The organism is Cellulomonas chitinilytica (genome assembly GCF_016862675.1).
GTDB classification, from domain to species: domain Bacteria; phylum Actinomycetota; class Actinomycetes; order Actinomycetales; family Cellulomonadaceae; genus Cellulomonas; species Cellulomonas chitinilytica.
Genome location: NZ_BONK01000012.1, coordinates 1 through 111,740, shown reverse-complemented (window position 1 = coordinate 111,740; position 111,740 = coordinate 1). Strand labels below are relative to the sequence as shown.

Annotated in this window: 115 protein-coding genes, 1 tRNA gene and 1 pseudogene (1 of these 117 running past the window's edge); 37 read left to right on the top strand and 80 right to left on the bottom strand. The window is 74.2% G+C overall.

Features of this window, described 5'->3' with window-relative positions:
- Nucleotides 1-297, top strand: the end of a protein-coding gene (locus tag Cch01nite_RS16830; protein WP_203757567.1) for an MDR family MFS transporter. 1,122 nt of this gene lie to the left of the window's left edge; the window shows 297 of its 1,419 coding nt (coding positions 1,123-1,419); its start codon lies off the left edge, out of view; it ends in the stop codon at nt 295-297.
- An 18-nt stretch (nt 298-315) separates the two neighbouring features.
- On the opposite strand, the gene Cch01nite_RS16825 is transcribed toward Cch01nite_RS16830, so the two are convergent.
- The 18 genes from Cch01nite_RS16825 to Cch01nite_RS16740 form a co-directional block, all read right to left on the bottom strand.
- Nucleotides 316-801, bottom strand: a complete 486-nt coding sequence (locus Cch01nite_RS16825; RefSeq protein WP_203757565.1) for a glutathione peroxidase — start codon at nt 799-801, stop codon at nt 316-318.
- A gap of 155 nt (nt 802-956) precedes the next feature.
- Nucleotides 957-2,150, bottom strand: a complete 1,194-nt coding sequence (locus Cch01nite_RS16820) for a flagellar hook protein FlgE (RefSeq protein WP_203757563.1) — start codon at nt 2,148-2,150, stop codon at nt 957-959.
- A gap of 32 nt (nt 2,151-2,182) precedes the next feature.
- On the bottom strand, nt 2,183-2,608 hold the full coding sequence (locus Cch01nite_RS16815) for a flagellar hook assembly protein FlgD (protein WP_203757560.1): 426 nt from the start codon (nt 2,606-2,608) through the stop codon (nt 2,183-2,185).
- Between the two features lie 40 nt (nt 2,609-2,648).
- A complete protein-coding gene (locus Cch01nite_RS16810) occupies nt 2,649-4,064 on the bottom strand; it encodes a flagellar hook-length control protein FliK (RefSeq protein ID WP_203757558.1) in 1,416 nt (471 codons plus the stop codon).
- Nucleotides 4,061-4,771 (bottom strand): C40 family peptidase, encoded by a 711-nt coding sequence (locus Cch01nite_RS16805; protein WP_203757556.1) that lies wholly within the window; start codon nt 4,769-4,771, stop codon nt 4,061-4,063. The genes Cch01nite_RS16810 and Cch01nite_RS16805 overlap by 4 nt, the downstream gene beginning before the upstream one ends.
- Nucleotides 4,768-5,217, bottom strand: coding sequence for a flagellar export protein FliJ (locus tag Cch01nite_RS16800; RefSeq protein WP_203757554.1), 450 nt, complete (start codon nt 5,215-5,217; stop codon nt 4,768-4,770). The genes Cch01nite_RS16805 and Cch01nite_RS16800 overlap by 4 nt, the downstream gene beginning before the upstream one ends.
- The gene (locus Cch01nite_RS16795; RefSeq protein ID WP_203757552.1) at nt 5,214-6,524 is read right to left on the bottom strand and encodes a FliI/YscN family ATPase; all 1,311 of its coding nucleotides are present in this window, start codon (nt 6,522-6,524) and stop codon (nt 5,214-5,216) included. The genes Cch01nite_RS16800 and Cch01nite_RS16795 overlap by 4 nt, the downstream gene beginning before the upstream one ends.
- Nucleotides 6,521-7,279 carry a FliH/SctL family protein gene (locus tag Cch01nite_RS16790; protein WP_203757550.1) on the bottom strand — a complete coding sequence of 253 codons (759 nt, stop codon included), beginning with the start codon at nt 7,277-7,279 and terminating at the stop codon, nt 6,521-6,523. The genes Cch01nite_RS16795 and Cch01nite_RS16790 overlap by 4 nt, the downstream gene beginning before the upstream one ends.
- The gene (gene fliG / locus Cch01nite_RS16785; RefSeq protein WP_203757548.1) at nt 7,272-8,273 is read right to left on the bottom strand and encodes a flagellar motor switch protein FliG; all 1,002 of its coding nucleotides are present in this window, start codon (nt 8,271-8,273) and stop codon (nt 7,272-7,274) included. Before fliG ends, Cch01nite_RS16790 begins: the two co-directional genes overlap by 8 nt.
- Nucleotides 8,273-9,880, bottom strand: a complete 1,608-nt coding sequence (gene fliF / locus Cch01nite_RS16780) for a flagellar basal-body MS-ring/collar protein FliF (protein WP_203757546.1) — start codon at nt 9,878-9,880, stop codon at nt 8,273-8,275. Before fliF ends, fliG begins: the two co-directional genes overlap by 1 nt.
- Nucleotides 9,880-10,182, bottom strand: coding sequence for a flagellar hook-basal body complex protein FliE (gene fliE / locus Cch01nite_RS16775; RefSeq protein ID WP_203757544.1), 303 nt, complete (start codon nt 10,180-10,182; stop codon nt 9,880-9,882). The genes fliF and fliE overlap by 1 nt, the downstream gene beginning before the upstream one ends.
- Entirely contained in the window at nt 10,182-10,580 is a 399-nt protein-coding gene (gene flgC, locus Cch01nite_RS16770) for a flagellar basal body rod protein FlgC (protein WP_203757542.1), read from the bottom strand. The genes fliE and flgC overlap by 1 nt, the downstream gene beginning before the upstream one ends.
- A complete protein-coding gene (locus Cch01nite_RS16765; RefSeq protein ID WP_275407227.1) occupies nt 10,580-10,921 on the bottom strand; it encodes a flagellar basal body rod protein FlgB in 342 nt (113 codons plus the stop codon). Before Cch01nite_RS16765 ends, flgC begins: the two co-directional genes overlap by 1 nt.
- A 167-nt stretch (nt 10,922-11,088) precedes the next feature.
- The gene (locus tag Cch01nite_RS16760) at nt 11,089-11,436 is read right to left on the bottom strand and encodes a hypothetical protein (protein ID WP_203757538.1); all 348 of its coding nucleotides are present in this window, start codon (nt 11,434-11,436) and stop codon (nt 11,089-11,091) included.
- Nucleotides 11,437-11,438: 2 nt separating this feature from the next.
- Complete coding sequence (gene fliS / locus Cch01nite_RS16755) at nt 11,439-11,882, bottom strand: flagellar export chaperone FliS (RefSeq protein WP_203757536.1); 444 nt, start codon at nt 11,880-11,882, stop codon at nt 11,439-11,441.
- Nucleotides 11,883-11,895: 13 nt separating this feature from the next.
- Nucleotides 11,896-13,245 (bottom strand): flagellar filament capping protein FliD, encoded by a 1,350-nt coding sequence (gene fliD / locus Cch01nite_RS16750; protein ID WP_203757534.1) that lies wholly within the window; start codon nt 13,243-13,245, stop codon nt 11,896-11,898.
- Nucleotides 13,246-13,360: 115 nt separating this feature from the next.
- Entirely contained in the window at nt 13,361-14,533 is a 1,173-nt protein-coding gene (locus tag Cch01nite_RS16745) for a flagellin N-terminal helical domain-containing protein (protein WP_203757532.1), read from the bottom strand.
- Between the two features lie 100 nt (nt 14,534-14,633).
- Entirely contained in the window at nt 14,634-15,521 is an 888-nt protein-coding gene (locus Cch01nite_RS16740) for a sigma-70 family RNA polymerase sigma factor (RefSeq protein ID WP_203757530.1), read from the bottom strand.
- Between the two features lie 355 nt (nt 15,522-15,876).
- Here Cch01nite_RS16740 and flgN point away from each other — a divergent pair, with 355 nt between their 5' ends.
- The 5 genes from flgN (at nt 15,877) to Cch01nite_RS16715 (ending at nt 20,472) form a co-directional block, all read left to right on the top strand.
- Entirely contained in the window at nt 15,877-16,356 is a 480-nt protein-coding gene (gene flgN / locus Cch01nite_RS16735; protein WP_203757528.1) for a flagellar export chaperone FlgN, read from the top strand.
- Between the two features lie 13 nt (nt 16,357-16,369).
- Nucleotides 16,370-17,815 (top strand): flagellar hook-associated protein FlgK, encoded by a 1,446-nt coding sequence (gene flgK / locus Cch01nite_RS16730; RefSeq protein ID WP_203757526.1) that lies wholly within the window; start codon nt 16,370-16,372, stop codon nt 17,813-17,815.
- A 6-nt stretch (nt 17,816-17,821) separates the two neighbouring features.
- Complete coding sequence (gene flgL / locus Cch01nite_RS16725) at nt 17,822-18,730, top strand: flagellar hook-associated protein FlgL (RefSeq protein ID WP_203757524.1); 909 nt, start codon at nt 17,822-17,824, stop codon at nt 18,728-18,730.
- Nucleotides 18,727-19,164 (top strand): flagellar assembly protein FliW, encoded by a 438-nt coding sequence (locus tag Cch01nite_RS16720; RefSeq protein ID WP_203757522.1) that lies wholly within the window; start codon nt 18,727-18,729, stop codon nt 19,162-19,164. The genes flgL and Cch01nite_RS16720 overlap by 4 nt, the downstream gene beginning before the upstream one ends.
- Nucleotides 19,165-19,254: 90 nt before the next feature.
- A complete protein-coding gene (locus Cch01nite_RS16715; protein WP_203757520.1) occupies nt 19,255-20,472 on the top strand; it encodes an EAL and HDOD domain-containing protein in 1,218 nt (405 codons plus the stop codon).
- A 53-nt stretch (nt 20,473-20,525) separates the two neighbouring features.
- On the opposite strand, the gene Cch01nite_RS16710 is transcribed toward Cch01nite_RS16715, so the two are convergent.
- From Cch01nite_RS16710 to Cch01nite_RS16700, 3 genes are read right to left on the bottom strand one after another with little or no spacing between them, the layout of a single operon-like run.
- Entirely contained in the window at nt 20,526-23,561 is a 3,036-nt protein-coding gene (locus tag Cch01nite_RS16710; protein WP_203757518.1) for a sacsin N-terminal ATP-binding-like domain-containing protein, read from the bottom strand.
- Entirely contained in the window at nt 23,558-24,739 is a 1,182-nt protein-coding gene (locus tag Cch01nite_RS16705; RefSeq protein ID WP_203757516.1) for a DUF3027 domain-containing protein, read from the bottom strand. Before Cch01nite_RS16705 ends, Cch01nite_RS16710 begins: the two co-directional genes overlap by 4 nt.
- A 2-nt stretch (nt 24,740-24,741) precedes the next feature.
- Complete coding sequence (locus Cch01nite_RS16700; protein ID WP_203757514.1) at nt 24,742-25,122, bottom strand: cold-shock protein; 381 nt, start codon at nt 25,120-25,122, stop codon at nt 24,742-24,744.
- A gap of 326 nt (nt 25,123-25,448) precedes the next feature.
- Here Cch01nite_RS16700 and Cch01nite_RS16695 point away from each other — a divergent pair, with 326 nt between their 5' ends.
- The 5 genes from Cch01nite_RS16695 to Cch01nite_RS16675 all read left to right on the top strand — a co-directional run bounded on the left by Cch01nite_RS16695 (nt 25,449) and on the right by Cch01nite_RS16675 (nt 33,024).
- Nucleotides 25,449-27,770 (top strand): helicase-associated domain-containing protein, encoded by a 2,322-nt coding sequence (locus Cch01nite_RS16695; protein ID WP_203757512.1) that lies wholly within the window; start codon nt 25,449-25,451, stop codon nt 27,768-27,770.
- Nucleotides 27,767-29,431 (top strand): DNA repair helicase XPB, encoded by a 1,665-nt coding sequence (locus tag Cch01nite_RS16690; RefSeq protein WP_203757510.1) that lies wholly within the window; start codon nt 27,767-27,769, stop codon nt 29,429-29,431. Before Cch01nite_RS16695 ends, Cch01nite_RS16690 begins: the two co-directional genes overlap by 4 nt.
- Before the next feature lie 62 nt (nt 29,432-29,493).
- The gene (locus Cch01nite_RS16685) at nt 29,494-30,102 is read left to right on the top strand and encodes a hypothetical protein (protein ID WP_203757508.1); all 609 of its coding nucleotides are present in this window, start codon (nt 29,494-29,496) and stop codon (nt 30,100-30,102) included.
- Nucleotides 30,103-30,172: 70 nt separating this feature from the next.
- Nucleotides 30,173-32,170, top strand: coding sequence for a TPM domain-containing protein (locus Cch01nite_RS22955; protein ID WP_203757506.1), 1,998 nt, complete (start codon nt 30,173-30,175; stop codon nt 32,168-32,170).
- Nucleotides 32,171-32,235: 65 nt separating this feature from the next.
- Complete coding sequence (locus Cch01nite_RS16675) at nt 32,236-33,024, top strand: PspA/IM30 family protein (protein ID WP_203757505.1); 789 nt, start codon at nt 32,236-32,238, stop codon at nt 33,022-33,024.
- Nucleotides 33,025-33,097: 73 nt separating this feature from the next.
- On the opposite strand, the gene Cch01nite_RS16670 is transcribed toward Cch01nite_RS16675, so the two are convergent.
- The 3 genes from Cch01nite_RS16670 to Cch01nite_RS16660 form a co-directional block, all read right to left on the bottom strand.
- On the bottom strand, nt 33,098-33,838 hold the full coding sequence (locus Cch01nite_RS16670; protein ID WP_203757502.1) for a type 1 glutamine amidotransferase: 741 nt from the start codon (nt 33,836-33,838) through the stop codon (nt 33,098-33,100).
- Between the two features lie 76 nt (nt 33,839-33,914).
- Nucleotides 33,915-34,811: an alpha/beta fold hydrolase gene (locus Cch01nite_RS16665; protein WP_203757500.1), complete on the bottom strand. Its 897-nt coding sequence runs from the start codon at nt 34,809-34,811 to the stop codon at nt 33,915-33,917.
- A gap of 27 nt (nt 34,812-34,838) precedes the next feature.
- Nucleotides 34,839-35,429 (bottom strand): TetR/AcrR family transcriptional regulator, encoded by a 591-nt coding sequence (locus Cch01nite_RS16660; protein ID WP_203757499.1) that lies wholly within the window; start codon nt 35,427-35,429, stop codon nt 34,839-34,841.
- A 93-nt stretch (nt 35,430-35,522) separates the two neighbouring features.
- Here Cch01nite_RS16660 and Cch01nite_RS16655 point away from each other — a divergent pair, with 93 nt between their 5' ends.
- From Cch01nite_RS16655 to Cch01nite_RS16635, 5 genes are all read left to right on the top strand, one after another.
- Nucleotides 35,523-36,251, top strand: coding sequence for a response regulator transcription factor (locus Cch01nite_RS16655; RefSeq protein ID WP_203757497.1), 729 nt, complete (start codon nt 35,523-35,525; stop codon nt 36,249-36,251).
- Between the two features lie 197 nt (nt 36,252-36,448).
- Nucleotides 36,449-37,897, top strand: coding sequence for a sensor histidine kinase (locus Cch01nite_RS16650; RefSeq protein WP_239070826.1), 1,449 nt, complete (start codon nt 36,449-36,451; stop codon nt 37,895-37,897).
- A 45-nt stretch (nt 37,898-37,942) separates the two neighbouring features.
- Nucleotides 37,943-38,749: an HD domain-containing protein gene (locus Cch01nite_RS16645; RefSeq protein ID WP_239070814.1), complete on the top strand. Its 807-nt coding sequence runs from the start codon at nt 37,943-37,945 to the stop codon at nt 38,747-38,749.
- A 229-nt stretch (nt 38,750-38,978) separates the two neighbouring features.
- Nucleotides 38,979-39,269 (top strand): WXG100 family type VII secretion target, encoded by a 291-nt coding sequence (locus tag Cch01nite_RS16640; RefSeq protein ID WP_203757495.1) that lies wholly within the window; start codon nt 38,979-38,981, stop codon nt 39,267-39,269.
- Between the two features lie 67 nt (nt 39,270-39,336).
- Nucleotides 39,337-39,612, top strand: a complete 276-nt coding sequence (locus Cch01nite_RS16635; protein WP_203757493.1) for a DUF4031 domain-containing protein — start codon at nt 39,337-39,339, stop codon at nt 39,610-39,612.
- 29 nt (nt 39,613-39,641) lie between these two features.
- Here the strand turns inward: Cch01nite_RS16635 and atzF are convergent, their stop codons facing one another.
- The 9 genes from atzF to groL all read right to left on the bottom strand — a co-directional run bounded on the left by atzF (nt 39,642) and on the right by groL (nt 53,065).
- Entirely contained in the window at nt 39,642-41,360 is a 1,719-nt protein-coding gene (gene atzF / locus Cch01nite_RS16630) for an allophanate hydrolase (RefSeq protein ID WP_203757491.1), read from the bottom strand.
- Nucleotides 41,357-44,965, bottom strand: coding sequence for an urea carboxylase (uca, locus tag Cch01nite_RS16625; RefSeq protein WP_203757489.1), 3,609 nt, complete (start codon nt 44,963-44,965; stop codon nt 41,357-41,359). The genes atzF and uca overlap by 4 nt, the downstream gene beginning before the upstream one ends.
- 150 nt (nt 44,966-45,115) lie before the next feature.
- Nucleotides 45,116-45,850, bottom strand: coding sequence for a GntR family transcriptional regulator (locus Cch01nite_RS16620; protein ID WP_203757487.1), 735 nt, complete (start codon nt 45,848-45,850; stop codon nt 45,116-45,118).
- Between the two features lie 40 nt (nt 45,851-45,890).
- The gene (urtE, locus tag Cch01nite_RS16615; RefSeq protein ID WP_203757485.1) at nt 45,891-46,586 is read right to left on the bottom strand and encodes an urea ABC transporter ATP-binding subunit UrtE; all 696 of its coding nucleotides are present in this window, start codon (nt 46,584-46,586) and stop codon (nt 45,891-45,893) included.
- Nucleotides 46,586-47,455: an urea ABC transporter ATP-binding protein UrtD gene (gene urtD / locus Cch01nite_RS16610; protein WP_203757483.1), complete on the bottom strand. Its 870-nt coding sequence runs from the start codon at nt 47,453-47,455 to the stop codon at nt 46,586-46,588. Before urtD ends, urtE begins: the two co-directional genes overlap by 1 nt.
- Entirely contained in the window at nt 47,452-48,597 is a 1,146-nt protein-coding gene (urtC, locus tag Cch01nite_RS16605; RefSeq protein ID WP_203757481.1) for an urea ABC transporter permease subunit UrtC, read from the bottom strand. Before urtC ends, urtD begins: the two co-directional genes overlap by 4 nt.
- Complete coding sequence (gene urtB / locus Cch01nite_RS16600; protein WP_203757479.1) at nt 48,594-49,478, bottom strand: urea ABC transporter permease subunit UrtB; 885 nt, start codon at nt 49,476-49,478, stop codon at nt 48,594-48,596. Before urtB ends, urtC begins: the two co-directional genes overlap by 4 nt.
- Nucleotides 49,479-49,562: 84 nt before the next feature.
- Nucleotides 49,563-50,831: an urea ABC transporter substrate-binding protein gene (gene urtA / locus Cch01nite_RS16595; RefSeq protein ID WP_203757477.1), complete on the bottom strand. Its 1,269-nt coding sequence runs from the start codon at nt 50,829-50,831 to the stop codon at nt 49,563-49,565.
- A 608-nt stretch (nt 50,832-51,439) separates the two neighbouring features.
- Nucleotides 51,440-53,065: a chaperonin GroEL gene (groL, locus tag Cch01nite_RS16590; RefSeq protein WP_203757475.1), complete on the bottom strand. Its 1,626-nt coding sequence runs from the start codon at nt 53,063-53,065 to the stop codon at nt 51,440-51,442.
- Nucleotides 53,066-53,303: 238 nt separating this feature from the next.
- Here groL and Cch01nite_RS16585 point away from each other — a divergent pair, with 238 nt between their 5' ends.
- Entirely contained in the window at nt 53,304-54,998 is a 1,695-nt protein-coding gene (locus Cch01nite_RS16585; RefSeq protein WP_203757473.1) for a glycoside hydrolase family 15 protein, read from the top strand.
- A gap of 149 nt (nt 54,999-55,147) precedes the next feature.
- Here Cch01nite_RS16585 and Cch01nite_RS16580 read toward each other — a convergent pair whose 3' ends face one another.
- The 3 genes from Cch01nite_RS16580 to Cch01nite_RS16570 all read right to left on the bottom strand — a co-directional run bounded on the left by Cch01nite_RS16580 (nt 55,148) and on the right by Cch01nite_RS16570 (nt 56,467).
- A complete protein-coding gene (locus Cch01nite_RS16580) occupies nt 55,148-55,351 on the bottom strand; it encodes a cold-shock protein (RefSeq protein WP_203757471.1) in 204 nt (67 codons plus the stop codon).
- A 157-nt stretch (nt 55,352-55,508) separates the two neighbouring features.
- Entirely contained in the window at nt 55,509-56,129 is a 621-nt protein-coding gene (locus Cch01nite_RS16575) for a LytR C-terminal domain-containing protein (RefSeq protein ID WP_203757469.1), read from the bottom strand.
- A gap of 29 nt (nt 56,130-56,158) precedes the next feature.
- A complete protein-coding gene (locus tag Cch01nite_RS16570; protein ID WP_203757467.1) occupies nt 56,159-56,467 on the bottom strand; it encodes a DUF3263 domain-containing protein in 309 nt (102 codons plus the stop codon).
- Between the two features lie 172 nt (nt 56,468-56,639).
- Between Cch01nite_RS16570 and Cch01nite_RS16565 the strand changes: the two genes are divergently transcribed.
- Nucleotides 56,640-57,317 carry a uracil-DNA glycosylase gene (locus Cch01nite_RS16565; RefSeq protein WP_203757465.1) on the top strand — a complete coding sequence of 226 codons (678 nt, stop codon included), beginning with the start codon at nt 56,640-56,642 and terminating at the stop codon, nt 57,315-57,317.
- Nucleotides 57,318-57,326: 9 nt separating this feature from the next.
- On the opposite strand, the gene Cch01nite_RS16560 is transcribed toward Cch01nite_RS16565, so the two are convergent.
- Genes Cch01nite_RS16560 through Cch01nite_RS16545 form a run of 4 tightly spaced genes read right to left on the bottom strand, consistent with a single transcriptional unit; the run spans nt 57,327 to nt 59,604 of the window.
- Nucleotides 57,327-58,166: a hypothetical protein gene (locus Cch01nite_RS16560; RefSeq protein WP_203757463.1), complete on the bottom strand. Its 840-nt coding sequence runs from the start codon at nt 58,164-58,166 to the stop codon at nt 57,327-57,329.
- Nucleotides 58,167-58,221: 55 nt separating this feature from the next.
- Complete coding sequence (locus Cch01nite_RS16555) at nt 58,222-58,626, bottom strand: hypothetical protein (RefSeq protein ID WP_203757461.1); 405 nt, start codon at nt 58,624-58,626, stop codon at nt 58,222-58,224.
- A complete protein-coding gene (locus tag Cch01nite_RS16550) occupies nt 58,619-59,182 on the bottom strand; it encodes a signal peptidase I (protein ID WP_203757459.1) in 564 nt (187 codons plus the stop codon). The genes Cch01nite_RS16555 and Cch01nite_RS16550 overlap by 8 nt, the downstream gene beginning before the upstream one ends.
- Before the next feature lie 8 nt (nt 59,183-59,190).
- Entirely contained in the window at nt 59,191-59,604 is a 414-nt protein-coding gene (locus Cch01nite_RS16545; protein ID WP_203757457.1) for a hypothetical protein, read from the bottom strand.
- 187 nt (nt 59,605-59,791) lie between these two features.
- On the opposite strand from Cch01nite_RS16545, the gene Cch01nite_RS16540 reads away from it, so the two are divergent.
- The gene (locus tag Cch01nite_RS16540; protein ID WP_203757455.1) at nt 59,792-60,601 is read left to right on the top strand and encodes an SGNH/GDSL hydrolase family protein; all 810 of its coding nucleotides are present in this window, start codon (nt 59,792-59,794) and stop codon (nt 60,599-60,601) included.
- A gap of 6 nt (nt 60,602-60,607) precedes the next feature.
- Here Cch01nite_RS16540 and Cch01nite_RS16535 read toward each other — a convergent pair whose 3' ends face one another.
- The 6 genes from Cch01nite_RS16535 to Cch01nite_RS16510 all read right to left on the bottom strand — a co-directional run bounded on the left by Cch01nite_RS16535 (nt 60,608) and on the right by Cch01nite_RS16510 (nt 65,203).
- Complete coding sequence (locus Cch01nite_RS16535; RefSeq protein WP_203757453.1) at nt 60,608-61,411, bottom strand: hypothetical protein; 804 nt, start codon at nt 61,409-61,411, stop codon at nt 60,608-60,610.
- A complete protein-coding gene (locus Cch01nite_RS16530) occupies nt 61,408-61,815 on the bottom strand; it encodes a hypothetical protein (RefSeq protein WP_203757451.1) in 408 nt (135 codons plus the stop codon). Before Cch01nite_RS16530 ends, Cch01nite_RS16535 begins: the two co-directional genes overlap by 4 nt.
- Before the next feature lie 19 nt (nt 61,816-61,834).
- Complete coding sequence (locus Cch01nite_RS16525) at nt 61,835-62,665, bottom strand: hypothetical protein (protein WP_203757449.1); 831 nt, start codon at nt 62,663-62,665, stop codon at nt 61,835-61,837.
- On the bottom strand, nt 62,662-63,300 hold the full coding sequence (locus tag Cch01nite_RS16520) for a signal peptidase I (RefSeq protein ID WP_203757447.1): 639 nt from the start codon (nt 63,298-63,300) through the stop codon (nt 62,662-62,664). The genes Cch01nite_RS16525 and Cch01nite_RS16520 overlap by 4 nt, the downstream gene beginning before the upstream one ends.
- Nucleotides 63,301-63,313: 13 nt before the next feature.
- Nucleotides 63,314-63,766, bottom strand: a complete 453-nt coding sequence (locus Cch01nite_RS16515; protein ID WP_203757445.1) for a hypothetical protein — start codon at nt 63,764-63,766, stop codon at nt 63,314-63,316.
- Nucleotides 63,767-64,006: 240 nt separating this feature from the next.
- A complete protein-coding gene (locus Cch01nite_RS16510) occupies nt 64,007-65,203 on the bottom strand; it encodes a sensor histidine kinase (RefSeq protein WP_239070812.1) in 1,197 nt (398 codons plus the stop codon).
- Between the two features lie 111 nt (nt 65,204-65,314).
- On the opposite strand from Cch01nite_RS16510, the gene Cch01nite_RS16505 reads away from it, so the two are divergent.
- Nucleotides 65,315-65,986, top strand: a complete 672-nt coding sequence (locus Cch01nite_RS16505) for a response regulator transcription factor (RefSeq protein WP_203757443.1) — start codon at nt 65,315-65,317, stop codon at nt 65,984-65,986.
- 85 nt (nt 65,987-66,071) lie between these two features.
- The gene (locus Cch01nite_RS16500) at nt 66,072-66,692 is read left to right on the top strand and encodes a pentapeptide repeat-containing protein (protein ID WP_203757441.1); all 621 of its coding nucleotides are present in this window, start codon (nt 66,072-66,074) and stop codon (nt 66,690-66,692) included.
- Here the strand turns inward: Cch01nite_RS16500 and Cch01nite_RS16495 are convergent.
- Both Cch01nite_RS16495 and Cch01nite_RS16490 read right to left on the bottom strand, forming a co-directional pair.
- Nucleotides 66,689-67,090 carry a hypothetical protein gene (locus Cch01nite_RS16495; RefSeq protein WP_203757439.1) on the bottom strand — a complete coding sequence of 134 codons (402 nt, stop codon included), beginning with the start codon at nt 67,088-67,090 and terminating at the stop codon, nt 66,689-66,691. The genes Cch01nite_RS16500 and Cch01nite_RS16495 overlap by 4 nt on opposite strands.
- Before the next feature lie 68 nt (nt 67,091-67,158).
- Nucleotides 67,159-67,410, bottom strand: a complete 252-nt coding sequence (locus Cch01nite_RS16490) for a hypothetical protein (protein WP_203757437.1) — start codon at nt 67,408-67,410, stop codon at nt 67,159-67,161.
- A gap of 55 nt (nt 67,411-67,465) precedes the next feature.
- Between Cch01nite_RS16490 and Cch01nite_RS16485 the strand changes: the two genes are divergently transcribed.
- Complete coding sequence (locus Cch01nite_RS16485) at nt 67,466-67,933, top strand: MarR family winged helix-turn-helix transcriptional regulator (RefSeq protein ID WP_203757435.1); 468 nt, start codon at nt 67,466-67,468, stop codon at nt 67,931-67,933.
- Between the two features lie 6 nt (nt 67,934-67,939).
- Here the strand turns inward: Cch01nite_RS16485 and Cch01nite_RS16480 are convergent, their stop codons facing one another.
- Together Cch01nite_RS16480 and Cch01nite_RS16475 are read right to left on the bottom strand one after the other, a co-directional pair.
- A complete protein-coding gene (locus Cch01nite_RS16480) occupies nt 67,940-69,076 on the bottom strand; it encodes a LacI family DNA-binding transcriptional regulator (protein ID WP_239070810.1) in 1,137 nt (378 codons plus the stop codon).
- Nucleotides 69,073-69,300: a hypothetical protein gene (locus Cch01nite_RS16475; RefSeq protein WP_203757433.1), complete on the bottom strand. Its 228-nt coding sequence runs from the start codon at nt 69,298-69,300 to the stop codon at nt 69,073-69,075. Before Cch01nite_RS16475 ends, Cch01nite_RS16480 begins: the two co-directional genes overlap by 4 nt.
- A 144-nt stretch (nt 69,301-69,444) precedes the next feature.
- Between Cch01nite_RS16475 and Cch01nite_RS16470 the strand changes: the two genes are divergently transcribed.
- Entirely contained in the window at nt 69,445-70,164 is a 720-nt protein-coding gene (locus Cch01nite_RS16470) for a hypothetical protein (protein WP_203757431.1), read from the top strand.
- A gap of 130 nt (nt 70,165-70,294) precedes the next feature.
- Here Cch01nite_RS16470 and Cch01nite_RS16465 read toward each other — a convergent pair whose 3' ends face one another.
- The 5 genes from Cch01nite_RS16465 to Cch01nite_RS16445 form a co-directional block, all read right to left on the bottom strand.
- Entirely contained in the window at nt 70,295-70,549 is a 255-nt protein-coding gene (locus Cch01nite_RS16465; protein ID WP_203757429.1) for a hypothetical protein, read from the bottom strand.
- A 134-nt stretch (nt 70,550-70,683) separates the two neighbouring features.
- Nucleotides 70,684-70,760 (bottom strand) — tRNA-Thr (locus Cch01nite_RS16460).
- Nucleotides 70,761-70,846: 86 nt separating this feature from the next.
- The gene (locus tag Cch01nite_RS16455) at nt 70,847-71,752 is read right to left on the bottom strand and encodes a DsbA family protein (RefSeq protein WP_203757427.1); all 906 of its coding nucleotides are present in this window, start codon (nt 71,750-71,752) and stop codon (nt 70,847-70,849) included.
- 40 nt (nt 71,753-71,792) lie between these two features.
- A complete protein-coding gene (locus tag Cch01nite_RS16450) occupies nt 71,793-72,314 on the bottom strand; it encodes a hypothetical protein (protein ID WP_203757425.1) in 522 nt (173 codons plus the stop codon).
- A 78-nt stretch (nt 72,315-72,392) separates the two neighbouring features.
- Nucleotides 72,393-74,207: a serine/threonine-protein kinase gene (locus Cch01nite_RS16445; protein WP_203757423.1), complete on the bottom strand. Its 1,815-nt coding sequence runs from the start codon at nt 74,205-74,207 to the stop codon at nt 72,393-72,395.
- A gap of 222 nt (nt 74,208-74,429) precedes the next feature.
- Here Cch01nite_RS16445 and Cch01nite_RS16440 point away from each other — a divergent pair, with 222 nt between their 5' ends.
- From Cch01nite_RS16440 to Cch01nite_RS16425, 4 genes are read left to right on the top strand one after another with little or no spacing between them, the layout of a single operon-like run.
- The gene (locus Cch01nite_RS16440; RefSeq protein WP_373309953.1) at nt 74,430-75,869 is read left to right on the top strand and encodes an alpha,alpha-trehalose-phosphate synthase (UDP-forming); all 1,440 of its coding nucleotides are present in this window, start codon (nt 74,430-74,432) and stop codon (nt 75,867-75,869) included.
- On the top strand, nt 75,862-76,668 hold the full coding sequence (otsB, locus tag Cch01nite_RS16435) for a trehalose-phosphatase (RefSeq protein WP_203757421.1): 807 nt from the start codon (nt 75,862-75,864) through the stop codon (nt 76,666-76,668). The genes Cch01nite_RS16440 and otsB overlap by 8 nt, the downstream gene beginning before the upstream one ends.
- A gap of 41 nt (nt 76,669-76,709) precedes the next feature.
- Nucleotides 76,710-77,417 (top strand): hypothetical protein, encoded by a 708-nt coding sequence (locus Cch01nite_RS16430; protein ID WP_203757419.1) that lies wholly within the window; start codon nt 76,710-76,712, stop codon nt 77,415-77,417.
- Nucleotides 77,418-77,470: 53 nt separating this feature from the next.
- A complete protein-coding gene (locus tag Cch01nite_RS16425; RefSeq protein WP_203757417.1) occupies nt 77,471-78,199 on the top strand; it encodes a hypothetical protein in 729 nt (242 codons plus the stop codon).
- A gap of 17 nt (nt 78,200-78,216) precedes the next feature.
- On the opposite strand, the gene Cch01nite_RS16420 is transcribed toward Cch01nite_RS16425, so the two are convergent.
- Genes Cch01nite_RS16420 through Cch01nite_RS16405 form a run of 4 tightly spaced genes read right to left on the bottom strand, consistent with a single transcriptional unit; the run spans nt 78,217 to nt 80,238 of the window.
- Nucleotides 78,217-78,630, bottom strand: a complete 414-nt coding sequence (locus Cch01nite_RS16420) for a hypothetical protein (RefSeq protein WP_203757415.1) — start codon at nt 78,628-78,630, stop codon at nt 78,217-78,219.
- Nucleotides 78,627-79,553 (bottom strand): WXG100 family type VII secretion target, encoded by a 927-nt coding sequence (locus Cch01nite_RS16415; protein WP_203757413.1) that lies wholly within the window; start codon nt 79,551-79,553, stop codon nt 78,627-78,629. Before Cch01nite_RS16415 ends, Cch01nite_RS16420 begins: the two co-directional genes overlap by 4 nt.
- Nucleotides 79,550-79,864: a type VII secretion target gene (locus tag Cch01nite_RS16410; RefSeq protein ID WP_203757411.1), complete on the bottom strand. Its 315-nt coding sequence runs from the start codon at nt 79,862-79,864 to the stop codon at nt 79,550-79,552. The genes Cch01nite_RS16415 and Cch01nite_RS16410 overlap by 4 nt, the downstream gene beginning before the upstream one ends.
- Nucleotides 79,861-80,238 (bottom strand): YbaB/EbfC family nucleoid-associated protein, encoded by a 378-nt coding sequence (locus tag Cch01nite_RS16405; RefSeq protein ID WP_203757409.1) that lies wholly within the window; start codon nt 80,236-80,238, stop codon nt 79,861-79,863. The genes Cch01nite_RS16410 and Cch01nite_RS16405 overlap by 4 nt, the downstream gene beginning before the upstream one ends.
- Before the next feature lie 206 nt (nt 80,239-80,444).
- Between Cch01nite_RS16405 and Cch01nite_RS16400 the strand changes: the two genes are divergently transcribed.
- From Cch01nite_RS16400 to Cch01nite_RS16380, 5 genes are all read left to right on the top strand, one after another.
- Nucleotides 80,445-81,953, top strand: a complete 1,509-nt coding sequence (locus Cch01nite_RS16400; protein ID WP_203757407.1) for an outer membrane protein assembly factor BamB family protein — start codon at nt 80,445-80,447, stop codon at nt 81,951-81,953.
- Nucleotides 81,954-81,963: 10 nt separating this feature from the next.
- The gene (locus Cch01nite_RS16395; protein WP_203757406.1) at nt 81,964-83,427 is read left to right on the top strand and encodes a PQQ-binding-like beta-propeller repeat protein; all 1,464 of its coding nucleotides are present in this window, start codon (nt 81,964-81,966) and stop codon (nt 83,425-83,427) included.
- 23 nt (nt 83,428-83,450) lie between these two features.
- Complete coding sequence (locus tag Cch01nite_RS16390) at nt 83,451-84,851, top strand: outer membrane protein assembly factor BamB family protein (protein WP_203757405.1); 1,401 nt, start codon at nt 83,451-83,453, stop codon at nt 84,849-84,851.
- A 153-nt stretch (nt 84,852-85,004) separates the two neighbouring features.
- Nucleotides 85,005-86,132, top strand: coding sequence for an ABC transporter ATP-binding protein (locus Cch01nite_RS16385; RefSeq protein ID WP_203757404.1), 1,128 nt, complete (start codon nt 85,005-85,007; stop codon nt 86,130-86,132).
- A gap of 150 nt (nt 86,133-86,282) precedes the next feature.
- Entirely contained in the window at nt 86,283-87,569 is a 1,287-nt protein-coding gene (locus Cch01nite_RS16380) for a DUF4032 domain-containing protein (RefSeq protein WP_203757403.1), read from the top strand.
- 69 nt (nt 87,570-87,638) lie between these two features.
- Here the strand turns inward: Cch01nite_RS16380 and rlmB are convergent, their stop codons facing one another.
- The 5 genes from rlmB to Cch01nite_RS16355 all read right to left on the bottom strand — a co-directional run bounded on the left by rlmB (nt 87,639) and on the right by Cch01nite_RS16355 (nt 93,492).
- Nucleotides 87,639-88,643, bottom strand: coding sequence for a 23S rRNA (guanosine(2251)-2'-O)-methyltransferase RlmB (rlmB, locus tag Cch01nite_RS16375; protein WP_203757402.1), 1,005 nt, complete (start codon nt 88,641-88,643; stop codon nt 87,639-87,641).
- Between the two features lie 105 nt (nt 88,644-88,748).
- Nucleotides 88,749-90,188 (bottom strand): cysteine--tRNA ligase, encoded by a 1,440-nt coding sequence (gene cysS / locus Cch01nite_RS16370; RefSeq protein ID WP_203757400.1) that lies wholly within the window; start codon nt 90,186-90,188, stop codon nt 88,749-88,751.
- A 165-nt stretch (nt 90,189-90,353) separates the two neighbouring features.
- Nucleotides 90,354-91,538 carry an alanine racemase gene (locus Cch01nite_RS16365; protein WP_203757398.1) on the bottom strand — a complete coding sequence of 395 codons (1,185 nt, stop codon included), beginning with the start codon at nt 91,536-91,538 and terminating at the stop codon, nt 90,354-90,356.
- Complete coding sequence (locus Cch01nite_RS16360; protein WP_239070808.1) at nt 91,535-92,839, bottom strand: MFS transporter; 1,305 nt, start codon at nt 92,837-92,839, stop codon at nt 91,535-91,537. The genes Cch01nite_RS16365 and Cch01nite_RS16360 overlap by 4 nt, the downstream gene beginning before the upstream one ends.
- A complete protein-coding gene (locus Cch01nite_RS16355) occupies nt 92,836-93,492 on the bottom strand; it encodes a TetR/AcrR family transcriptional regulator (protein ID WP_203757396.1) in 657 nt (218 codons plus the stop codon). Before Cch01nite_RS16355 ends, Cch01nite_RS16360 begins: the two co-directional genes overlap by 4 nt.
- A gap of 151 nt (nt 93,493-93,643) precedes the next feature.
- On the opposite strand from Cch01nite_RS16355, the gene Cch01nite_RS16350 reads away from it, so the two are divergent.
- Nucleotides 93,644-95,005 carry a D-arabinono-1,4-lactone oxidase gene (locus Cch01nite_RS16350; RefSeq protein WP_203757394.1) on the top strand — a complete coding sequence of 454 codons (1,362 nt, stop codon included), beginning with the start codon at nt 93,644-93,646 and terminating at the stop codon, nt 95,003-95,005.
- A gap of 79 nt (nt 95,006-95,084) precedes the next feature.
- Nucleotides 95,085-96,035, top strand: coding sequence for a quinone oxidoreductase family protein (locus Cch01nite_RS16345; protein WP_203757392.1), 951 nt, complete (start codon nt 95,085-95,087; stop codon nt 96,033-96,035).
- Between the two features lie 14 nt (nt 96,036-96,049).
- Here Cch01nite_RS16345 and Cch01nite_RS16340 read toward each other — a convergent pair whose 3' ends face one another.
- Nucleotides 96,050-96,280: a hypothetical protein gene (locus Cch01nite_RS16340; RefSeq protein ID WP_203757390.1), complete on the bottom strand. Its 231-nt coding sequence runs from the start codon at nt 96,278-96,280 to the stop codon at nt 96,050-96,052.
- Nucleotides 96,281-96,383: 103 nt separating this feature from the next.
- Entirely contained in the window at nt 96,384-97,310 is a 927-nt protein-coding gene (locus tag Cch01nite_RS16335; protein ID WP_203757388.1) for a LysR family transcriptional regulator, read from the bottom strand.
- A 72-nt stretch (nt 97,311-97,382) separates the two neighbouring features.
- On the opposite strand from Cch01nite_RS16335, the gene Cch01nite_RS16330 reads away from it, so the two are divergent.
- A complete protein-coding gene (locus tag Cch01nite_RS16330) occupies nt 97,383-98,447 on the top strand; it encodes an EamA family transporter (protein ID WP_444542248.1) in 1,065 nt (354 codons plus the stop codon).
- Here Cch01nite_RS16330 and Cch01nite_RS16325 read toward each other — a convergent pair.
- The 3 genes and pseudogenes from Cch01nite_RS16325 to Cch01nite_RS16315 form a co-directional block, all read right to left on the bottom strand.
- Nucleotides 98,369-98,788: pseudogene (locus Cch01nite_RS16325) on the bottom strand (2-C-methyl-D-erythritol 2,4-cyclodiphosphate synthase); the annotation flags it as partial. The gene Cch01nite_RS16330 and the pseudogene Cch01nite_RS16325 sit on opposite strands and share 79 nt — an antisense overlap.
- A complete protein-coding gene (locus Cch01nite_RS16320) occupies nt 98,785-99,657 on the bottom strand; it encodes an IspD/TarI family cytidylyltransferase (protein WP_203757383.1) in 873 nt (290 codons plus the stop codon). The gene Cch01nite_RS16320 and the pseudogene Cch01nite_RS16325, both read right to left, overlap by 4 nt.
- Before the next feature lie 16 nt (nt 99,658-99,673).
- Nucleotides 99,674-100,156 carry a CarD family transcriptional regulator gene (locus tag Cch01nite_RS16315; protein ID WP_203757377.1) on the bottom strand — a complete coding sequence of 161 codons (483 nt, stop codon included), beginning with the start codon at nt 100,154-100,156 and terminating at the stop codon, nt 99,674-99,676.
- A 305-nt stretch (nt 100,157-100,461) separates the two neighbouring features.
- On the opposite strand from Cch01nite_RS16315, the gene Cch01nite_RS16310 reads away from it, so the two are divergent.
- Nucleotides 100,462-100,986, top strand: coding sequence for a hypothetical protein (locus tag Cch01nite_RS16310; RefSeq protein WP_203757375.1), 525 nt, complete (start codon nt 100,462-100,464; stop codon nt 100,984-100,986).
- Between the two features lie 160 nt (nt 100,987-101,146).
- Here Cch01nite_RS16310 and pstB read toward each other — a convergent pair whose 3' ends face one another.
- The 10 genes from pstB to Cch01nite_RS16260 all read right to left on the bottom strand — a co-directional run bounded on the left by pstB (nt 101,147) and on the right by Cch01nite_RS16260 (nt 109,171).
- Nucleotides 101,147-101,926, bottom strand: coding sequence for a phosphate ABC transporter ATP-binding protein PstB (pstB, locus tag Cch01nite_RS16305; protein WP_203757373.1), 780 nt, complete (start codon nt 101,924-101,926; stop codon nt 101,147-101,149).
- A 34-nt stretch (nt 101,927-101,960) separates the two neighbouring features.
- Nucleotides 101,961-102,914, bottom strand: coding sequence for a phosphate ABC transporter permease PstA (pstA, locus tag Cch01nite_RS16300; protein ID WP_239070806.1), 954 nt, complete (start codon nt 102,912-102,914; stop codon nt 101,961-101,963).
- A gap of 1 nt (nt 102,915) precedes the next feature.
- Nucleotides 102,916-103,920 carry a phosphate ABC transporter permease subunit PstC gene (pstC, locus tag Cch01nite_RS16295; RefSeq protein ID WP_203757371.1) on the bottom strand — a complete coding sequence of 335 codons (1,005 nt, stop codon included), beginning with the start codon at nt 103,918-103,920 and terminating at the stop codon, nt 102,916-102,918.
- Between the two features lie 92 nt (nt 103,921-104,012).
- Nucleotides 104,013-105,125, bottom strand: coding sequence for a phosphate ABC transporter substrate-binding protein PstS (locus Cch01nite_RS16290; RefSeq protein WP_203757369.1), 1,113 nt, complete (start codon nt 105,123-105,125; stop codon nt 104,013-104,015).
- 196 nt (nt 105,126-105,321) lie between these two features.
- Entirely contained in the window at nt 105,322-106,047 is a 726-nt protein-coding gene (locus Cch01nite_RS16285) for a response regulator (protein WP_203757367.1), read from the bottom strand.
- Nucleotides 106,044-107,315: a sensor histidine kinase gene (locus tag Cch01nite_RS16280; protein WP_203757365.1), complete on the bottom strand. Its 1,272-nt coding sequence runs from the start codon at nt 107,313-107,315 to the stop codon at nt 106,044-106,046. The genes Cch01nite_RS16285 and Cch01nite_RS16280 overlap by 4 nt, the downstream gene beginning before the upstream one ends.
- Before the next feature lie 124 nt (nt 107,316-107,439).
- Entirely contained in the window at nt 107,440-107,922 is a 483-nt protein-coding gene (locus Cch01nite_RS16275) for a DUF1269 domain-containing protein (protein WP_203757363.1), read from the bottom strand.
- A gap of 12 nt (nt 107,923-107,934) precedes the next feature.
- Nucleotides 107,935-108,291: an SHOCT domain-containing protein gene (locus Cch01nite_RS16270; protein ID WP_308439310.1), complete on the bottom strand. Its 357-nt coding sequence runs from the start codon at nt 108,289-108,291 to the stop codon at nt 107,935-107,937.
- A gap of 18 nt (nt 108,292-108,309) precedes the next feature.
- On the bottom strand, nt 108,310-108,753 hold the full coding sequence (locus tag Cch01nite_RS16265) for a DUF6325 family protein (RefSeq protein WP_203757361.1): 444 nt from the start codon (nt 108,751-108,753) through the stop codon (nt 108,310-108,312).
- Nucleotides 108,754-108,769: 16 nt separating this feature from the next.
- On the bottom strand, nt 108,770-109,171 hold the full coding sequence (locus Cch01nite_RS16260) for a DUF7144 family membrane protein (RefSeq protein ID WP_203757359.1): 402 nt from the start codon (nt 109,169-109,171) through the stop codon (nt 108,770-108,772).
- Between the two features lie 168 nt (nt 109,172-109,339).
- Between Cch01nite_RS16260 and Cch01nite_RS16255 the strand changes: the two genes are divergently transcribed.
- Entirely contained in the window at nt 109,340-109,576 is a 237-nt protein-coding gene (locus Cch01nite_RS16255) for a DUF8691 family protein (RefSeq protein ID WP_203757357.1), read from the top strand.
- A gap of 36 nt (nt 109,577-109,612) precedes the next feature.
- Here the strand turns inward: Cch01nite_RS16255 and Cch01nite_RS16250 are convergent.
- Nucleotides 109,613-111,740 (bottom strand): LuxR C-terminal-related transcriptional regulator (locus Cch01nite_RS16250; RefSeq protein ID WP_239070799.1); only part of this gene is annotated, 2,128 nt, incomplete at its 5' end.

Genomic DNA, 111,740 nt, shown 5'->3' with positions numbered 1-111,740 from the left:
CTCGTGCGCGGGTTCGGCCTCGGTGCCGTCCTGATCCCCCTCATGACCGGCGCGTTCGTCGGGCTCGCGCACGACGAGGTGCCGCACGCGAGCATCATCACCCGCGTCGCGCAGCAGGTCGGCGGCTCGTTCGGCACGGCCGTGCTCGCCGTCGTCCTCGTCAGCTCCGCCGCCGGCGCCACCTCGCAGACGGCCCTGGCGGGCGCGTTCGACACCGCGTTCTGGTGGGCCACCGCGTTCACCGCCGCGGCCGCGGCCCTGTCCCTGCTGCTCCCGGCCGCTCGACGGGCGGCCTGACGCCCGTCCAGGAGCGCGTCAGCGGGTCGGCAGCGACGCGCTGATCAGGTCGACGATCTCGGGGTCGTCGGGCTCGGTCCGGGGACGGAACCGGTGCACGGCACCGTCGGGCGTCACGACGAACTTCTCGAAGTTCCACTGGACCCGCCCGGCCTTGCCCGTCGCGTCCGGCGTCTTGGTGAGCTCCGCGTACAGCGGGTGCCGGGACCGCCCGTTGACCTTCGTGCGGGCGAACATCGGGAACGTCACGCCCCAGGTCGTCGAGCAGTACTCGGCGATCGCGTCGTCCGAGCCGAGCTCCTGGAGGAACTGGCTGCTCGGGAAGCCGAGGACCGTGAAGCCCCGGTCGCCGTACGTGCGCTGGAGCTGCTCGAGCTTCTCGTACTGCGGCGCGAGCCCGCACCGCGAGGCGACGTTGACGACGAGCCTGACCTTGTCGGCGTACGCGCCGAACGTGGTCTGACGGCCGTCGAGCGTGGTGAGCGGGATCTCGTCGAGGAGCATGCCCGGGTCAACCGTCGTGGGGTCGCCCCCATTCCCGAAACCTGCCCCGACCTGCGCAAACCCCTCGCGAACCACGACGAGCCCACCATGGGTGTCGTCACCCGTGGGTGGAGCGACACTCATGGTGGGCTCGTGGGCCGTCAGGGACGACGGGATCAGCGCTTGAGGTTGACGAGCTCCTGGAGGACCTCGTCGGAGGTCGTGATGACGCGGCTGTTCGCCTGGAAGCCGCGCTGGGCGATGATCAGGCTGGTGAACTCGCTGGACAGGTCCACGTTCGACATCTCGAGCGCGCCGCCCGCGAGCGAGCCGCGGCCGCCGGTGCCGGCCGCGCCGACCTGGGCGTCGCCCGAGTTCACGCCGGTGCGGAACAGCGAGCCGCCGGCCTTCTCCAGGCCCGCCGGGTTGGTGAACGACCCGAGCGCCAGGCGGCCGATGGTCTGCTTGAGGCCGTTGCTGAACGAGCCCGTGATCGTGCCGTCGGCGCCGAGCGCGAACGACAGCAGCGTGCCCGCGGCCTGGCCGCTCTGCGTCTTGGCCTTGACGGTGTCGAGGCCCGAGAAGCCCGTGAGCCCGGAGATGTCGACCGTGAGGCCACCGACCGCGAGGGACGTCGGCGTGGCGAGCGTGCCGTCCGGGTTGAACGTCATCGCCTGCTGGCCCGACGTGGCCGGGAGCGGCTTGAGGTCAGCATCGATGCCCTCGACCGTCCAGCCCGCCGCCGACTTCGTGAACGTGAGCTCGAGCTCGCGGGCCGCGCCGGTCGCGTCGTAGATGTCGATGGTCCGGTTGAGCACCGTGCCGTTCGCGGCCGCGGCGTCGAGGTTGCCCTCGTACGACGCCTTCGTCGTGGCGACGGCCGCCATCAGCGCACCGGCCGGCACGCGCAGGTCGGTGAGCGGGCCGTTCGTGTCGACGACGCCGTTGACGGCCGCCCAGCCCTGGACCAGGGCGCCCTCGCCCGGGAGGACCATCTGGCCGGTCGAGTCGAAGTCGAACGACCCGGCACGCGTGTAGTACGTCTCGGCACCCTTGCGGACCACGAAGAAGCCGTCGCCCTGGATCATCATGTCGGTGCTGCGGCCCGTCATCTGCGACGCGCCCTGCGTGAAGTTCGTCGTGATGCCCGCGACGCGCACGCCGAGGCCGACCTGCGCCGGGTTCGTGCCGCCGGTGCCGTTCTGCGCGGCGCCGGCGTTCTGGACGACCTGGCTGAGCGTGTCCTGGAACTGGGTCTGCGACGACTTGAAGCCGGTCGTGTTGACGTTCGCGATGTTGTTGCCGGTGACGTCGAGCATGGTCTGGTGGCTGCGCAGACCGCTGATGCCGGAGAAGAGCGAGCGGAGCATGGGAGGTTCCCTTCGGGTGGTCGTGCGCGGGGTCAGAGAGTGGGGGCGGTGGTGACGGAGGCGACGGCGTCGAGGGTGACGTCCTGGTCGCCCACCTTCACCGTGGGGACGGAGCCGGCGTAGGAGACCGCGGACACGACGCCGGTCTGCGTCGCGCCGTCCGCGTCGGTCCAGGTGACCTGCTGCCCGACGAGCTGGGCGGCGTTCATCCGCATCTGCAGCGCGAACGCCTCGCGCTGCGTGCTGGTGAGCTCCTGGAGGCTCTCCATCACGGACAGCTGCGTGGTCTGCTGCATGAGCTGCGAGGAGTCCATCGGGCTGCTCGGGTCCTGGTTGCGCATCTGCGCGACGAGCAGGTCGAGGAACGCCTGCTTGTCGAGCTCGTTGCTCGCCTTGCCGCTGGAGCCGGTCGCGCCGGCAGCGCTCGTCGCGCCGAGGAACGAGACGTCGATGCTCATGGTGCCTCCGGGCTGGTGCGGGTGGTGGTGGGGGTGCGGGTCACAGGTCGAGCTCCAGCCCGGTGCTGCGGCCGGGTGGCGCCTGGGCCGGCCTCGGGTCGGGCTGGTCCGTGCGTTCGCCCCGGGCGGTCGCACCGGGTGCCGGGGCGCCGCCTGACGACGTGCCGTCCGGCTGACGGTCACCCGGGCCGGAGCCGCCGCCGCCGACGTCGACCTGGACGCCGCTCGACGCGAGGTCGCGCCGCAGGTCGGCGAGCGACCCGCGCAGCGCCTCCCGGGCCGCGTCCGTGCCGCCGACGAGCTCGACCCGCACGGCCTCCGGGCCGATGTGGGCGACGATCCGCACGGGCCCGAAGTGCTCCGGGTCCACGGGGACGGTGAGCACGTGACGGCCGTGCGACAGGCCGGTGAGCTGCGTGAGCCGCGCACCGAGCTGCTCGGAGAGCGGCGCGGGCGTCGGGGCCTGGGGGGCGGCGGCCGCAGGGGCCGTCGCGGGTGCGGCCGGCGCGGTCGGCACGGTGGGTGCGGCCGGGACGGCGGCCGGAACGACGGTCACGCCCGGCGCCGCCGTGTCGACCGTGGTGCCGGCCGTGGCGGCGCGCGGGTCGGCGGTCGCCGGGCCGGCCGGGGCAAGTGCGGTGCCCGTGCCGACGTCGGTGCCGAGGTCCGATCCGACGTCGGAGCCGGCGTCGGTGGGTGCCGGGCCGGCCGGCGCGGCGGAGGCGGCGACCGGGGTGGTGGCGACGCGGCCGTCCGTGACGGTGCCGGTCGAGGCCGTCGCGGCCGGGGTCGTCGTGGGTCCGGTCGGTGCCGTGCCGTCCGGCGTCGGGACGGTCGCGGCGGCCGGGACCGTGGCGGCGGAGGCCGGACCGGTCGGTGCGAACAGGTCCCCGACGGTCACGGCGGGGGCGGTGGCCGTCGCGGCCACAGGCAGGGCCGGGACCGGCGAGGCGTCCGACGGCCCCGCCTCGGCGGGCGTCGCCGCAGCGGCCGTCCCGTCGGTGCCGGTCGAGGTCACCGACGCCGCGACGAGCATCGCGAACGCGGCCTGCTCCAGCATGCCCGCCGTCACGGGCGAGGCCGCGGTCGCGGCGGCGTCCGTCCGGATCGGTGCCGTCGTCGAGGACGAGGAACCGGCGTCGGCCGGCGCGCTCGGGGCGGTCGGCGCGGCCGTGTCGTCGTCCGCTGCCGTGGAACGGTCGGCCCGGTCGGCCCGGTCGGCCCGGTCCGGACGGTCCGCCCGGTCGGTGCGCTGCGCGTGCTGCGCCACGCCCGCACGGTCGTCCCGGCCCGGGCGCGCCGCGCGGTCGGCGCGGTCCGGCACGTGCCGGTCGCTCCCACGCGCGGCACCGAGCACGGCGGCGAACGCGTCGCCGCTGCCGGCGTCGGGCCGCTCGTCGGCGCTCGTGCGCTGCGTGGGGATGCCGCGCACCGCCAGCGCGAAGGCCGCGTTCATGACGCCACCTTCGTCGTGCCGTACGCACCGGAGCCCGTCACGCCCGTGCCGAGGGACGCGAGCAGGTCGAGCTGCGCGCGCTGCGACAGCGACGAGACCGAGGCCGACGAGGCGCCCGACGCCCCCAGCACCGACCGGAGCTGCGCGGCGACGTCCGTCCCCGTCGACTCCTGCGGCAGGATCCGCCGGATCGCCGTGGGTGTCCCCCACACGTCCCGGATCCCCACCTTCCCGCCCGGCTTCGGCGCGTCGATCATCTTCCCGTCCCCCTCGTAGATCGCGATGTGCGTGCCCCCGCCGAACACCAGCAGGTCGCCGGGCAGGGCCTGGTCGAGCGACGGCACCGCGGTGCCGAGCCTCTGCTGGTCCCGGGCCACGCGCGGGACGTCGGTGACACCGATGTCCGCGAGCGAGCGGAGCACCAGGCCCGAGCAGTCGAGACCGCCCTCGTCGAGCGACTCGCCACCCCACACGTACGGGGTGCCGATGTACTTCTCCGCGGCGTCGAGCAGCGACTGGGCGGTCGCGCCGCCCTGCGTCGTGCCGGGGCCGGCGGACGACCCGCCGGACGACCCGGTGAGCGAGGCGAGCGTCGCCTCGAAGTCGGTCGCCGTCGAGGCCGTCGTGGTCGTGGCCGCGGGCGTGCTGACGAGCGCCCGCAGCTCGGCCATGCGGGCCTGCACGGCCTGGATCCCGTCGGTGGTCATGCGTCTGCCCTCCCGAGCCCTGCTGCACGCTGCCCGGCGGCACGCCGCCCGGCGACCTCGTCCAGCACCAGCTGCTCGGCACGGGCCTCCTCGACCCGCACCATGTCGTCGTGCCGCTCCTCGAGCCGTTCGATCGCGCGCACGTGACGGCGCGCGTCGGACCAGACCTCGGTGCGGCGGTCCGTCTCCTCCTGCGCGGCGACCGCGAGGGCGCGCTGCTCGACGAGCATCGACGCGAGCGCGACCCGGCTCGCGACGGCCGCCTGGAACGCGCGCTCCTCGGCGAGCGCCGGCATCCCGGACGCCCCGAGCCTGTCCTGCGTGGACCGGGCACGGCCGCTCGCGGCCCGCTCGTCGCGGCGTGCTGCGGCGAGCTCGGCGGCGGCGCGCTCCTCGGCCATGGCGCGCACGCGCAGCAGCCCGGCGAGCGGGAACCGGCGGGTCACGAGAGGTCTCCGAGCGCGCCGACGAGGGCGCTGAGGTGGGCCCACGCCTGCTGGGCGGGCACCACGTCGTCCATGCCCTGCTGCAGGAACTGGTCGATGGCGCGGCCGTGGGTCACGGCGGCGTCGACGAGCGGGTTCGAGCCGGCGACGTAGGCGCCGACGTCGAGCAGGTCCTGCGCCTGGCGGCGGGCGGCCATGACCGCCCGGAGCCGGCGTGCGAGGTCGCGCTGCTCGGCGCTGGTCACGCGCGAGGCGACACGGCTGATGGAGCCGAGCGCGTCGACGGACGGGAAGTGGCCCGCGACGGCGAGCCGGCGGTCCAGGACCACGTGCCCGTCGAGGATGGAGCGGGCGGCGTCGGCGATGGGCTCGTTGTGGTCGTCGCCGTCGACGAGCACGGTGTAGAGGCCGGTCACCGAGCCGGTCGCGCCGGTGCCGGCGCGCTCAAGGAGCTGGGCGAGCAGGGCGAACGTCGACGGCGGGTACCCGCGGGTCGCGGGCGGCTCACCGACGGACAGGCCGATCTCGCGCTGCGCCATCGCGACGCGGGTGAGCGAGTCCATCATCAGCACCGCGTGCGCGCCGGTGTCGCGCAGGTGCTCGGCGATGCGGGTCGCGACGAACGCGGAGCGCAGCCGGACGAGCGGCGGCTGGTCGGACGTCGCGACGACCACGACGGACCGTGCCAGACCCTCAGGGCCGAGGTCGTCCTCGAGGAACTCGCGGACCTCACGGCCACGCTCGCCGACGAGCGCGATGACGGACACCTCGGCGTCCGTGCCGCGCGCGATCATCGACAGCAGCGAGGACTTGCCGACGCCGGACCCGGCGAACAGGCCGAGACGCTGCCCGCGCCCCACGGTGACGAGCGTGTCGAGCACGCGGACGCCGAGGTCGAGCGGGGCGTCGACGCGGCTGCGCTCGAGCGGGTGCGGTGCGGCGCCGTCGACCGGCACCCACGCGTCGGCGCGCAGCGGGCCTCGACCGTCGATGGGGCGGCCCAGGCCGTCGAGCACTCGGCCGAGGAGCCCGGTGCCGACGGGCACGTTGAGCGCCTCGCGCAGCGGCCGGACCGGCATCCCGGCGCGCAGCCCCGAGGTCGGGCCGAGCGGCATGCAGCGGGCGGTGCCGCCGTCGGTCGCCACGACCTCCGCGAGCACGTCGTCGCCGATGCGCACGAGCTCGCCCACGGCGGCGCCCGTGCCGAGCACCTCGACGGTGAGCCCGACGACGGCGCGCACCGTGCCGACGACCTCGGGGGCCGTCGCGGCGAGCGCGCGGTCCCAGTCGGTGAGGACGGCCGTCACGCGAGCGCCCCGCCGTGGGAGGAGTCGGGCGTGCCGACCAGCGCCGCGCGCGCACGGGCCACCGCGCTGGTCAGCCGGGCGTCGAGGTACCCGTCGGTGTGCTCGGCGACGGCGTCCCCGGGGGCCAGCGTCGGGTCCGCGACGAGCACGAGACCGTCGCGCGGCGAGTCGGCGCCCGCCGCCCGGAGCGCGTCGAGGTCGCGCGGGTGCAGCCGCACGGTGACGGCCTCGATCTCGTCGGCGCGGCGCAGCGCGCGGGTGAGCGCGGCCCGGCCGGACCGCTCGTCGTCGGCGAGCTCGACCCCGAGCAGCGCCTCCGCGAGCTCGAGGGCGGCGAGCTGGAGCCGGGCCTGCACGTCGGCGACGACCGGCTCGGTGCGGGCACGGGCCGCGGCGGCGCACGTCGCGAGCACGTCGAGGGCGTGCGTCGTGACGGCGGCCGCCTCGGACTCCTGGGCGAGCCGGGCGGCGAGCGCCTCCTTCGCGTGCAGCTCCGCGACGCGGGCGGCCTCGCGGGCACCGGCGGCGAAGCCCGCGGCGAACCCCTCGGCACGCGCGGAGTCGCTGGCGGCGCGGTCGACGACCCGGACGCCGCCCACGGGGGCGGGCCGGAACGTGACGACGGTCGCGGGCTCGTCGGTCGTGTCGGCGCGGAACTGCACGGCCTGCGCGTCGGCGGCGACGTCGGCGCGGCGGAACCGGGCCGGGGTCGCCGTCGCGGTCGGGTGGACCTGCGGGACGAAGGTGTCAGGCAACGAACTCGTCCTCCCCCTCGCGGCGGATCAGGATCTGCCCGCTCTCCTCGAGCCGGCGGATGACCTGCACGATCGACGCGCGCGCGTCCTCGACGAGCGACAGGCGCACGGGCCCGAGCAGGTCGATCTCCTCGAGCAGGTTCTCCCGGGCACGCTCGGACAGGTTGCGCATGACGGTGTCGCGCACGCCCTCGCCGACGCCCTTGAGCGCCACGGACAGCTGCGCGGTCTCGACCTGCCGCAGCACGAGCTGCATGGCGCGGTCCTCGAGCAGCACGATGTCGCCGAAGACGAACATCCGGCTGCGGACCTCCTCGGCGAGCTCCTCGTCGCGGCTCGCGAGCCCCTCGAGGATGACCTTCTCCGTGGTGGGGTCGGCGCGGTTGATGATCTCGACGAGCGGCTGCACACCACCGACGGCGGCGAGCTCGCGCGGCGCCAGCACCGTCGACGCCTTGCGCTGGAGCTGGTCGGCGATGACCCCGACGACGTCCGGGTTCGCGCGGTCCATGAGCGCGATCCGGTGCGCGACGTCGGCCTGCAGCTCGGGGTCGAGACCGGCGAGGATCTGCGACGCGTGCTCGGGCCGCAGGTGGGCCAGGACGAGCGCGATGGCCTGCGGGTGCTCGCTGCTCAGCAGCGAGACGACCTGGCGGGCGTCGGCCTGCTGGAGGAACTCGAACGGCTGGCCGGCGAGCGTCGTCTGGAGGCGCTCGAGCATGTTGGAGGCCTGCTCGGCACCCAGCGACGCGACGAGCAGGTGCTCCGCGAGGCTGAGGCCGCCGTTGACGCCGGGGCCGATCACGGAGACCTCGTAGAACTCCTCGAGCACGTCGTCGGCCATCGACTGGTCGACACGGTCGAGCCGCATGATCTCGGCGGTGAGGGCCTCGATCTCGTGGACGTCGAGCTGCGACATGACGCGGGCGGCGCGCTCGCGCCCCAGCTGGAGCAGCAGCATCGCGGCCTTCTGCGACCCGGTGAGCGAGGCCATCAGCGCCGCCCGGAGCCGGACGTCGCGAGCCAGCCGCGCAGGAGGTCGGCGACCTCGGCGGGCTGCTCGTCGGCGAGGGCGGAGATCTCGGCGCGCTTGCGGGTGACGAGGTCGGGCTCGTCGTCACGCGGCGCGGGCGGCAGCTCGGGCAGCGCGTCGGCGGCGATGCCCTCGATGCCGAGGCGGCTGCCACCCTCGCCGAGCACGGGCAGCTCGCCGAGGTCGAGCGCGGTGCGGCGGGCACGGCGCGAGCGGCGCGCCATCGCGACGGCGACCGACAGCAGGAGCAGGAGCACCACGGCGCCGATCGCGGCCTGCTTGACCAGGTCGTCCTTGCGCTGCGTCTCGGCCGCCTTGTCGGCGGCGGCGAGGGCGTCCTGGGCGGCGGTCGCCTGGGCGGTGTCGAACGGGACGGCCTGCACGGCGACGGTGTCGCCGCGGGTCTCGTCGATGCCCGCGGCGGCGGCGATGGTGCTGCGCAGCTCCGTCATGTCGAGCGGCGCGGCGGCCTTCTCGTCGAGCACGACGGCGACGGACTGCCGCTCGATCGCCCCGGGCCCGGCGTGCGTGACCTCGGTGCTCTTGTTGACCGCGTTGGTGGTGTCCTCGGTGGTCGACTTGTAGGCGCCGTCGGTGCCCGTGGCGTCGCCGTTCGGGACCGCGATGTTGTCCGGGCCCAGCACGCCGGCCGCGCCGGTCGAGCCGCTGCCCGTGTACTCCTCGGACGTGGTCGACTGCGCCAGCGGGGGCGTGTCCGGGGTGGCGGAGAACTGCTCGACGGTCGTGTCCTTCTGCGTCTGGTCGACCTGCGCGGTGACGGTCACGGCGGACTTGCCGGGGCCGACGACGCGGTCGAGCAGCGCCTGCACGGACGCCTGCACACGGGCCTCGTAGTCGCTGGCCTGCTGGCCGGCCACGCCGCCGGTGGTGCCGGTGCCGACGGCCGAGAGGACCTCGCCGGTGGCGTCGACGACGGCGACGTCGGTCGGCTTCATGCCGTCGATGCCGGCGGACACGAGGTGGACGACGGCCTGGACCTGGTCCACGGACAGCGTCACGCCGGGCTTGGTGCGCACGAACACCGACGCGGTCGGGTCGGACTTCTCCGAGACGAAGACGCTGTCCTCGGGGATCGCGAGCTTGACGGTCGCGGTCTCGACGCCGTCGATCGCGGAGATGGTCTTGGCGAGCTCGCCCTCCATCGCCCGCTGGTACGTCTTCTGCTGCTGGAACTCGGACGACGTCATCGGCATGTCGTCGAGCAGCGAGTAGCCGCCGCCGTCCGCGTTGGTCGGCAGACCGGCCGCGGCGAGCTTGATGCGCTCGGAGTACAGCGCGCTGTCGGGCACGAGGACGGTGGAGCCGCCGTCGGTGAGCTGGTACTTCACGCCGTCGGACGTGAGCTGGTCGACGACCGCGCTGGCGTCGGAGCCGGACAGGCCGGTGAACAGCGGGCTCATCGTCGGCTTGCCGAGCCAGCTGCTCAGCGCGAACGCTCCGAGGAGCACGCCGGCGATGCCGATGACGGCGAGGGTGCGCTGGGCGACGGTGAACTGCTTGATCGCGGCGGTGGTCCGGTCGAGGGCCGCCTGGAGCTGCGGGGGCATCAGGCCTGCATCCGCATGATCTCGTTGAACGCGTCGACCGCCTTGTTGCGCACGGCGGCCGTGAGCTCGATGGCGGTGGACGCCTCGGCGGCGGCGATCGTGTAGTCGTGCACGTCGTCGAGGTCACCGGTGACGGCCTTGACGGCGAGGTCGTTCGACGTGGACTGCAGCTGCTGCAGGCTGTCGACGCCGTTCAGCACGGAGGCGAACCGGTCGCCCGACGTGGGGTCGGCGACGGGCGCGGTCGGCAGGCCCGGGGTCGCGGCCGTGACGGCCTGGACGGGGGCGACGGCGAAGGTCATCAGATGCGTCCGATCTGCAGTGCGGCCTGGTAGGTCTCCTTGGCGCGGTCGACCACCGCGGCGTTCGCCTGGTAGCCGCGCTGCGCCATGATCAGCTGGGTCATCTGGCTCGACATGTCGACGTCGGGGTACCGCACGTACCCCTGCTCGTCGGCGAGCGGGTGGTCGGGCTCGTAGACGAGGCGGCCCTCGCCGCTGCCCTCGAGGGTCCCGGCGACGTGGACGCCCTGGTTCTCGCCGGCGGTCTCCGCGGCGATCACGTACTTCTGCTTGAACGCCTCCTCCGACGTGGAGCGGACGGTGCTCACGTTCGCGAGGTTGTCGCTCACCGCGTCGAGCCACTTGCGGTGCACCGTCAGCCCGGTGCTGGCGATCCCGATGGCGCCGAAGATGGTCATCAGCTGGTCCTCATCGCTGCGCGGATGGTGGAGAACTGCCCGGACACGGCCTGCGTCGCGAGCTGGTAGCGCAGGTTCGTGTCGACGTTGAGCAGCGTCTCCTCGTCGAGGTTCACGTTGTTGCCGTCCTCACGGGTCGGCTCGAGCGACCGGGCGGTCGTCGCCGCCGCGGCACCGCTGCCGTGGCCGACCGCCTTCTTGAGGGCGTCCTCGAACTCGACCTTCTTGGCGTGGAAGTCCGGGGTGTTGATGTTCGCGACGTTGTCCGCGATCACCCGCTGGCGCAGCGCGAGACCGTCGAGGGCGCTGTTGAGCGCGACGGAGCTCACGGAATCGAACAAGCCCATGACAGGCACACCTCACCGACGAGGGAACGAGTCGGCCGATCCGTGGCCTGCTGCGCGAGCGATCCGTGCTCATGCTCCCCATCGGTGGCGCCCGCCACACGATGAGAGGTTTCACAGAAGTTTTGTCGGCGCCTTGATATTTGCCCCGACGAACGTGCTGGTCAGGCCTGCTCGTCCACGTAGACGGGGGTCTCCAGCGGGCGCGGGCGCGCCAGGTCGGCCGCGGCGAGGTGCCGCCGCGAGTACGCGAGGGCCTCGGCGGTGCGCCGGGCGACGTCGAGCTGGCGCTCCAGGATCGCGGACGCCCGCACGTGCAGGGCGGCCGGCAGGGGGCCGAGCGCCGTCGGCGGGTGCCAGACGGACGCGGCGGCGACCTCCTCGACCGGCGTGAGGTGCGCGGTGCGCAGCAGGTCCTCCGCCGCGCAGACGTCGAGCTCGATCGCGTCGAGCGCCTCGGTCCAGGCGTCGAGCCAGCGGACGTCGTCCACCTCGGCCACCAGCGTGGACATCGTCAGCCGACGCCCAGCAGCCCGACCGACGTCGCGGTCTCGAGCGCGGGCGCGTCGGGCTGGGTCGGGATGTCAACGTGCGCGAGCGAGCGCGCCGCCTCGTGCCACGCCTCCGCGAGCGGCTCGATGAGGCCACGGCAGGCGCGCGCCTTCTCCACGTCACCGCGGACGCCGGTCTCGACGAGCTCGGTGAGCAGGAAGCGGTAGATCGACATGAGCTGCGGTCCGCCGTCCCAGGCCTGCTCGTCGAGGCTCACGATGAGCTCGGCGACGATCTCCTGCGCGTGCATGAGGTGCGAGCTCGCGCCCGGGCGGTCCCCCGCCTGCAGCGACTCGACCGCACGGTCGACGTCGAGCAGCATGCGGTCGTAGAGCATCGTGAGCAGTCGCGCGGGGCCGACCGTGGCGACCGCGTCGGCCATGTACCGGGCACGGATGTCAGGCATGAGGACCCTTCCGTCAGCTCGACGTGGACAGCGACGAGAGCTGGCTGGCGAGCCAGCTCGACTGGGACTGCATGTTCGAGAGCGTGACCTCGAGCGCGGAGTAGGTGGCCTGCAGGCCTTCCTTGCGCAGCGCGAGGCGGGCGTCCCACGAGTCGATCCGTTCGCCCAGGTCCTTCACGAGACCCTGCTGGCCGGTGATCTCGGCCGTGAGGGTGCCGGTCTTGCTGTCCGACGTGCTCTTCGCGACGTCCGCGACGCGCTGGGCGAGACCGGACATCACCGACTGCACCTTCGCCGGGTCGGCTGCCAGGGCCGCCGTGAACTTGGCCTCGTCGAACGTGAAGTTGCCGTCCTTGTCCATGCTGATGCCGACCGCGGACGGCGAGACGCCGTTCACGGGGAAGGACGCGGCGGACTGGACCCGCTGCTGGAGCGTGCGCACCGAGCTCGACCCGGACAGCACCCCACCCTTGACGACGGTGCGGCCGTCCTCGGTCGTCGTGGTCGACGCGGTGCGCGAGGAGATCTCGGACAGCACGACGCCGAGCGAGGCCACCAGGTTCTTGCCCAGCGACGCGAGCGCGGCGGTGTCCGTGCTGACGGTGAGCTTCACGGGGTCGGTCTCGACCTTCGACACGGTGAACGCGGTGCCGTCGAGCACGTCCGAGAACGTGTTCGAGGACGACTTCACGGTCCGCGCGGCGCTCGACCCGGCCCACAGCGTGATCTCGGCGTCGGCGGCCTTGCTGGTGTGCTCCAGTGACACCTCCGACGCCGTGCCCGCCGTCACCTCGTCGGCCGTGCCGACGTAGACCTTGAACGAGCTCGCTTCACCCGACGAGGTGCCGGTGAGCTGGAAGCGGGTCTCGGAGCCGACCTTGACGGCGACCGCCGAGACGCCCGCCTTCGACGACGAGATGGCGCGCGCCGTCGCGGCTGCGTCCGAGCCCACGGCGATCTCCGTGAGCTTGCCGTTCATCTCGACGGTGATGGTCCCGGTGCCGCTCGTCAAGCGGGCGAGGTCGAGCGGATCCGTCAACGAGGTCTGGCTGCTCGCGAGCTTGTCCACCGTGAAGGACAGCGCGGTCGCCTGGGACGTCGCGGACGTGGTCGCCGTGACCGAGGTCGAGGACGCGGACGCCTTCATGGCGGTCCACGACGACGCCGTCGCGGCCTTGGTCGCGGTGTCGGTCAGCGACGCGACCTTGACGTTCAGGGCCTGCAGTGCCGTGACGAGCGTCGACGTCTCCGTCTGCTTCGTCTTGAGCGCCGTCTGCGGGGCGGACTCGACCTGCATGAGCTGGTTGATGAGGTCGGTGGTGTTCAGGCCACTGACCAGGCCATCGATGCCCATCGCTGCCATGCGGGAGTCCGTCCGTTTCGTTCGTGTGGGGTATGAGACACCGGTGGCGGGTGGCCTTCGCCGACCCGCCACCGGTGCGTCTCACGGTGTGGTGACCCGAGGGTCACCGGTCAGGTCACCGCAGGAGCGAGAGCACGCCCTGGGGGATCTGGTTGGCCTGCGCGAGCATCGCCGTGCCGGCCTGCGACAGGATCTGGGCCCGCGTGAACGAGACCATCTCCGACGCCATGTCGGTGTCGCGGATCCGCGACTCCGACGCCGACAGGTTCTCGACCGCGACGTTCAGGTTCTTGATCGTGTGGTCGAACCGGTTCTGCACGGCACCGAGGTCCGAGCGGACCGTGGAGACCGTCTTGATCGCGGTGTCGATCTTGTCGATCGCCGCGCTCGCGCCGGAGGCCTGCGCGAAGCCGACCTGAACCGACGCCAGCTGAGCAGCCGTCGGGTTGGCGGGCGTGGCAGCGGTACCCGTGAAGGTCAGGTTGGTGGCGGAGGCCGTTGCGGTGATGCCCGTGCCGAGCTTGTCCTGGACCGCCTTGTTGAGGGCCGTCAGGCGCTGGGCGGCGGAGGAGCCGTCGGCGAACTTGACCGTCGAGAGGTCGATGCTCTTGCCGCCGTAGGACACCGTGCCGCTCAGGCCGTCGAACTTCTCCGAGAGGGTGAAGTCACCGGCGACGGCGATCGTGCCCGCGGCGGGCGTCGCACCGCCGGTCGCCGCCGTCACGGTGGCGGTCGTGCCAGCCGTCGCGGCGGTGACGTCCACGACGTCGACGCCGAGGCCCTTGGCGCTCATCGACGTGCCGACCGAGACCGTGATCGTCTCGCCCGCGTTCGCGCCGACCTGGAACTTGCCGGCGCTGTACGTGCCGTCGAGCAGCTTCGTGCCGTTGAACTGCGTCGTGTCGGCGATGCGCGTCAGCTCGTCCTTCAGCTGCGAGATCTCCGACTGGATGTTGCCCTTCGCGTCGGAGGACAGGCCACCCTCGTTCGACGCCTGGACCGTGAGGTCACGCATGCGCTGCAGGATGGAGTGGGTCTCCGTGAGGGCACCCTCAGCGGTCTGCACGACGGAGATGCCGTCCTGGGCGTTGCGGACGGCGACCTTGAGGCCACCGACCTGCGAGCGCAGGCCCTCGGAGATCGCCAGGCCGGCCGCGTCGTCCGCCGCACGGTTGATGCGGAAGCCCGACGAGAGCTTCTCGAGCGACTTCGAGAGGTCGTTCTGGGTGTTGCTCAGGTTGCGGTACGCGTTGGTGGCCGCGATGTTCTGGTTGATCGAGAGACCCATCGTGATCTTCCTCCATGTGTCGGGTCAGAGCCGCCCATCCGTGGGCTTACCTCTCCCATCGGCAGCGCCGACCCGGTGTGAGGAGTTTCTGCGACGAGTTTCAGGCCGTCCGGGTGATCGCGGGCGTGCGGGCGTCGTCGGCGGCAGCGACGGTGCTGCGCTGCGTCGGGACGCCGGACATGCGCACGGACGTAGGAACGGCGGTGGCGAGCGCGGCGCGGGCGGCGACGGCCGCGAAGTAGCTCTGGCGGCGACGCTCGGCGACGCCGTCGGGACGCGCGGGCGTGCTGACGAGGTCGGGGTCGAGCCCGGCGTTCATGCCGTCCTTGAGGAGGGCGAGTGCCTCGGTGCGCAGCTGGCTGATACGGGACTGCGTCACCCCGAGCTCGGCGGCGAGCTCGGCGACGGACCGGTCCTGCAGGAAGATGCCCTCGACGACGGTGCGCAGCCGGTCGGGCAGGGAGTGCACGGCGGCGGCGAGCCAGCGGTGCTGCTCGCCGACGAGCAGCGCCTCCTCGGGGCCGGCCCCGGGGTCGGCGACGAGCGTCGCGCCCATGCCCTCGGTCGCGTCCATGGACAGGACGCGGCGCTCGGCGTCGCGGGCGGCGGCGTCGACGGTGCGCACGTCGGTGCCGAGCGCCTCGGCGAGCTCGTCGCGCGTGGGGCGCCGCTTGAGCGCGGCGGTGAGCCGCTCGGTGGTGGCGGTGAGCTCACGGACACGGTGCCGTGCGCCGCGCGACGCCCAGTCCATCGAGCGCAGCTCGTCGACGAGCGCGCCACGGATGCGCAGGGAGGCGTAGCGCGCGAACGGGACACCCGTCGAGGGGTCGTACGCGCGCGCCGCCAGCACCAGCGCCAGGCTGCCGGCCGACGCGAGCTCGTCGCGGGAGACCGTCGGGGGGACACGGTGCAGCAGCTCGCTGACCGCATATCCCACCAGCGGGAGGTTCTGCAGGACCAGCTGCTCGGGTGTCTCTGTGTTGCTCATCACTTCGAGTCGGTCGGTACGGCCGGACCGGGTCTTGAGTCCCACGAACTATCGATATCTGCGGGCAACTGACGGGCCGGTAGGCAAATCGGAAGGAAGTAGGGGAAGCCCACCTGGGTGCTGGCACCTGGGCCGTTCGAGTGTGACGCAGATCACATGTGACGTGGATCCCGACACATCCGGACCCTCCGGAGATAGCGCTCGGAAGCGCTTCGACGACAGGCGCGGACGTGAATCCGACCGAAAAGTCGTCAGGAACCGACAGACCCGGCCGATACGTCAGTCAGACGCGCCAACGGCCACCTGACGACAGAGGGCCACCGACGCGACGACGCCGGACTGGGAGGACCCCCCGATGCCCCTCAACGGGCTCTCCGAGGTGCTGTGGCACCAGCGGAACCTGCTCGAGCTGCTCCTGTTCAAGCTCGAGGAGGAGCAGATGATCCTCACGAGCGGACGCTCGCGCTGGCTCTCCCACGCGACCCGCGAGGTCGAGACCGTGCTCGACGAGATCCGTCAGGCCGAGCTCGGCCGCGCCGTCGCCGCCGACACCGCCGCGATGCACCTCGGCCTCCTCCCCGGCTCCCCCCTCGCCCTGCTCGCCGAGCACGCCCCCGCCCCGTGGGACGAGCTGCTGCGCGCGCACCGCGACGCGTTCGCGACGCTCAGCGCCGAGATCGGCCAGCTCGCCGACGGCAACCGCGAGCTGCTCGCCATGTCCCACCGCGCCACGCAGGAGACGCTGCTGTCCCTGCAGGACGTCAGCACCTACGACGTCACCGGCCAGTCCGCCACCTCCGAGCGCGTCGCGCAGCTCGTCGACCGCACCTTCTGAGGAGCCCCACCCCATGAGCACCTTCTCCGGACTCAGCACCGCGCTGAGCTCGCTGATCGCCCAGCGCCAGGCCCTCGACGTCGCCGGCCAGAACGTCGCGAACGCCAACACCGTCGGCTACACCCGTCAGCGCGCGACCCTGTCGTCGCTGCCCGCGGCCCAGGTGCCGTCCATGTTCTCCGTGCCGAACGGCACCGGCGAGGGCACCCGGGTGTCCGGGATCCAGCGCCTCGGCGACACGTTCGTCGACGCCCGGCTGCGCACCCAGACCGGCGGCGCCGCGTACCTCAAGGCCCGCGCCGAGGCCTACGCGACCCTCGAGGCCGGCACCGGCGAGCCCGGCGAGTCCGGCCTGTCCTCGCAGCTCGCCGAGATGTGGAGCGCCTGGGGCGACGTGAGCAACACCCCCGACAAGGGCTCGGCCCGCGCCGTGCTCCTCGAGAGCTCCAAGACGGTCGTCGACCGCATCCAGACCCTCTACACCGCCGCGCAGACGCAGTGGTCGCAGGCCCGGTCCACCACCACGTCGCTCGTCGAGGAGGTCAACACGACCGCCTCCGGCGTCGCCGACCTCAACGCGCGCATCCTGCAGATCACCAACGCGGGCGGCACCGCGCACGAGCTCGCCGACCAGCGCGACCTGCTCGTCACGCAGCTGTCCTCCCTCGTCGGCGCGACCGTCTCGACGCGCCCCGACGGGCAGCTGGACGTCATGGTCGCCGGCAACATGCTCGTCAACGGCGACCGGACGCACGCGATCGCCGTGACCGGCGCGACCTCGTTCGCGCAGGCGACCGGCAACACCTCGACGCCCGGCCAGGCCGTGAGCATCGTGTGGGCCGACCGGCCGACGCAGCAGGTCGGGCTCGACAGCGGCCGGGTCGCCGGTCTCCTGTCCGTGCTCGCGCCCCCCGCCGGCGGCAGCGGCGGCATCCTCACCGAGGCCGCCGCGAGCTACGACGCCCTCGCGACGAACATCGCCACCAAGGTGAACGGCCTGCACACCAGCGCGCTCACCACGGCGGGCACGACCGGCACGGCCTTCTTCACGTTCGCCCCCGGCGAGTCGCCCGCGATGGGCCTGCAGGTCGCGATCACCGACCCGCTCGACATCGCGGTGGCCTCCTCGCTGCCCGGCGCGGGTGCGCTCGACGGCTCGGTCGGCAGCCAGCTCGCGGCGCTCGGCCACGACGCGCAAGGCCCCGACGCGCTCTGGAGCAAGTCCGTCGTCGAACTCGGCGTCCGGGCCTCCAGCGCCGCTTCCCGGGCCGACGTCGCCGAGGCGGCGCGCGCGACCGCCGAGCAGCAGCAGCTCGCGATCACGAGCGTCGACACCGACGAGGAGACCGTGAACATGCTCGCGTTCCAGCGCGCCTACGAGGGCGCCGCCCGCGTCCTGACCGCCGTCGACGAGATGCTCGACACCCTCATCAACCGCACCGGCCTGGTCGGAAGGTAACGCCCCATGATCTCGCGCATCACGCACCAGACGATCCAGCGCCAGACGCTGGCCAACCTGCAGGGCAACCTCACCAGGATGGCCTCGATGCAGGCGCAGATGTCGAGCGGGAAGAAGATCAACGTCCCGTCCGACGACCCCGCCGGCGCCTCCGACATGCTGCGGCTGCGCGGCGACCAGAAGGCCCTCACGCAGTACTCCCGCAACGCCAGCGACGGCGACTCGTGGCTCACCACGGTCGACTCGGCGCTTACCTCGTCGCTGTCCGCCCTGCGCCGCGCCCGCGACCTCACCGTGCAGGGCGGCGACGGCGCGCTGGGCTCCGCGTCACGCGACGCGCTCGCCTCCGAGCTCGACGGCGTGCGCGACATCATCATGGACCAGGCGAACTCGTCCTACGTCGGCCGCTCCGTGTTCTCCGGCACGAGCGACGCGGGCAAGGCCTTCGACGTCACCTACGACGCGGCAGGGGCGCCGACGTACGCGTGGACCGGCACGCCGACCAGCGCACCCGTCGAGCGCCAGATCGGCCAGAGCATGAAGGTGCGCGTCGACGTCGACGGCTCGAAGGTGTTCGGCGACGGCGCCACGTCCGTGTTCGCGCTGCTCGACAAGGTGTCCGACGCCCTGCGCACCGGCGCCGACCCCACCCAGTACCTCGACGACATCGACGACCGCATGGAGTCCATGCTCACCGAGGTCTCCGCGGTCGGCGCCCGGCAGAACCAGATCGCGGCCGCGAAGACCACGATCACCGGCCAGCAGCTCACGACCAAGACGCAGCTGTCGGGGATCGAGGACATCGACCTCGCCGAGACGATCCTCAACCTCCAGATGCAGGAGGTCGCGTATCAGGGGGCGCTCGGCGCGGCGGCGAAGGTCCTGCAGCCGAGTCTGATGGACTTCCTCCGATGAACCTCGCACCCGCCACCGTCCGTGTCGCCGTCGCCGGCGACACGTGCGACGTGCCGGCGGACCTCCACCTCGTCGTCCCGTTCCCGGGCCTGCCGGGCCGCGAGCACTACGTGCTGGACGCGCTCGACGACGCCGCCACGCTGTTCGCGCTGCGCTCCGTGCCGGACGGCGACGAGTCGGTGCGCGAGGTGCGGCTGTTCGTCGTCAGCCCCACGCTCTACTTCCCCGACTACCACCCGGTGGTCGACCCGTCGCCGTTCGGCCCCGACACGGACCCCGAGGACGTCGTCGTCCTCGTCGTCGTGCACCCGGGCACCGCCGGCGCCGCCCCGACGGCCAACCTCCTCGCGCCGGTCCTCGTGGACCGCCGGTCGGGGCGCGCGGTGCAGTCGGTGCTCGACGAGGACTGGCCCCTGCGGGCCCCCGTCGGCTGACACGTCACGTCCGACCCGACTTTCTCCTCATCGACCGCTCCGGGCGGCCGATGGTCTCCGGCAGAGAGTCAGCGCCATCTGGGGAGCACCATGCATGCACTGGACGAACCGACCGCGCGCGTCGGTGCGGCGGTCATCCACCGCCAGCCGATCGTGCACCCGGACCGCTCCGTCTTCGGGTACGCGGTCCGCGGTGTCGTGCTCGCGCCCGACGGGACCCACGAGCCCGAGCAGCGCGTCGAGCACCTCGTCGACGCGCAGTACCGGATCCTCGACCCGGAGCTGCTGACGGGCGACAAGCTCCTCGTCCTGCGCGCCACCACGCGCATCTTCCTCGACGAGGGCGACGTCCCGTACGCCGGCAACGGTCTCGTCCTCGAGATCCCCGGCGCGCTGTCGCTGCGCGAGGACGCGTACGACCTGGCCGCCACCCTCAAGATGGCCGGCTACGGGCTCTCCCTCGGCGAGTACGCCGGCTCCCCGCGGCTGGACCGCCTGCTCACCCTCGTCGACTACGTGAAGGTCGACGCGACCACGCCGGCGGACGAGCTGCAGGCCGTCGTCGACCGTGCCAAGCGCGGCGGCGCCAGCGTCATCGCGGAACGGGCCGACAGCCACGAGCGGATCAGCTTCGCGCTGGAGTGCGGCGCCGACCTGCTGCAGGGCCCGATGTTCGAGCGGCACCGCGCCGACGCCGACAAGCCGCTGTCGACGGGCCAGGTCCAGTGCCTCGAGCTCGTCCGCCTGCTCAGCGCCGACTACCCCGACCAGGACGCGGTCGTCCGCATCATCGGCACCGACCCCGAGCTCACCATGCGCGTGCTCCACCTCGTGAACTCCAGCGCCACGGGGCTGCGCCGCCACATCGACTCCGTCCGTCAGGCCGCGGTGCTCGTCGGTCCGCGGCAGCTCTTCGCGCTCGCGATGTCGTCGATCGTCGACGCCCGTGCCGCGTCCGTCGGCCCCCTGTGGTCCGTCCTCACGCGCGCGCTCACGGTCTCCCGGCTCACGCGCACCGACGAGGGCTACACGGTGGGCATGCTCTCCGCGGTCGCCTCGCACCTGCGGGTGAGCGTCGACTCGATCATCGAGCGGTCCGGCGTGTCCGCCGACGTCGCGAACGCCCTGCGGGACCAGACGGGTCCCCTCGGCCCGGTGCTGGCCGCCGTCCTGGCGCACGAGGAGAACGACACCGCGGGCGTCCGGGCCGCGGGCTTCGAGCCCATCGAGGTCGCCCACACCCACCTCGCGGCCATCCCCGAGGCGCTCGCGACGGCCACGGCCCTCGCGATGCCCGCCGCCGGCTGACGTCCCGCGCACGGCCCGGTCCGGTCCCCTCTCGGGGGTCCGGGGCCGGGCCGTCAGCGTTCCTGCGGCGCGCGCCACGCGGCGTCGAGGGCGACCGTCGCGGCCCGTCCGGGCTCCGCGAGCAGCGCCTCGACGACGTACCGGTCGGCCCACCGCCCGGCGGCCTGCGCGAGCCCCGCCGCGAGGCCCTCGAGGTGCACGGCGTGCACGACGGCCACCGCCCCGGTCCCCTCGACCCACCACTCCACGGGCGTGCCGTCGACGAGCAGGTCCTCGTGCTCGACCCACGTCGCCGGCGCGTCCGGCAGCACGGCGAGCACCGCCTCGGGCACGTCGGCCGTCTCCCCGGGGTCGCCGCCGACGAGCCCGTCCGCGAGCTCGTCGACGAGCGGCACGTCGAGCAGGTCGGCCAGGAGGCGCGGGTCGGCGGCGGGGACGATCGCGGCGACGTCCGTCCGCTGGCACCACATGGGGGCACCCGCGACGGCGGCGTCCTCGGCGTGCGTGAGGGCGACCACGCCCGGCCCGACGACCGCGGGCACCAGCTCCGGTGGGTGGTCGGGCGCCATCGCCGCCCACACGGCGACCGCGACGGCGGGCGGGACCGGCGACCCGGCGGGACCCCACCCGGCCAGCAGCGCGCTCCACGCCGGACCGTCGAGCTCGTCGAACGCCGTGACACCACCCAGCGCCCGCTGCACGCCCTCGTCGAGACCCGCGAGCACGTCGGGCACGGGCGGCAGGACCCCGGCGACGGCGGCGCGGATCGCGAACGGCCCCGCGAGCCCGAGGCCCGCACGCTCGCGCAGCCACCACGCCGTGTACGACGGCGCCGTGCCGCCGAGCTCCGCACGCACCGGCTCGACGAGCGCCCGACGCAGCCGTGGCACCGTCGCGAGCCGCTCCAGCACGTCGGGCCAGGCACCGTCGGCGACCGCGTCGAGGTCCGCGACCGCCGTCGCCTCCCCCACGTACGCGCCCGCGCCGAGCCGCTCCGCGAGGTGGGCCAGGTAGTCCTCCCAGCCGTCGAGCGACCGCGCCGCCAGCGCCGCGTCGTCCTGCGCGTCGGGGTCGAGCGCCAGCGGGTCCACGAGCACGTCGTCGACCCGCACCGGCACGAGGTCGGCGCGCACCCCCACCGCCGTGAGCGTCCGCTCGTCCCACCGGTCCAGCGCCGCGAGCGCGACTGGCGCCATCACCCGCTCGTCGAGCAGCCGCGCCGCGACCGACCCCGGCACCACGAGCCCGTCGGCCGGGGTGGGCTCCCCGTCGGCCGCGTCCAGCGTCAGCAGGCCGAGCCAGGGCGGCGGCGGGGTGTCGTCGTCGCGCGTCGTCGCCGCGACCAGCGCGAGGACGGCGTCCGTGACCTCGTCGGCGGCCGCCAGGTCGTCGTCGTCGGCCTGCGTGAGGACCGCCTGCCGCACCGCGGGGTGCGCCAGGACGCCGGCCGCGTCGACGTCCACGGCACCGAGCCGCAGCAGCACCGGGTGCTCCGCCGCGGGGTCGACCACCCGGACCCCCCAGCGGCCCAGCGTCCGCCACACCTCCGGACCGAGCCGCTCCGCGAGGGCCCCCGGCAGCACGAGCGTGCCGCGCGCACCCCGCACGACCCGGCCGTCCGCGAGCGGCACCGGCAGCGCGCCCAGCGCCTCGCGGGCCTGCGGGTCGCCGGCCAGGCCGGTGAGCGCGTCGTACAGGTCGCGCCACTCGCCGTCCACCACGCCCGGCAGGTCCTCGACGACGTCCGCGAGGGACCGCAGCTCGACGCCGACCGTCCGGGCCTGCGCGTCCCGCCCCGGGGGCAGCCGCACCAGGCCGGCCAGCCGGCGACCGAGCGCGGCGAGCGCCCGACCGTCGTGCCCCGCCGGACCGAGCAGGGCGAGCGCGTTGCCCGGCGCGACGAGCACTGCGTCGGGCGCGTCGCCCGCGTCCGCGGGGCGGAGCAGCGGCGTGCGGGTGAGCCGCTCGACGAGACGCCCGCGCAGGTCGCCGTCGAGCACCCCGGCCGCGAACCCGGTCGGGACGAGGGCGAGCGCGTCGCCGCCCGTCGCGGCCACCTCGGTCGCGAGCCGCGCGTAGACGTCGGCGGCGTGGTCGAGCATCGCGTCGGTCAGCGGCCCGCTCGCGACGTGCCGCCGGGTCGGGTCCAGCGGCAGCGTGGCCACGAGCAGCGCGGGGACGCTGCTCGGCTCGTCCGTGGGCGTCGGCGCGTGCACGACGCGCGTCGCGGGGTCGGTGCCGTGCCGCGGCAGCGCCCACGTGACCCGCCAGTCGCGCGCGGCCCGTTCCTCGACGGGCCGGTCGGCGAGCAGGGCGAGCGGCAGCTCACCCTCGTCCGACGCCACGACCCAGCGCTGCTCGACGTCGGCGATCCGCCGCGCGGGTGCGTCGGACGTCAGGTCCTCCACGAGCACCTCGACGAGCGACGGCAGGCCCAGCAGCAGCGGGTCGCCCACGTCGCGGAGCAGCCCCCGGACCTCGTCGGCGGCCACCTCGTCACGCAGCCGCAGCACCACCGCCGTGTCGTACCCCGAGGGCGGCCGGCCGTCGGCGGGCAGCGGCAGCCGCAGCGCGGGCAGCTGGCCGTCGCGGCGCCGCACCTCGTCGGCCAGCGCCGGCAGGTCGGCCGCCGCCTGCGCGAGCAGCTCCGCGGTGTCCGCCACCGAGAACCGCACGCCGCCGCTCGTCGAGAGCACCGACACCTCGTCCGCCACGGCCCGGACGGCCGCGAACCCCACCCCGAACCGTCCGACGCTCCGGTGGCGGCCGTCGGGGCGCTTCGACGACGCCCGCATCGACGCGAGCGACGCGACCCCCTCGGCGTCGAGCGAGTCGCCCGTGTTCGCGGCCACCAGGACCGTCCCGCCGTCCGCGTGCACGAGCCGCAGCAGCAGCCGCCCGGGCACCCCCGTGCGTGCCGCCGCGTCGGCCGCGTTCTGCGCGAGCTCGACGAGCACCCGGTCGCGGTAGTACCCGCGGGCGTGGTCCTCCTCCGTGTTGGCGTCCTCGCGCAGCCGGGCCGGCAGCGCACGCCACGCCCCCAGCACGGCAGCGCGCAGGGCCGCCGTGCCGAAGGCGTCGGAGGTCACCGCTCCGGGTCGGGCTCGGTCGTGGGGACGTCGGCGGGGGTCGCGGCGGGGCCGTCACCGACCGGCACCTCGTCGGCGGGAGCCTCCTCGACGGGAGCCTCCTCGACGGGAGCCCCGTCGACAGGAGCCTCGTCGACAGGAGCCTCGTCGACAGGAGCTGCCTCGACGGGAGCGTCCTCGACCGGAGCGACGTCGAAGAGGGCCTCCTCGACGGGGACCTCCTCGACCGGCTGGTCCTCGATCGGGCCGGCCTCGGCCGAGGGCTCCACGAGCACGAGCTCCTCGACGACCGCGACGTCGATGTCCTGCCCCACGTCGCCGGACCCGACGACGGGGACCTCCTCGACGGGCAGGTCCTCGGCCACGGCAGCGGCAGCCGCCGCCGCACGGTCACGACCCCGCTCGCCGCCACGCTCACCACGCGACGCACCCCGGTCGACGACGTCGACGAGCAGCTCGTCGATCAGCGGCGCGGGCGCCGGCCAGTCGCTGGGCACCGCGCCCGCGTCGGTCTCGGAGTGCGCGCCGCAGCCGTGGTCGAGGCTGACCACGCGGCCGTCGTCGGGCGACCACTCGTTCGCGCAGACCCCGAACACGGTGCCGAGCGACCCCTGCAGCGGCACGAGGAACCCGCACGACCCGCACGCGGCGGACGAGGCGAGCGCACCGGCCGTCGTCGGGCCGTGGGACCCGCGGTACCAGCGCTCGGCGGCCTCGTCTAGGCCCTGCGGGGACAGCACCCGGGCACGCGCGAGCGCGAGCTCGTCGATGGCGACGTCGTCGAGCTCGGGGTCGCCCGTCGGGGTCCAGCCGGGCTCCAGGCGCGGGTCGTCGGGCCGGAACGGCAGGACGTCACCGGGACCGATGTCGCCCGGGCGCAGCCGCTCGGCCCACGGCACCCAGGCCTGACCGAGGATCGCGTCCTCGCCGGGCAGCAGCTCGGCCTCGCACACCGTCGCGGAGCGTCCGCGCGGCACGCGGGCCACCGTGACGGTCCACTCCCAGCCGCGGTAGCCCTTGGCGGTGCAGGCGAACCGGTGCGACACGAGCCGCTCGCCCTCGACCACGAGGCCGAGATGCTCCCCGACGTCCGACGGCTGCTCGGCGATGCCGATCGCGACCTCACGGGCGAGGTCGACGGCCGACCCGAGGACGGCGTCCTTCGTCGCTGCGGCCACGGTCAGGCCTCGAGGTCGTCGGCGACGGCGCGCAGCAGCGTCGCGTACTGGGTGGCCCGGGCCTTCTCGGGGTAGCGGCCGCGGCGCAGGTCGTTGCCGACCTTGTCGAGCACCTTGATGAGGTCCTCGATGATGACCGCCATGTCGTCGGCCGGCTTGCGGGCGGCCTTCGCGACCGACGGCAGCGGGTCGAGGATCTTCACGGACAGCGCCTGCGGGCCGCGGCGACCGTCGGCGACGCCGAAGTCCACCTTGGTGCCCGGCTTCGGGACGACGCCCTCGGGGAGCGCCGACGCGTGCAGGAAGACCTCGCCGCCGTCATCGCCGGCGATGAAACCGAAGCCACGCTCGGTGTCGAACCACTTGACCTTGCCGGTGGGCACGGCAGACCCCTGTCGTGAGAGAAGAAAACAACGTCCTGACCCTCCAGGTTACCGGCCGCACCGCATGCAAACCGCCTCCACCGCCCCCGACACCCCCGCACCACCCCCACGCCTCCACCCCCGCAGCCCTCGCGCCTCCGCCCCCCGCGCCACTGAGAACGTGACTTCGGGGCGAGAACGTCACTGCGAAGTCACGTTCTCGCCCCGAAGTCACGTTCTCGGCGGTGGTGCCGTGGTGGGCGCACGGGCGGGAGGGCGACGCACGGGCGGCGGGTTGGCGTGGTGCGCCGGGACCCGGCGCAGCCGACCCACGTATCGTGGTGCGGATGGCCACGTTCACCGGGTACCTGCGTGCGCGCAGCGACGACGAGCTCGTCGCCCTGCTGCGGCTGCGCCCGGACCTGGCGGCCCCGTCGCCGTCCACGCTGTCGTCGCTGGCCGTCCGTGCGACGAGCCGCTCCAGCCTCGACCGGGCGCTCGCGTCCGTCGACGCCGGGGTCCTGCAGGTCCTCGAGGCGGTGGTCGCGCTCGACGAGTCCGGGCAGGTCTCGGCCGCCCAGGTCGTGCGGGCGGTCGCGGGCCACGACGACGCCGCGTCGGTGGCCGCCGTCGAGGCGTCGCTGCGGTCGGCGCAGGAGCGCGCGCTCGTCTTCCCCGAGGACACGGCGCCCGACGCCGCCCTGCACCCGTCGCCGGGGCTGCCCGAGGCCCTCGGCCCGTACCCGGCGGGGCTCGCCCCGGTGGATCATCACCGTGCCGTGCACCCGCCGACCGACCCGGACGTGGTCCGCGCGCTGCTCGACGACGCACCCGCGGGCGCCCGCCAGGTGCTCGACGCGCTCACCTGGGGTCCGCCGGTGGGTCTGTCCCCGTCGCCGGGCAGCCCGAGCGCGACGGCCGTCACCTGGCTGCTCCGGCACGGCCTGCTCGTGCCGGGCGACAACAGGCACGTCCTGCTGCCGCGCGCGGTCGCGCTCACGCTGCGCGGCGGCCGTACGCACCGCCGGCCGGCGACGGCGCCGCCCCTGCCGTCGGACGCGGTCGTCCGGCCGGAGGCGCTCGTGGCCGCCGAGTCCGCCGCCGCCGGGGAGCGGGCCGCCCGGCTGGTCGCCCGGCTGACGCGGTCGTGGGAGCAGTCACCGCCGCCCGTCCTGCGCGCCGGGGGGCTGGGCGTCCGGGAGCTCAAGCGGACCGCGTCGCTGCTCGAGCTCGACGAGGGCGAGGCGGCGTTCGTCGTCGAGCTCGCGGGGGCCGCGGGGTTCGTCGCCGACGACGGCGAGGAGGTCCCGTCGTTCGTCCCGACGGTCGCGGTCGACGACTGGTGGGGCCAGGACGTGGCCGAGCGCTGGGCGGCGCTCGCCCGCACGTGGCTGACGTCGCCGCGCGCGGCGTGGCTGGTGGGCACGCGCGACGAGCGCAGCGCCCTGCGGGCCGCGCTCGACCCGGAGCTCGTCCGGGCGTGGGCTCCGCGGCTGCGGGCGACGGTGCTCGGCACGCTCGCGGACGCGGGCCGCGGCGTCGTGCTGACCGCGCCGCAGGTGCTCGAGGTGCTGCGGTGGCGCACGCCCCGGTCGGTGCCGCCGACGAGCGCGGTGGAGGCCGTGCTGCTCGAGGCGGGACGGCTCGGTGTGCTGGGCGCGGGTGCGCTGTCGGACGCGGGCCGGGCCCTGGTCGCGGGCGACGACGCCGCCGCCGCGCTGGCCGCGGCCCTGCCGGCCGCCGTCGACGAGGTGCTGCTGCAGGGCGACCTCACGGGCATCGTGCCGGGGCGCCCGTCGGCCGCGCTCGAGGACCTGCTCGACCGCACCGCGCGCGTCGAGTCCAGGGGCGGCGCGGTGACCGTGCGGTTCACGGCCGACTCGGTGCGCGCGGCGCTCGACGCGGGGGCCACGGCCGACGCCCTGCTCGCCGAGCTCGCGTCCCACGCCCGCGGCCCGGTCCCCCAGCCGCTCGACTACCTGGTCCGGGACGCGGCACGCCGGCACGGCCGGCTCCGTGCGGGTGCGGCAGCGAGCTACCTGCGGGCCGACGACCCCGCGCTGCTGGCGGGGCTCGTCGACGACCCCCGGTTCGCCGACCTCGGGCTGGTGGCGCTCGCGCCGACCGTCCTGGTCGCCCAGGGGTCGACCCGCGAGCTCGTCGAGGCGCTGCGGGAGGCCGGGCTGGCCCCGGTCGCGGAGGGGCCGGACGGGCAGGTGCTGCACCTGACGCCCGAGGTGCGGCGGGTCGGCCGGCGCGGTGCCGCGGCGGCGCGACGCAGGGCCGCCGACGCCGCGGCCGTCGTCGGCCCGCAGGAGGCGCTGCCCGCGGACCGGCTGCAGGCGCTCGTCCCCCGGCTGCGACGCGCCGACGAGGACCGCAGCGCGCCGGCGCCGACCCCCGTGACACCCGGCCGGCAGGCGAAGGCCACGACCGCCGGAACAGCGGACCCCGCCGGCGCGTTGGTGCTGCTGCGCGAGGCCGCCGCCGAACGCGCACCCGTGTGGGTGGAGCTCGTCGGCCCCCAGGGCCTCACCGAGAAGCGGCTGCTGCGCCCCGTCCTCGTCGAGGGCGGTCGCGTGCGCGCCGTCGACCCCGCCCGCGAGGCGGAGCTGACCATCGCGGTGCACCGCATCGCGTCGGTCACGAGAGAAGAGGAGAGCCCGTGACGAACGGCCCGTTGATCGTGCAGAGCGACAAGACGCTGCTGCTCGAGGTGGACCACGACCAGGCCGAGGCCTGCCGCCGGGCCATCGCGCCGTTCGCCGAGCTCGAGCGGGCCCCGGAGCACGTGCACACGTACCGGCTCACGCCGCTGGGCCTGTGGAACGCCCGCGCGGCCGGTCACGACGCCGAGCAGGTCGTCGACGTGCTGCTCGAGTACTCGCGCTACCCCGTGCCGCACGCGCTGCTGGTCGACGTCGCCGACACGATGTCCCGGTACGGGCGCCTGCAGCTGATCCAGGACCCGGTGCACGGGCTCGTCCTGCACTCGCTCGACCCGGCGGTGCTGGCCGAGGTGATCCGGTCCCGCCGGACCGCCGGGCTGCTGGGCACCCAGCTGGACGACACCGACGTCATCGTCCACCCGTCCGAGCGGGGCCACCTCAAGCAGGTGCTGCTCAAGCTCGGCTGGCCCGCCGAGGACCTCGCCGGGTACGTCGACGGCGAGGCGCACGCGATCGCCCTGGAGCAGGACGGCTGGCACCTGCGGCCGTACCAGCAGCAGGCCGTCGACGGGTTCTGGCACGGCGGGTCCGGGGTCGTGGTGCTCCCGTGCGGGGCGGGCAAGACGATCGTCGGGGCCGCGTCGATGGCCCGCTCGTCGACGACCACGCTCATCCTCGTGACGAACACGGTCAGCGCCCGGCAGTGGCGCGACGAGCTCGTCAAGCGCACGACGCTGACCGAGGACGAGATCGGCGAGTACTCCGGCGCCCGCAAGGAGATCCGCCCGGTCACCATCGCGACCTACCAGGTGCTCACGACGAGGCGGAAGGGCGTCTACACGCACCTCGAGCTGCTCGACGCCCGCGACTGGGGCCTCGTCGTGTACGACGAGGTGCACCTGCTGCCCGCCCCGATCTTCCGCATGACCGCCGACCTGCAGGCGCGTCGCCGCCTCGGCCTCACCGCGACGCTCGTGCGGGAGGACGGCCGCGAGGACGAGGTGTTCAGCCTCATCGGCCCCAAGCGGTTCGACGCGCCGTGGAAGGACATCGAGGCGCAGGGCTACATCGCCCCCGCGGACTGCGTCGAGGTCCGCCTCACGCTGCCCGACGCCGAGCGCATGGCCTACGCGACGGCCGAGCCGGAGGACAAGTACCGGCTCGCCGCGACGGCCCGGGGCAAGAACAAGGTCGTCGAGCACCTCGTCGCGCAGCACACCGACGACCAGGTGCTCGTCATCGGCCAGTACCTCGACCAGCTCCACGAGCTCGCCGAGCACCTCGACGCCGACCTCATCACCGGCGAGACGCGGGTCAGCGAGCGGCAGCGGCTGTTCGACGCGTTCCGCAACGGCGAGATCCACAAGCTCGTCGTGTCGAAGGTCGCGAACTTCTCGATCGACCTGCCCGAGGCGTCCGTCGCCATCCAGGTGTCGGGGTCGTTCGGGTCCCGCCAGGAGGAGGCGCAGCGGCTCGGCCGGATCATGCGCCCCAAGTCCGACGGGAAGACGGCGCACTTCTACACGGTCGTCGCGCGCGACACCGTCGACCAGGACTTCGCCGCCCACCGGCAACGGTTCCTCGCCGAGCAGGGGTACGCGTACACGATCGTCGACGCGGAGGACCTGCTCGCCGATCGCGGCGAGCTCGAACGCGACTGACGCCCGACCCTGGCACCGGCGAACCGCCCACGCCGGGCGCGGGCGCGTGGAAGGCTCGCCCGGTGAACTCCGCCCCCGGCGCGCACCCGACGCGCACCCCACGTCCTGCTGTCGCCGCCCTGGGCGTCGGTGCCGTGCTCGTCCTCGCCGCCTGCGGCTCGCAGCCGGTCGCGGAGCCGCCCGCCGCGACCCCCGCACCCGTCGTCGCACCGTCCGGCACAGGGGCGAGCCCCGAGCCGGACGCGTTCGTGGCGCTGACGGACGAGTCGGCGGCGGCCGAGTACCGCGCCGCCGTCGACGCGATCGAGCTGCCGCTGCCCGACGGCCTCGACTACCCGGCCGCCCTGCCCGCCGCCTTCCTCCCGACGGACGGCGTGGTCGAGCAGGGTGCCGGCCGCAACGTCGCGAACTTCACGTGGCTGTGCGCGTGGGAGGACGAGTACCTCACGGCGGAGTCGTCAGACGATGCGCGGAGGGTCGCGCACGCGGCCGAGATGCTCGAGGCGTGGGCGACCGGCCCGTTCTACACGCAGGTGATGTCCGATCCGGACCACGGCTGGGTGTCGAACGTGCTCGTCCCGATGCGGCAGGGCGACTCGTCCGGCATCGAGGCCGACCACCAGCAGCTCTGCCGTGAGTTCCCGACGGTCGCCGGCACCGGGAGCCGCTGACGGCACGACCGGGAACCGGCTGGTGACATCCGTCGTTGCGACCGGTACAGCCCTCCGGAAGGATCATCGGGTGCTCCCCCGTCGTCGTGCGTCACTGCTCCTCGTCCCTGCCCTCCTGGGCCTGTTCCTGCTGGTGGGAGGTGCACCGGCGTCGGCGGCCGAGCCGCAGTCGCTGACCGGTGAGATCACCGACCAGGTGGGTGCCCTCGACGGGCAGGAGGGCGAGGTCCAGGCGGCCCTCGACAAGCTCGCCGCGGACACGCCGTACCAGCTGTACGTCGTCTACGTGTCGGACTTCGGCGGCGCTGACCCGAAGGCGTGGGCGCGCGAGACCGCGACGCAGTCGGGCCTCGGGAGCGGGGACTTCGTCCTGGCGGTCGCCACCGACGCGCGCCGGTATGCGCTCGTCCCGGAATCCACCGGCGACCTGTCGAGCAGCCAGGTCCAGAAGGCCGCAGACGCCACGGAGGACAAGCTCCGCGACGACGACTGGGCCGGCGCCGCGATCACGGCGGCGGACACGTTGCGCGAGCAGGCGACCGGCGGCGGCTCGTCGGGCGCCTTCGGGTTCGGCGGCGTGCTCGTCGTCGGCCTGCTGGTGATCGGCGGGTTCGTGCTGTTCGGGTGGCTGCGGGGCCGCTCGCGCCGGCAGCAGGTCGCCGCCGCGCCCCAGGCCGAGCCCGCCGACGAGCTCGCGATGCTCCCGACGGCCGAGCTGGACCGCCGCTCGTCGACCGCCCTCGTCGCCATCGACGACGCGCTGCGCACGTCCGAGCAGGAGCTCGGCTTCGCGCAGGCGCAGTTCGGCCCGAGCGCGACGAAGGAGTTCGAGGAGGTGCTCGCGGGCGCCAAGCAGCGCGTCACGGAGGCGTTCCGCCTGCGCCAGACGCTCGACGACGACGTGCCCGACTCCGAGCCGCAGGTCCGGGAGACGGCGACGCGCATCCTGCGGCAGTGCCAGCAGGTCGCCGCCGACCTGGAGGCGCAGAAGGCGGGCTTCGACCACCTGCGCGACCTGGAGGCGGGGGTGGACGCGGCCCTCACCACCCACGAGCGGACCGTCGCGGACCTGCAGGCCCGCATCGAGCCGGCGCGGGCCGTGCTCACGGCGCTCGCGGCGCAGTACCCGGCGAGCGCGCTCGCGTCGGTGCAGCACAACCCCGAGCAGGCGCGCCTGCTGCTCGACGAGATCTCGGCCACGATCCTCAAGGGCCGCGACGCGTGCGCCCGGGACGAGCGCCGCATCGCGGTCGGCTACGCGCGAGCCACCGAGGAGGCGCTCGGCCAGGTCACCACGTTGCTCGACGCCGTGGACCGGGCCGGTGCGGACCTCGCGACGATCGGCCCGCGCCTCGACGCCGCGGTCGCGTCGATCTCGTCGGACCTCGCCGACGTCCGTCGCCTCGCGGCGGGCAACCAGGACGTCGCAGGACCGGCGGCCACGGCGACAGCCGCGATCGAGACCGCCCGGACCGCCCGCGGCGGCACCGGCGACCCGCTCGCGGCCCTGCGGACCATCACCGACGCCGAGGCCGCGCTCGACGCCGCCCTCGCCCCGATGCGCGAGGCCGACGAGCGTGCGCGCCGGGCCCTCGGGCTGCTCGACGACCTCATCGGCCGCCTCGACTCCACGCTGCGCGCGACCAGCGACTTCGTCGCGACCCGCCGCGGCGCGATCGGCCCGGAGGCCCGCACCCGGCTCGCGGAGGCCGAACGGCTGCGCAGCCAGGCCCTCGACCAGCGCGGCCACGACCCGGAGCGCGCCCTCGAGTCGGGCCGACGGGCGCAGGAGCTCGCCGTCGAGGCGCAGCAGCTCGCGCAGGCGGACGTCGACCACCAGCAGGACTTCGCCGGGGTCGGCGGGCGGCAGGGCGGAGGCTTCAACAACGTGGGCGGGATGGTGCTCGGCGGCATCCTGCTCGACTCGATCCTGCGCGGGGGCGGCGGGTTCGGCGGCGGGCACCACGGCGGCGGCTGGAGCGACGGCGGCGGTGGCGGCTGGGGCGGCGGAGGCGGCGACGGCGGGGGCGGCGGCTTCGGGGACGGCGGGTTCGGCGGCGGGTTCTGACCGACGCCGCACGACGACTGGTAGAGACAGCACGGACGAGCACTGACGACGAGAGGCACGGCACGATGACCGAGAAGCAGAGCATCTTCGGCCGCATCACGCAGCTGACCCGCGCGAACATCAACGCGCTGATCGACCAGGCGGAGGACCCGCAGAAGATGCTGGACCAGCTGGTCCGCGACTACACGAACTCGATCGCGGAGGCCGAGAAGGCCATCGCGCAGACCATCGGCAACCTGCGGCTCGCCGAGCAGGACTACAACGAGGACGTCCGGGCCGCACGCGAGTGGGGTCAGAAGGCGCTCGCCGCGTCGACGGCCGCCGACCAGGCCCGCGCGGCGGGCGACGCGGTCAAGGCGGACCGCTTCGACAACCTTGCGAAGGTCGCGCTCGGCAAGCAGATCACCGCCGAGGGCGAGGTCCGGGACGCCGAGCCCCTCATCGCGTCGCAGCGCGAGACCGTCGAGAAGCTCAAGACGGGCCTGGCGCAGATGAAGGACAAGCTCGGCCAGCTCAAGTCCCGCCGGGACACGCTCGTCGCCCGGCAGAAGTCGGCGCAGGCGCAGCAGACGGTGCAGACGGCGATCAGCTCGATCAACGTGCTGGACCCGACGAGCGAGATCGCCCGCTTCGAGGAGAAGGTGCGCCGCGAGGAGGCCCTCACGATGGGTCAGGCGGAGCTCGCCTCGTCGTCGCTCGACGCCCAGTTCGCGGAGCTCGAGCAGTCGGGCGAGCAGCTCGAGATCGAGGCCCGGCTGCTGGCCCTGAAGTCGGGCAGCGCCCCGACCCAGCTCGGCACGACCCCGGTGACGGCCCAGATCGAGGCCCCGCAGGACGCTCCCCGCGACGCCTGACGCGTCGACGGACGAACGACGGCCGGCGTCCCGCTCGGGGGCGCCGGCCGTCGTCGTCCGTCCGGAGGTCGGGTCAGGCGGGGGTGCGCTCCGCCGCGCGCGCGACGACGATGCCCGCGAACGCGCGGGCCAGCACGCGGCCGGCCCCCGCGACGACCTCGTCGTGCTCGGCCGCGGCGGCGTCGACCGCCGCGGTGTCGACGTCGTCGTGCAGGGACGCCCACGCGTGCAGGGTGGCGGGCGACGCCTCGGGGTGGAACTGCAGGCCCCACGCCGAGCCGACGCGGAACGCCTGGTACGGGTAGGCGCGCGAGTGCGCGAGCCACTTGGCGGCGCGCGGCAGGTCGACGATGGCGTCGGCGTGCATGCTCGGCATCCGGGTGGTGCGGCGGTCCTCGGGGAGGTCCGCGTCGACGAGCCCGCCGACGAGCTCGTCGTGCAGCGCCTCGGGCCGCCAGTGCACGCCGATGACGCCGGACTCGCGCCCGGGAGGGGCGGCGACGTGCACGCGCCCGCCGGTCGCGACGGCGAGGAGCTGGGCGCCCAGGCAGAGGCCGAGCGTGGGCACGCCGGCGGCGACGGCGTCGGCGAGCAGGGCGCGCGTCTCGGCGATGCCGGGCTCGTCGGACGTCGCGGACATCTGCCCGCCGAGCACGAGGAGGCCGTCGAGCGCGTCCGCGGGGCCGGCGCTCTCGCCGAGGTCGGCGCGCACGGGCCGCACACGGACGCCGTCGAGCCAGTCCGCAAAGCGGTCGAGCGACACACCGTCGTCGAGCTGGACGACGGTCAGCACGGGGGTGGTTGCATCGGTCACGAGGCAGCACCGTACCGGGTTGGACGCCCGCTCAGAACCGCCTCAATACCCTGGACCGGACAGCCGCGGGGTGATCTCAGTCGCCCACGAACGCGACGACCCGCTTGATCGTCTCCTCGTCGCGCAGGATCCGCCGGTGCCCGAGGCCGTCGCTGACGACGAGCTCGGCGCCCGGCCAGCTGCGGGCGATGCGGGGCCCGTCCTCGTGGTCGGCCTCCTTGTCGTCGCGGTCGCTCAGCACGAGCGCGGGCGGCAGCGGACGCCCGGCGTTGGCGGCCCGCAGCGGCACGTCGAGGGTGGACAGGCCGCGCCCGACGAGCGTCTCCATCCGCACGACGAGGCGGTGCCGGCTGGTGTCACCGAGCCCGAGGGCGGCGGCGAACTCGGTGACGTACGACAAGGGCTGGGCGAGCGGGGTGAGCAGGACGAGCCGCTCGGTGGGCGTGCCGTCGAGGACGGACAGCGCGCTCGCCGCGGCGCCGAGCGAGTGCCCGACGACGGCGCGGACGGGCCCGTGCCCGGAGACCTGCGCGGCGACGACCGTGTCGATCGCGGCCGCCATCTCGGGCAGGGTCGCCTGGCGCCCGCCGAGCGCTCCCGGGCCGGACGCGCCGTGGCTCGGGGCGTCGTAGGCCACGACGCGCAGGCCGGCGGCGACGAGGGGCTCGACGAACGTCGCCGCGAGCTGCGCACGGTGCCCGCCCCAGCCGTGGACGAGGACGACCGTCGGTCCGTCGCCCCACGCCTGCCCGGAGATCTCGGAGCGGCCGAACGGCAGGCTCCAGGTCGTGCCACCGGGGACGGCCTGGCGGCCCTGGGCGTGCGGCGGCCGGCACCACAGGCGCAGCGCGAGGCGGGCGGTCAGGTCGGGCGCCCACGGGTCGACGGCGCGCACGGCGGCGCGCAGGGCGGGTGGGACGCCGAAGCGATAGGTACGAACGGTCGTGCTTTTTTCGGTCGACACGGAGGTCACGGGTGACTCCTTCGGGCTCGGTCGGGCTCAGTCGTCGGGCTGGAGCGAGCGCATCAGCCGCTCGAACGCGAAACGGGTGCGGGTCTCGGCGGCCGGGTCGCGCAGCAGCCGGAACGCGTGGAAGTGCGCGAGCATCAGCCCGTGCAGGTCGTGGGCGAACTGCTCGGGGGCCAGGTCCTCGCGGAACGCCCCCTCCTTGACGCCCGAGCGGTACACCTGGGCGAGCGACTCGACGAGGTCCCAGTGGTCACGGACCACCTGGTCCCGGACCGGCCCCGGCTGGTCGTCGAACTCCGTGGCCGCCGACACGAAGAGGCAGCCGGCGCTGCCGGACGACGACGTCACGAGCCACCGCTCGAACAGCGTGCGGACGCGCGGCTCCCCCCGGGGTGCCGCGAGCGCGGGCCGGATCACCTGGTCGACGAACCGCTCCCGCGCGCTGCCCAGCACCGCGAGCTGCAGCGCCTCCTTGGACCGGAAGTGCGCGTAGAGGCCGCTCTTTGACATCTCCGAGGCCGACGCGAGCGAGCCGATGGTCAGCCCGGCGACGCCGAGCCGCCCGGCGATCTCGACCGCACGGTCGATGACGGCCTGCCGGGTCACCTCGCCCTTGCTCACCCGGCGAAATTAGCACGATCGTGCGGGACGGTCGAGGCGCGCTTCGCAGGTGGCTCCCAGGCGGCACCCAGGGTCCGTGGGCACACTGGACGAATGACGTCCGTCCCCGCCACGCCCGAGGCGCGCCTCCTCGTCGTCGACGACGAGCCGAACATCCGCGAGCTCCTGTCCACGAGCCTGCGCTTCGCGGGGTTCGAGGTGCACGCGGCCGCCGACGGCGGCGCCGCGCTGCGGATGGCGCGAGACGTCGAGCCGGACCTCGTGGTGCTCGACGTGATGCTGCCCGACATGGACGGCTTCACGGTGACCCGCCGCCTGCGCGAGACCGGCCAGCACGTCCCCGTCCTGTTCCTCACCGCGCGCGACGACACCGCCGACAAGGTGCAGGGCCTCACGGTCGGTGGCGACGACTACGTGACGAAGCCGTTCAGCCTCGAAGAGGTCGTCGCCCGGATCCGCGCGATCCTGCGGCGCACCGGTGCAGGCCTCGACGTCGACGCGAGCGTGCTGCGGTACGCCGACCTCGAGCTCGACGAGGACAGCCACGAGGTGACCCGCGCCGGCCAGCCCGTCGACCTGTCCCCCACCGAGTTCAAGCTCCTGCGGTACCTCATGCTCAACCCGGGCCGGGTTCTCTCGAAGTCGCAGATCCTCGACCACGTCTGGCAGTACGACTGGGGCGGCGACGCGAACATCGTCGAGTCCTACATCTCCTACCTGCGCCGCAAGGTGGACCAGCTCGACGACGCCGAGGGCAACCGCCTCAAGCCGCTCATCCACACCAAGCGCGGCGTCGGCTACCTGCTGCGCGAGACGCCGTGACCTCCGTCCCGCCGACCGCGCCACCCGACGCCGTGCCGGCCGCCGCACGCCGGGCGGGCGCCGCTCAGGTCGATCCCGGTGCACCGCCCGTCCCCTCCGGGGCGACGGGGACACCCGGGTCGTCGGCTACGTCGGGAACCGGGTCGACCCCCGCCCGTCTGACGCTGCTCGCGCGCGCCCGGGCACGCTGGTCGGCCGTGCCGCTGCTGCACCGCCTCGTCGGCATCATCACCGTGCTCGTCGGCGCCGGCCTGGTGCTCGCCGGGGTGGCGAGCGCGACGCTCCTCGAGGACACGCTCGTCGGGCAGGTGGACAGCAAGCTCGAGTCCGAGGGCGCGATGCTCGCCCAGCAGCAGGTCGACGCGCTCAACTTCGGCCGCAGCCTGGCTCCCAACGACTACTACGTGCGCGTGCAGGTGCTCGGGATCGAGAGCATCAACCCACCGTCCCGCTCGGCGCGGGTCCGGTACGGCACTCCCGAGGTCCCCGACATCACGGGTACGCAGGCCACCGAGAACCAGGGCGAACCGTTCAGCGTCCACTCGACGAAGTCCGGCTCCCCATGGCGCGCCGTCGCCTACCCGGTGAGCGCCTCCGACGGTTCCGTGGGGTCGGTCGTCGTCGCGCTGCCTCTCGGGGACGTCGAGCGCACGGTCAGCCGGATGGTCACGGCGCTCCTCCTCACCGGGATCGGCATCGTCCTGCTCGGCGCGCTCGCCGGGAGCTGGGCCGTGCGCCGGTCGCTCAAGCCGCTCCGGGAGATCGAGAAGACGGCGGCAGCGATCGCGGCGGGGGACCTGTCGCAGCGCGTGCCGCCCGTCCCGAAGACCACGGAGGTCGGACGCCTCGCCCTGGCGCTCAACGGGATGCTCGCCCAGATCGAGCACGCCTTCGACGCCCGCACGGCGTCGGAGGCCCGGATGCGCCGGTTCGTCGCCGACGCGTCCCACGAGCTGCGCACCCCGCTGGCCACGATCCGCGGGTACGGCGAGCTCTACCGCATGGGCGCGCTCGTCGAGAAGGACCAGGTCGACGACACGATGCGGCGCATCGAGGACTCCGCGACGCGGATGGGCGGCCTCGTCGAGGACCTCCTCGCGCTGGCCCGGCTCGACGAGAACCGTCCGCTGCGCCGAGACCCCGTCGACCTCACCGTCCTGGCCGCGGACGCCGTCAGCGACCTGCACGCCCTGGACCCGACGCGCACGAGCCGGCTCGAGCCGCTGGTCCCGGGCGCGGCGACCGGTCCCGTCACGGTGCTCGGCGAGGAGCCGCGGCTGCGCCAGGTGCTCGCGAACCTGCTCGGGAACGTCGTCCAGCACACCCCCGCGGGCACGCCCGTGGAGATCGCGGTCGGCGTCGTCCCCGGGCCGTCGGGAGTGCCGCTGGGCGTCGTCGAGGTCCGCGACCACGGGCCCGGGATCGACCCCGAGCACGCCGCGCGGGTGTTCGAGCGCTTCTACCGGATCGACGCCTCACGGGGCCGCGACTCCGGTGGGGCGGGCCTCGGCATGGCGATCGTCGCCGCGATCGTCGATGCGCACGGCGGCACGGTGGGCCTCGCGCAGACGCCCGGAGGGGGCACGACGGTCCGCGTCGCGCTGCCTGTGCACATGTCCGGTTCGAGCAACGGGCCCTCCGCCTGAGGGCTACGATGACGCGTCCTAGTCACCGTCGTGAGGCTGTCATCCATGGGCGTCCATGACGCACCACAGTGGTTGTTGTCCGCGTACCAGCGCAGCACGTTGGGCGCCGGTGCCACCGCCGACGTCGAGGAGATCCGCGACGCCGGTCAGGCGTTGATCGACCGGTGGTCGTCCCCCGGCCGGGACTTCCACAACCTGAAGCACCTGGTCGACGTGCTGGTCCGCGTCGACGAGCTCGTCGAGGAGACCCACGAGCCCGACCTGGTGCGGCTCGCCGCCTGGTACCACGGCGCGATCTTCGACTCCGCCGACGCCAAGACCTACGCCAACCGCGGCGGAGAGGACGAGATCGCGAGCGCCCGCCTGGCGTACGACGAGCTCACGAAGCTCGGCGTCCCGGAGCGGCGCGCGCACCGCGTGCACGACCTCGTCGTCGCCCTGGTCCGGCACTCGCCCGACCCGACGGACTTCGACTGCGCCGTGCTGTGCGACGCCGACCTCGCGATGCTCGCCGCCGAGCCGCAGCGCTACAAGGCGTACCTGCACGACGTGCGCGCCGAGTACGCGCACCTCCCCATCGAGGACTACGTCCGCGCCCGGCTGCGCATCCTGCACAAGCTGCTCGCCCGCCCGTCGCTGTTCTCCAGCCCGCTCGGCGCCGCCTGGGAGGAGCCCGCCCGGCAGAACGTGTCGGCGGAGCTGCAGCGGCTCGAGAAGGAGCTCGCGAAGATCGACGCCGAGAAGGGTGCGGCGGCGTCCGCTCCCACCGAGCGCGAGATCAACGGGGCGACCGACAGCGCGACGGCCTCGGCTGCCTCGGCCGCCCTGAGGGACGACACCACCTCCCGCTGAGACGACGGTCCGCGTCAGCGCGATGCGGCACGGGTGCGCCGCGGTGCGCGGGTGCGCCGGTCGTCGCCGTCGAGCCGGTCGTCGCCGAGCCGCCCACAGCCCGCTCGACGAGGCCGGCCCTCCCCCGGTCCGGTCTCGCGTCAGCGCCGCCATGCCCCGCGCCACCTACGTTCGACGAACCACGCGGCGCCACCGATGCGCGCCGCGGACGAGTCACGGAGGTCCCGGCATGACGAGGTTCGAGGTCGACAGCGCCCAGGTTGCCCAGGCCGCCGCGGGGGTGCAGGCGCGCACGGCGTCGATCCGCGCGGAGGTGTCCGCGATGCACCGCCAGCTCGCCGAGCTGCAGGGCACGTGGCGCGGTGGCGCCGCGACGGCGTTCGCCAGGGTGCTCACCGACTGGTCCGCGACCGAGGCGCGCCTGGAGCAGTCACTGGAGTCGATCGGCGCCGCGATGCACGCCGCCGCCCGCACCTACGCGGAGGCCGAGTCGCAGGCGTCGCGGCTGTTCACCGTGTGACGCCCGGCCGACGGGCGATCGTGTCCACGTGACGTCGCTCGTCGACCTGCCGACATACGCTCGGGCGGTGACCGTGCTCGTCGACCCGCCGCTGTGGCCCCGCCACGACCGGTACTGGGCGCACCTCGTGAGCGACGCCTCGCTCGACGAGCTGCACGCGTTCGCCGCCCGGGCCGGTCTGCCGGAGCGGGCGTTCGACCTCGACCACTACGACGTGCCGGACGCCCGGATCGACGAGCTCGTGGCCCTGGGGGCGATCCCGGTCAGCGCGGGCGAGCTGATCCGCCGCCTGCGCGCGTCGGGCCTGCGCGTCCCGGCCCGGGACCGCGAGCGGCGCCACTGAGCTGAGCGGCCCACCCGCGGGCGCGACTGTCACAGGCCGCGGCGCAGCGCCTCCACCCAGCCGCCCGTCGCGGTGATGTCGGTGCCGGCGGCGCCGGCCTCGGCCGTGCAGCCGAAGCCGACGACCCACGTGCCGTCGGACAGCTCGGCTCGGCCGAGGCTCATGGGTGACGGCAGCGCGGCGAGGAACCGGCCGAGCGCACCCGACGAGAGCCGCCACACCTCTCCGGCGATCGGCGCACCCGCCCCCGGGCCGACCCGGACGAGCCCGGGCTTGCGGGGGACGGTGTCGAGCGCGACGAGTCGGTAGGCGTCGGACGTGCGCACGGACGCGACGAACCGGCCGCCGAGGGCGTCGAGCTCCCGGTTGAGGGGCTGGCCGCGCAGGTGCGCGCCGACGACGAGCACGTCGACGCCGCCGTCGACGAGGACGGGCTCGTCCCCGGCCGCCGTGTCACGGTGCCGATCGAGCAGCCGGGCGGCGAGGTCGACGGAGAGCTGGTCGTCGAACGCGCGGGACAGGATCGTCACCCCGAACGGTCCCCCGTCGGCCTCGCCGGCCGGGACGGCGACCGCCGCCATGTCGAGGAGGTTGACGAAGTTCGTGTACGTGCCGAGCCGGCGGTTGATGCCGATGGGGTCGGCCTGGACGTCCGCGATGGTCGGGTGCTCGGTGGTCGTCGGGAGGAGCAGCAGGTCGCAGCCGTCGAGAGCATCGAGCGCGGCGACCCGGGCGGTGTCGAGCCGGGCCCGGTCGGCGACGTAGTCGGCGGCGGTGATCGCGCGGCCGCCGAGGATGATCGACGCGACGGTCGGGTCGGCGTCGGACGGCTCGGCGGCGAGGAAGGTCCCGACGGCCTCGTACCGCTCGGCGAGGATCGCGCCGTCGTACAGGAGTCGCGCGGCGTCGAGCATCGGCGAGACGTCGACGACCCGGACCGAGGCGCCGGTCGCCTCGACGGCGGCCACGGCCGAGGCGAACGCGGCACGCCACCCGGGCGAGAGCGGCGCGAGGTCGGCGACGCGCGGCACGGCGACCACCGGGGCGGCGCGCAGCCCGAGCCGCACGTCGACGGGCCACGACCGGGCACCGTCGCGAGCCATGAGGCGGGTCGCGAGCACGCCGAGGTCGAGCCCACGCGTGAACGTGGTGACGACGTCGTAGGACCGGCACGCGGGCACGACGCCCGTGGTGGGCACGAGACCGACGGTCGTCTTGAGGCCCACCAGACCGCCGAACGCGGCGGGCACCCGGCCGGACCCGGCGGTGTCGGTGCCGAGCCCGATGTCGGCGATGCCGAGCGCGACCGCGACGGCCGACCCGGAGCTGGACCCGCCGGACACCCGGTCGGGCAGGGTCGCGTGCCGGACGGCGCCGTACGGGGAGCGGGTCCCGACGAGCCCGGTGGCGAACTGGTCGAGGTTCGTCTTGCCGAGGACCACGGCACCGGCGTCGACGAGCCGCTGCACGGCGGGCGCGGACGCGGCGGCGGGGCCGGACGCGAACGACGGGCACGCCGCGGTGGTCGGGAGCCCGGCGACGTCGATGTTGTCCTTGACGGCGAGCGTCGCCCCGGCGAGCGGCAGGTCCGCCCCCGCGGCGACGGCGGCGTCGACGAGCGCGGCCGCCTCCAGCGCCTCGGACTCCGGCACGAGCGTGATCCACACCTCGGGCCGGTCCACCTCGGCGATCCGCGCGTACGCGGCGCGCACCCTCTCGACGGCCGTCTCCATGGTGGTCAGCGTCATGCACCCACCGCCACGACCGCGAGAGGCGTGCCGGGGGCGACGTGCTGACCCGGCGCGACGAGCACGCTCGACACGAGCCCGTCCGCGGGTGCGACCACGCCGAGCTCGAGCTTCATGGCCTCGAGGGCGACGAGCAGGTCTCCTTCGTGCACCCGGTCGCCCACCCGTGCCTCGACCCGCCACACGCTGCCGACCATCGGAGCCTCGACGAGAACGCTTCCCTCGGGCACGTCGACCGAGGAGGGCAGGGCGTCTGCGTCGTCGTCCGCCGGGGCGTCGGCCGGACCGGACAGCTCTCCGGCCAGCGCCCACGCGGCACGCTCCTCCGCGAAGGCCGTCGCCTGCCGGGACTGGAACCCGGCGATGTCCCCGGCGTGCTCGGCGAGCAGGGCCAGGTGGTCGCGGTACGAGAACGTGCCGTGCTCGACCTCGACCTCCAGCCGCCCGGCGGCGAACGCCTCCCGCTGCATCAGCAGCTCGGCGGCGTCCACGGGATGCCAGACGATCCGGTCGAAGAACCGCAGCAGCCATGGTCGCCCCGGCTCGAACACCCCGTGCTGCCGGTGCCCGGACCAGATCGGCACGGTGCGGCCGACGAGCTGGTACCCGCCGGGTGAGTCCATGCCGTAGACGCACAGGTACTGGCCGCCGAGGCCCACGGTGTCGGCCGCGGTCCAGGTGCGGGCGGGGTTGTACTTCGTCGTCATGAGCCGGTGCCGGGGGTCGAGCGGGACGGCCAGGGGCGCGCCGAGGTACACGTCGCCGAGGCCGAGGACCAGGTACTCGGCGGTCGTCATGGTCCGCAGCACGTCGTCGGTGGACGGCAGTCCGTTGATGCGCCGGACGAACTCGATGTTCGACGGCAGCCACGGCGCGGACGGCCGCACGCCCGCCTGGTACCGGGCGACGGCCTCGCCGATGACGGGGTCGTCGAACGACAGGGGCAGGTGGATGCGGCGGGACGGGACGACGAGGTCGGCGGTCGCGGGCAGCCCGGCCTCGATCTCGACGAGCACGTCCACGAGCGCCGGAACGGTCAGCAGAGCGGGGTCGACGTGCACGTGCAGCGACCGGACGCCGGGCGTGATGTCGATCAGACCCGGCAGGCCCCGGGCGCGCAGGGCCTCGCCGAGCGCATGCACGCGCATCCGCAGCCCGAGGTCGAGCACCATCGGGCCGTACTCGACGAGGACGTTGTCGTCGGCACCGCGCAGGTAGACGACGTCGGGCCGGTCGTCGTCTCCGGCGACCCGCGCCAGCACCCCGTCGTCGCCGTCCGGCCCGATCGGCAGCGCTGACGGCACCGACGCGAGGGAACGCAGCGCGTCCGACGACCGCAGCGCGTCGGCGGTCGCGGCGGGAACGGGCACGAGACGGACGGTGTCGCCGGGGCGGATCTGGCCCATCTTCCAGCGGTGCCCGACCACGACGGTCACCGGGCAGGCGAACCCGCCGAGGCTCGGCCCGTCGGGCCCGAGCAGGATCGGGGTGTCGCCGGAGACGTTGAGCGCACCCACCGAGTACGGGTTGTCGTGCAGGTTGGACGGGTGCAGGCCCGCCTCGCCGCCGTCCGGCCGGGCCCACTGCGGCTTCGGGCCGGTGAGCCGGATGCCGGTGCGGTTGGCGTGCGTCTGGACCTGCCAGGTCGACGAGTACAGCATCGCCATGTCGTCGTGCGTGAAGTACGTGGGCGCGGGCTGCGGCCCCTCGGCGACGGCGACCTCCCAGTCGTGCACGAGCTCGGGGCGGTCGGCGGACGGCACGATCGACGTCGGCCCGGCGGTCGCCGCACCCGGCACGAGCGTGTCCCCGAGCACGAGCGCCCGCCCGGTGTACCCGCCGAACCCGCCGAGCGAGAACGTCGACGCGGAGCCCAGGTACAGCGGCACGTCGAGCCCGCCCCTGACGAGGACGTACGTGCGCAGCCCGACGTCGTGCGGCGCACCGACGTCGAGGACCCCTCCCGCGGGGACGACGACCGGCTCCCACTGGGGCACGGGCTCACCGTCGACGGTGACGGGCGCGTCGGCCCCGGTCACGCACACGACCGTCTCGTGGCTGAACCGCAGGCGCGGACCGGTGAGCGTGCACTCGAGCCCCGGTGCCCCCTCGGGGTTGCCGAGCGCGCGGTTGCCGAGCCGGAAGGACAGGTCGTCCATCGGCCCGGACGGCGAGATGCCGACGTCCCAGTGCCCGAGCCGCCCGGGCCAGTCCTGGACGGTGGTCATGACGCCGGGCCGGAGCACGTCGACCCACGGCTCGTCGTCGGTGACGCCGGCGAGCGTCCCGGTCGTGTGGGCGGCGTCGCGGACCACGTCGAGGCCGACGACCGTGCGCAGCAGCGGCAGGTTGGTGGCGACGCCCGAGATCCGGGTCCCCGCGAGCGCGGCGGCCGACGACGCGAGCGCCGCGGCGCGGTCGGTGCCGTGCGTGATGACCTTCGCCAGCATCGGGTCGTAGTGGCTGGTGACCTCCTGCCCGGTCTCGGCCCAGGCGTCGACGCGCGCGTCGGGCGGGTAGACGACCTCGGTGAGCAGGCCGGCGCTCGGCCGGTAGTCCTTGCGGGGGTCCTCGGCGTAGACGCGCGCCTCGACGGCGTGCCCGACGACGGGTGGCCCGGAGTCCGGGAGGTCGTCGAGGAACGTCGTGTCCCCCTGGGCGAGGCGGATCATCCACTCGACGAGGTCCACCCCGGTGACGAGCTCGGTGACGGGGTGCTCGACCTGCAGGCGGGTGTTGACCTCGAGGAACGACGCCTCGCCCCGGTCGACGTCGTACACGTACTCGACGGTCCCCGCCGACCGGTACCCGACGGACGCGGTGAGCGCCCGCGCCGACTCGTGCAGCTGCGCGCGGACGTCGTCGGGCAGCGCGGGCGCGGGCGCCTCCTCGACGACCTTCTGGTTGCGCCGCTGCAGCGAGCAGTCCCGGTCCCCCAGGCTCACGACGCGTCCGGCGCCGTCGCCGAACACCTGCACCTCCAGGTGCCGGGCCCGCGCGACGAACCGCTCGAGGAACACCCCGCTGCTGCCGAACGACGCCGCCGCGACCCGCTGCACCTTCTCGTAGGCGGCGACGAGCTCGGCCCGGTCCGCGCACGCCTGCATGCCGATGCCGCCACCGCCCCCGACGGCCTTGAGCATCACCGGGTACCCGACGGCGTCCGCCGCGACGAGCGCCTCCTCGACGGACGCCAGCAGCCCCGACCCGGGGACGAGCGGCACGGACGCCGCGAGCGCCGCCTGCCGTGCCTGGTGCTTGTCGCCGAACACCGACAGGTGCGCGGGCGTCGGCCCGACGAACGCGAGCCCGGCCGCCTCGACGTGTCCCGCGAAGGCCGCGTTCTCCGAGAGGAAGCCGTAGCCCGGGTGGATCGCGCCGGCGCCGGTGGTGGCGGCGGCCTGCAGGACGAGGTCGGCCCGCAGGTAGCTCTCGACCGCGGGTGCGGGGCCGAGCCGGACGGCGACGTCCGCGAGCCGGACGTGCGGGGCGGCCGCGTCGGCGTCCGAGTACACCGCGACCGTCTTGAGGCCCATGGCCCGTGCGGTGCGCAGGATGCGGACGGCGATCTCGCCACGGTTGGCGACGAGCAGGGTGTCGAACACGGCGGTCCCCCGGGGATCGAGTGCGGCACAGGTGTATACACCTCGGTATCCCGCACCGTACGGAGGCCGTGTTTCCCTCCCGACGTCCACGGGTAAACGCCGCGTTACGCCCGCCGACCTCGTCGGACGGGCACCGACGCCGGCAGCCCGTCAGCCCGCGAGCGCCATCCGGGTCATCGCCGCCGTCGCCCGTTCCATGACGACCTCGAGGGACTCACCGACGTGCTTGTGCAGCGCGGTGAGGGCCTCGGGCAGGCGGCGGTCGAGGACGAGCTCGACGATCTCGATGTGCTCGTCGATCGTGGTCGCGATCCGGTCGGTCTCCACGAAGTCGTGCATCCGGACGGCCCGGATCTTCTGGTTCACGGTGACGAGCGCGTCGGTGAGCTGGGCGTTCCCCGAGGACCGGGACAGCACCTGGTGGTAGCGCTCGTCGAGCAGCACGAAGCTGGGGTCCGGCTCCGGGGGCGTCGCCCGCAGCGCGTACCAGCGGTCGAGCTCGTCGCGCAGGGCGGCCTCGTCGTGCCGCACCTCGGGGTTCTCGATGGCCCGGGCGATGCCGCGCAGCTCGAGCGTGATGCGCAGCTCGTACAGGTTGCGCAGGTCCTCGAGGCTGGGCACGACGACGGCGTACCCGAAGTCGGTGCGCTCGACGAGCCCGTCCGACAGCAGCCGGGACAGCGCCTCGCGCACGGGCGTGCGGGACACGTCGAACGCCTTGCCGAGCTTCGGCTCGGTGAGCCGCTCGCGGGGGGAGATGCGGCCGTTGAGGATCTCGTCGCGCAGCCGGTGGTAGACGACCTCGCGCAGCGACCGGGTGTCGGACGCGTCCGTCTCCCCCGGCGTCTCGACCCCGGACAGCGCCCCCGTCCGCCCCGTCCTCATGCCCACGAACTGTAGCCCTCCGCCTGCTCGCTCCCCGTGCTCACAGGGCCATCGCCGCCCGCACGTCGGCCTCCTGGTCCGCCCCGCCCGCACCGGTCCGGGTCACACGCCCGGACTCCAGCACGTAGTACCGCCCGGCGGCCGCGAGCGCGAACCCCACGTGCTGCTCGACGAGCAGCACGGCGAGCCCGCCGGCCCGCGTGAGCGTGCCGATGGCGTCCTCGATCTCCTGCACGACGGACGGCTGGATGCCCTCGGTCGGCTCGTCGAGGATGAGCACGCGCGGTCCGGTGAGCAGGGCCCGCGCGATCGCGAGCTGCTGGCGCTGACCGCCCGAGAGCAGCCCTGCCCGGCGGCCGAGCAGGTCGCGCAGCGCCGGGAACAGGTCGAGCGCCTCGTCCATCCGGCTCGCGGCCGCCGCACCCGCGCCGTCCGCGACGAGCTGCAGGTTCTCCCGGGCGGTGAGCTGCCCGAACGCCTGCTGCCCCTGCGGCACGTACGCGAGCCCGCGGCGCACGCGCTGGTGCGGCCGCATCCTCGTCACGTCCTCGCCGGCGAGCGTGACGCGTCCGCTGCGGACCGGCAGCAGGCCGACGGCGGCCCGCAGGAGCGTCGTCTTGCCCGCGCCGTTGTGGCCCATGACCGCGGTGACCCCGCCGTCGTCGACCGTCACGTCGACGCCGTGCACCACCGAGGTGCGCCCGTACCCGACGTGCACGCCCGTCAGCTCCAGCATCACTCGCCTCCCGTCTCGCCGGCCGCCGAGCCGCGGGCACCCGCGGACCGGCCCAGGTACACCTCGACGACCCGCGGATCGGCCTGCACCTGCGCGACCGTCCCCTCGCTGAGCACCCGGCCCTGGTGCAGCACCGTCACGGACGACGCGAACGACCGCAGGAACTCCATGTCGTGCTCCACGACGACGACGGTGCGCTGCTCGCCGATCCGCTGCAGGAGCTGACCGGTCTCCTCCCGCTCGGCCTGGCTCATCCCGGCGACCGGCTCGTCGAGCAGCAGGAGGCGGGCGTCCTGGACGAGCAGCATGCCGATCTCCAGCCACTGCTTCTGCCCGTGCGCGAGCACCCCGGCGGGCACGTCGCGCAGGTGGGTGAGGCCGACGGTCTCGAGGGCGGCGTCGACCGTCTCGGGGACCGTGCGGCGGCGGCGCAGCAGGGACCACGCGCCCCGCCCCGCACCGGCGGCGATGTCGAGGTTCTGCAGCACGCTGAGCTCGTCGAAGACGGACGCGGTCTGGAACGTGCGGCCCACGCCGGCCCGGGCGACCTTGTGCGACGCGCGGCCGACGAGCTCGACGCCGCCGAACCGGACCGAGCCGGTGGCGGGTGCGAGGCCGGTGATCGCGTCGACGATGGTCGTCTTTCCGGCGCCGTTCGGGCCGATGAGGAAGCGCAGGTCCCCCTGGGTCACCGTGAGGTCGACGCCGTCGACGGCGACGAAGCCGTCGAACACCACGCGCAGGTCCCGGACCTCCAGGTAGTCGTGGCGGAACCGCGACGGCGGGGCGGCGATGACCGTCTCGAGGGCCTGCGGGTCGAGCGAGCCCTCGCCGAGCACGGACGCTGGGGTCGTGACGTCGTCGGTCATGCGGTCCTCCCCGGCAGGGCGTCGGCAGGCGCGTCGGCAGGCAGGGATGCCTCGGGGGCGCTGCGCGGCGTGCCGTCGTCAGGCTGCCCGGATTCGTCCTCCCGGATCCCGGGACCGGCGCGACGTCGCCGCCACACCTGACCCAGCGTGGCCAGACCGTTCGGCAGGAACGCGACGACGCCGATGAACAGCGCGCCCTGGAAGTAGGTCCAGAACGACGGGAACTGCTCGGACAGGCTCGTCTCCGCCCACGACACCGCGACGGCGCCCAGCACCGGACCGAGCAGCGTGGCCCGGCCGCCGATCGCGACGCCCACGAGGAACGCGATGGACGCCACCACGCCGACGTCGGCCGGCGAGATGATCCCCACGATCGGCGTGAACAGCGCCCCGCCGATCGCCGCGAAGCAGGCCGCCGTGGCGTACGCGACGACCTTGACGCCTGCCGGGTCGTACCCGAGGAACCGGACGCGGTTCTCCTGGTCGCGGACCGCGACGAGCAGTTCCCCGTAGCGGGAGCGCATGAGCAGCCGGGTCGCCGCGACCATCGCGAGGAGCACCCCGGCGGCGATGAAGTAGAGCATCCGCTTGTTGAGCGGGTCGGCCAGCGTGAAGCCGAAGAAGGACTTGAAGCCGTTGAGGCCGTTCGTGCCGCCGGTGACCTTCTGCTGCCCGATCAGCAGGATCGCGAACGCCGCCGCGAGCGCCTGCGACAGGATCGCGAAGTACGCGCCCCGCACCCGCCGCTTGAACACGGCCAGGCCGAGCAGGGCCGCGAGGCCGGTGGGGACGACGAGGATCGCGACGACCGTCACGACCGGGTCCCGGAACGGCTCCCACCAGCCCGGCACCGTGCCGTCCCCGTACAGCAGCATGAAGTCGGGGACGCCGCCGGGACCGGCGTCGGCGAGCTTGAGGTGCATCGCCATCAGGTAGCCGCCGAGCCCGAAGAACACGCCCTGACCGAGCGTGAGCATCCCGCCGCGGCCCCAGGCGAGGCCGATGCCGACGGCCACCATCGCGAGGCAGAGGAACTTCGCGAGCAGGTTGAGCCGGAAGTCGGACAGCGCTCCGGGCGCGACGACGAACAGCAGCACGGCGGCGACCGCGAACCCGCCCCACAGTCGCAGCCGGGCGGTCATGCCAGGCTCCGCGAGCGGACGGACACGAGCCCCTGCGGCCGGACCTGCAGGAACGCCACGATGACGACGAACACGAGGACCTTCGCGATCGACGCGGTCGTCGAGTACTCGAACGACGCCTGCAGCAGCCCGAGCGCCAGCGCCGCGATCGCGGCCCCCTTGAGCTGCCCGATGCCGCCGACGACGACCACCAGGAACGCGTCGACGATGTAGTTGGTGCCGAGCGTCGGGCCGATCGACCCGAGCAGCGTGAGCGCCACCCCGGCCACCCCGGCGACGCCCGAGCCGACGAAGAACGTCAGCCGGTCCGTGGCGCGCGTGCTGATGCCGGACGTCTCGGCGAGGTCGCGGTTCTGCACCGTCGCGCGGATGCGGCGGCCGAGCGGGGTCAGCTTCAGGACGAGGGCGAGGGCGGCGAGGCAGACGGCCGCGAGCGCGAGGATGAACAGGCGCGTCTTCGGCACGCCCACACCCAGCACCTGCACCGCCCCGGAGAGCCAGGCCGGCGCCCGCACGTCGACGTTCGGGGCGCCGAAGACGTCCCGGGCCGCCTGCTGCAGCACCAGCGCGACCCCGAACGTCACCAGCAGCGTGTCGAGCGGCCGCCGGTACATCCGCGAGATCAGCGTGACCTCGAGCAGCAGGCCGAGCAGACCGCCCACGAGGAAGCCGACCACCAGGCTGACCAGCAACGACACCCCGGCGTCCGCCACGATCCCCTGCACCACGTACGCCGTGTACGCGCCCGCCATCATGAACTCGCCGTGCGCCATGTTGATGACGCCCATCTGACCGAACGTCAGCGCCAGGCCGAGCGCCGCGAGCAGCAGCACCGACCCCAGGCTGAGCCCGGCGAACAGCTGTGAGACGAGGGCATCCATCCTCGGCCGTCCTTCCGTCGTCGCGAAGGGAGGGGCGGTGACCCGGCGCCACAGAGGGAGCGCCGGGCCACCGCGATCAGGAGGTCAGGACAGGCCCGCGGCCCAGTCGTAGCCCTCGAGGAACGGGTCCGGCTCGATGGGCTCCTTCGACGACCACTCCGTGTGGATGAGGCCGTCGGGGCCGATCTTGCCGATGAGGGCCGTCTTGGCGATGTGGTGGTTCTCGCCGTTGACGGTGACCGTGCCCTCGGGGGCCTCGAAGCTCACGCCGCCGGCCGCGTCCTGGATGGCTGCGACGTCGAACGACTTCGCCTTCTCGACCATGCCCTTCCACAGGTACAGCGACGTGTACGCGGCCTCCATCGGGTCGCTCGTCACGCGGTCGTCGCCGTACTTGGCCTTGAACGCCGCGACGAACTTCTCGTTCGCCGGGCTGTCGACCGTCTGGTAGTAGTTCCACGCCGTGAGCTGGCCCTCGACGTTGTCGACGCCGATGCCGCCGACCTCCTCCTCGGCGATCGACACCGAGACGACCGGCAGCGTGTCCGCGGCGAGGCCGACGTTCTTGTACTCCTTGAAGAACGCCACGTTCGAGTCGCCGTTCAGCGTGTTGAACACCGCGTCCGCGCCCGACCCCTTGAGCTTCGTGACGATCGTCGAGAAGTCCGTGTACCCGAGCGGGGCGTACTCCTCGCCGACGATGTCGATCCCGTTCGCCTTGGCGTAGGCGACGATCTCCTTGTTGGCCGTGCGGGGGAACACGTAGTCGGACCCGACGAGGAACACCTTCGTCTTGCCCTGCTCCTTGAGGTAGTCCATCGCCGGGATGATCTGCTGGTTCGTCGTGGCGCCCGTGTAGAAGATGTTCTTCGACGCCTCCAGCCCCTCGTACTGGACCGGGTAGAACAGCAGCGAGTTCTTCGCCTCGAACACCGGCAGCATCGCCTTGCGGGACGACGAGGTCCACCCGCCGAACACCGCCGCGACGCAGTCGGACGAGATGAGCTTCTCGGCCTTCTCCGCGAACACCGTCGGCTCCGACGCGCCGTCCTCGGCCACCACGTCGAGCTGCTTGCCGAGCACCCCACCGGCCGCGTTGATCTCGTCGGCCGCCAGGTCGAGGCTGTCCCGGACCGTCTGCTCGGAGATCGCCATCGTGCCGGACAGCGAGTTGAGGAACCCGATCTTGATCGAGTCGCCGGACGTGTCGACGCACGACGCCGACGCGCCGGTCGCCGAGCCTGTGCCGTCCGCCTCGGGCTCGTCGGCGGTGCGGGCGCCGCACGCGGCGAGGGTCAGGGCGAGCGTGGCGGCTGCGGGGACGACGAGTGCGCGCAGGAGAGGTCTGGTCAAGGGAGGAGCCTTTCGCTGGGGACCCACGGGGGACTCACGGGCGGAACCGGACCGAGCACCCGGGCAGCGACGCGACACCGCGCTGTGTCCCACGCTGTATACATCCCTGTGCCCATGTCCGACGACGCTAGGGAGCCGGTGTTTCCGCCAGGTGCGACGGGGCGTAAACGGTCTGTTTCCCCGACATCCCGATCCGGTCACGCCCCGCCCCGCGCCCACCGGCCGGCCGCCCCTCCGGCGCCGCCTCCAGGGCACCGCCGGCCCTCCCCCGCCACCGCCCGCCGCTCACCCACCCTCGGCTCGCCGTGGTCGAGTTCGTGACTTCGGGGTGAGAACGGCACTTCAGAGTGCCGTTCTCACCCCGAACTGACGTTCTCGGTCGCGCGGGGTGGGGGTTGTGGGGGTGTGGTGTGGGGGTGGGTGTGCGCGCGTGGGGCGGTGCGGGAATGCACGACGGGCCGGCCACCCGGAGGTGACCGGCCCGTCGGACCTTGCCCAGCGACCCGCAGGTCGCCGTCGTGCTGAGCGGCTCAGCGCCGCCGTCGTGCTCGGCGGCTCAGGGCCGCCGTCGTGCGGTGCGGCCAGGCGGCCGCGGGTCGATCAGCGGATCAGAAGCCGCCGCCGAAGTCGTCGCCACCGCCGGGGCCGGCCGGGGCGGCCTTCTCCGGCTTGTCGGCCACGACGGCCTCGGTCGTGAGGAAGAGCGCGGCGATGGAGGCCGCGTTCTGCAGGGCGGAGCGCGTGACCTTCACCGGGTCGTTGACTCCCGCGGCGAGCAGGTCCTCGTACGTGTTGGTCGCGGCGTTGAGGCCGTGACCCGTCGGGAGGTTGCGCACCTTCTCGGCCACGACGCCACCCTCGAGACCGGCGTTGATCGCGATCTGCTTGAGCGGGGCCTCGATCGCGAGCTTCACGATCGCGGCACCGGTGGCCTCGTCACCCTCGAGGTCGAGCTTCTCGAACGCGAGCTTGCCGGCCTGGATGAGCGCCACGCCACCACCGGCGACGATGCCCTCCTCGACGGCCGCCTTGGCGTTGCGGACGGCGTCCTCGATGCGGTGCTTGCGCTCCTTGAGCTCCACCTCGGTGGCCGCGCCCGCCTTGATGACGGCGACGCCGCCGGCGAGCTTGGCGAGGCGCTCCTGCAGCTTCTCGCGGTCGTAGTCCGAGTCCGAGTTCTCGATCTCGGCGCGGATCTGGTTCACGCGACCGGCGATCTGCGACGCCTCGCCGGCGCCCTCGACGATCGTGGTCTCGTCCTTGGTGACGACGATCTTGCGCGCCGTGCCGAGGACCTCGAGGCCCACGTTCTCGAGCTTGAGACCGACGGTCTCGGAGACGACCTGGCCGCCGGTGAGGATGGCCATGTCCTGCAGCATCGCCTTGCGGCGGTCGCCGAAGCCGGGGGCCTTGACGGCGACCGACTTGAACGTGCCACGGATCTTGTTGACGACGAGCGTCGGGAGGGCCTCGCCCTCCACGTCCTCGGCGACGACGAACAGCGGCTTGCCGGCCTGGATGACCTTCTCCAGCAGCGGGAGGAAGTCCTTGACGTTCGAGATCTTGCCCTCGACGAGCAGGACGTACGCGTCCTCGAGGACGGCCTCCTGACGCTCCGGGTCGGTCACGAAGTACGCCGACAGGTAGCCCTTGTCGAAGCGCATGCCCTCGGTGAGCTCGAGCTCGAGGCCCAGCGCGCTGGACTCCTCGACGGTGATGACGCCTTCCTTGCCCACCTTGTCGAGGGCCTCGGCGATGAGCTCGCCGATCGCGACGTCGCCGGCGGAGATGGCGGCCGTGGCGGCGATCTCCTCCTTCGTCTCGATGTCCTTGGCCTGCAGGAGGAGCTGGGCGGTGACGGCCTCGACGGCCTTCTCGATGCCCTTCTTCAGCGCGATCGGGTTCGCACCCGCGGCCACGTTGCGCAGGCCCTCGCGGACGAGCGCCTGGGCGAGGACGGTCGCCGTCGTCGTGCCGTCACCGGCGACGTCGTCGGTCTTCTTGGCGACCTCCTTGACGAGCTCCGCGCCGATCTTCTCGAACGGGTCGTCGAGCTCGATCTCCTTGGCGATGGAGACGCCGTCGTTGGTGATCGTGGGGGCGCCCCACTTCTTGTCCAGGACGACGTTGCGGCCCTTCGGGCCGAGGGTGACCTTGACGGTGTCGGCGAGGGTGTTCAGACCCCGCTCGATGCCGCGGCGGGCCTCCTCGTTGAAGGCAATGATCTTGGCCATGGGGCTGTGATCCTTCACTGGTTCGTGGGGTGGCCGCGGGTGCCCGCGACGGACGGCCCGTCACCTGCGGTCATGTCCCGCAGGCCGACGGACCTCACCGAGCGGCCGTACTTCTGTCACTCTCCACCGGAGAGTGCTAAGACACATGGTTAGCACTCGACCCCCGAGAGTGCAAGGCGCGTTCGCCCACGACGCAGGACCTGGACACGCGTCCGCGGGCCGGGTCTAGGGTCTGCGTGTGCAGGATCACGCCGCCGTGGTCGACGACGAGGCCGCTGCCGTCGTCGTCCCCGTGGCGCCCGCCGTGCTCCTGCTGGACCGGCCGGGCCCCGCCACCGCCCCGGACGCCCCCCGACGCGGGCGGCGTGCACGCGGCCCCCGCCCGGCCGACGCCCCCCATGCCTCCGACGCCCCCGACGGGAACTCGACCGCCGCCTCCCGGCGAGCCCAGGCCCCCGCGCGGCCGTCGAGGCCGACGGCGCCGACGGGACCGGGCACGTCCCGGCGCACGCTCGTCAGGTGCGCGACCGCTGCGACGGTGGCCGTCCTGCTCGGCGGCGCCGTCGCCCCGCACACCCCGGATCGCGCCGCCCCGGCGGTGGAGCCCGCGCTCGCCAGCCTCCCCGCGTACGCGCACATCGACCTGTACCAGGAGGGCGTCACGGTCGCCGGCGGCGGGCGTCGCACGGCCGTCGAGACCGGCAGCGCCGCGCCCTTCTTCGCCGGGACCCACGTGCTGGACCCCGCCGCGGTCACGCTCGTCGACGCGCTCGGCGGCCTGCCGCGGACGGCCGCGTCCCCCGGCTCGTCCCGTGCGGACGCCGCACGGCTGGCCGCGGGGCAGCGTGCGTGGCTCGCCGAGGGGACCGTGCCGGGGACCGGCGGGGCCTACGAGGACATGGCCCGCGCGGCCCTGCTGGACCTGCACACGCTCGACCTGCCCGGCGGCGCGGCCGTCGCGGGCTGGTCGCAGCGGTGGCGGTACGTCTGGCCGCGGGACTCCGCGTTCGTCACGGTGGCCCTGGCCCGCACGGGGCACGTGGACGACGCTCTCGAGGTGCTGGGCTTCCTCGACCGGGTGCAGGCGCCCGACGGGTCGTTCGAGGCGCGCTACGAGCCGGACGGCTCCGGGCCGCCCGACGACCGGGGCGTCCAGACGGACGGCACGGGCTGGGCCCTGTGGGCGGCGGGCATGGTGCTGGCCGAGATCCGCGACCCGGACGAGCGCCGCGCCGCCGCCGAGCAGCTGCGGCCCCTCGTCGTGCGTTCGACGGACCACGCGCTGGACCTCGTCGCCCGCACCGGCCTGCCGCCCGCGTCGGCCGACTACTGGGAGACGCCGGAGGAGGAGCTGACGCTCGGCACCGCCGCCCCGATCGTCGCAGGCCTGGAGCAGGCGGCGGCCGTCCTGCCGCTCACGGGCGACACCGCCCTGGCGCACGTCGCCGCCGACGCCGCCGCACGTTCCCGCGTCGAGCTCGTCCGGGCCTTCGCCCCGACGGGGTACGCCCGGTACGCCGCCGGTGGGCACCGCGACGCCGCGACCGCGTTCCTGCTGCCGCCGTTCCTGCGGGTCCCGCCGCCGGGAGCGCGCACCGCGTGGCGGGAGTCGGCGCCGACGATGGTGCGGGCCGCGAGCGGGCTCGCGCCGGGTGCCGGCTGGCGCGACGACGGCGTGTCCTGGACCCCGCAGACGTCCCTGTACGCGTGGCTGGCGGCCGAGTCCGGCGACGCGCCGCTCGCCCGCGGCTGGCTCGACTTCCTCGACGGGCACCGGACCGCGACCGGGTCGATCCCCGAGAAGGTCCTCGCCGACGGCTCCCCGGCGGCCGTCGCGCCGCTCGCGTGGAGCGCCGCCTGCGTGGTCCTCGCCCTCGACGCCCTCGACCGCCGCGCCGACCTGCGCACGTCCGACCTCCCCCCTCCCGGCTGACCCACGCCCGGCCGACCAACGCCCGGCCGACCCGGCCGACCGCCTCCCGACGTGCGCGAGGGCCCCGCACCAGCCGGTGCGGGGCCCTCGTCGGGACGTGCTGTGTGGGTGGCCGGTCCGCCGTCACCGGCGGCTCGACCCGGGGGTTGTCAGAGCGGTCGGACCTGCTCGGCCTGCGGGCCCTTGGTGCCCTGCCCGACCTCGAAGTCGACCTGCTGACCCTCTTCGAGGGTCCGGTAGCCGTCCACCTGGATGGCGCTGAAATGCACGAAGAGGTCCTGCCCTCCGTCGGAGGGGGTGATGAACCCGTACCCCTTCTCGCCGTTGAACCACTTCACGGTGCCCTGGGCCATGCCGTACTCCTCGCCGTTCGTTGCGCGGTGCGCTCCGCCGGCGCCCCGGTGCGGCGAGCCTAGTGGGCCGGAGGGCCGCTCGACCAGGGCTGGATCGCGCCTCGTCACCCGTCCGCTCCGCCCGGGCTGCGTCACCGGCCGGCGACGACGCCGCAGATCAGGCCGACGGATCGCTGACGAGGACCACCGAGATGCCGTCGGCGGCGTCCGTCGGGGACAGCGTCACGGTCGTGACCCCCAGCGTCTGGCCGACCACGGTGGCGGTGTCCTTGAGGTCCTCGCTGGCGTAGTACACGGTGTTCTGCGCGGGCTTGGTCCCGGTGACGTTGCCCGCCTCGACGGTCGTGAAACCGGCTGCGAGGAGCTTGTTGACCTGGGTCTTGGCGAGCCCCTGGACCGAGGCGCCGTTGAGGACCTGGACCGGGGTCGTCAGGACGGGCGTGGGCGCGGCGGGTTCCGTGGTCTGCGCCGGGGGCTCGGTGGCCTCGGTCCCGTCCGGCGGCGTCTCGGTGCCGTCACCGGTGTCGTCCGCGGTGGTGTCGTCGGGGGCGCTGACCCCGGAGTCGTTCGCGTCGTTCATCGAGCTGTCGTTGATCATGCCCCAGACGGTGACGCCGCCGAAGGCGAGCAGCGGGGCGAGCACGACGACGGCGATGAACGGCCACCAGCGGCTCCACGTGCTGCGCGGGGCGCGGTGGACGCCGCGCGGGACGTCGGGGTCGGCGTCGGCGGCGCGGTCGAACTCGTCGTCCGGGTAGGGGTAGTCGGCCTTGCTCACGGCCGACAGGCTAGCCTCTCGAACTGTCGTCAGGCGTCGGCTCCGAGCCGACGCGCGGTGCGGGCCCGCTGGCGTGAGGAACGCATGCGGCGGAGCCGCTTGACGAGCATCGGGTCGTGCGCGAGGGCCGCCGGGTCGTCGATGAGGGCGTTCACGACCTGGTAGTACCGCGTGGCCGTCATGTCGAACAGCTCGCGGATGGCCTGCTCCTTGGCGCCCGCGTACTTCCACCACTGCCGCTCGAACGCGAGGATCTGCTCGTCCCGCTCCGAGAGGCCGGTGGTTCCGGGGATGCCGGCGGGGAGCGTGTCGACGGTGATCGTCGCTGCGGCGTCCATGCGTCCTCCTCGGGCTGTACGTGCCTGCTGCGGGCCGGGCGCCGGCCGCGTTCGAGCGGGGTGCGAGCCGGGCGCCGGGCGTCCGACGGCGGCCATCGTACGGCGCTAATGACAGCAGTGTCATTCGCGCACGCCGGACGTCACCCGACCCGCGCACCGGTAGCCTCACCGCGTGACTCCGGCCGCCCTGGACTCCCTCGTCTCCCCCGACTGGGCGCGGGCCCTGGCCCCCGTCGAGCCGCAGATCCGGGCCGCGGGCCAGTTCCTGCGCGACGAGGTCGCGGCCGGGCACGGGTACCTGCCGGCGGGCGACGCGGTGCTGCGGGCGTTCGCCCGGCCGATGGCCGACGTGCGGGTCCTCGTCGTGGGCCAGGACCCCTACCCGACGCCGGGGCACCCGATGGGCCTGTCGTTCTCGGTGCAGCCGGACGTGCGTCCGCTGCCGCGCTCGCTCGACAACATCTTCCGCGAGCTCGTCGCGGACGTCGGCGTCCCGGTGCCGTCCTCGGGCGACCTGTCCCCGTGGGCGGACCAGGGGGTCATGCTGCTCAACAGGGTCCTCACGGTCCGGCCCGGCGCTCCCGCGTCGCACCGGCGCCACGGCTGGGAGGCCGTGACCGACCGGGCCATCGCGGCGCTCGTCGAGCGCGGCGGGCCGCTCGTGGCGGTGCTGTGGGGCCGTGACGCGCAGTCCCTCAAGCCGGCGCTCGGGTCCGTGCCGACCGTCGAGAGCGTGCACCCGTCACCGCTGTCGGCGAGCCGGGGGTTCTTCGGGTCGCGGCCGTTCTCCGCCGTCAACCGCCTGCTCGAGGCGCAGGGCGCGAGCCCGGTGGACTGGCGCCTGCCCTGACGGCGCCCGTCACGGGCAGGCGACGACGGGGTTGCCCACGGGCGAGGAGTTGTTCCCGACGAGGTCCAGCAGGCGGGGGTTCGTGCTGGAGACGGTCTGCCGCCAGCCGGTGCCGGTGATCATCACGAACCGGTGGTCCGCGCCGCAGTAGCCGGCCACCGGCTCGACGACGAGGTTGCCCTGGTACTCCCCGACGAACCGGGCGACGAAGCCGAACCTGCTGACGTCGGCGAAGTCGAGCGTGGCGCGCCACCGTACGGGCTGCACGCTGGTGGTCGTGACGTCGATCTTGATCGAGAACCAGTCGTCGCGGGGGTCGCCGTCGGCGCGGAAGGTCAGCTCGCAGGACCGGGACGTGTCCACCTCGTCGCGGTCGTCGAAGAGCACCTCGCAGCCGACGACGTGCTCGGCGGGCCCGGGGGCGTCCGTCCAGGACGCCGGGACCGCGAAGCCGCCGACGACGACGACGGCGAGCGCGGCGCCCGCCGTCGGGAAGGACACGTCGACCACGGGGTCGGCGGCACCGACGGTCCCGGTGGCGTCGGCCAGCAGCGCGCCCGAGGCGTCCGCGACGGCGACGCGGATCGGCAGTCCCGCGCACGCGCCGAGGTCGGCGGCCGTCAGCCCGCGCACGACCACGGCGGTCGTGCTCCCGGACGCGGTCGTCGAAGGCTCGACGGTGAGCGACGACGACGTGCACGCAGTGCGGACCAGCGAGGACGGCGCGGTCGCGCTGACGGTGAGCGTCGAGGCGCTCGCGGTGCCCCCGCTCACGGCCGCACCCAGCACGGCGGCGACGAGCACGAGGACGGCCACGACGGCGGTCGCTCGGTGGCGGGTCGCGGTCATGTCGTGCTCCTCTCGCGGGCGGGGGCGGTGCGGGGGCGGGCGGACTCGGTCGGGGCTAGAGGACGGTGACCTCCACCGCGACGACGGCGGTGGCGGTCACCGCGGGCACGGTCACCCGGACCGTGCCGGTGCCGGTGTGCTGGGCCCGGGCGGTGAACAGGACGGCGGACCCGGCGTCGCGGCCGGTCACGAGGACCCACGCGCCCGCGCAGCCGGCGGGGATGCCCGTGACGTCGACGGCGGTCATCGCCTTCGTCGGGTTCCCGTCGACGAACACCGGTGCCGTGCTGACGGACGCGGTGCTGCACGTGGTCGGCGTGGTGACGCCGGACGCGACGGCGTCCGAGCCGCCCACCGCGAGCATCGAGGCGGAGGCGGTGCCCGTGCCGCCGAGCACGAGCCCGACGAGCGCGGCACCGCCGGCAGCGGCGAGCAGCGCCCGACGTCTGCGGTCAGGCACGTCGCACCTCCCCCTCGGCCTCGGCGGCCTCCTCGGACTCGTCGACGAGCTCGGCCTCCTCGCGGGCCGGCCACAGGTACCAGCCGGCGACGAGCAGCACGAGCGCGACCCAGGCGGTCGGGGACGTCAGCGCGGTCAGGGCGCTGCCGACGTGCGGCAGGCGCCACCGGACGACGCCCACGACGTCGTCCGACGTGGGGGTCCAGATGTCGTCCCACGTGTTGTTGTCGCCCCGCATCACCCAGCCCTCGGTCGCCGACCCTCCGACGACCCGGTGCACGACGTGCCCGTCGACGTCGTCGGGCTGGTAGACGACCACGTCGCCGACGGCGACGGGTCCGCTGCGGCCGACGACGAGGTCTCCCGTGACGAGCGTGGGCTCCATCGAGTGGCCCGCGACGATCGTCAGGCTCGTGCTGCCGCCCCAGGCCGTCGGCCACAGGAACGCCGCGACGATCGCGACGACGACGACCGACGTCCACGGCACGACGGCGCGCCACCGCGGCCCCCGGCGACGCACGGGCGTCGTGGGGGTCGCGGCGGTGGTCGTCGTCATGGTGGTCGTCAGCTCGTGATGACGACGCCGATCGACGTCAGCGTGTCGTGGCTGTCGAGGCCGGCGACCTCGACGATCGCGGGGGTGCTGGCGTCGGCGCCGACGGTGAAGGGCACCCCGTCCTCGTCGTTGACGTAGACCATGCCCGACTGGCCGAACCCGGCGGTGACGGTGATGGCGACGTCGACGGGGACCGCACCCGAGGCGTCGGGCGCGTCGTTCCCGGCGGGAACCGTCTTCACCGTCGCCGTCGCACCCGACAGCCCGGCGACCGGGACCGAGGTGCCCGAGGCGACGCCGTCGGACGAGCTGACCGTCAGCTGTGACGCCGACGCGGCACCCAGACCTGCGACGCCGGCGACCAGGAGGACGACGGCGGCAGCCCGTTGCCGCTTCTTCTTGGTGTTCTGCGTGGTCGACATGACGAACCCCTTTCGCGCATCCCCTCGTCGCGCCGACGGTCGTCGGGCCTGTGGGGGGTGCGTCTCTATGGTCCGTTGGGGTGAACCGGGATCTGTACGCCTAAAGTCCTGAACCGGACATGCCGATTGCTTGACCTCCCCGCGATCGAATGGGGCGTACCGCCAGGACCGTGGGCACAATGGCGACGTGAACGGCACGCCCCTCCCCGCCCCCCGCTGGTCCCGCTACGTCGCCGTGGGCGACTCCTTCACGGAGGGGCTCTGGGACGATCCCGACGGCCGGGACGCACCGCAGCGCGGCTGGGCGGACGTCGTGGCGGCACGGATCTCGGCGCGCCGCGTCGCGGCCGGCGAGACCCCTCTGGAGTACGCCAACCTCGCCATCCGGGGACGCCTGCTGCGCCCGATCCTCGGCGAGCAGCTCCCGCGGGCGCTCGCGCTGCAGCCGGACCTGGTGAGCCTCATCGGGGGCTACAACGACATGCTGCGGCCGGCCACCGACATCGACCGGCTCGGCCGCAACCTCGAGGCGGCGGTGGCACGGATCCGGGCCACCGGCGCCGACGTGCTGCTCGCGACGGGGGCGGACGCCGGCGACAGCCCCCTCATCCGGTCCACGCGCACGAAGGTCAGCCTCTACAACACGAACGTCTGGTCGATCGCGCGCCGGCAGGGTGCCTTCGTGCTGGACCTGTGGGGCATGCGGTCGCTGCGCGACGGGCGGATGTGGTCGGAGGACCGCATCCACCTCACGACCGAAGGGCACGCGCGGGTCGCGCAGGCCGCGCTCGTCGGGCTCGGGCTCGCACCCGACGACGCCGCGTGGGACGACCCGCTGACCCCGCTGCCGCCCGTCCCGCGCCTCGAGCAGGCCCGCGAGGACGCGCAGTGGTTCCGCGAGCACCTCTACCCGTGGGCCACCCGCCGGCTGCGGCGCAGGTCGTCGGGCGACCTGCGGGTGCCGAAGCGCCCCGAGATCAGCCCGGTGGACCAGTAGGGCAGGTCAGCACAGCGGATAGGCGTCGTAGACGTCGAAGATCACGCTGCGGTCCATCTGCACGCTGCCGCTGAAGGTCGTGCCCCCGCCCACCGCGGCGCCGCCCTGGAGCTGCAGCGTCGGCAGCGTCACGCAGGCGGCCGGCGTGGTCACGGCGGCGTCGAGCTTGCGGACCCGGGCCGGCAGCCAGGTGGCGAACGTGCTGAGGTCGAACGTGACGCGCCACTGCGTGGTGGCGGTGGTGGACGGGCTCGAGACCGTGTACGCGATCTTGTAGTACGGGTACGACCAGAACACGAGGTTGACCGTGCCCGTGGTGACGGTCCAGCGCACCTCGCACGTCCGGGTCGGGTCGTTGACCGCGACGCACGAGACGGGCGGTGCCCACACCGACGGCACCGCCCACCCGCCGAGCGTGACGCGGGCCGCGAGGTCGCCGCTGGCCGCGTACGCCGCCGCCGGTGGTGCCGTCACGGTCCCGCCGGCGGCGACGGTGCCGGTGCCGGACGCGACGACGACGCCGGTCGTCCGGCGGTACAGCGTCACCGTGGCGGGCTGTCCCGCGCACGCGGCGTCGGCACCCGCGACGGAGATGCCCGTGGCCTGGGCGGTCGTCGTGGTCGACGCCGGGCTGGACGTGACGCCCGTCGGTGCCACCGTCAGCGGGCCGGCACCGCACCGGGCCAGCGCGAACGTGCGGATGCTCCTGCTGACCAGCCCGAGCTGCGACGCGTCGGCGGCACCCGCGCAGGCGAGGACGCCGACGAGCGCCGCGGCGACGAGCGCCGCGGCTCCCCGCCGGGGCCTCATCCGCTCACCACGGCGGCGACCTTCGCGACGTCCTCGGCGCGGACGACGGGGGTGGCGGGCGCGGTGAGCGTCGTGGTCCCCCCCGCGGCGGTCGTCCCCGTCAGCTCGACGAGCGACGCGCCGGCCGCGCTCACGAGCGTCACCCGGATCGCCTTGTTCTGGCAGCCCGTGGCGATGCCGGACAGGGCCACCGTCGCGACCCGGTAGGACGTCGTGCCGGCGTCGTACGCGTACGTGTACGCCACGGTCACGTCGCCCGTCTGGCAGCCCGTGACCGCCACGACGCCCGCCTGCATCGACGCGCTGGTGAGCGTGAGCTGCGACGCCGTCGCGACGGACAGGCCGGTCAGGCCGACGACCGCGAGCGCGGCGGACACGACGACACGGGCGGTGCGGGCGGTCATCGGGTCTCCCGGTGCGAGGTCAGGGGCAGCTGTAGACGACGTTGTTGCCGACGGGCGACGTGAGCGACCCGACGAAGTCGAGCGTGAGCGGCGAGGCCGCCGAGACGTGCTGGGTGCCACGGTTGGGCAGGCCCTGGTAGCTGACGACGCGCGCCGCGCCCGAGCAGAAGCCCGTGGGCAACGGCTGCAGGGCCCAGTTGCCCGCGTACTCGCCGACGTACCGGGCGACGAACGGGAAGCTCGTGAGGTTCGCGAAGTCGAACGTCGCCTGCCACTGCACGGGGTTGGCGCTGGTCGTGGTGACGGTCGCCTTGATGTTGTACACGTCGGCCCGCCCGTCGGTGTCGGCGCCGAACGACACCGCGCACGTCGCACCGGACGGGTTGGGGCCCAGCACGACGCACGAGCCGCCGCCGGCCGGTGCGAACGTCCACGTGGCCGGCACGGGCCAGGTGTCGACGGACACGAACACCGTGCCCGTCGAGCTGCTCGGCGGCGTGAAGGGCGTCGCGGTCGTCGCCGTGAACGCGCCGGCGGTCACCGTGCCGGTGCCGTCGAGCACCACGGTGCTCGTGGACGTGCCCGTGGTCGTCGAGACGATCACGCGGCCGGTGCTGCACGTGCCGGTCAGTCCCGTGACGCGCACCTGCGTGTACCTGCCGGCGACGACCGTCCCGGTGGGCTGCACGACGGCGGGCCCGGTGCTGCACCGCGGGCCGGTCGAGTCGTACGGGGACGCGCCGCCGGCCAGGCGCAGGCCCGCGGCGCCGGCCGAGGACAGACCCGCGACGGCGAGGCAGAGCAGGGCGACGAGCGCGCTCACGGCGACCCGCCGTGACGCGCGCGTCATGGCGCGGACGGCGCCGTCGCGCCGACGGGTGCCGCCGCCCGGCCGTCGACCGGGACGCCGGACGCCGCGTCCGGGCCGGTGCCCGCGGCAGCGTCCTGCGCCGTGCCCGGCTCGCCCTGCGGGCCGTCCTCGTCGTCCTCGCCGCGCGGCCACACGAGCAGGCCGACCGCGATGACGATGAGCGACCCCCACACGAGGGGCGACATGACGGACCGGCCGACGAGACCGACCTTCGGGACGTGCACGCGGGCGACGCCGACCACGTCGTCGTTCGTCGGGCTGAACGGGTCCAGCCACGAGTTGTTGTCACCCTGCACCTGCCAGCCGGTGGTGCCGTCCCCGCCGACGAGGCGGTGGATGACGCGGGCGCCGCCGTAGCCCTCGGGCTCGTAGACGACGATGTCGCCCACCTGCGGCGCCCCGCACCGCGAGACCACGAGGTCGCCGGTCTGGTAAGTCGGCTCCATCGAGTGGCCGGAGACCACGGTCAGCGTCGTGCAGCCGCCGAGGCTCGTCGGCCACACCAGCCACCCCGCGACGGCGACTGCGCCGTAGAACAGGACCTGCAGGACGACGCGCAGCACCCGGCGCGCGGGGTGCGCGCCGGGTGCTGCGGTGTCGACCGGTCGGTCCATCGGTGGTGGTGCCTCAGCTGTAGATGGTGAGGGCGACCTTCGTCACCGCGTCGGCGGCGACGGCGGCGGGCAGGGTCACCGAGAGGGTGCCATAGCCACCTGTGACGTTCGTCAGCGCCACCGTGGTGCCCGTGGTCGCCGAGGGGACCTCGACGGTGACGGGGGTCGTGCCGTAGGTGAGCGCGACGCGCGACAGCTTGTTGAGGCAGACGTCCGAGACGTTGCGGAACTCGAGGGTCGTGGTCCCGTAGGCACCGGCCGTGAGCGTGGGGGCACCGAACCCGACCGTGATGTTCTGGCCGGACGGCTGGCAGTTCGCCACGGTCTGCACCCCGGCCTGGAACTGCGCGTTGTTCGCGTTGAGGTTGAGCTGCGTCGCAGAGGCGAGCGAGAGGCCGGCGACGCCGAGGACGGCGAGGCCGACGGCGAGCACCTTGCGGGACTTCGAGGACTTCGAGGAAGCCATGGTGGATCTCCTGATCGTGTGGAGCCGAGGGCATCGGCACCTCACCGAGACCCGGTCACGGGGGCGTCGAGCTGCCAGCCGTGAACGTATGTGTCTTCGGCAACCGACCCCGGGGCGGGCTGGGTGGCAGCACCCGGGGCGGTCAGGATGTCCGTCTTCTTCACCCGGGACGGACCGCCGCGTTCCCGCGCGATCCGGACGATTCACCGATCCGTCCGGTTGCTCCGAACGGGTGACGCGTCAGGCGCCGTGGGCCCCCAGCGGCATCCGGGCCTCGAGGCGTGCACCGCGCACCGCACCGGGCCGCAGGGCCACGCTGCCGCCCACGAGCGCGAGCCGGTGGCCGATCCGCGCGGTGCCGGACGCGGCACCGGCGGACGAGGGGTCGTACGTCTCGCCGTCGTTCTCGACCGCGACGACGAGGTCCTCCCCGTCGATCGCGAGGTCGACGCGGACGCTCGACGCCGGGCCGTGCTTCAGGGCGTTCGTCACGCCCTCCTCCACGACCCGCACGGCGAGCAGCCGCTCGGAGAGCGTGAGGTGCTGGCCGCACGGGTCGTCGACCTCGCGCACGGCGTCCGTGACCTCGAGCTGCGTCGCGATGCTCGCGGGAAGGCGGCCGAGGAGCGCCCGGACGGCCGGGACCAGCCCGAGCTCGAGCCGGTCGGGGTACAGCAGGCGGCTCATCTCGCGCACGTCGATCTGCCGCGCCTGGTCGAGCTCGGCGCGCACCCAGGCGAGGGCCTCGCGGTCGGCGTCGTCGAGGGCGGTCCCGCCGTGCGCCAGGACCGAGCCGAGCCGCGCGTCGACGAGCACGAGCTTCTGCTGCAGCGTCCCGTGCAGGCCCTCGGCGACCTCGCGCCGGACCCGGATCTCCTCCTGCTCGAGCGCCCGGACGGCGAGCTCGACGAGCACGGCGTCCCGCTCGGCGGCGCGCGTGCGGGCCCGGGACCGACGGCGCGAGACGAGCCCCCAGTAGCCGATGGACGCGGAGATGATCGCGATGGCGAACCCGCTCGCGAGCTCCGCCTGACGGGTCTCGAGGTCCGGGTGGGCGTACACGCCGATCGCGACCTGCACGGTCAGGCGGGTCGCGGTCGCGACGATCGAGCCCCCGACGGCCGCGAGCAGCATCTGCCAGATCTTCGTCGCGCGCCAGGCCCGCAGGCCGGCCAGCGTGGCGACGAGCGCCAGCACCGCGACCGCGTTCGCGGCCAGCCGCTGCCACACGGTGACGGCGTCCCAGCCGGGGATGAGCCGGGAGTACACGTACGCGCTCTGCAGCGACGCCCCGATGGCGTACCCGGTCGCGACGACGACCGTGACGCGCAGCAGCACCAGCCGGTCGTTGCGGAGGTCGGCGACGCGGCCGGCCTGGACGACGGCGGGCTCGGTGGGCGCGCTCGTGGACGCCTGCTCCCGGCCCGTCGTCGTCATCGTCGTCGTCACCCTGCCGGCCGTCGGTCGCGTCCCCCGGACGGGCGCCCGCGGGTGTGATCCGCGGCGCGTGTCGCGCGACGGGCCACGGCGCAGACGATACTGGCGACGATGACCGATCCCCGCACCGGCCCGTTGCGCGTCGCCGTGGTCGAAGACCAGCCGCTGTTCCGTTCCATGCTCGAGCGCATGCTCGACGAGACGCCCGGGCTGCACGTGGTCGCGGCGGTCGGGACCGTCACGGATGCGACCCGGGTGCTGCGGCCGGGGGTCGCGCACGTCGCGGTCCTCGACATCGACCTGCCGGACGGCAACGGCATCGCGCTCGGCGTCACGCTGCGCCGTGCGCAGCCCGATCTCGGCATCCTGCTGCTGTCGGCGCACGACGCGATGGACCTGCTCCTCGACCTCCCCCGGGACGTCGCCGCCGGGTGGGGCTACCTGTCGAAGACGTCCTCGACGAGCGAAGAGGTGCTGGTCGCGGCGGTGCGCGCGGCCGCGGTGGGCGAGACGGTGCTCGACCCCGCGCTACTGGCGCGGATGACGCCCCGGGCCGGCTCCGCGGTCGCACGGCTCACCGACCGGCAGTACGACGTGCTGCGGCTGCTCGCCTCGGGCCTGTCGAACGCCGGCATCGGGTCGCGGCTCGGCATCACCGAGAAGTCGGTCCAGAACCACGTCAACGCGATGTACGCGACGCTCGGCATCGACACGGACCCGAGCCGCAACCCGCGGGTGAGCGCGGCGCTGCGGCTGCTCGAGGAGACCGGCCCGACCGCCTGACGGCCGCGGGGCCCGAACTTCACCCGCCGCCCTCGTGTCACCGCCGTGCGCCAGGATGGCGCCATGACCACCGACGAGCTCCTCCGTGGCTGACCGCGGCGGCGACGCGGCCGCCTCCGTCACGACCTCGACCGTGCGCGGCGAGGACTGGTACGCCCGCGACCTGTCGGGCGAGACGTTCGAGCGGGTCGCGTTCGTGGACGTCGACATGACCGAGGTGCAGAGCACGGGCGCCGTGTTCGACGGGTGCACGTTCCGCAACGTCAAGCTCAACGCCTCCGTCCACGTCGACACCGCGTTCAGCAACTGCACGTTCAACGGGGTCACGTTCTTCGACACCCGGCTGGAACGGTGCAAGCTGATCGGCAGCCGGTTCGACCGCTGCTCGTTCGAGATCATGCGGGTCGACGGCGGGAACTGGTCGTTCGTCGAGCTGCCCGCGGCGGACCTGCGCTCCGCGACGTTGCGGGGTGCGCGCCTGCGCGAGGCCGACCTCACGGGCGTGAAGCTCGAGGGCTCGACCGTGCGGGACTGCGACCTGGCGGGCGCGACGCTGCACCGCGCCGACCTCACGGGGTGCGACCTGCGGGGCAGCGACCTGACCGGGATCGACCTGTCCACCGTCGAGCTGCGCCGGGCGGTCGTCACGCTGCCGCAGGCGGTGGTGATCGTCGAGGCGATGGGCCTGGACGTCCGGGTGGACTAGCTGAGGGTGTCGACGAACACCCGCTCCGCGTCCGCGCCGTAGACGAGCACGGGTCCGAACGACTCGAACAGGTCCATGACCTCGACGACCACGTCCGTGTGGTCGTCGTCCGGGTCCGGGCCGTACAGCACACGGATGCGGGAGAAGCCGGCCCCGAGCCCGTCGGCGATGGTCCGCAGGTCGGCGTCGACGGCCGTGCCCTGCTCGAACGACACCGTGAGGTGGAACTGCCCGTACTCGCGGTCGACGGCGACCTTGAGGTTCGCCTGCCGGGTGAACGGGTTGACCTTCGTGTCGAAGGTGACGTCCGCCCCGGCGAGCGTCGACCGCACCGACTCGAAGGCCCACTCCTGGTCGCGGTCCGGGTCGGTCGGGAAGTAGGCGTGCAGGGCCGGCATCGGGAGCCTCTCGTGGCGGGAGCGGGAACCGTACCAAACCCGCCCGAACCGGGCACTGGCGCGTCCGGCTACTCGACGACGTCGGACGGCCGCTCGGGCCGTGTCCGCTCGGGTCGTGTCCGCTCGGGCCGGGGCCGCTCGACGAGGAACGTCCGGCCGTCGGGTCCGGCGACGCGCTCGAAGTCGACCCGGAGCCGCTCGTCGCGCTCGCGCTCGTCGTCCGTCCGCTCGCGCCCGCGGGCTCGCACGGGGCTGATCTGTGCGGGACCGAGGTAGGTCAGCAGAAACTCCGTCAGGTCCTTGCGGCGCCGCTCGGCCATGCGCTCCTCCAACAGTTCGTGCACTCACTATATGCGCACGATCTATCCTCGTCACATGACCGATGCCGTGGCCGCCCCCGTCGAGGACCCGCTCGCCGTCGAGGCACAGGTGTGCCTGACCGTCTCCGCCGCGGCCCGCAGCCTCGTCGGGTTCTACCGCCCGCTCCTCGCGCCGCTGGGCCTCACGCACCCGCAGTACCTCGCGATGCTCGCGCTCTGGCAGTACGAGCGGCTCTCGCTCAAGGAGCTCGCCGCGCTCCTGCACCTCGAACCCGCCACGACGTCCCCGCTGGTGCGGCGCCTGGAGGCCATGCGCCTCGTCCGGCGCGAGCGCGACCCCGACGACGAGCGCGCGCTCGCGATCGTGCTGACGGACGCGGGCCGTGCGATGCGCGACTCGGCCGTCGACATCCCCGCGACGATGGTCGAGCGCCTCGGCCTGGAGCGCGCGCAGATCGACGAGATCCGCCGGGCGGCGGAGCTGCTCGTCGCGGCCTGCGCGGCGGCGGCACCGCAGGACTGACGGGCGTCAGCGCTCGGCCGGCACCGGCGCCGTGCTCTCGCGGACCACGAGCTCGGTCGGCACGAGGACCGCGTCCGGGCCGTCGCCGACCGTCGCGTCCCCGCGCGACCGGGCGATGGCCCGCGTGAGGGCCGTGGCCGCCGCGCGCCCCTTGGCGTCGAGGTCCTGCCGCACGGTGGTGAGCGCCGGCTGCGCACGCCGGGCGATCGGGCTGTCGTCGTACCCGACCACGGACAGGTCGTCGGGCACCCGGACGCCCTGGCTTCGGGCGACCCGCTCGAACGTCCACGCGATCAGGTCGGAGAAGCACAGGACGGCGGTCGGCCGGTCGTCGAGCGCGAGCAGCGTGCGCGCCCCCTGCTCGGCGTGCACCTCGGTGTTGTCGGGCAGGTGCACGACCGTGACGTCGGCGCCGGCGGGGCCGAGCGCGCTCATCCAGCCCTCGACGCGCTCGCGCGAGACGTACCCGACACCGGCCGTCGCGGGGTCCGGGGCGATGCCCACGGACCGGTCGCTGGCGGTGGTGAGGATGCCGATGCGGCGATGACCGAGGTCCAGCAGGTGCTGCGCGGCGGCCCGGGCACCGACCCGGTCGTCGAGCAGCACGCTGGACGCGCCCGCGATGGGCGCCTGGTCGACGAACACGAGCGGCAGCTTGCGCTTGATGAGCCAGTTGACCGGCGCCATGTCGCCGGCGCACGAGTAGACGAGCGCGCCGTCCATCGGGATGTCGCGCGCGGGGATCCGGTCGGGCGACTCGACCGACGGGAGCAGCGCGAGGGCGAGCCCGGTCGGCGCGAGCTCCTGCGCGACCGAGCCGAAGAACGCGGCCGCGATGGGGTCCTGGAACGCCGAGCCGACCGACTCGGTGAGCAGCACGCCGACCGCCCCGGTCGTGCCGCGCGCGAGGCTGCGGGCGGCGGGGTCGGGGCCGACGTAGCCGAGCTCGTCGGCCGCCGCCAGGATCGTGGCGCGCAGCTCGGCGGAGAGCTGGTCCGGTCGCGAGAACGCGTTCGACACCGTCATCCGGCTCACGCCGACGCGGTCCGCGATCGTCTGGAGCGTCACGCGCCCCACGGCGCCACCCTCGCTCGTGCCATACGAGCCAGGGTAGGCGTCCGCGGGGCGCATGGGGGTCGTCATGCGGCGTGCCCCACCTCACGGCGGAGGTCGTGGGCGGCCGGGGGTGCGACGGCCTCGGCCACCCGGTGCAGCACCGTGGCGAGCGCGCCGCGGGTGCGGACCGCGTGCGGGCGACGCTCCCGGCGGGGGCGCGGCTCGTCCACGGGGGCATCCGGCTCGGCGCTGTGCACGAGGCGCAGGGTCGCCTTGCGGGACATCAGCAGGCTGATCGGCATCGGGTCCATGGCGGGCCCTCCTCTCGGGTTTCTGTACCGCTACAGTAACCCTGCGGTCTGTACCGGTCAAGAGGTGGGTGGAACTCATCGCCCGATCTGGCGCACGCGTGACGAACACCCTTCGGAGGACCGGACGTGCGCCACCATGGCGCCGTGATCCTCGAGCCGCACCACGGGCGCTACGACTCCCCGAGGACCCGCCGCGCGTACGACGGGTCCTCCGTCGAGATCGGGCCGGACCGGGTCCGCTGGGTGCCGCCCACCCACCGGCCCGACGAGCATCCGGCGTTCGACCTCCCCGTCGGCGACCGGCCGGGCGAGGCCCACGCCGTCGTCCGGGTCCACGCCGCCTTCCCGACCCGGTACGACGACGGCCTGGTCACGACGTACGTGGTCACCGACACCGGCGGCACGCCCCTCGGGTCGTTCCCCTCCGGCGAGGGCTCCACCGGGTCCGCGCTCCCCCAGCACCCTCCGGGGTGGTACCCGGCACCCGTCGTCCGCGACGCCGCCGAGCGGGCGGGGCTGGCGTGGGACGACCAGGACCTCGTCGGACGCACCGGCGAGCTCGCGGCGACGTTCCCCGGCTCGGTACCCCACCTGCGCCTGTGGCAGGTCATGGCGTGGGTGCAGGGCATCGCCTACCTCGCCATGAGCCTCGTCTGCCTCGTCGTGGCCCTGCTCTGGGTCGCGCTCGGCGAGGGGTCCGACCGCGTCGTGCTCCCCCTCGCGTTCGGATTCTTCGCCGTCGCGACCGCGGGGCTCGCGCTCATGTTCTTCCCACCGTGGGTCCGCTCCGCGCGACGACGGCAGCTCGCCCGCGCCGAGAGGCCTGCGGGACGGCCCGGGGCCGAGGAACCCACCCGACGGTGAGCGCGTCGCCGGCGGCCCCGAACGGGTCGTGGCGGCCGGACGCCGTCCCGCAGGACAGGTCCGGCCGCCACGCCCCTCGAGGTCCGGGACCCCGAGCGGTCACCTGGCGGCGATCACGCCGACCGGGTCGTCAGTACGTCGTGGTGTTGAAGAACCAGCCCTGGAACGCGTTCTGCGGCCGGTACGCGTAGCAGTCGCCGACGTACTTGTACTTCCCCGTGCTCCACGCGCGGTACTGGAACAGGTCGCAGAGCTCCCGGGTCTCGAACGGCCCCTGCTTCCCGCTGGTCGCCGCCGTCGCCGCCGGTCCCATGACCAGCGTGCCGAGCACCAGCCCCGCACCCACCGCGGTGCTCGCCGCCCTCACCCACATCTTCGACCGCATCCTCGCGTCCTCTCTGCCCGGTTGAACGAAACCCGAACGATAGGGCAGGAACCGGGCGGCGGGAGCGTGTTCGTGCAGGTCGTGAGACCGCGGGGAACGCGAGCGTGCGGCTCGAGGTCCGTGCAGGTCGGACGTGGAGCCCCCTGTCGGATTCGAACCGACGACCCCCTGTTTACAAGACAGGTGCTCTGGCCGACTGAGCTAAGGAGGCGATGCGGGTCCCAGCGTACCGACGCCGGAGAACCCGCCCGGACCGCGCCCGAGGGGTGACCGCCGCAGCGGCCACCCCTCGCGGCCTCAGCCCTTGGCGGCCTTCGCGGCCTCGACGGCGGCCTGCAGGGCGCCCTCCTTCGACCAGTCCTCGAACGCCTGGCCGTCGATGAGGATCGTCGGCGTCGACAGCTTCGGCAGGTCGGTCGTCGCCTGGTTCGTGGTCGCGGCGACCCACGGGGCGAACGTGCGCCACGTGCCGTCCTTCGACGTGCCGTCCGTCGTCTCGAACGTGCCGTCGACGGTGGTCGTGAACGTCGCGGCGACGTCGGCGGGCACGCCCGCATCGGTCGCGACCTTCTCGATCTCCTTGTCCGTCAGGCCGGTCGTGTTCTCCTCCGGCTGGTTCGCGTACAGCGCGGTGACGAACGCCGTGAAGTGCTCCGGGTCCTTGTCGGCGACGATCGCGGCGGCGTTCGCGGCGCGCGTCGAGTAGAACGTGCCCTTCGACGCCCGGTCGAGGAACGCCAGCGGGTGGTAGTCCACGGTCACGCCGCCGCCGGCGACGATGTCGTCGAGAGCCTTGCTGTTGATCGAGTCGAACTGGCCGCAGTACGGGCACATGAAGTCGAAGTACACCTTCACGAGCACGTCGTCGTCGCCGGCCTTGCCGACGCCGTCCTTGCCGACCGGGATCGCGCCGCTCTCGTTCGCGGGCTCGGGTGCGGTGACGTCGGACAGCGACGGCGGCTTCACATCGTCGCCACCGCCGCCGTACGCGACCGTCGAGTTCGCGGCCGCGGTGTCGCGGTCCTGCTTGACGATGAAGAAGGCGACGGCGACCAGCGCGACGACCACGACGCCGAGGCCGATGATCGCGAGCAGACGGTTGCGCTTCGCCTTGCGCTCCTGCTCCTTGCGCATCGCGAGGGCCTTGGCGCGGGCGTCGTCGCGACGCTGGGACTTGGTGGGGCGTGGGTCGTTCGTGGGCATGACGGTTCTCCTGGTCCGTTCGGTGGGTGTCGTGGGGTGGTCACACGACGGCGGGAGGGCCTCGCACCGGGAGATGGACCACGAGGAGGCGCGCGTGCGGCCGCACCGGGACGGCCGCCACACGCATGCGGGCACCGCGGACGACGACGGCCGCGGGCTCGTCGACGGTCCGGCGGACGAGGGTCCGCAGGAACCGTGGCACCGCGCGCAGCGCACCGAGCACCGCCGCGGACAGGCCCACGCCGCACAGGGCGGCGAGGAGGTGGGCGACGAGCACCGGCACGGCGACGCTGAGGAGCACCACGGCACCGCTCGCGACCGACCCGAGGGCGTAGCTCCCGTCGGGGCACTCGGACGCGTCCCGCAGCACGGCGAGCCCCACACCCCAGGGCCCGAGGCCCCCGGCGGGCAGGCACTGGTGCAGCAGGACCCTGCCCTGCGCCGCGAGCGCGAGCCCGACTGCCGGGCACAGCGCGACGGCCAGCCCGGTCAGCACGGGGTGCGGCAGCCGCCCGACGGCACGCGGGAGCGCGGTCGCCACCGGGCTCCGTCGCGTGCGCATGGGCTCAGGGTAGGGCCACCGCCTGTCACCGCGGACCGGGTCCACGAGGCGGCCCGCCGACAGGTGGCGGGGACGTGGTCAGGGCAGCGTCGGCGTGGGCAGCGGAGCCCAGACGATGACGGCACCGTCACGCAGCACCGTGGCGAGGATCGCCGACGCGACGAGCAGCAGCAGGACGGCGATCAGCGCCCCGCGGCGTCCGGGGGCGACGACGGCCAGCACACGCCGGGCACCGGTCCGGGTCATCGCCGACAGGGGCCCGAACCACACCAGCAGCGTGGCGAGCAGCACGAGGCCGCCGACCGCGAGCGACGCCGACACGCCGTGCGGCACCTCGCCGGACGCCGCCCCGTCGAGCGCCCACGTCCCCGAGTCGAGCAGCCACCACACGACGCCCACGACGATCACGACCACGCTCGCGGCGACGACGAGCGACGGCAGGAGCCCGACGGCCGTCCGGAGGAGGTGCCACGGGGTCGCGGCGACCGCGACGGCCCGGTCCGAGCGGCGCACACCGGCGCGCTCGCGGCGGGTGTGCATCGCCTCGACGGCCGAGCCGAACGTCCGCTCGACGACGACGAGCACCCCCACCGCGAGGAGCGTGATCCCCGGGTAGAGGCTGCCGGCGACCAGGACGAGCAGCGCGAGGGCGAGCAGCGTGCCCCAGCGACGACGCGCCGGGGGGCGCACGTAGCCCGACCCCTCGGGCTCCGGCACCTCGGAGGCGTCGAGGTCGTCCTGGATCCAGTCGACGCCGTCGGGGTCGTAGTCCTCGTCGGCGGCGTCGTCGGTCACGTCGTCGTCGGCCCACGTGCCCGCGGACGGGTCTGCCGGGCCGCCGGCGTCGGGGTCGAACGTGCGGGTGAGCCCGTCGTGGGCCACGAGGGTCGCCGTGCCGGCTGTGCTCGCTGTGCTCGCCGGGCTCGCGGCCACCGCCGGTGCCGGTGCCGCGATCGTCGCCGTCGCGGCGGCCCCGGCCCCGGCCGCCCCGGCAGCGAGCGCCGTCGCGTCGAGCCCGTCCTGCGCACGGGTGGCCGGGCTCGCGTCGAGCTCGGTCGTGGCGACCTCGTCGGGCGCCAGGTCCCCCTCCGCGGCGACGACCGTGAGGGCGGCCACGACGTCGTCGGGCGCGGTCCTGCTCGCCGGGTCGCTCGTGAGCGCCCCCCGCAGCGCGGCCGCGGTGAGCGGGCCGAGCCCGGCCACGTCGACCTCACCGGCCCGCGCGCGGGCGAGGACCGCCTCGAGCGGGCGGGTGCCGAACGGCGCCCGCCCCGTGGCGGCGAAGACGAGCACCGCGGCCCAGCCCCAGAAGTCGGTGTCCGGCGACGGGTCCTCGCCGTCGAGCAGCTCGGGCGCGATGTACCCGGGGGTCCCGATGACGAGGCCCGTCGACGTGACCTTGGTGTCGTCGGCGGCCTGGGCGATGCCGAAGTCGATGAGCACGGGTCCGTCGTCCGTGACCAGCACGTTCGACGGCTTGAGGTCGCGGTGCACGACGCCCGCGCCGTGCACGGCCGCGAGCGCGGCGCGGAGCCCCTCGGCGAGCGCGAGCAGGTCGTCCGCGTCGAACGTCCCCCGCTCGCGCACGTGCTCCTCGAGGGTGTCCCCCGCGACGAGCTCGGTGACGAGGAACGCCTCCGTGGAGTCGGCCTCCGCGTCGAGGATCGCGGCGACGGCCGGGTGGTGGAGCTTCTGCAGCGCGTGCACCTCGCGGCGCAGCCGGTCGCGGACGACCGCGTCGGTGCCGACGTGCGGGTGCAGGAGCTTGAGCGCGACCGGCGTGCCGCCCCCGTCGACCGCCCGGTAGACGGCCCCCATGCCCCCCGAACCGAGCGGAGCCACGATGGTGTACCCACCGATCTCCGACCCCGGCGTCAGACCGATCCGCTCCATGACGGCACGGTAGCCGCCGGTCGCCGGGCGAGCGCCTGCGCCGCGCGGGTTCACCCGCCGGGCGGCGGGCGGCGGTGCGGACGGCGGTGCCGGCGGCGGTGCGGACGGCGGTGCGACCGGCGGTGCGACCGGCGCGGGCGCCGGTGTGACGTGCGCCCGACCGGCGGCGGCCGTCGGAACCCCTCGATAGGGTCGGGAGACACCCTCCGAGGAGTTGATCCTGTGCGCCCTGACGTGGCCGCCGACGGCTACGACCTGCTCGTCGTCGCCAACAGACTGCCCGTGGACGTGAGTCTCGGGGACGACGGCGAGCCCACCTGGGACCGCTCCCCCGGCGGTCTCGTGACGGCGCTGGCCCCGGTGATGTCCGGCGCCGAGGGTGCGTGGGTCGGTTGGGGCGGCTCGCCGGACCTCGAGCTCGACCCGTTCGAGGTCGACGGCACGCAGCTCGTCCCGGTGCCGCTCAGCGAGGACGAGGTGGCCAGCTACTACGAGGGCTTCTCGAACGACACGCTGTGGCCGCTTTACCACGACGTCATCGCGCCGCCGCAGTTCCACCGGCCGTGGTGGGACGACTACCAGCGGGTCAACCGGCGCTTCGCGAAGGCCGCCGCCGCGCAGGCCGCGCAGGGCGCCACGGTGTGGGTGCACGACTACCAGCTGCAGCTCGTCCCGAAGTTCCTGCGGGAGCTGCGACCGGACCTGCGGATCGGCTACTTCCACCACATCCCGTTCCCGCCGCTCGAGATCTTCACGCAGCTCCCGTGGCGCAAGCAGGTCGTCGAGGGCCTGCTCGGTGCGGACCTCATCGGCTTCCAGCGGGCGGGCGACGCGTCCAACTTCGTGCGCGTGGTCCGCCGTCTCACCGACGAGACCACGCGCGGCCAGGTCATCACCCTCATGAAGCACGGCAAGGTGGACCGGCACGTGCGCGCCGCGGCGTTCCCGATCTCGATCGACTCGGGCGCGTTCGACGAGCTGGCCAGGACGCCGGAGGTGCAGGAGCGCGCGAGGCAGATCCGGCACGAGCTCGGCGACCCGGAGGTGCTGCTACTCGGCGTGGACCGGCTCGACTACACCAAGGGCATCCGGCACCGCATCAAGGCGTACGGCGAGCTGCTCGAGGACGGCCGGCTGTCACCCAGCACCACGACGCTGGTGCAGGTCGCCAGCCCGAGCCGGGAGAACGTGGGCGCCTACCAGCAGCTGCGCGACGAGGTCGAGCTCCTGGTCGGCCGGATCAACGGCGACCAGGGGCAGGTGGGCCACGCGCCGGTGCAGTACCTGCACCAGTCGTTCCCCATGGACGAGATGGCTGCCCTGTACCTGGCGGCCGACGTGATGCTCGTGACGGCCCTCCGGGACGGCATGAACCTCGTCGCGAAGGAGTACGTCGCGGCCCGCTCGGACGACCGCGGCGCCCTGGTGCTGTCCGAGTTCACGGGCGCGGCCGACGAGCTGAGCGGGGCCATCCTGGTCAACCCGCACGATATCGACGGCATGAAGGACGCGATCACCTACGCGGTGCACATCGACCCTCGTGAGGCCCGCAAACGCATGCGCCGGCTGCGGCGACGGGTCCTCGGCCACGACGTGACCGCGTGGTCGCAGGAGTTCCTCGCGGTCCTCACCGCCGTCCCCGCGAGGACCGAGCATGTCTGAGACCACTGCCCACCAGCCCGCCGACTCCGCCGCTCTGCGCGCGATCCTCACCCGCGTGGTGGAGGGCGGCGCACGTCCCCTGCTCGTCGCGCTCGACTTCGACGGCACGCTCGCCCCGCTCCAGGACGACCCGGCACGCTCGCGCATCCTGCCCGCAGGGGTGCAGGCGCTGGCGCGCCTCGCGGGCACGGACGGCGTCGCCCTCGCGCTGGTGTCCGGGCGCGCGATGAACGACCTGCACACGCTCGCCGAGGTCCCGCCGGGGACGTACCTGGTCGGCAGCCACGGCGCCGAGCGGGCCCGCGTGACCCGGTTCGGCCTCGACCGGGACGTCGTCCAGCTCACCGACGAGCAGGCGGACCGCCTCGCCTCGCTCGGCGCACAGGCTGCGCAGGTCGCGCGCGGCCGTGACGGCGTGTGGGTCGAGTCGAAGCCGACCGCTGTCGTGGTGCACACCCGGCTCGCCCCGCCCGAGGTCGCCGAGCTGGCGGAGGCCGAGGCGATGGAGCTCGGCGAGCGGCTCGGCGCGGGCGTGCTGCACGGCAAGGACGTCGTCGAGATCTCGGTCCTGCGGGCGAGCAAGGGCGAGGCGATGACGGCGCTGCGCGACGAGCTCGGTGCGCCCGTCGTGGTGTACGCGGGCGACGACGTGACCGACGAGCACGCCTTCGACGCCCTCGAGGAGCACGACGTGACGGTCAAGGTCGGCGGCGGCGAGACCGGCGCGCAGTTCCGCGTCGACAGCCCCGAGGACCTCGTCGCGGTGCTCAGCGACCTGGCCGACCGCGTCGGGGCCTGACCTCGTCCTGCCGTCGTCGCCGCCCCCGTTACGCTGCGGCGGTGCCTACGCCGGACATCGCGATGATCAGCGACCTTCCCGTGAAGCTCGCGGTGGTCCGCACCCCGGACGAGGCCGAGCGGTTCCCCGCGCAGGCCGTGCTCGAGGACGCCCCGTCGACGGCCCGGCACGTCCGGGCGGTCGCGCTCGGCGTCCTGGTCGGTGTCGTGCTCGCGGTCGCGTTCGCGGACCGATGGATCTGGTTCCTGCCCCTCGTGGTTCTCGCCGCTGCCATGGTCCTGGCCGTCGTCAACTGGAAGATCGGCTCGCCGGCGATGTACCCCGTCGCGCTGGTGCTCACCGTGGCGGCGTTCGTCGTGCTGCGACCGGCGGCCGGCGCGCTCGTCCTGGTCGCCGCGCTGGGCGGGGGCTGGTTCGCGGCGCACCGCGGGGACGAGGCCCGCCGGCGCCGGTGGGCGCGCACCGCCGGCCTGCTCGAGCGGCAGGTGCGCACCGACGCCGTCGTCACTGCGCTGCGGAGCCAGGTCGTCAGCGCGCCCGTCAACTTCAAGCTCGAGATCACGCTGTCGTCCACGACGCCCGGCCCGGACGGGTCACCGCTCACCTGGACGTTCACGACCTTCTCGAACGCGTACTTCCACCCGCGCGAGGGAAGCGGGATGACGGTCTGGTACGACCCTGACGACCCCGCCGTGGCCGCGGTGGCGGTCGTCGAGCAGCCGTCGCGCGTGACGGCGCAGAGTCGCTGACGTCGCCCGACCGCCGAACGCGGCGACGCCGCCGTCTCGGCTACCTTGTGCGCGTGCCCACACCGAACGTCCCCCGGTACGTCGACGACCGCCCGGTCCGGTTCGTCCTGGTCGACACCGTCGAGGAGTCGCTCCAGTTCCCCGCCGGCGTCGTGCTCGCGGACCGGCCCTCGGCGTCCAGGCGCGTGCTCGGCGCCCTGCTGGCCCTGCCCGTCGCCGCGTGCGTCGTCGGGTCGTTCGGCGCCGACGCGGTGGGCGACCGTGTGGACGCCTGGGGCGGCGGCGCGGCGCTCGCGTCGGTCCTCGTCGGGCTCGTGCTGCTGGCCGTGAACTGGCGGCGTGGGGACTGGCTGCTGTACCCGGTGGCGCTCGTCGTCGCGCTCCCGGCTCTCGTCGCGCTCGGGGCGGGTCCGGTGGGGATCGCCGTCGCGACGATCGCGCTCGCGGGTGGTGGCGTCGCGGCGTGGCGGGGCGACCGCGCACGCGACCGTCGGTGGGCGCGCCTGTCGGCGCTGCTCACGCGGCGGGAGCGCGCGGACGCGACCGTGGCAGGCGTGGCCACCGAGCCGGTGCCGAACGCCGCCCGGCTCCGGTGCACGGTCACGGTCACGGCCGATGCCGTACCCGGTGTGGTGTGGGCGTTCGTCGAGCTCAGCTCCGCGACGTTCCGGCCCCAGGCGGGCCAGCCCATGAGCGTCTGGTACGACCCGGCGGACCCGGCGGTGGCCGTCGTGAGCGCAGCGGCACCGTCGGTCGCCGGACGACTGGCCCCGCCGGCCTGACCAGGTGCCGCGGGCGCCTACCTCGCGGAGCGCTCCCCAGCGCCGGACGCCGCGAGCAGGCTCGTGCGGTAGTGCTGCACCGCGGACCGCCCCAACGGGTCGTCCGCGCCGACCGCGGCCGTCACGGCCTCCTCGACGTCGACCAGGAGCCGCGCCGTCGCCCGCCGCACGGTGCTGGTGATCGTCAGCCCGAGCGACAGGGGGCTCGCCGCGAGCGCCCGCTCCGTGAACTCCACGTCGACGAGCAGGCCGGCGTGGTCGAGCGTGACCGCGACCTCACGGCCCGGCGACCACTCGGTCACACGCACGGACTCGACGGCCGCACCCACGGCCCGCGCCCGGGCGACCTGGTCCTTGCTCTGCGCGTCCCACGCGGCGAGCAGGGCGAACGCCTCGGCGGGGTCCTGCAGCGGCTGGCCGGGGGTGGTCATGAGTCGCCTCCTGCGCGGTCGACGGCGTCGTTGAGTCGCGCCATGGAGTTGGACAGGCTGGTCGCGGTGTACACGGCCTCCGAGAGCACCGGCACCGCGCCGCCGAGGTCCCCGGCCCCGGCGACGATGCGCGCGGGTGCCGCGTTCATGCCCTCGAGGACGTCCTTGATCCGCCGCAGCGCCGGCACCGCCTCGCTCAGCGCGTTGTTCGCGTCGTTGAACAGCTCGAGCAGCGTCTTGATGCCCCGGGTCAGACGGGCCAGCCAGTCCCGTACGCGCTCCACCCGGATCGCGATGGCGGCGACCGCCTGCGGGACCACCCACGTCGCGCCGACGCCGACCGTCCCGGCGACCTGCGACGCCCACGAGATGAGCTTCCCGACGAGGTCGGCGATGACGTCGCGGACGATGCTGCGCACCACGCCGACCACGATGCTCGCGCCGAGCATGGCCTGGCCGACGCCTGCGCTGATGGTCTCCAGCATCTGCAGCCCGGACCCGTACACGCCCGCGAACGTCTGGTACGCGTCGGCCGCGACCCCGTCCCACCCGGAGAGCGCGGACCGCACCGCCGCCTCGTACTCCCCGGCGACGTCCCGCACCCGGCCGGAGACGTTCTCCCAGGTCCGCGACTTCGCCTCGACCGCCGAGGGGCTGCCCGCGATCGAGTCGAGCATGTCGGGCAGGGGCCACATGTAGTCCAGGAGGAACCCGGCGACGCTCGCGGCCATCGAGGCGATCGGGTCGAGGGCGAACTCGACGACGTCCATCGTGGCGGTGAACGCGCCGCCGATCCCCTCCATGTCGGCCCACTGCCCGTCGGCGGCGGAGCCGATCGACGACGCGGCGGGGCCGATGATCTTGAGGCTCTTGTAGCACTCGTCCAGCCCGGGGCGGCCCTCCGCGACCGCGACGAGGCTCACGAGAGCGCCTTCGTGATCCGGGACAGCGCGTCGTGCACGGCCCCGTCGATCGCGTCGTAGGCGTCGGCGGACCCGCCGATGGTGGTGGCGATGCCCTCCATCGCCGTCGCGGCGGCCTGGACGGACCCCGCGGCGAGCGTCTGGACGAGCGTCGCGGGCGGCAGGAGGAACGCGCACAGGAGCCCGAACGACGCGTCCGGCATCGCGGCCGTCGCCGACGCGTCCGCAGCCTCGGACAGCCGCGCGGCGATGCCCTCGACGGCGCGGGCGTGGGCACGCATCGCGCTGGTGTCGACGGTGAGCTCGCTCATCGGGGACCACCTCCTCGCAGCACGGCGTCGAACCCGTCGAGGAGGGACGTGTCGGTGAGGTCGACGCGGGGCCCGGCGAGCTGCGCCTGCAGGGGCGCCGCCTGCTGCTGCACGTCGGCCACGGCGGCGCGGTACGCGGCGAGCACGGCGGTGCGCAGCCCGTCGGTGCCGGCCTCGGTGGCCGACGCGGCGACCTGGACGTCGCTCAGGAGGCCGCGGTGGTCCACGTGGATGCGCACGCCGCCGCGGGGGTCCGTCCCCTGCCCGGTGAGCGCCGCGACCTCCCCGGCCACCTGTGCCGCCCGCGCCGCGGCGGCGAAGGCCGCCTCGAGCGTGCTCTCGACCTGCGCGTGCAGGCGTCCGATGTCGGACATGTGCCACCTTTCACCCGGCTCCCGGTCCGGGACAGTACCGGTCGGGAGGTCGGCCCGTCCCTCGATCCACGTGCCTGGCCGCGGACTGCGCCCGATCGGCGCACTCCGGGGGCGCCGCTCGGGCAGGTCCTGCCCGCGTGACGACCGAGGCCCGTCACCCCGCGGACCGCGCGGAACCGGGTCGCCTCCGGGGTTACCGTGGCTGCATGTCCGGCCGGATGCTGGACGTCGAGCTCGTCGAGCCCGACGGTGTCGGACCGGGTGCCGCGCCGCCGTCGGCCGCGCCCCCGGGACACCCGTGGCTGCGCCGGAACGCCCGCCTCCTCGTCGCCGGAGGGCTGAGCCTCGCCGTCGTCCTCGTCGGCACGCAGGCGGTCGTCGACGCCCGCGAGCGCGCCCGTCTCGCCGAGCTCGCCGCGATCCCCGGGGTGCTGGCCCCGGTCGACGACAGCCTCGAGGTGCGCTGGCGCGGCGACCTCGAGGTGTCGCAGGTCCTCCAGGGCGGGACCGTCGTGGACGGGACGCTCGTGGGCGTCGCGGAGACGGAGCCCGGGTCGCTGGAGCTGTGGGGGCTCGACGCCGGGACCGGGGAGCGCCGCTGGGCCACGTCGGCGGAGCTCGCGACACCGCTGATGACGCCGGACGGGGGCGCCCCGGAGGCGTGGACCACGTGCGCACCGCTCGACGGGCTGGTGGCGTGCGTCGCGCAGCAGTCGGGCACGGCGGGTGTGAGCCCCGACATGACGGTGTGGGTGCTGGACCCGGCGGACGGTCGTCTCCTGCGGACCACCCGGCTGCCCGGCGAGGCGGGCCTGACGTTCTCGCGCGGCGACGTCGTCTCGGCGGTGCCCGTGCTGCTCGACGGCACGACCCCCGCGGCGGCGGGCGCGGGCACGGTCCGCTGGGCGGTGACGGCCACGAACGGCCGGACCGGCGACGTCGCCTGGGCGTACACGACACCGCCGGTCGACGTGGTGGGGCGCGAGGACGGCACCACGACGTACGACTCGTCGACCCGGTCCGCCGCGCTCGACGCCCGGGACGACCGGGTCCTGCTGATCGTCGACCACCACGCGTGGGAGCTCGGCACGGACGGGACGCTGCACCGGTCGGTGCTGCTCGACGACGTGTCGTGGGTCGAGCTGACCCGCGCCGGCGGGCTCGTGCAGTCGACGTACGACGGGCGGGGCGGCCGGAGCGCGCTCCTGCGGGACGACGGCACGTGGGTCCGCACGGCGTCGGTGCCGCTGTGGCTGCCGGTGGACGACGGGTCGGCGGCGGGCCTGGTGTTCTTCGCCCAGCAGTCGGAGGGCGGCATCTCGCGGATCGAGGCGCGCGACGGCCGCACCGGGGCGCGGGTGTGGCAGGTCTCGGTGCGGGCGATGACGGCCCTGCTGCTGGACGACCGGCTGTTCGTCGGCACGGCCGACGGGCTGCAGGCGCTCGACGCGACCACCGGCGGGACCCTGTGGACGGTCGACCTCGACCGCTCGGTGGACGAGATGACGACCGACGGGCGCTCGCTCGTCGTGCGCGGCCTGGGCCTGAGCGCGGAGGGCTACGCCCCGTCGGACGGCCGGGCGCTGTGGCGGACCGACCTGCTCGCGAAGGTATCGGCCAGCCTCGCCTGGTCCGGCGAGCAGCTCGTCGTGTCGTCGCGGCTGCCGCGGCTGTACGTGCAGCTCCCCGACGGCTCCGTCGCGGTGCTCGGCTGAGCGTCGGGCGGTGCCGGCCGTGTCGGGGCGGATGCAGGACGTGGAGCTCGTCGAGCAGGAGCCGGCGCAGCCCCCGGGGCCGGCGCGCACGGGCGGGCCTCGGGTGCGCCGGTGGCGCGTCCCGGCGGTCGTCGCCGGCGTCGCGCTGGTGGCCGCGCTCGTGACGTACCAGGCCGGCGCGGACGCGCGAGCACGCGCCGACCTCGACCGGGCGGCGACGGTGCCCGGCGCGCTGCCGCCGGTCGGCGACCGGCTGCAGGAGCGGTGGCACCCGCCGGGCGACGGCACCGCTGCGCCGTTCGCGGCGCTCGCCGGCCGGCACCTCGTGGCGGCGCAGACCACCTCCGGCGGTGTGCTGAGCGTCCGCGAGATCGACCGCGCCACCGGCGCGTCGCGGTGGAGCACCGAGGTGCCCGTCGGCGCCGTCGGCCCCCGGGCCGGTGCACCCGTGACGTGCGCGCCGCTCGGCGGTCCGGGTCGGGTCCCGCGCGTGGTGTGCGCGGTCGCCGGCCCGCGCCCGAGCACGCCGGAGCCGCCCGGCCCGCGCCCGACCGCGTTCGTGGTCCTCGACGCCGACGACGGCACGGTCGTCGTCGTGCGGACCGTCAGCACCCAGCTGTGGACCGTGCAGGGCTCCCGGGTGGTGCTCGCGTCGTCCCACGACGACGCGGCGGGGACCTCGTGGGTGGTGCTCGCCACCGACCTGACCGCCGTCGACGAGCCGGACCCCGCGTGGCGCACGACGACGCCGCCGTGGGACCGCCCGCTCGTCATCGGGCCCGACGGGCAGGAGCTGACGTGGCAGGACCTGCGCGCGGCCGGGGACCGCCTCCTGCTCACCGACGGCGACCACGCGTGGCTGCTGACGGGGGACGGCTCCCTCCTGAGCGCGCTGGACACGGGTGCGCAGGTCGCGACCCTCGGCCGCACCGGCGTGGTCGGGCTCGTCGACTGGTCGGCGGCCAGCGGCTTCGACCGTCCTCGCGCCGCGCTCGTCGTCGGCGGCGCGACGCTCACCGTCCGGGAGACCGTCCAGCCGCCCACGGTCGACGACGGCAGCGCCCCCGGCGTGGAGGTGATGCAGTCGTTCGACGGCCCGGTCGTCGTGCGGTCCGGCCGCACGGGGGGCGAGCTGTGGCGCAGCCGCGAGGCCGTCTCGGCGACCCTGCTGCTCGGCGGCGTGCTGTACGCGGCGTCGTCCGACGGCGTCGTCGCCCGGGACGCCGTCACCGGCCGACGTGTCTGGACGGGCCACGGCCCGGACGTCCGCCGGCTCGCCACCGACGGGCGGGTGCTGCTCGCGCTGTCGCCGACGCTCACCGTGCGGGCGTTCGCGCTGTCGGACGGCGCGGAGCTGTGGACGCAGGACGCCCGGCCGCTCGTGGGCGACGGTGCGGGCACGGCCCGCTGGCTGACGACCGGGTGGGGGATGCTCGGGATCGTCTCGCCCGACGGGCTGACGATCGTCGGCTGACGCCGTGCTCTAGTCTCCGCGGGATGAGCCGCGAGATGCGCGAGGTCGACCTCGACGAGCTCGAGGCGCCCGCTGCCCATGGCCCTGCACCACGGCCCGCGCGCCGCCGGCTCTCATGGCGGTGGACGGTCACGGCCGCGGTCGTCGTCGTCGCGACGCTCGTCATGCTGCAGACCGCGGTCGACGCGCGCCGGCAGCTCGCCGAGGACCACCAGCCGCGTGCCGTGCGCACCGTCCCGCCGCCGGAGCGCGCCCTCGCGGTGCTGTGGAAGCTCGACGGTGCCGCCGCCCGAGCGGTGCGCGTCGGGACCGAGCTCGTCGGCGCGACCGTCGAGGACGGTGTTGTCGAGGTCGTCGGCATCGACCCCGCCACCGGGGCCCGCACGTGGACCGTCAGCGCCCCGACGCCGGGCGGGCTCGACACGGACGGCGCCGAGTGCGCGCCGCTCGGCGCCTCGGGCCGCGCGGTGTGCGTCGGCACCAGCCAGGTGATCACGACGACCCGCCCGTCCCCGGTCGTCGTCGTGGACACCACCACCTGGACGCTCGTGGGCGCGTGGACGTCCGAGCTGCGGGCCTGGCGAGAGGTCGGCGACCTCGTCGTCACGGCGGCGCCCGAGGAGGACGGGTCGACCGTGGGGTGGACGCTCACGGCCCACGACACGTCCGGCGCGGTCGTCTGGACCACGAGGACGTCCCGGGCACCGGTCGAGGCCCCGGACGTGACCTCGGACGCCAACCCGCTGTTCGGCCACCTGGAGGGTGCCGACGAGTGGGTCGCGATCGCCGACCGCGGGCACGCGTGGGTCGTCGGCGCCGACGGCACCGTGCTCGCCGACCAGGCGCTGCCCACCGGGTTCGTCGGCGCGACGCGCAGCGGCGCGCTCGCCGTCTCCGAGCACGACCCCGACGGGTCGATCCGCAGCTCGGTCCGTCTCGGCGGCGGCGTCGTCGAGATCCCCGGGTTCGCCGTCGCGGCCGACCCCGACGACGGCAGCGCGCCCGGCGTCGACCTCTACGGCGACAACCAGGGCGCCCGCTCCAGCCTCGTCGCGCGCGACGCCGGCACCGGCGAGAAGCTGTGGCTCGACGTCGACGCCGGGGCGTTCGCCGTGCACGACGGGGTCGTCCTCGTCACCGGGTCCGACGTGGTCAGCGCCTACGACGCCGTCGACGGCACGCGGCTCTGGCAGACCCGGCTCGCAGGCGTGTACCAGCTCACCCTGGACGGCGACGTCGTCGTCGCGGTCGCGCCCCAGAACCTCACCGTCGTCGGGCTCGACCTGCGCACGGGCCGCGCCCTGTGGAAGGGCGACGCGCGCGACGCCGACCCGACGGGCGGGGCGACCGACGGCCTCTTCCTCTCCACGTGGCAGGGGCTGCTGTCCGTCGGGTTCGGTGACGACGAGTGGGTGATCGGGTGACCCCCTGGCGGGGCTTCCCGACCGGTATGGCATGATGACGGCGGACCGAGGATGGCTTCCGCCACACCTCGGTCCGTGTCACTGAGGACACCTCTGGCACTCTTCACAACGGATCGTCCGGCACGTACCTGCCGGTGAAGGGAACTGCACACCATGGCTACGGTTACGTTCGACAACGCCACCCGGGTCTACCCGGGCACGGAGCGCCCCGCGGTGGACGCGCTCAACCTCCACATCGAGGACGGCGAGTTCCTCGTCCTCGTCGGCCCCTCGGGCTGCGGCAAGTCGACCTCGCTCCGCATGCTCGCGGGCCTCGAGGACGTCAACGCCGGCCGCATCCTCATCGGCGACCGCGACGTCACGGACGTCCAGCCGAAGGACCGCGACATCGCGATGGTCTTCCAGAACTACGCGCTGTACCCGCACATGACGGTCGCCGACAACATGGGCTTCGCGCTCAAGATCGCCGGCACGCCGAAGGCGGACATCCGCGCCCGTGTCGAGGAGGCCGCCAAGATCCTCGACCTCACCCAGTACCTCGACCGCAAGCCGAAGGCCCTCTCGGGTGGTCAGCGTCAGCGTGTCGCCATGGGCCGCGCCATCGTGCGTCAGCCCCAGGTGTTCCTCATGGACGAGCCGCTGTCGAACCTCGACGCCAAGCTCCGCGTCCAGACCCGTACGCAGATCGCGTCGCTGCAGCGTCGTCTCGGTGTCACCACCGTGTACGTCACGCACGACCAGACCGAGGCCCTGACGATGGGCGACCGCATCGCGGTCCTCAAGGACGGCCTCCTGCAGCAGGTCGGCACGCCGCGCGACATGTACGACACCCCGGCCAACGTGTTCGTCGCCGGCTTCATCGGCTCGCCCGCCATGAACATCGGCACGTTCCCGGTGCTCGAGGGCTACGCCAACCTCGGCCGCGCCCGCGTCGCCGTGCCGCGCAACGTCATCGCGTCGCTCACCGACGCCGACAAGAACCACATCACGGTCGGCTTCCGTCCCGAGTCGCTCGACGTCGTGCCCGAGGGCACGGCCGACGCGTTCCCGGTCATCGTCAACATCGTCGAGGAGCTCGGCTCCGACGCGTTCGTCTACGGCTCGCTGACCAACGAGTTCGGCCAGGCCGCCTCGGTGCACTCCGGTGCCGGCGAGGCCCAGGTCATCGTCCGCGTCGACCCGCGCCAGGTGCCGGGCAAGGGCGAGACGATCTGGGTGAAGATCCGCCCGGGCGAGCAGCACCTGTTCCACGCGGGCTCCGGCGTGCGCATCGCCGTCTGACGCTCGTCGCACTGCCCGAAGGGCGGGTCCGGTCTCGTACCGGGCCCGCCCTTCGGCGTTCCGGCGTGTGGGAACCCTCCAACGCGCACCGGGACCACCTCGTGGGACCCCGTCCCGGGCGGTGTCGCCATCGCCTGAGAGAATCGACCCATGACCCCCGACTCGCAGCGGCTCCAGATCACGGCGGCCTCGCCCGATCCGGCGCTGCTCGACCTGCCCTGGCACATCCCGCTCGAAGACTGGCCGGCGGAGACGCTCGCCGCGCTCCCCCGCGGCATCTCGCGGCACGTCGTGCGGTTCGCGCGGATGTCAGGCCGGGTCGTCGCCATCAAGGAGATCGGCGAGACCGTCGCGTACCGGGAGTACGAGCTGCTGCGGCAGCTCAGCCGGATCGACGTGCCGAGCGTCGAGCCCGTGGGCGTCATCACCGGGCGGCGCTCCCCCGACGGCGAGCCGCTGGAGGCGGTGCTCATCACGGAGCACCTGCAGTTCTCGCTGCCGTACCGCTCGCTGTTCAGCCAGTCGCTGCGGCCCGACACGGCCACCCGCCTCATCGACGCGCTCGCGGTGCTGCTCGTGCGGTTGCACCTCGCCGGCTTCTACTGGGGTGACGTGTCGCTGTCGAACACCCTGTTCCGGCGGGACGCCGAGACGTTCGCCGCGTACCTCGTCGACGCCGAGACGGGCGACCTGCACGACCGGCTGACGCAGGGGCAGCGCGAGTACGACCTCGAGGTGGCCCGGGTCAACATCATCGGCGAGCTCATGGACCTGCAGGCCGGCGAGTTCCTCGAGGACGACGTCGACGCGGTCGCGATCGGCGACGCCCTCGCCGAGCGGTACCGCGACCTGTGGCGGGCCCTGACGGAGACGGAGTCGTTCGGGTACGGCGAGCGGTGGCGGGTCCAGGCCCGCATCGACCGGCTCAACGACCTGGGCTTCGACGTGGGCGAGCTCGACATCACGACGGACGTCGGCGGCACCACCGTGCTGATCCAGCCGAAGGTCGTCGACGCCGGTCACCACTCGCGCCGGCTCATGCGGCTCACCGGCCTGGACGTGCAGGAGAACCAGGCCCGTCGCCTGCTCAACGACCTCGACGAGTACCGCGCGGCGACCGACCGGCAGCGCGAGGACGAGGCGTTCGTCGCGCACGACTGGCTGACCGAGGTGTTCGAGCCGGCCGTGCGCGGGGTGCCGAAGGACCTGCGCAAGAAGCTCGAGCCCGCGCAGATCTTCCACGAGCTGCTCGACCACCGGTGGTTCCTGTCGCAGCAGCAGAACCGTGACGTGCCGATGAAGGAGACCGTGAAGAGCTACGTGCGGGACATCCTCCCGCAGCGGCCCGACGAGCAGTCGATCCTCGGCGTCCAGGCCGGCGACCTGCGGGACACTGACATGATCCCCCGCGTGGAGGACGACCAGATCCTCGGCTGACGCCCACGGTCGGTGGCGACGGCCCGACGGCCCGGTGGCACGAGCCGCCGGGCCGTCGATCGTCCGGCGTCAGGACGCGCGCGTGCGCGACACCTCGTACAGCGCGATGCCCGCCGCGACCCCGGCGTTGAGCGACTCGACGGACGACGCGATCGGGATGGACGCGATCGCGTCGCACTGCTCGCGCACCAGCCGGGACAGCCCCTTGCCCTCCGACCCGACGACGAGCACCAGCGGGTCGGTCGCGAACGGCAGGTCGCCGATCTGGGTGTCGCCGCCGCCGTCGAGCCCGACCACGAACACGCCGGCCTGCTTGTACGCCTGCAGGGTCCGCACGAGGTTCGTCACGCGGGCGACGGGCACCCGGGCGGCCGCACCGGCGGACACCTTCCACGCCGACGCGGTCACGCCGGCGGCCCGGCGCTCGGGCACGAGCACCCCGTGGGCGCCGAACGCCCCGGCCGAGCGCAGCACGGCGCCGAGGTTGCGCGGGTCGGTCACGCCGTCGAGGGCGACGACCAGCGCGGGCCGGTCGGACTCCTCGGCCGCGTCGAGCAGGTCGTCCTCGTCGGCGTAGGCGTACGGCGGCACCTGGATGGCGACACCCTGGTGCACGGACCCGTCGGTGAGCCGGTCGAGCTCCGCGCGGCTCACCTCGAGCAGCGGGTACCGGGCGTCGGCGGCGGTGCTGATGATCTCCCGCGTCCGCTCGTCGGCCTCCAGCTTGGACGCCAGGTACACCGTGGACACGGGGATGCCGGCCCGCAGCGCCTCGACCACGGAGTTGCGGCCCGAGACGATCTCGTGGGTCGAGCTCTTGCGTCCGCCCTTGGACCCGGCGGCGCTGCGCGACGCGGAGGCCGACGGACGGCCGGACGTGCCGCGCGTGGTCGCCGCGCGGCGCTCGGCGGCGGCCTTCGCCTTCGCGGCGGGGTGGTACTCGCGGTCCTCGGCCTTCGGGGTCGGTCCCCGGCCCTCGAGCGCGCGGCGGTTCTTGCCGCCCGTCCCCACGGTCGCGCCCTTCTTCGACCCCGCCTTGCGGGTCGCGCCGCGGCGCTGGGAGTTGCCGGCCATCACTGCTCCAATGTCTGATCGGTGCGCACCCGCGTCCTGCGGTCCGTGCGTCCCTGCTGTGTCGTCGGGCCGAGCCTCGCAGCCGGGTCCGGGGTCCTGGTGGGGTCAGCCCTGCTCGGGCGTCTGGGTGGCGAGCGACCAGCGCGCGCCGCCCGGGGAGTCCTCGACGACGACCCCCGCGGCGGCGAGCCGGTCGCGGATCGCGTCGGACGTCGCGAAGTCACGGGCGGCACGGGCCTGCGCACGCGCCTCGAGCTCGCCCGCGACGACGGCCTGCAGCGCCCGCGCGTACCGGGCGTCGCCACCGGTGCCGCGCCACTGCCGGCCGGCGGGGTCGAGGCCGAGCACGTCGAGCATCGCCCGCAGCGCGACCATGTCGGCGCGGGCGGTGCTCAGGTCGCCCGACGCGAGCGCGGAGTTGCCGCTGCGCAGGTGCTCGTGGACGACCGCGAGGGCGGCCGGCACGTTGAGGTCGTCGTCCATGGCCTGCACGAACTCGTCGGGGAGCTCGGCCTTCGCGACCTCGTCGTCGTCCGCGGCACCGACCTTCTCGGCGGCGCGCTCGACGAACCCGGCGAGCCGGTCCCACGTGGCCTCGGCCTCGCGGAGCGTGTCGTCGGTCCACTCGAGCATCGAGCGGTACTGCACGGCGGTCATCGCGTACCGGAGCACGGCCGGACGCACCTGCTGCAGCACGACGTCGACGAGGAGACCGTTGCCGAGCGACTTGCTCATCTTCGCGCCGCCCTGCGTGACCCAGCCGTTGTGCAGCCAGTACCGCGCGAACCCGTACCCGGCGGCCCGGGACTGCGCCTGCTCGTTCTCGTGGTGCGGGAAACGCAGGTCGAGGCCGCCGCCGTGGATGTCGAACGACTCCCCGAGGTACCGCTGCGCCATCGCGGAGCACTCGAGGTGCCAGCCGGGGCGGCCCGGACCGTACGGGGTGTCCCACGACGCCGTCGCGGGCTCGTCCGGCTTGGCGGCCTTCCACAGCGCGAAGTCGCGCACGTCGCGCTTGTCGTCGCCCTCGGGGCCCTCGTCGGGCGCGGGGACCATGTCGTCGACCCGCTGGTTGGTCAGCGCCCCGTACTCGGAGAACGACCGGACGTCGAAGTACACGTCACCGGTGTCCGCGGCGTACGCGTGGCCGCGGGAGATGAGCAGCTCCATGAGGTCGACCATCGCCGGGATGTGCCCGGTGGCGCGCGGCTCGTACGCGGGCGGCAGGACGCCGAGCGCGTCGTAGGCGGCCGTGAACGCCCGCTCGTTCGTCATGGCCCACGCCCACCACGGCTCGCCGGCCTCGTCGGCCTTGCGCAGGATCTTGTCGTCGATGTCCGTGACGTTGCGGACCAGCGTGACGCGGTGGCCGGTCCGACGCAGCCAGCGCACGAGCACGTCGAACGCGATCCCGGACCGGAGGTGGCCGATGTGCGGCGGTGCCTGGACGGTCGCGCCGCACAGGTAGATGCCGACCTCGCCCGCGACGAGCGGGACGAAGTCGCGCACCGTGCGGGTCGCGGAGTCGAACAGGCGGAGGGTCACCGGGCAAGGCTACCGGGACCGCCGCCCGGACTTCGCCTCGGTCGCGGGTCCCGGCGCGGCTTCCTGCGGGGCCGGACGGCCCGGCGATCAGCACCGACGCGCCGCGGCGCGGGCGCCGGACCAGCCACCGGCGGCCGCCGCCAGCCGTCACGGCCGGCACCGCCGTCAGCCGAACGTGCGCCCCTCGCCCCGGTACGTCGGCACCGACGCGTCGACGATCTCCCCCCGGACGAGGTGGACCGTCTCGAACCGCTCCATCACCTCGCCGGCCTTGGCGTGCCGGAACCACACCCGGTCGCCGACCCGCAGGTCCGTCCCGGCCCCGAGCCGCAGCGGCGTCTGCACCTCGCCGGCGCCCTCCCGGCCGGTGAGGGCGAGCCCGCCGGGCCACACGGGCCGCGGCAGCCGCGTCTTGGCGGCCGGACCGGACGCGATGTAGCCGCCGCCGAACGCGGTGGCGTAGCCGGGTGCGGGCACGCGCACCACGTCGAGGCCGAAGAACGCGGCCGGGCGCGGCTCGAACGAGCGGTAGCCGTCGAACAGGGTCGGCACGAACAGCCCCGACCCGGCGGTGACCTCGGTGACGGTGGGGTCGGACACGCTGGAGCCGACGGAGCCCGAGCCGCCCGAGTTCACGAGCCCGAGCGGGTGGCCGACGGCGTCCTGCACGGCGTCGACGACGGCCCGGCGCCGGGTGGCGAGGTCCCTGATGGAGAGCCGCTTCACGGCGCGCACGGCGGCGCTGGTGTCGGGCAGCCCCGCCACCTGTGCCTCGTAGAACATGACGCCGCGCACCTCGATCCCGTCCCGGCGGGTGGCGGCGAGCGCGAGCGCGGCGGCGTCGGCCGGCCCGTGGACGGGCGAGCGGCGGACCCCGAGGTGCGCGCCGACCGGGCCGAGGCGCAGTCGCAGCGACGCGTCGATGTCGAGGCAGATCCGCAGGTGCGCGCCGTGCGCGGCGGCGGCGGACGCGGCGAGCTCGACCTGCGCGACGTCGTCGACCATGAGCGTGACGGCGGCCGCGGCACGCGGGTCCGCGGCGAGCTCGTCGAGCGCCCCGGTGTCGACCGTCGGGTAGCCCATGAGCACGTCGTCGACGCCCTCGCGGGCCAGCCACAGCGCCTCGCGCAGCGAGTAGGCCATGACCCCGGCGAACCCGGGGCGGGCGAGCACCTGGTCGAGGACGTGCCGGACGCGCACGGACTTGCTCGCGACGCGGATCGGGGTGCCCTGCGCGCGGCGGACGAGGTCGGTGGCGTTCGCGTCGAGCGCGTCGAGGTCGACGACGGCGAGCGGCGCCGGCAGGTGGCGGGTGGCCTCGTCGAGGCGCGCGCCGAGGGTGCCGGTCATGCACCGGCCCCGGGGAGGTGGGCGGTGGCCGGTGCGTCCCGGTCGGCCGGGTGCAGCGAGCCGAACCGGCCCGCGAGCACGGCCACGGCGAGGACGAGCACCGCGGGGATCGCGAAGCCCCAGCGCAGGTTCGACGCGCTGCCGACGGCGCCGACGAACACCCCGCCGAGCACGGCGCCCACGTAGTTGAAGCCGTTGAGCCGGGCGACGACGGCGTCGGCGTGCCCGGGCGCGAGCGACTCGGCGGCCGAGAAGCACAGCGGGGCGATGAGCCCGAGGCCCGCCCCCGCGACGGCGAACCCGAGGATGGCCTGCTCGGGCGCCTGAGCGGTCAGCACGAGCAGGAGGCCCGCCGAGCCGACGATCGCGGCGACGCGCACCACTCGCGCACGACCCCAGCGGCGCACGCACGGGTCGCCCGCGAGCCGGGACACCAGCGTCATCGCGAGGTAGGCGGCGTAGCCGAGCTTCGTGAGCGTGCCGGTGGTGCTCAGCACCTCGTCCATGAAGATGGGGCTCCACGTCGAGATGGCCTGGTCGTTGACGTAGTACGCGACGACGGCCAGCCCCAGGACCAGCAGCGGGGCCCACGGGATGTCGGGCCGGGTCGGGCCCGACGTGCTCGCGGAGGCGGTCGCAGCGGGCACGGCCGCGTCGACGGACGGCACGACGGCGACGGTCTCGACGTGCAGCGGGACCTCGTCGCGACGGCCGCGCGCGGCGACCAGGACGGCCACCGCGACGGCGACGACGCTCCCGGACAGCAGGACGAGCGCGACGGGGTCGGTGGGCACCCGGTCGGTGGACACCGCGATCGCGACCGTGCCGAGGATGCCGCCCGCGGACCACGCGGCGTAGAACCCGGTGAGCAGCGACCGCCCGTAGTCCCGCTGGATCGCGACCGCCTGCATGTTCGTCCCGGCGTCGACCATCCCGAGGCCGACGCCGTAGATCGCGAACCCGACGGCGAGCACGGCGAACACCGGGGCGGTCGAGACGACCACGACGGCGGCCGCGACGACGCCGAGCCCGGCGGTCAGCACGGCGCGGCTCCCGCCGGAGGTCCGGGCGACCCGGTCCGCGAGGAACGTGCCGACGCCCGCCATGACGCAGACGCCGAGGATGACGGCGGCGATGGTGAGGTCGCCGATGCCGTAGCGGTCCTTGAACGCGGTGAGGCTCGTGAGGACCATCGCGAACACGAAGCCCTGGGTCGCGAAGCCCGCGGACGCGGCGACCCGGGCGCGCCGCTGCACGGGGGTGACTCCCGCGCGGAGGTGCGTCGACGGGCTGGTGCTCACGCGGTGGCGCCGTCGGGCGCGCCGACGGAGGCGTGGTCGCCCTCGTCGGGCTCGAGCGCGGCGGGCACGGCCAGCGTCTTGAGGAACTGGCCGAACCCCTGCAGGCCGGCACGCGCCTGCTCGCCGTCGGCGTCCACGAGCCACGCGAGCGAGTAGCCGTCGATCACCGCCACGATCGCGCGCGCCACCTGCGAGCGCGGGATCGCCCAGCCGATCTGGGCGGTCCGCTCGATGAGCTCGAGCACCTGCTCGGCCGCGGACCACTGCCCGCGGTACTGCTCGATGGCGACCTGGTTCAGCTCGGCGTGCCGCAGCGAGCTCGTCGTGAGCTCGTACGACAGGAGCTGCGGCCCGCGCGACTCGCTGATGCCCGTCCAGAGGGCGTCGACGACCCCGTCGACCACCGTGTCGAGGTCGGCGTGCTCGGGCAGGTCGCCCAGGCTGCGCGCGAGGTTCTGCGACGTGATGGCGTGCGCCATCGCACGCAGCAGCTCGTCCTTGTCCTGGAAGCAGTAGTGCACGACGCCGAGCGACACGCCCGCCTCGGCCGCGATGGCCCGGACGGTCGCGGCGTCGATGCCGTCGCGGCTCGCGACTGCGAGCGCAGCCTCGATCAGCTGCTCGCGCCTCTCGGCCACGGGCAAGCGATTCATGCCGGTCCCCTCCCTGTGATCACGACCCCGCCGACACCGGCCGGCACGCGGGACCGCCCATCCCCACGACACATCTCAATGGCAGTCATGACGATAGTCAAGGACTGTGCACACTTGACTTGGACAACCGACCAGGTCGACTCTTGAAGATATGGGACGACCGCATGCCGTCGCGCCGTGGCAGAACTGGGCGCGCACTGCGCACGCGACGCCGCGAAGCGTGTCATACCCGCACAATCTGGACGAACTCGTCTCGACCGTGCGGCGCGCCGGCGCCGAGGGCATGCGAGTGCGGGCCGTCGGCGGCGGCCACTCGTTCACCCCTGCGGCCGTCACGGACGGCGTCCAGGTGGTCCTCGACGCGGTCCACGCACTCGAGCGTGTCGCGCCCCAGCCGGACGGCTCCACGCACGTCACCGTCGGCGCCGGCATCCGGCTCGGCGCGCTCAACACCCTCCTCGCGCAGCACGGCCTCGCCATGCGCAACCTCGGCGACATCGACAAGCAGTCCATCGCGGGCGCGATCTCGACCGGCACGCACGGCACCGGGGCGCGGCTCGGCGGACTCGCCACGCAGGTCGTCGGCGCGCGGATCGTCACGGCGACCGGCGACGTCGTCGAGACGTCGAGCACCCGGCGACCCGAGCTCTTCGAGCTCGCCCGGCTCGGCCTGGGCAGCGTCGGCGTGCTCGCGGCCGTCACGCTCGAGGTCGTGCCCGCGTTCCGGCTCGAGGCCCGCGAGGAGCCGTGGGCCCTCGACGACGTGCTCGACGGCCTCGACGAGCTCGTCGACGGCAACGACCACTTCGAGTTCTACTGGTTCCCGCACACCCGGCGGGCGCTGACCAAGCGCAACAACCGCATCCCGGACGACGTGCACCAGCGGCTCAACCCGGTGCGCTCCTTCGTCGACGACGAGCTGCTGTCCAACGGCCTGTTCTCGCTGACCAACCGGGTCGCGACGCTCGTGCCCCCGGCGACGGCCACCATCAACGGCCTCGCCGCCCGCGCCCTGAGCGCCCGCCGCTACACGGCCCCGTCCGCCGAGGTGTTCATCTCGCCGCGCCGGGTGAAGTTCCGCGAGATGGAGTACGCGGTGCCCCGCGCCGAGCTGACCGGTGTGCTGGAGGAGATCGACCGCTGGATCGAGGCGTCGGGCGAGCGCCTCCCGTTCCCCGTCGAGGTCCGGTTCGCCGCGCAGGACGACCTGTGGCTGTCCACCGCGCACGGCCGCGAGACGGCCTACGTCGCCGTCCACCAGTACGTGCGCCTGCCGTTCACGCGCTACTTCTCCGCGGTCGAGCGGATCGTCGCGCAGGTCGAGGGCCGGCCGCACTGGGGCAAGATCCACTGGCTGGACGCCGAGCGCCTCGGTCTCGTCTACCCGCGGTTCGCCGACGCGCAGCGGGTCCGGAACCAGGCGGACCCCGAGGGGATGTTCTCGAACCCGTACCTCGACCGGGTGCTCGGACCCGTCGAAGGGCTCGAGCGCGTGCCGGAGGCGGTCGCCTGAGGTCACCCGTCCGGGTGAGGTGAGCGGACAGGAACGGCGGACTCTGGCGGCGAACGGGTGACCGGTGCAGTCTGTGCCGGTGGCACTACGCAGCAGGGCGGTCGTCGCGACCGCGTTCGGCGGGCCGGAGGTCCTGCGCACCATCGAGGTCGACGCGGGGGAGCCCGGGCCGGGCAACGTCATCGTCGAGGTGCGGGCCGCGGCCGTGAACCCGATCGACTGGAAGATGTACGCCGAGGGACCCGGCAACGACCCCGGACGTCTCCCCCTGCGGCTCGGCTACGAGATCGCCGGTGTGGTGGGCGCGGTCGGGCCGTCGGTCCGCTGGCTCGCCCCGGGCGACGAGATCATCGCCTGGCGCGTCTCCGGGGGCTACGCGGACCGGCTGGAGGTCTCGGAGCAGGTGACGTGCCGCCGGCCGACGAGCCTGAGCTGGGCCGCCGCGTCCGGCCTGCTGCTGACGGGCGCGACGGCGGTGCACACGCTGTCCGCGACGGGGGCGCACGACGGCGACGTGGTGCTGGTCCACGGCGGGTCGGGCGCCGTCGGGAGGATGGTGGTGCAGCTCGCCGTGCTGCGCGGCGCCCGGGTGATCGCGACGAGCTCGCCGGAGACCCAGGACGACCTGCGTGACCTGGGCGCGATCCCCGTGACGTACGGCGAGGGGCTGCTCGACCGGGTCCGGGAGATCGCCCGGGACACCGGCCCGGTCACGGTCGCCGTCGACACGGTCGGCTCGGACGAGGCGCTCGACGTGTCCGTCGAGACGGTCGCGGACCGGTCACGGATCGCGACGATCGCGGGGTTCCGCCGTGCCGGCGAGCTGGGCATCCGCGCCCTCGGCGGCGGTCCCGGGGCCGACCCGGGGACAGCCGTGCGGGAGGCCGCACGGGCGCAGCTCGCGGAGCTGGCCGCCGACGGGACGCTCGACGTCCGCGTCGCGCGCACGTACCCGCTGGAGGACGCCGCGGACGCGCACCGGGACAGCCGCGCGGGTCACGCGCGGGGCAAGCTCGTGCTCATCCCCTGACGGGCACGACCGGCTCAGAGCGGCAGGGGCGGCGGGGTCTCGTCGGACGGCGGCGGACGGTGCTGGTCGTCGACGTCCTGCAGGCCCGCGTGCGTGGCCTCGAGCACGTCGAGCGGGATCCGGACCCGGAGCCGGACGCGTGGCGCGGCCGGGACCCGCGCGGCCAGCGGGGCCGCACCGGTCCGCGAGAGCGCTCCCAACGGCGATGGCGCGGTCGGGTCGGCTGCTCGGGACGGCTCTGTCACGTCCAGGACCGTACCGTGACCCGGAACCCGACGGAAGTGGTCGCCCGCGGCATCTCGGCCGCCGGACCGCACGCACGCGCCGATGTCCCCCGGACGGCCGACGTCAGTCGAGGGGCGGCGGACCCACGATCCCCGCGACGACGGCCCGCAGCTCGTCGAGCACACGCCGCACCACGAGACGCTCGGCCCGGTCCGCCCGCAGCAGCGCGTCGACCCGCCGTCCGGCGCGGATCTCCGCCAGCGGGACGAGCCGCACCCGGGTGCTCCCGCCGAACGTGTGGCGGGGCAGGAGCGACACCCCGTGGCCGGCGGCGACGAGCGCCTCGATGACGTGGAAGTCGTTGATCCGGTGCACGATGCGCGGCGTCCCGCCGGACCTGTCCGCGACCGCCGCGAGCACGGTGGCGACCGGGAAGCCCTCGCGCACGGCGATCCAGGGCACGTCCACGAGGTCCGCGGGGCGCACGGCGTCCCGGTCCGCGAGCGGGTGCCCGACCGGCACGGCGACGTCGAGCGGCTCGCGCAGCAGCGGCACGACGCGGACGGCCGCCGCACCCGGGCGGGACGTCCACGGCGGGCTCGGGTCGGGGCGGTGCGCGACGACGATGTCGATGTGGTCGGTCAGGGCCACGAAGTCGTCCTGCGCGACGTCCTCGTCGAGGGCCTCGAGCGTGATCCCGTCGAGCGCCGCCACCCGTGTCAGGAGGCCGGGCAGCAGGAGCTGCGCGCCGCTCTGGAACGACGACACTCGGACGACGCCCGTCGGGCGCTCCAGGAACGCGTCGCACGCCGCCCGGGCACGCTCGAGCGCGACGGCGACGTCGACGGCCGCGTGCGCGAGCGCCTCCCCGGCGGCCGTCAGCCGCAGGCCACGCCCGACGCGCTCCGTGAGCGGGACCCCGACCTCGCGCTGCAGCACGGCGACCTGCTGCGACACCGCCGACGGCGTGAGGTGCAGCGTGCGGGCGGCGGCCGTGACCCCACCCTGCGAGCCGACGGTCCGCAGCACCTCGAGGGAGCGGGCATCCATGAAGGAACGCTACAAGGAAACAGCAGAACATTTCGATGGTGCTGAAGCCCGTGCGCGCGGCAGGGTGCGGTCATGCCCGCTCGCGACCGCCTCCTCGCCGTCCTCGTCGCGGTCGCCTGGGGCCTGAACTTCCCGGCGATCCACCTGTCCCTGCAGCAGTTCCCCCCGTTCCTGCTCGTGGCGCTGCGGTTCACGCTGCTCGCCGTCCCGACGCTGCTGTGGGTGCGTCGCCCCTCGGCGCCGTGGCGCTGGGTGCTGCTGTACGGCCTCGGGTTCGGGGTGCTGCAGTTCGTCTTCCTGTACCTGGCGATGGACACCGGCATGCCCACCGGGCTGGCGTCGCTCGTCCTACAGTCCTCGGCGCCGTTCACGGTGCTGCTGGCCGCGGGGTTCCTGCGGGAGCGGATCAGCGGACGGCAGGCGCTGGGCGTCGCCGTCGCCGTCGCCGGGCTCGGCGGCATCGCCGCGCACCGGGCGGGGCTCGACGGGGGCGCGACCCTGCTGCCGGTCGTCCTGACCCTGTGCGGCGGCCTCGGGTGGGCCGTCGGCAACCTCGGCAACCGGCGCGCGATGCAGCACGCGCCCGGCGAGGGGTTCCGGCTGATGCTGTGGATGTCGGTCGTGCCGCCGATCCCGCTGGCCGCCCTGTCGCTCGCCGTCGAGGGGCCCGACCGGATCGCCGCGTCCTTCCACGGCCTCACCACCCGCACGGGGCTGCTGGCCCTCGCCGGGCTGGCGTTCACCGTGCTCGTCGCGACGGTGGGGGGCTCGGGCATCTGGACGACGCTCATGGGCCGACACCCGTCGAGCACCGTCGCCCCGTTCTCGATGCTCGTGCCGGTCGTCGGGATGGGCGCGTCGTGGCTGCTGCTGCGCGAGGGCACGGAGCCCGCGGAGATCGCGTGGGGCGCGCTCGTGGTCGCGGGCGTGCTGCTGGGCTCGACGGGCGGACGACGCCGGGTGACGGGTGCCGGACCGGGTCAGGCGCCGGACGACGGCACGACGAGCGCCGTCGCGACCGCCGCCACCCCGTCGCCGCGGCCCGTGAGCCCGAGCCCGTCCGTGGTCGTCGCCGAGACGCTCACCGGCGCCCCCGCGGCCGACGACAGCACCCCCTCGGCCTCCGCCCGCCGCTGACCGATCCGGGGCCGGTTCCCGATCACCTGCACGACGACGTTCCCGACCTCGAACCCCGCCGCCCGCACCCGGCGCGCCGCCTCCGCGAGCAGCACCGCACCGGCCGCACCCGCCCACTGCGGCTCCGACGTCCCGAAGTTCGACCCGAGGTCGCCCAGCCCCGCGGCCGACAGCAGGGCGTCCGCGGCCGCGTGCGCCGCGACGTCGGCGTCGGAGTGCCCGGCGAGGGGGCGCTCCCCCGGCCACGCGAGGCCGGCGAGGTGCAGCACCGCCCCCGGCTCAGGGTCGGGGTCGTAGGCGTGCACGTCCACGCCGATGCCCGTGCGCGGCAGGGCGGTCATCGGGGCTCCTGTGCGGTCTCGACGGTGCGGCGCGGGGCACCGTCCGTGGTGTCGTCGGCGGGGACGGCGGCGCGCTCGTCACGCAGCAGGAGCTCGGCGATCGCGAGGTCGCGCGGCGTGGTGATCTTCGCGGCACGCTCGTCGCCGTCGACGACCCACACGGCGCCGCCCGTCCGCTCGACGAGCCCCGCGTCGTCGGACGCCGCCAGCGCCTCGTCGTGCGCGTGCGCGGCGGCCGCGGCGTGCGCCGTCCGGAGCACGTCGAACGTGAAGCCCTGCGGCGTCTGGACGGCCCGGAGCTGCTCACGGGCCACGGTGGCGAGCACCCGCGCGGCCGCGAGCCCCTCGGCGGCGCCCTGCGGCGCGTCGACCTGCTTGATGGTGTCCGTGACCGGCATCCCCGGGACGACGGCGGACCGGCCCGCGCGGACGGCGTCGATCACCCGGCCGACGAGCTCCTCGGGGGCCAGCGGCCGCGCCGCGTCGTGCACGAGGACGACCGTCGGGTCTCCTGGGGCGTCGTCGGTCGGACGGACACCCGCGGCCGAGGCACCCGACGGCACGGGCGCCCCGAGCACGGCCAGGGCCGCCGCCACGGACGCCTGCCGGGTCGGACCGCCGGCCACGACGACGACGCGCACGCCGTCCGCGAGCCCCGTGAGGCTGCGTTCGACGTGCGCGACGTGGTCCGCGGGTGCGGTGACGACGAGCGTCTCGATGCGCTGCCCGTCGGCGGCACGCGCCGCCAGGAGGCGACGGGCGGCGTGACGGACGAGCGGCTCCCCCGCCAACGGGACGAGGGCCTTCGGAAGTGCGTGACCGAGCCGGGACCCGCTCCCGGCGGCGGTCAGGACGGCGGCGACGCTCACCTGAGGTGCGGGCGCGTCAGGACGCGAGGACCTCGTCGAGGATCGCCTCGGCCTTGTCCTCCTCGGTGTGCTCCGCGAGGGCGAGCTCCGAGACGAGGATCTGACGGGCCTTGGCGAGCATGCGCTTCTCGCCCGCGGACAGGCCACGGTCGGCGTCACGACGCGACAGGTCGCGGACGACCTCCGCGACCTTGATGACGTCGCCCGACGCGAGCTTCTCGAGGTTCGCCTTGTAGCGGCGCGACCAGTTGGTCGGCTCCTCGGTGTACGGCGCGCGCAGCACGTCGAAGACCTTCTCGAGGCCCTCCTGCCCGACGACGTCCCGCACACCCACGAGGTCGACGTTCTCCGCCGGCACCTCGATGGTCAGGTCCCCCTGAGCGACCTTGAGCTTGAGGTAGATCTTGTCCTCTCCGCGGATGGTCCTGGTCTTGATCTCTTCGATCAATGCCGCACCGTGGTGCGGGTAGACAACGGTCTCCCCAACAGTGAAAGTCATCTGCAGGTGTCCCCTTTCGCAGAGGACTATCTTATCACGCGGAAATTTGGTCCTGGACGGCGCGTCGACTGCATCGTCGCAGGTCAGAGACGTGTCACGGAGATCGTGCCAGGTCGCGCGCCCCGCGGCCGGGACCTTGGACCGGCCCCGCCGCACGCCCCGCCCGGTAGCGTGGACGTGCGTCTGCCCCTACCCGCCCGGGCGGCTAGGCTTGCCGCGGACCGCCACGCACCGCGCCCGGTCCGACCGCACCGTCCGCGACCGGACCCGCGCCAGCGGCGCGCCCGACGCCCCGAGGAGTCACCGTGACCTCGCTCCGCCCCCGCACCCGCCGCCTGCTGGCCCTCACCGGCGGCGCGGCCGTCCTCGGTGCGGTCCTCTCCGGCTGCTCGGCCACCAACCCGATGACCACCGAGGACCAGTACAGCGCGTCGGACGGCGTGCGCTTCGTCCTCGGCGACGTCCGCGGCACGAACCTCCTGGTGCTCAGCCAGGGCAAGGGCGACGTCGGCCGGCTCGAGGGCGCGCTCGTCAACGACGGCGACGAGGACCAGACCGTCACCCTGACGTTCGGCGACGCCGACCCGACGACCCTCGAGCTCGGCCCCAAGGAGACGCTGCTGCTGGACGGCTCCGACGAGGACGGCCACGCGGACGTCGAGATCACCGCCGTCGAGGTCTCCCCCGGCGAGGTCGCCCCGCTCACCGTGAAGACGGCCGGCGGCGGCTCGATCACGCTCGACGTCCCGGTGCTCGACGGCACGCTGCCCGAGTACGCGAGCGCGGTGCCGACGCAGGAGCCCAGCCCGTCGCCGTCGAAGAGCTCCTGAACCCTCGTCCGGCGGCGTCAGCGCCGACCGGACGCGACGAAGCGGCGGGACCTGCCCCGGGAGGGCGGGTCCCGCCGCTTCGTCCTTCACAGCCCGCCTCCCCCGGGGCGGGACGATCAGGGGCGCGCACGGTCAGGGGCGCACGGTCACGCGCGGACGGTCACCCGAAGCGGCCGGAGATGTAGTCCTCCGTGGCCTGCTCGCGCGGCGAGGAGAAGATCGTCGACGTGTCGTCGATCTCGACGAGGCGGCCGGGCTGACCCGTCGCCGCGAGGTTGAAGAAGGCCGTCCGGTCGGACACGCGGGCCGCCTGCTGCATGTTGTGCGTGACGATCACGATCGTGTAGTCCGACTTGAGCTCGGCGATCAGGTCCTCGATGGCGAGGGTCGAGATCGGGTCGAGCGCGGAGCACGGCTCGTCCATGAGGAGCACCTGCGGCTTGACGGCGATGGCGCGCGCGATGCACAGCCGCTGCTGCTGACCGCCCGACAGGCCCGAGCCCGGACGGTTCAGCCGGTCCTTGACCTCGTTCCACAGGTTCGCGGCCCGCAGCGAGGTCTCGACGACCTCCTCGGCGTCGGACTTCGAGATGCGCTTGTTGTTCAGCCGGATGCCCGCGAGCACGTTGTCCGCGATGGACATCGTCGGGAACGGGTTCGGGCGCTGGAACACCATGCCCACCTGCCGGCGGACCGCGACCGGGTCGACGTCCGCGCCGTACAGGTCGATGCCGTCCATCGCGACGGTCCCCTGCACGTGCGCGCCGGGGATCACCTCGTGCATGCGGTTGAGCGTCCGCAGGAACGTCGACTTGCCGCAGCCGGACGGGCCGATGAACGCGGTCACCGACCGCGGGTCGACGGACATCTCCACGTTCGCGACCGCGAGGAAGTCGCTGTAGTAGATGTTCAGGTCCTTGACGTCGATGCGCTGTGCCATGGTCGTTCTCCTTGAGGGGCCGGGCCGGTGGGCGTCAGGCCCGGGTCTTGGGCGCGAACCAGCGGCTCACGCCGCGCGCCACGAGGTTGAGCAGCATGACGACCAGGATGAGCACGAGCGCGGCGCTCCAGGCCCGGTCGTAGTTGATCGTCGGGATGCACGCGGCGTCGCCCGGGGTGCAGGGCACCAGGCCCGCCGCGTACTGGCGGTACACGTACACGGGCAGCGTCATCATGTTGCCCTCGAACGGGTCCCGGTTGATCGAGTCCGTCGCGCCGACCGTGATGAGCAGCGGGGCCGTCTCGCCGATGACGCGGGCGATCGCGATCATCACGCCCGTCGTGATGCCCGCGACGGCGGTCCGCAGCACGACCCGGATGATCGTCAGCCACTTCGGGACCCCGAGGGCGAGGGACGCCTCGCGCAGCTCGTTCGGGACGAGCCGCAGCATCTCCTCCGTCGAGCGGATGACGATCGGGATCATGAGCACCGACAGGGCCACGGCCCCGACGAATCCGCTGCGTGAGTCCGGTCCGACCACGAGGTAGAACAGCGAGAACGCGAACAGGCCCGCGACGATCGACGGGATGCCCGTCATGACGTCGACGAAGAACGTCACCGACCGGGCCAGGGCGCCGGACCCGTACTCGACGAGGTAGACGGCCGTGAGGATGCCGATCGGCACCGAGATGAGCGCGGCGAGGCCGGTGATGAGGAGCGTGCCGAGCAGCGCGTGGTAGACGCCGCCGGCGTCCATGCCGCCGTACACGTTGCGCATCGAGTGCGTGAGGAAGTACAGGTCGAAGCGGCCGAGGCCGTTCGCGAGCACGCTCCAGATGAGGGAGACCAGCGGGATCATCGCGAGCACGAACGCCGCGTAGATGAGCCCCCGCATGAAGCGGTCCTTGCGCCGGCGCGCCGGGTCGACCTGCGTCAGCGCGAGACGCAGGGCCGACGCGTCGGGCGTGAGGGTGTCGGTGACGGTCACGTCAGTTCGCTCCCGAGAAGTCCTTGCGCCGCGCGATGATCGCGCGGGCAGCCAGATTGACGAGCAGCGTGATGACGAACAGCGCCAGACCCGTCGCGATCAGCGTCGAGCGGCCGATGTCGTTCGCGTCGTTGAAGCGGGCGGCGATGTTCGCCGCGATCGTCTGCTGCTGGCTCGCGACGAGCAGCTTGAACGAGTAGAGCAGGCCGGGCGACAGGATCATGAGGACGGCCATCGTCTCGCCGAGCGCGCGGCCCAGGCCGAGCATCGCCGCGGACGTCACGCCCGAGCGGCCGAACGGCAGGACCGCCATGCGGATGAGCTCCCAGCGGGTCGCCCCCAGGGCCAGCGCCGCCTCCTCGTGCAGCCGGGGCGTCTGCAGGAACACCTCGCGGCTCACGGCCGTGATGATGGGCAGGATCATCACGGCGAGCACGATCGACGTCGTCATGAGCACGCGAGGCGGGTTCGAGGCGTTGCCGTGGGCGTCACCGGCGAACAGCGGGATCCAGCCGAGGTAGTCGACCAGGAACTGCCAGACCGGCTGCACCTTCGGTGCGAGCACCATGACGCCCCACAGGCCGAACACGACCGACGGGATCGCCGCCAGCAGGTCCACGACGTACCCGAGCGCGTTCGCCATGCGGCGCGGCGCGTAGTGCGAGATGAACAGCGCGATCCCGACCGCGACCGGCACGGCGACGACCAGCGACACGATCGCCGCCAGGATCGTGCCGAAGATCAGCGGGCCGACGACCGACCACAGGTCGCCGCCCTTCGGGATCCACGGGATCTCCGAGGCGAGGTCCTCGTGGGTCAGCGCCGGCATCGCCTCGATGATCAGGAAGATCGCGACCGAGGCGAGAGTCGCCAGGATGAGCATCCCCGACCCGACGGCGACGTACCGGAAGCTCCGGTCGAGGCCGCGGTCGGCGGGCCGCGAACGGCGCCGAGGCGTGCGGACGGGCGTGACCGGCGGGGTCGTCGCTGTCGTGGGCGAAGCCAACAGAGTGCTCCTGTCGGGGTGGGGGTGCGGCGTCGTCCGGCGGCCACCAGGTCGTGCCCTGGGTGGCCGCCGGACGACGGCGGTGCGGTCGACTACTTCTTGACGGTGATCGCGTCGATCGCGGCGAGGACGTCCGTGCGCAGCGCGTCGGAGATCGCCGCCGAGCCGGCCGCGGTCGCGGCCTTCTCCTGGCCCTCCGCGCCGGCGGCGTAGCCTGCGTAACCCTTGATCAGGTCGACCTTGTCCTGGCTGTCGTAGGTGTTGCAGACCACCAGGTAGGACACGAGGATCGCCGGGTACGCGCCCGACTCGGTGGTCGTGCGGTCGACCTTGATGACGATGTCACCCTCGCCGCGGGCGTCGTCCCGCGGGGAGACGTCGACCGTCTTGGCGGCGGCGTCGGCCGTCGGGGCGACGAACTCCGACCCGACACCGAGCGAGACCTTGCCGAGCGAGCCGACGGCGGAGGCGTCCGCGTAGCCGATCGTGCCCGGCGCCGCCTGGATCGTCTGGACGACGCCCGACGTGCCGTTCGCGCCCTGGCCGACCTGCACCGGCCACGTGTTGGAGACCTCGTAGGTCCACACGTCGGGAGCGGTCTTCGACAGGTAGTCCTGGAAGTTCTTCGAGGTGCCCGAGTCGTCCGAGCGGTGCACGACCGTGATCGCGCCGGACAGCTTCGCGCCCGGGTTGAGGGCCGTGATGGCCGCGTCGTCCCACGTGGTGATCGTGCCCGCGAAGATCTTCGCGACGACGTCGGGCGTCAGCTTGAGCTCCTTCACGCCGTCGATGTTGAACGCGACCGCGATGGGGCTGATGTACACCGGCAGGTCGATGCCCGAACCGCCGAAGCAGCGGTCCGTCGACGACGCGAGCTCCTCGTCGTTCAGGGCGCTGTCCGAGCCGGCGTAGTCGAGCGACGCGTCGAGGAAGCCCTTGCGGCCGGCACCCGAGTCGGTGGTCGTGTAGTTGACGGTGACGTTCGGGTTCGCCGTCTGGAAGCCGGCGACCCACGCCTGCTGCGCCTTCTCCTGCGCGCTGGAGCCGCCACCGTTCAGCGTGCCGCTCAGGGTCGAGACCGGGGCGTCCGAGCCGGTCGCTCCGGGGGTGTCGGTCGCGTTGTCCGAACCGCACGCCGACAGCGCGAGGGCGAGGGTGCCGACGAGGGCAACCGAGCCGATGCGGCCGAGGAGGGGGAGCTTCACTGTGGTCCGTCCTGTCGATCATGTGCGCACCGGGGTGTGCGCGGCATGGCCGAAGGTAGGAACTGCACGTGACCGGCCGGGCTGTCGCAGGTGAACCAGGGGTGAACGCTGGCCGACGAGTCCGGACGGATGTCCGGGACGACGAAGGCCCGTGCGCAGATCACACGGGCCTTCGAGGACGAACAGGACGGTTCGGTCAGTCCTCTTCTGTCAGCTTGTAGCCGAGGCCGCGGACCGTCACCAGGAGGACGGGGTTCGCGGGGTCGAGCTCGATCTTGGCGCGGACCCGCTTCACGTGGACGTCGAGCGTCTTGGTGTCGCCGACGTAGTCGGAGCCCCAGATCCGGTCGATCAGCTGGCCGCGGGTCAGCACGCGGCCGGCGTTGCGGAGCAGCATCTCCAGCAGCTCGAACTCCTTGAGCGGGAACGCGACGAGGTCGCCCCGCACGTGCACCGTGTGCCGCTCGACGTCCATCCGGACCGGGCCGGACACGAGCAGCTCGTCGTCGTCCGGCTCGGCGGACGGGCCGTGACCGGCGGGGACGCCGACGGCGACGGGGGCCTCGCGGCGGCGCAGCACGGCCCGCACGCGGGCGAGCAGCTCGCGCGACGAGTACGGCTTCGTCACGTAGTCGTCCGCGCCGAGCTCCAGGCCGACGACCTTGTCGATCTCGTCGTCCTTCGCCGTGAGCATGATGACCGGGACGTCGCTCGTCAGGCGCAGGCGGCGGCACACCTCGGTGCCGGGCAGGCCGGGCAGCATGAGGTCGAGGAGCACGAGGTCGGCGCCGTGCTCGTCGAACTGCTCGAGCGCCTCCGTCCCGGACGCCGCGGTGAGCACCTCGAAACCCTCACGCTCCAGCTGGTAGGTGAGGGGGTCGCGGTACGAGTCCTCGTCCTCGACCACGAGGATGCGGGTCATGAGGCGCTCCGGCGCACGGTGGGGGCTCCTTCGTCCTGGGAGTCGGTGGGGGTCGGCAGGTTCAGGATGCCCGACGGCGGCGTCGTCGTCGCGAGCGGACCGGGCTCGACGGACGCGGCCGGCCCGCCGGCGTCGCCGACCTCCGCCCGGGGCAGGCGCAGCGTGAACGTCGAGCCGCGGCCCGGCTGGGACCACACGGTGACGTCCCCGCCGTGGTCCGCCGCCACGTGCTTGACGATCGACAGACCGAGCCCGGTGCCGCCCGTGGCGCGCGCCCGCGCCGGGTCGACGCGGTAGAACCGCTCGAACACCCGCTCCTGCTCCGCCGACGAGATGCCGATGCCGTTGTCGACGACCGCGATCTCCACCAGGCCCTCGTGCTCGCGGACCCCGACACCGACGTGCGACGCCTCCCCGGAGTACGCCACCGCGTTGTCGAGCAGGTTGCGCACCGCCGTGACGAGCAGGTCCCGGTTGCCGAACACCTGGGTGCCCTGCTGGCCGCCGATGTCGAGCCGGACCTTCTTCGCGTCGGCCGTGGTGCGGGCCCGGTCGACCGCCTCGGCGACGACGTCGTCGACATGCACGATCGCGGGCTGCCCGAGCGCACCGGCGACCTGGAGCCGGGACAGCTCGATGATCTCGTGCACGAGCGCGGACAGCCGCGTCGCCTCCGACTGCATACGGCCCGCGAACCGGCGGACCGCCGTCGGGTCGTCCGCCGCGTCCTCGATGGTCTCCGCGAGCAGGGAGATCGCGCCGACCGGCGTCTTGAGCTCGTGCGAGACGTTGACGACGAAGTCGCGGCGGATCGCCTCGAGCCGTCGAGCCTGCGTCTGGTCCTCCGCGAGCACCAGCAGGTGCTTCTCGCTGACCTGGGCCACCCGGACCTGCACAAGCAGCACACCCGCGCCCACCGGGCCGCGCGGCACCTCGAGCTCCTCGTCGAGGATCACGCCGTCGCGGCGGACCTGCGCGACGAGGTCCCGGATCGCGGCGGGCGCGATGCGGCCGTCACGCACCAGGCCGAGGGCGTGCGCCGGGGCGCTCGCCCGGACCACCGCGTCGTGCTCGTCGAGCACCACCGCCGCGGAGCGCAGCACCGCGAGCGTGCGCACCACACCGTCGTCGACCACCGGAGCGGGCGTCTCGGGCAGCGTGCGCTGGGTGCGGTCGCTCCACCAGAACGCCCACGTCGCACCGGCGCCCGTGAGGACACCGAGCGCGCCGGCGATCAGCAGCCCGAAGCTGTCGTAGAACCCTTCCACAGGGCCACAGTAAGCCGCGAGGACGTGCGCCCCGGCCGTCGCACGGTGACGGCGCGAGGCCGTCGACGAGCGTTCATCGACCGTTCACCGAGGCACACGTCCCCTGTGACCTGCGGGTGCGGGATCAGCCGAACGTCTCCATCAGGAGCGACTTCTCCGCCTCGGTCAGGTTCGTCGCCACGAGCGTCGAGTGCAGGCCGTGGAACCGCTCGCCCAGCCGGTCCATGTCCCCCTCGGTCGTCACCGCGCACAGCATCGACGTCCCCACCGTCACCTGCTCCCGGATGGTCTGCAGCTGGTCCTCGTTCAGGCCGACCGCCGACACGGCCTTGCTGATCGCGCCGAGCGCCGCACCCGCCGCGGCGCCGAGCACCGGGACGAAGAACAGCGTGCCGAACAGGAGCCCCCAGAACGCGCCCCAGCCCGTGCCGCGCCGCTTGTCCTCGTTCGTGTGGTGCATGTCCGGGCGGGCGGCACCCTCCGGCCAGGTGATGATCGCCCGGTCGAGCACCTTGACGAGCCCGTCCTGCTCCGCGCCCTTCAGCGCGTCCGCGGCGTGCTGCGCACCGTCCGGGGTGTCGAACTTCCACGCGGTGAACGTCGTCATCGTCGTCTCCTCTCAGCCGAGAAGCTTCGCCTTGGCGGCGGCGAACTCGGCGTCGTCGAGCACGCCCGCGGCGTGCAGGTCCGCGAGCTGCTTGAGCTTGGCGATCAGGGGGTCCTCGGCCGCCGTGGGAGCGGCGGCGGGGGCGGGGGCTGCGTACTGGGCCTGGGCGACGGCCTGCCGTGCGGCCTCGTCGAGCGCGGCCTGCTGCTGCTGGGCCTCCCACTGCTGCTGCTCGTAGGAGGCGGCCTGCTTGTTGGCCTGGTGGCGGTTCACCGCCCCCACGGTCGCCGAGGCGGTCCCGGCGATGACGGCGGTGCGGGCGGCGGTCCCGATCAGTCCGGGGCGTCCCATTCGGCGGAGCGGTGGCATGGCGATCTCCTCAGGGTGTCACTCGGTGGTGCTCTCGCCGGCGAGCTCGTCGAGCTCGACGAGGGCGTTGACGACCTCGGCAGGGATCCGTTCCGAGGCCAGGACGATGGCGCCCGCCTCGCGCGCCGCCGCGACGAACCCGCGGGCCCACACGTGCTCGACGACCGCGACGAGGGCCGAGCCGCCAGGTGGCAGGCCCGCGCCGATCTCGTCGACGTCCTCGCCGCCCGTCAGGCCGGCGCCGGCGAGCTCGACGTCGGTGATCTGCAGCTCGTCGCCGAAGTCCTCGACCTCGATGACGGTCAGGTCGCCGTCGAGCGACTTGCGGACGACCACGAGGTCGACGATGCGGACGGCGTCGGAGGCGATGAGCGCGAGGAGCTCGTCGCGCACACGCTCCGGCACGCGCTCCTCCGGGAACCCGATCGCGTAGAGGTCGACAGGTCCGAACACTTCAGCCATGACTGCTCCTCCGGTCTCAGGCGAGGCTGCGCTCGACCTCGGCGCCGTGGACGATCAGCGCCCACAGGATCACCAGGTCGAGCGCGATGACGACGACCGACCACCACGGCGTGGTCGGCAGGGACACGAACTGGGCGACCATGTTGAGCACCACGAGCACGACGGCCGTGTACCGGGCCCACGCGCTCCCCCCGAACAGCGCGAACCCCGCGACGACCAGGAGCAGCCCGAGGACCAGGTGCACCCAGCCCCACGTCGACACGTCGACGATCGCGACGCCCTCGCCCGTCCAGGCGAGCACGTGCTGGGAGGAGAAGGCCGCGACCAGGCCCGCCACCAGGTTGAACAGCCCGACCGTGAGCAGACCGAACGCCGCGAACCACACCCAGCCGACCCAACCCGTCACCGTGCGCGCCATGCCGGCCTCCGTCGCCGCTCGCCCCGCGGGCGGGGTGCTCCCCGCCGTGGCTCCCACTGTTCCCCCGGGGCCCGGGCGGTGCCTCACCCGCACGGGGTGAGCCCGACGGGCGCATCTCACCCCGTGCGCGTGAGGCGGTCGGGGTCGGGGGCGACGGACGCTGGTCGGGTGCTGTACCACATCAGGATCGACGGCAGCCCGCGGGGGGTGGACCTGCGGGACGCACGCCTGCACGACTTCGCGGACATCGTCGAGACCCCGACCGGCAGCGGCACCGTGCTGTCCTGCCGGGTCCCGGACAAGGCCGCGCTCACCGGGCTCGTGGCGCTGCTGCACGACCTGGGGCTCGACATCACCGAGCTGCACGTGGTCCCCGAGCCCGACGCGGAGGGCGAGGTCGGGTGAGGCGTCGCCGGCTGACGCCGTGCTGGACGCGCCCCGCTAGATGAGGCCCTGCTCGGCCGCCAGGCGCACGGCCTCCCGGCGGCCGGGGACGCCGAGCTTGCGGTAGATGGACCGCTGGTGGGTCTTGACGGTGTTCGTCGAGACGAACAGGGCGGCGCCGATCTCGGTGGTCGTCATCGTCGACCGGAGCCGCACCAGCACCTCGCGCTCGCGGGCGGTGAGCTCCCAGGCACGGACCGCCGCGCGTGAGGTCCGGGCCGGCGGTGTCGCGCCGAGCAGGCCGGCGGCGAGCTCCTCGTGCGCGCTCCCCCAGGCGAGGTGGTCGACGAGCAGAGCGTGCAGGTCCTCGGCGCGCTCGGCGAACGGGCGGCGCAGCCCCTCGGGCGCGGCGACGGCGAGGGCGTGCTCGAGGCTGCGGTGCGCGGCTGCGTCGTCGTGCTCCGCCGACCGCAGGAGGGCGCGCGTCAGGGCCGCCGAGACCTCGACGTGCGCGCGCACGCGGACGGCGCCGAGCCGGTCGAGGGCGCGGTCCGCGGCGTCGGGGTGCCCGGCGAGCCGCTCGGTCTCGGCCTCCCAGACCACGGCGAGCGGGTGCGCGACGTCGGTGGCGACCTCGTGCGCGGTCGCGAGCCCGGCCGCGAGGTCGCCGTGCCGCACGTGCGCGACGGTGTCGACGACGCCGAGGACGTCCGCGAACGAGGGCAGCGCCCGCCAGCGCGCGTCCTGGCCGACGGCCGCGCGGGCGCGTGCGAAGCCCGCGCCGTCGTCCTGCGCCAGGCAGACGAGCGCGAGCACCGCCGCGGCGCGGACGGCCACCTCGGGCCGCTGCCGGCCGGCGCCCGCCTGCGCCGCCGCCAGGTGGGTGCGCGCGTCGCCGAGCCGGTCCTGCCAGAACGCCGCCAGCCCCCGGGCGAGGTGCGCGGACGCGAGCGCGCTCGTCCTCGTCCACCCGAGCTCCGCGCCGCGGTCGAGCACGGTCCCCGCGGCGTCGTCGGCCCGCGCGAGCTCCCCGTCGTCCGCGAGCAGCAGGCTCTGCTCGGCCCGGCAGCCCACGGCGATCGCCGGCAGCCCGAGCGCCGTCGCGACGGTCGCGCCCTCGGCGAGGTGCTCGCAGGCCCGGCGGGTGTCGGTGTCGGTCTGGGCCTCGACGCGCCCGACGAGGTACAGGCCGAACGCGCGGGTCGCCGGGTCGACGTCCGGCCCGGCCAGCGCGGGTGCCGCCCACGCCACCGCGGCCGGTGCCTGCCCGGCCGGCGACAGGACGGGTCCGAGGAGCCGGCCGACGAGCTCGTCGGCGTCCGACCAGGCGTCCTGCGCGGCACGGCGGGCGTGCGCGAGCACGGCCAGGTCGCCACGGCCGTCCTGCAGGTCGGCCGCGGCCGCGGCGAGCAGGACGCCCGGGTCCCGCGACAGCGTCACCGGGAGCTGTGCCAGGAGGCGGCGCAGCAGCGCCGTGTCACCCTCGACGAGCAGCTCGGCCCAGTGCGCGTGCAGCAGCTCGGCGGCGAGCGCGTCGTCGCCGGCGGCCGAGGCGTGCCGGACGGCGGACACCCAGTCGGTGGAGCGGCGGTGCTCGGCGACGAGCCGGTGGGTCGCGGTCAGCAGGTCGGGGTCGCGGCGGCCCTGCAGCACCCGGCACTGCGCGGCGAACAGGGCGTGCCACCGGTAGACCGGGCCGGTCCGGTCCCGAGCCGCGCCGGGACCCGTGCCCGCGCCGCCCGGCAGGGGCACCGTGCGGGTGAGGAACAGGCCGCGGGCGACGCACTCGTCGAGCAGCCGCGCACCACCGGGCACGAGCCGCTCGGCGAGCAGCGGGTCGACCACGTCGTCGACCGTGGCGCGCAGCACGAACTCCGCGAGGGGCGCGGGCAGCCCGGCGAGGACCTCGTCGACCAGGTAGTCCGCGACCGGGACGGTGAGCGCGGGCATCCGTCGCACGCGCGCACCGGGGTCGTCGTCCGCGGCGAGCGACATGAGCGACATGCGGACCGCCACCGGCCACCCGCCGGTCAGCCCCCGCAGCTCGTCGGCCTCGCCGGGGCTGAGGTCCACGCCGGACGACGACGCGAGCCGCGCGACCTCGGCCCCGTCGAACGCCAGGGTCCGCTCCCGGACCTCGCCGAGGTCGCCCGCCAGCCGCAGCCGGTGCAACGGGAGCGGCGGG

Coding starts and splice junctions, on each gene's coding strand:
- Cch01nite_RS16695 (WP_203757512.1), top strand. CDS start 25,449: ATGGCCACGTTCACCGGGTACCTGCGTGCGCGCAGCGACGACGAGCTC.
- Cch01nite_RS16510 (WP_239070812.1), bottom strand. CDS start 65,203: ATGACGACGACGGGCCGGGAGCAGGCGTCCACGAGCGCGCCCACCGAG.
- Cch01nite_RS16655 (WP_203757497.1), top strand. CDS start 35,523: ATGACGTCCGTCCCCGCCACGCCCGAGGCGCGCCTCCTCGTCGTCGAC.
- Cch01nite_RS16810 (WP_203757558.1), bottom strand. CDS start 4,064: ATGAACGCGGCCTTCGCGCTGGCGGTGCGCGGCATCCCCACGCAGCGC.
- Cch01nite_RS16265 (WP_203757361.1), bottom strand. CDS start 108,753: ATGGCTGAAGTGTTCGGACCTGTCGACCTCTACGCGATCGGGTTCCCG.
- Cch01nite_RS16355 (WP_203757396.1), bottom strand. CDS start 93,492: ATGAATCGCTTGCCCGTGGCCGAGAGGCGCGAGCAGCTGATCGAGGCT.
- Cch01nite_RS16445 (WP_203757423.1), bottom strand. CDS start 74,207: ATGGAGCGGATCGGTCTGACGCCGGGGTCGGAGATCGGTGGGTACACC.
- Cch01nite_RS16330 (WP_444542248.1), top strand. CDS start 97,383: ATGCCCGCTCGCGACCGCCTCCTCGCCGTCCTCGTCGCGGTCGCCTGG.
- Cch01nite_RS16335 (WP_203757388.1), bottom strand. CDS start 97,310: ATGGATGCCCGCTCCCTCGAGGTGCTGCGGACCGTCGGCTCGCAGGGT.
- Cch01nite_RS16545 (WP_203757457.1), bottom strand. CDS start 59,604: ATGTCGACCACGCAGAACACCAAGAAGAAGCGGCAACGGGCTGCCGCC.
- Cch01nite_RS16455 (WP_203757427.1), bottom strand. CDS start 71,752: ATGCCCACGAACGACCCACGCCCCACCAAGTCCCAGCGTCGCGACGAC.
- Cch01nite_RS16365 (WP_203757398.1), bottom strand. CDS start 91,538: ATGACCGGCACCCTCGGCGCGCGCCTCGACGAGGCCACCCGCCACCTG.
- atzF (WP_203757491.1), bottom strand. CDS start 41,360: ATGACGCTGACCACCATGGAGACGGCCGTCGAGAGGGTGCGCGCCGCG.
- Cch01nite_RS16350 (WP_203757394.1), top strand. CDS start 93,644: ATGGGACGACCGCATGCCGTCGCGCCGTGGCAGAACTGGGCGCGCACT.
- Cch01nite_RS16825 (WP_203757565.1), bottom strand. CDS start 801: ATGCTCCTCGACGAGATCCCGCTCACCACGCTCGACGGCCGTCAGACC.
- Cch01nite_RS16450 (WP_203757425.1), bottom strand. CDS start 72,314: ATGCGCACGCGACGGAGCCCGGTGGCGACCGCGCTCCCGCGTGCCGTC.
- flgN (WP_203757528.1), top strand. CDS start 15,877: ATGCCCCTCAACGGGCTCTCCGAGGTGCTGTGGCACCAGCGGAACCTG.
- fliG (WP_203757548.1), bottom strand. CDS start 8,273: ATGGCCTCGCTCACCGGGTCGCAGAAGGCCGCGATGCTGCTGCTCCAG.
- fliF (WP_203757546.1), bottom strand. CDS start 9,880: ATGCCCCCGCAGCTCCAGGCGGCCCTCGACCGGACCACCGCCGCGATC.
- Cch01nite_RS16620 (WP_203757487.1), bottom strand. CDS start 45,850: ATGAGGACGGGGCGGACGGGGGCGCTGTCCGGGGTCGAGACGCCGGGG.
- Cch01nite_RS16475 (WP_203757433.1), bottom strand. CDS start 69,300: ATGGACCCGATGCCGATCAGCCTGCTGATGTCCCGCAAGGCGACCCTG.
- Cch01nite_RS16505 (WP_203757443.1), top strand. CDS start 65,315: ATGACCGATCCCCGCACCGGCCCGTTGCGCGTCGCCGTGGTCGAAGAC.
- Cch01nite_RS16285 (WP_203757367.1), bottom strand. CDS start 106,047: ATGACCCGCATCCTCGTGGTCGAGGACGAGGACTCGTACCGCGACCCC.
- Cch01nite_RS16420 (WP_203757415.1), bottom strand. CDS start 78,630: ATGACCACCCCCGGCCAGCCGCTGCAGGACCCCGCCGAGGCGTTCGCC.
- fliD (WP_203757534.1), bottom strand. CDS start 13,245: ATGGCAGCGATGGGCATCGATGGCCTGGTCAGTGGCCTGAACACCACC.
- Cch01nite_RS16260 (WP_203757359.1), bottom strand. CDS start 109,171: ATGGCGCGCACGGTGACGGGTTGGGTCGGCTGGGTGTGGTTCGCGGCG.
- Cch01nite_RS16550 (WP_203757459.1), bottom strand. CDS start 59,182: ATGACGACGACCACCGCCGCGACCCCCACGACGCCCGTGCGTCGCCGG.
- Cch01nite_RS16380 (WP_203757403.1), top strand. CDS start 86,283: ATGACCCCCGACTCGCAGCGGCTCCAGATCACGGCGGCCTCGCCCGAT.
- Cch01nite_RS16275 (WP_203757363.1), bottom strand. CDS start 107,922: ATGACGACGTTCACCGCGTGGAAGTTCGACACCCCGGACGGTGCGCAG.
- Cch01nite_RS16525 (WP_203757449.1), bottom strand. CDS start 62,665: ATGACGCGCGCGTCACGGCGGGTCGCCGTGAGCGCGCTCGTCGCCCTG.
- urtD (WP_203757483.1), bottom strand. CDS start 47,455: ATGACCGACGACGTCACGACCCCAGCGTCCGTGCTCGGCGAGGGCTCG.
- Cch01nite_RS16570 (WP_203757467.1), bottom strand. CDS start 56,467: ATGGACGCCGCAGCGACGATCACCGTCGACACGCTCCCCGCCGGCATC.
- fliE (WP_203757544.1), bottom strand. CDS start 10,182: ATGACCTTCGCCGTCGCCCCCGTCCAGGCCGTCACGGCCGCGACCCCG.
- Cch01nite_RS16495 (WP_203757439.1), bottom strand. CDS start 67,090: ATGCCGGCCCTGCACGCCTACTTCCCGACCGACCCGGACCGCGACCAG.
- Cch01nite_RS16740 (WP_203757530.1), bottom strand. CDS start 15,521: ATGAGCAACACAGAGACACCCGAGCAGCTGGTCCTGCAGAACCTCCCG.
- Cch01nite_RS16465 (WP_203757429.1), bottom strand. CDS start 70,549: ATGCGGTCGAAGATGTGGGTGAGGGCGGCGAGCACCGCGGTGGGTGCG.
- Cch01nite_RS16535 (WP_203757453.1), bottom strand. CDS start 61,411: ATGAGGCCCCGGCGGGGAGCCGCGGCGCTCGTCGCCGCGGCGCTCGTC.
- flgL (WP_203757524.1), top strand. CDS start 17,822: ATGATCTCGCGCATCACGCACCAGACGATCCAGCGCCAGACGCTGGCC.
- Cch01nite_RS16270 (WP_308439310.1), bottom strand. CDS start 108,291: ATGCCACCGCTCCGCCGAATGGGACGCCCCGGACTGATCGGGACCGCC.
- Cch01nite_RS16315 (WP_203757377.1), bottom strand. CDS start 100,156: ATGACTTTCACTGTTGGGGAGACCGTTGTCTACCCGCACCACGGTGCG.
- rlmB (WP_203757402.1), bottom strand. CDS start 88,643: ATGGCCGGCAACTCCCAGCGCCGCGGCGCGACCCGCAAGGCGGGGTCG.
- Cch01nite_RS16645 (WP_239070814.1), top strand. CDS start 37,943: ATGGGCGTCCATGACGCACCACAGTGGTTGTTGTCCGCGTACCAGCGC.
- groL (WP_203757475.1), bottom strand. CDS start 53,065: ATGGCCAAGATCATTGCCTTCAACGAGGAGGCCCGCCGCGGCATCGAG.
- Cch01nite_RS16400 (WP_203757407.1), top strand. CDS start 80,445: ATGTCCGGCCGGATGCTGGACGTCGAGCTCGTCGAGCCCGACGGTGTC.
- Cch01nite_RS16405 (WP_203757409.1), bottom strand. CDS start 80,238: ATGTCCGACATCGGACGCCTGCACGCGCAGGTCGAGAGCACGCTCGAG.
- urtE (WP_203757485.1), bottom strand. CDS start 46,586: ATGCTGGAGCTGACGGGCGTGCACGTCGGGTACGGGCGCACCTCGGTG.
- Cch01nite_RS16520 (WP_203757447.1), bottom strand. CDS start 63,300: ATGGACCGACCGGTCGACACCGCAGCACCCGGCGCGCACCCCGCGCGC.
- flgK (WP_203757526.1), top strand. CDS start 16,370: ATGAGCACCTTCTCCGGACTCAGCACCGCGCTGAGCTCGCTGATCGCC.
- Cch01nite_RS16410 (WP_203757411.1), bottom strand. CDS start 79,864: ATGAGCGAGCTCACCGTCGACACCAGCGCGATGCGTGCCCACGCCCGC.
- Cch01nite_RS16815 (WP_203757560.1), bottom strand. CDS start 2,608: ATGAGCATCGACGTCTCGTTCCTCGGCGCGACGAGCGCTGCCGGCGCG.
- Cch01nite_RS16580 (WP_203757471.1), bottom strand. CDS start 55,351: ATGGCCCAGGGCACCGTGAAGTGGTTCAACGGCGAGAAGGGGTACGGG.
- urtC (WP_203757481.1), bottom strand. CDS start 48,597: ATGACCGCCCGGCTGCGACTGTGGGGCGGGTTCGCGGTCGCCGCCGTG.
- pstB (WP_203757373.1), bottom strand. CDS start 101,926: ATGGCACAGCGCATCGACGTCAAGGACCTGAACATCTACTACAGCGAC.
- Cch01nite_RS16745 (WP_203757532.1), bottom strand. CDS start 14,533: ATGGGTCTCTCGATCAACCAGAACATCGCGGCCACCAACGCGTACCGC.
- fliS (WP_203757536.1), bottom strand. CDS start 11,882: ATGCCTGACATCCGTGCCCGGTACATGGCCGACGCGGTCGCCACGGTC.
- Cch01nite_RS16530 (WP_203757451.1), bottom strand. CDS start 61,815: ATGACCGCCCGCACCGCCCGTGTCGTCGTGTCCGCCGCGCTCGCGGTC.
- urtB (WP_203757479.1), bottom strand. CDS start 49,478: ATGGATGCCCTCGTCTCACAGCTGTTCGCCGGGCTCAGCCTGGGGTCG.
- Cch01nite_RS16490 (WP_203757437.1), bottom strand. CDS start 67,410: ATGGCCGAGCGGCGCCGCAAGGACCTGACGGAGTTTCTGCTGACCTAC.
- Cch01nite_RS16675 (WP_203757505.1), top strand. CDS start 32,236: ATGACCGAGAAGCAGAGCATCTTCGGCCGCATCACGCAGCTGACCCGC.
- Cch01nite_RS16720 (WP_203757522.1), top strand. CDS start 18,727: ATGAACCTCGCACCCGCCACCGTCCGTGTCGCCGTCGCCGGCGACACG.
- flgC (WP_203757542.1), bottom strand. CDS start 10,580: ATGACCATCTTCGGCGCCATCGGGATCGCCAGCACCGGGCTGACGGTG.
- Cch01nite_RS16760 (WP_203757538.1), bottom strand. CDS start 11,436: ATGTCCACGCTGGTGGCCGAGGTGGACGACGTCCGCTGGCTCGACGCC.
- Cch01nite_RS16485 (WP_203757435.1), top strand. CDS start 67,466: ATGACCGATGCCGTGGCCGCCCCCGTCGAGGACCCGCTCGCCGTCGAG.
- Cch01nite_RS16385 (WP_203757404.1), top strand. CDS start 85,005: ATGGCTACGGTTACGTTCGACAACGCCACCCGGGTCTACCCGGGCACG.
- Cch01nite_RS16480 (WP_239070810.1), bottom strand. CDS start 69,076: ATGACGACCCCCATGCGCCCCGCGGACGCCTACCCTGGCTCGTATGGC.
- otsB (WP_203757421.1), top strand. CDS start 75,862: ATGTCTGAGACCACTGCCCACCAGCCCGCCGACTCCGCCGCTCTGCGC.
- Cch01nite_RS16820 (WP_203757563.1), bottom strand. CDS start 2,150: ATGCTCCGCTCGCTCTTCTCCGGCATCAGCGGTCTGCGCAGCCACCAG.
- Cch01nite_RS16515 (WP_203757445.1), bottom strand. CDS start 63,766: ATGGCTTCCTCGAAGTCCTCGAAGTCCCGCAAGGTGCTCGCCGTCGGC.
- Cch01nite_RS16390 (WP_203757405.1), top strand. CDS start 83,451: ATGAGCCGCGAGATGCGCGAGGTCGACCTCGACGAGCTCGAGGCGCCC.
- Cch01nite_RS16715 (WP_203757520.1), top strand. CDS start 19,255: ATGCATGCACTGGACGAACCGACCGCGCGCGTCGGTGCGGCGGTCATC.
- Cch01nite_RS16560 (WP_203757463.1), bottom strand. CDS start 58,166: ATGACCGCGACCCGCCACCGAGCGACCGCCGTCGTGGCCGTCCTCGTG.
- Cch01nite_RS16805 (WP_203757556.1), bottom strand. CDS start 4,771: ATGACCACCGACGGGATCCAGGCCGTGCAGGCCCGCATGGCCGAGCTG.
- Cch01nite_RS16640 (WP_203757495.1), top strand. CDS start 38,979: ATGACGAGGTTCGAGGTCGACAGCGCCCAGGTTGCCCAGGCCGCCGCG.